Source organism: Streptomyces sp. NBC_01537, from assembly GCF_045040445.1.
In the GTDB taxonomy this organism is placed as follows: Bacteria; Actinomycetota; Actinomycetes; order Streptomycetales; family Streptomycetaceae; genus Actinacidiphila.
The window spans coordinates 8,991,828-9,107,170 of sequence record NZ_CP109392.1 but is presented as its reverse complement, the minus strand read 5'-3'; the positions used below and the strand labels follow the sequence as shown (position 1 = coordinate 9,107,170).

The window sequence follows — 115,343 nt, the reverse complement described above, 5'->3', positions numbered from 1 at the left end:
AGCTGACCTGCGCAACGCCGCTGGGAGTCCTGTCGCCAACAGGGTGTTTGCGACAGGACTCCGCCGTTACCGGAATGGGCCCGATTTGCGCCGAGCCCGACGCCGCTGCAGGTCCTCGACTGTCAACACGCCCTACGCCGCTGCCTACGGGCGGAATTCGGCGAGCGGATTGGTGACGGCCTCCCGCCACCGCTCCCGGTGGCCGCTCGCGTGGAGCCGGTAGTACACCGTCTCGCGCCGCCCCTCGCCGGTCGCACCGTCGTGGCCACCGATGTTGTGGGCGAGCAGGTAGTGCGCGAACAGCACGCTGCCCGCGCTGCCCAGCGCCTGTGTCGGCTCGCCGAGCTCGATCTTCGGATAGGGGCCCGGATTCATCTCATCGATCCGCGTGAGGGCGTCCGCGCCGTGTTCGGCGAGGTACTGCCCGAAACGCAGATGCGTACCCGGCCAGATCCACAGGTTCCCACGGTGCTGCCGATTGTGATCGGTGAGCCACGCGCCGGCCAGCAGCGAGAAAGTGCCGGGGCGTCCGTCCGGTTCGCCCGGCGTCAGGCCGTCGACGTGCGGGCCGCCCGGCCGATGCGGCCAGGGCGGGATCGTTGTCGCCACCTGCGCGAAATCAGGATCCCGCACAGCCAGATCCGTACGCAGCAACTGGCGGGCGAGCTCCCCGATACCCGTCTCCCGATAGAAGTCGAGCAGCGGATGACCTTGCGGGGTGAAGCGCGGCCACAGGAAATACGGTCCGACGTGATCGTCGGCGACAGGCTGCTGCTCCAGCATCGCGGAGACGATCTCACGGCCTGCGGCGATCTCCTCGCCGCTGAGCACGTTGGGAATGACCACGAACCCCTGCTGGCGGAACGCGGTCCGCATCTCGCCAGTGATTGTCATCATGCCGTTCAGTGCACCAAGCAGCGTCTTCCCTCAGCAACCCAATTACCTTGGCCCTCCGCGCCCACACGCCGTCGCAGCCAGCACCGACACTCCGTCACAAGATCCTCGGCCGAGCCGAATCACATGACCGTGGACAGGTGCCTGCTGGGGCACAACGTGAAATTGCCCGGCAGACCACGAACGTGGTCTGCCGGGCAAGCGGACGCGGTTGTCCGGCGCCGGACATCAAGGCCGAGGCATGCCGGCCTCGGGGAAAGGCGGGCGCTGGATGGTGATGAGGCGATCACAACGGATGCGGGCATCGGCGGTCCGGTCCTCGCCGGGTAGGTAGACGAGTAGGTCGATGTAGCCGATGTGGCTGCGGTCGGTGACCGCGACAGCATGATGTTCCTCGGCGCAGCCGGACAGGCTATAGACGTCACCGGAGTTGAGAGCGGCGGGTCGGTCGTCGAACATCTCCAGCTCCCGCCGCTGATGCCACCAACGGGCCCGCTCACGCATCTTGGGGACGGTGTAGGTCCGTCGGACGCGCTCGGATTCCTGCCGATTCCGCCGACAAGGGGTGCATTCGTTGGTGGCGCCCGGGTTCGGGCCAGAGAGCTGCTGGTCGCAGAACGCCCTGCCGGTTTCGCCGCTGTGACGATGCCCGGTCACCAGGTTGCCTCGCCCCTGGGGAGCCCACAGCAAGGTGTCGTCGCCGTGGCAGGGCTCGCCAGCGGGCAGGGCCAGCTGGCCTGCACGTCGGCGGAAGCGTTCGAGGGCTTCGCCGAGCCGGGTGCAGTTGGCGCACACACGCCTGCTGACAGCGCGGCGGGAATCCAGTGGTTTCCCGCAGTAGCCGAGCAGGTGGCCGGGGATGGGACGGTGCGCAACTGCGCTCCTTCCGGCCCCGGACGCGGCCCGGGTGTCGGGTTCACCACTGGGGTGAGGCGCCGTGGTAATGATCAACAAAGCGCGGGTACAGCTCTGGCACAGCTGATGCGCCGTGTTCTCCGCGATAGGGCCGAGGTCTGGCGAATGCGTGGCGCAGGCTGTCACGGGCCCGGTGCCGTTGAGGAGTACACCGTGATGGGCTGTGCCGTTCGTACGGCCGATGGCGAGCCGGATCAGCGGCAGGGACAAGGGAGCCTCCTGGGCGTCGGGGAGATGGGGCAGATCGGTCCCGCTTCCGCGCGTGCAAGGCCGAATGCTGGCGGCAGCAAGCAGCCCGCGCGTCCAAAGGCGACAGGCGGCGTGGACGCTCGGGCCGCATACGGGGGGAGGGAAGGTGCGGCGGACCTCAGCCCAGCGGGACGACGGTGAGCAGACCTTGAGCGCTCTTGGGCAGCGTGTGCCGGAGAACGGGGACCGGCGAGGCGAGCGAGGAGGCGAAGGCCGCGACCAGGTCGTGCGGGACGCTGGCGCTGAAGGTGGCGCACCACAGATACGGTGCGCCCAGGACCGGTTCCGCCCATGCCTGCCAGCCGGCCAGGTCAGGCCGGGGGTCGGCGTCCTGGATGAGCGGCGGCACAGGGCCGAGCGAGACGCTGGAGATCAAGCTCGGGTCCGTGGCGGTAGTGGCGGGGTTGTCGATATCCCGTATCCAGCCCTGGGCGGTCAGCGCAGTCAGGACGGCCTCAGGTCCGTCGAAGCCGACGGCTGGCTCGGTCCGCACGTCGAGTGCGAGGAGGAAGTCGGCGAGCGCCTCGTGCGGCACGTCGCAGGTGAAGTAGGCATTCCAATCCGTCATTGCACTGGCGGGGTGCGTGCGGGCCGACATCTGCCAGGCCACGGGCAGCCCGCCGAGCTGGAAAGGGTAGGCCGCCAGAATCCACTCGGCGCCGCACAGCGCGTCCGGGCTCACATACAGCAGGGTGCTGTGGGCGGTCGGCCAGCTCGTCCAGCCGGCGCCGCTGAGGAGGGCGCTGATCTGGTCGGCCAGGATGCCGTCGTCACCGGCCAGATGGCGCGGGGTAACCCAGTACACCGGGTCCGCAGGGCCGGGGGCAGGAGGATCGAAGGGGTGGTGCGGGTGCAGGGGCACCTCCGTGAGCTTAGGGAATGGGTCACTGGCCGCCCCTGGGACGGGCCACGCCGCGCCGCTTGCGCGGGGGTGCCTCGACCGGCTCCTGCCAGGTGAGCTCGACGGCGACCTCGGGTGGAAGGTGACCGAGCTGCTCACCGTCGTCGGCGAGAAACACCACCGGCCGCCCGTCCTCGTCCTGGGCCCCGATGACGGCGGCCAGCCGGTGCGCCATGGGGAAGAACGGGTTGATGGCCAGCCGGATCGGTGCTTCGCGGTCGTAGGCGGACAGGCGGTCCAGGAGGGCGCCGACGGTCATCTCCGGCATCTGTGGATCCAAGTGATTCTCCTTGCGATAGGGGGACAGGGGACGCTGCGAAGGGCAGCGTACGGGCCGTACGGATCGGTCCGTATCAGGCGGCATAGAAGGGCAGCCGGGAGTCGCAGGAGCGCAGATGCTACGCGGGTGGCGTCGAACCGTGATGCCCAGGTGTCCGTCCATGCCACCCGGTCGCCGACCTGCCGGGCTGCATCCAGTTGCTCGCCGATGCGGCGGTCGAGGAGATACGGGGAGAGCAACACGCTCCTTGACGTGCCGTGGCCCGCTCAGGCAGGCCGGGAGGTGGCCAGGACCCGGGCCACGGTGGTGGCAACGATGTCGGCAGGGGTCTCGATGTCGAACGACACCTGGTAGCCGGGAACCTTCGCAGTGCCCGTGACAGCGAGCTTCCAGCCCTCGCCATCGGTGCCGGGCCGGCCGAGCGGGAACCAGCCGAGGTAAAAGCGGCCGTCCTTGGAGCTGATGTGGACATCGGCACGGTCGTCCACGATCAGGTTGAACTCCTCGGCACTGAACTGGTCGGTGACCAGCGTCGGCTGGCCCGGGCCGACCTGCCAGGTGCGCAGCCGCAGGGTCTCGACGGTCGTAGAGAATCCAGCCGTGGTCACGTCCACAGTCACAGGCAAACACCTCTCTGACCTGGCGTTTTCTGGGGAAGACACCTACGTTGACATGCCGCTGCGGCTTTGCACCAGTCCTTTCGGGATCTTCCCTGTCTGCCCCAGGCGAACTGGTGTCCCTTGTCATCCAATCGAGGCGTTTGACAGCGAACCCAGCCGTTTCGGCTTCTCTGACAGTGAATCTAGTCGTGAGGGGTGCTCCGTGGCACCTTGGGTGCCTAGCGGGCTCACGCTGTGACTTCCGGTTGTTCTGGGCTGAGGTAGTGCACGTGCGTCTGCTCGGCGTGGAGCATCAGCAGGCCGTGCAGCTCCTCGGCGGCGATCTTGAGCAGGTGGCCGTCGCGGGCGGCGTGGAGGGTTTCGAGGACGAAGGCGACGCGGGTGGAGTCCTCGGTGACGCGAGTGCGGTGGGCGTCGCGGTGGTTCCAGTGCCGGGTCAGCACGCCGGTGGCGTCGGTGTAGATGATCTCGCCGGGCTTGGGGTTCTCAGTGGTGTCGGGTTCGCCGAGCGGGGTGAACTCCTCGGTGCCGTCCGCGTACCGAATTTCGACGGCGCCGGTGACGTGGTCAAGGTCGAAGGCTCCTGCGGGCAGGCCGTGGTGGACGGAGACAGCGTTGTAGGAGTCGACGGCCGGATTGATGCGCGGCAGGGTGCCCTTCTTGGCCATGCGGCGTCCCAGGGCGTCGACACTGGGGCGGATGCGGCGGGGGTTGGTGCCGAAAGAGCGGTAGGCGGTGTGCCACGCCTCGATCCGCGGGTCGCTCTCGTCGGCCGGGGCCCAGGCGCCGGCGGCCAGCTGCTGCTCAAGGCCGTCGAGTGCAGCGGTGGTGTCGGGCCAGGGTTCGTGGCCGCGCAGTCCGCTGGCGGTGACCACGGCGATGAGAGTGTCGGGGAAGGCGTTGGCGACGGCGGGGGTGATGCGGAAGGCGGTCATGGGTAGAGCTCCGTTCCGAGTTGGTGCGGGGTGGGCGGGGTCAGGGTTTCCAGGGGCCGATGCGGTCCAGGCGGCGCCGCTGCTGGCGGGCCGTGGGCTCGTCGAGGGCCTGTTTGCGGTCGGTGAGGCGGTCAGCGACGGTGGCACGGTGCTCTACGGGCTTGTGTTCGTCGTACTTGAATTTGGGCCGGACCTCCGTCACCTGCAGCGTCAGGCCGCGGATGCCGGGCAGCTTCCGCCCGTACGGCGCCTGGTCGACCTCGATGGGGGCGTGGTCGCCGTCGGGCTGAAAGTGGGCCATCTGTCGGCGCAGTAGCTCGGCCTTGGCTTCCGGCTCGTCGACGATGTGGGCCTGGCAGATGAACTGGACGGCGGCGTAGTAGCTGGTGGGCACGCCTTCGGTGGGGGTGGTGTCGGGCTTGGCGCGCCAGGGTCCGGGGACGAAGGCGTAGTCGCCGGTCACGGTGAAGGTGACGTTCGGGTCGTACTCGATCGACTCCCAGACCGGGTTCGGGCGGGCCAGATGGATCAGCAGCTGATTGCCGTCGGGGACGAAGTGGGTGGGCACGGTGGTGGGTGCGTGGCCGGGCAGGCCGTTGACGCTGAGTAGTCCGAAGTCGTGGCCTTCGGCGATCCAGGTCTGCCATTCGGCCTCGTCCAGGGCGGCGTCCCAGGGCTGGATGAACATGCGGGGCTCCTTGAAGTGTGCAGGGCGGTCAGGTGAGGGCGAGGAGGCTGACGGCGACCGCGGCGGCGCCCAGGCCGACGACCTGTCCCTTGTGGATGCGTTCGGCGAGCACGCTGCGGGCGAGCAGGACCGTGCCGGCCGGGTAGAGGGCGGTGATCACGGCGACGACGGTGAGGTCGCCGCTGCGTGCGGCGAGCAGGAACAGCAGGTTCGCCAGCGAGTCCAGCACACCGGCGGTGGCCGACAGGGCGTAGGCGGGCCTCTCGGGGCCGAGCCTGCGGTGCAGGAGCCCGGCCGCGGTCAGCGTGACGGCCGAGGAGACCGCTCTGCTGGTGATCAACGGCGCCACGCCGCTGTCGGACGGCGCCTGGTGCAGGAAGATCAGCTGCAGCGCGATGGCCGCGCCCGCGCCGAGGGCCAGCAGCAGCGCCGTACGCGACGGCCGGGACGAGCCCGTCCCGTGTCCGGCACTGACCAGCACGACCGCGACCAACGCGAGCGGCAGACCCAAAAGGCCGGCCATCCCCAGGTGCTCGCCCTGCAGGAGGCCCACCGCGACCGGGAGCGCGGCGGACACCAGCGCGGTGACCGGGGAGAGCACGTTCATCGGGCCGATGGCGAGGGTCTTGTAGAGCAGGGCGAACGCGGCGGCCGAGGCCACGCCGGAGGCGGCGCCCCAGCCGAGCGCGGCGGGGCTGAACGAGGCGCCGAGCACGGGCCACAACAGCAGCTCGACCGCCAGGCTGGCCGGCGCGGCGACCATCACAGTGCGGAGCACGTGGGCCTTTCGGGCGCCCAGACCGCCGAGGAAGTCGGCGCATCCGTAGGCCAGTGAGCTGCCCAGGGCCAGCAGTAGAGCTATCACGAGACGATCCCTTACGATTACAGCAGAACGACCAAACCGTACAACGGAACGACCGCCCTCTGTCAACCGAACGACCGGGGGGTGCATTCCACTGACCGACCGATGGGGATGGTGACCAGGTGACCGAGACAGAGGCGGCCCTGCGCACGCTCGCGCACAACGTCCGCTCAGCTCGCACTCGCGCCGGCCTGTCCCTGGACGAGCTCGGCCGCCGGGCCAAGGTCAGCAAGGGGGCCCTGGTCGGGCTGGAGAAGGCGCAGGGCAATCCGAACTTCGCGACCCTGGTCCGGCTGGCCGACACGCTGGGCGTCTCGGTCTCCGCGCTGATGGAAGGTCCGACCGAAGAGCGCGTCCGTGTGGTCTCGGCCAGCGCCGTGATGCCGCTGTGGGCGGGCGAGCGGGGCAGCGAGGCCCGGCTCATGCTGACGACCTCGAGCCCCGCTCCGGTCGAGGTGTGGCGCTGGCGCCTCGAGCCGGGCGAGGAGTACCCCAGCCACCCCCATCAGGCCGGCGTCGTGGAAACCGTCAGCGTCACCGCGGGGCACATGGTCCTGGTCGTCGACGGTGCGGAGCACCGGGTCGAAGCCGGGCAGACCGCCACGTTCAACGGTGACGCCCCCCATACCTATCGCGGGGTGGGCGACGAGCCCTGCCATCTGATCATGACCGTCCATCTGCCGCCCGGGCCCGCATCCGCGGCCTGACCAGGCCGCGGATGCAGGCCGGCTCCGCTCGCCCTGGACGACTGGGTTCGATGTCAAACGCCTTGATTGGATGTCAGAGGACAACTGGTGTCCTTCGACGGCTGTGGGATCTCAAGTTCGGCTGCACAATCTCACCGCCCGCTTCATATCGACTGCACTCTCCGTGTTCCTCGACGAAATCGCCCACCGCGCACGGCACATCGAACTGGCCGGCGAGCCCCGCCGCAACACCTCCCACCATGTCTGGGGTTACACCTCCCTGCCCGTCTCACTCTCCGCGCGTGCGGATCACGGGTGAGCTACCCTGCGCGCATGCGCGGACAGTTCACCGGCTGGCCGGAGCAGGCCATGGACGTGTTGTGGCAGCTCCAGGGCGAACCGACCCACGCGACCCGCGAGCGCTACCGCGCGGACCGCGAACGCCTGGTCCGACAGCCGATGATCGCCCTGCTCAACGAGGTCGCGGACACCGACCCCCGGTACGAGGACTTCTCCGTCTGGCACTACCGCACCGACTCCTGGTGGTGGCAGCACCAGGGCGCGGTGATCCGACTCGGCCGCAAGATCGAGATCAATCTCCGGTTCGACCTGGACGGCCTGCGGATCCAGGGCGCCTGGTGGTACCCCGATCCCGGCCAGGTGGACATGTTCCGCAAAGCCGTGGCCTCCGAGGGGAGCGGCCGCGAACTGTCCGCCATCGTCGAGGACGTGCGGAAGAAGGGCTACGACATCTCCGGGGACGTGATGAAACGCCCCCCACGCGGCTATCCGACGGACCACTCCCGTACGAACCTACTGCGCCACCGTTCGCTGATCGCCGCCCGCCCCCTCGGCTGCGAGGAGTGGCTGCACACCCCCGAGGCGGTCGACCGGGTCCTCTCGGCCGCCGCCGACCTGGACGCCCTGCTGATGTGGCTGGTCCGCCACGTGAAGCGCGCCGCCTGACATCACGAGGACGCCGCGCGGCACGGGAGGAACCACACCCGTGCCACCGGCCCTCGCGCTCAGAAGGTGATGCGCACCTTCAGCGAGGACCGGTCGTCCATCGCCCGATAACCGTCCGGCACCTCGGCCAGGGGGACGGCACGGTCGAAGACGGGCCCCGGATCGAGGGCCCCGGAGAGCACATCCGGCAGGAGTTTGGGAATGCAGGCGTGGACCGGGGCGATGCCACCGCGCAGTGCGATGTCGCGGTCGAACATCCGGCGGCAGACCCCGTTATCTTCTTCGCGGTCCTGCAAGAGGGCCGCTGGCCTCCGGGCCCGGCATGACTGTGTCCCCCTGTCGAAGGCATGACCTGGGGGGTGGTGTCACCGGGCCCGGGAGGTGCCGTCGGAGACGCTGATGAGAGGTCCGACCACCGCCCGGTCCGGCGCAATGCCGGGCAGCTCGCGGGCGGCAGGTCTGCATAACGTGGATGCGCGCGTACGGCACCATCGCCGAGGCCGGCACGTTCAACTCCCCTGGAAGGGCGCGATGTTCGACACCGAAGACGTGGGCGTGTTCCTCGGCCTGGACGTCGGCAAGAGTGCTCACCACGGGCACGGGCTCACCCCGGCCGGGAAGAAGGTCCTCGACAAGCAGCTGCCCAACAGCGAGCCGAAACTGCGGGCCGTCTTCGACAAGCTCGTGGCGAAGTTCGGCACCGTGCTGGTGATCGTGGACCAGCCCGCATCCATCGGCGCCCTCCCCCTGACCGTCGCCCGGGACGCGGGCTGCAAGGTCGCCTACCTGCCCGGCCTGGCGATGCGCCGGATCGCCGATCTCTACCCGGGCGAGGCGAAGACCGACGCCAAGGACGCCGCGGTGATCGCGGACGCCGCCCGCACCATGCCGCACACCCTGCGCTCGCTGGAACTCACTGACGAGATCACCGCCGAGCTGACCGTGCTCGTCGGCTTCGACCAGGACCTCGCGGCCGAGGCCACCCGCACCTCCAACCGGATACGCGGCCTGCTCACCCAGTTCCACCCCAGCCTGGAACGCGTCCTCGGCCCGCGCCTCGACCACCAGGCCGTCACCTGGCTGCTGGAGCGCTACGGCTCCCCGGCCTCGCTGCGAAAGGCCGGCCGCCGCAGGCTCGTCGAGCTGATCCGGCCCAAGGCCCCGCGCATGGCCGCCCGGCTGATCGACGACATCTTCGCCGCGCTCGATGAACAGACTGTGATCGTGCCCGGCACCGGCACGCTCGGCATCGTGATTCCCTCCCTGGCCGCATCGCTCGCCGCCGTCCACGCACAGCGCCGGGCCCTGGAGACACAGATCAACGCCCTGCTGGAGGCTCACCCTCTTTCCCCGGTCCTGACGTCGATGCCGGGAGTCGGCGTCAGGACCGCCGCAGTCCTGCTGGTCACCGTCGGCGACGGCACCAACTTCCCCACCGCCGCCCACCTCGCCTCCTACGCCGGACTCTCCCCGGCAACCAAGTCGTCCGGGACCTCGATCCACGGCGAACACGCACCCAGAGGCGGAAACCGGCAGCTCAAACGCGCCATGTTCCTCTCCGCCTTCGCCTGCATGAACGCCGATGCCGCCTCCCGCGCCTACTACGACAGACAACGCACCCGCGGAAAGACCCACACCCAAGCCCTCCTACGCCTCGCCCGCCAACGCATCAGCGTCCTGTTCGCCATGCTCCGCGACGGCACCTTCTACGAACCCCGCACCCCCGAAACCGCCCCCGCCTGAGCCCTTCAACCTTGACGAAGGACATAGAGGCCCCCCCCCGCGTTTCCCGCTGTACGGCACCCCCAGACAGCCGACCGCACCGCCGTCCCGGGTGATAGCGGGCCGTGAGACAACGCAGGTCAACGATCTGCCCGTCGGGAGCGGCCTCAGTAAACCTGGCGGGGATGCACCGAGAGCCGAGACAACCGCAGGTTCTGTCGGTCCAAGCGGAAGGCACTTTCTGCGTGCAGGGTATCGAGAGCACGAGCTGCGCGATCGACTCGATCCTCCGGCGGGCGTATGGTGCGGCGGCGCGGGCACCCTCGCATAGGCTGGCCGTCTCATTCGACGCACCGCGACCAGGATCAGCCCATGCGCAGCAGCACCAGGATCCGCCTGATCGAGCCCACCGACGCCGTCCCGATCGCCGCGCATCGGGTGCGGGACTTCGAGGCTTTCCGGCCGTGGGAACCTGCCCAGCCAGCTGACTTCTTCACCCCGGAGGGCCAGGCGGAGCGGATAGACAGCCTGCTGGCCGGATACCGGGCCGGCGCGGTCTGGCCGGGCGTGGTGCTCGCCGACGACCAGGTGATCGGGCAGGTCACCGTCGGAGGCATCCTGCCGCAGCCGCACCTGCGCCGCGGCTCCGTCGGATACTGGATCGCCAGCGTCGCCCAGAATCAAGGGCACGCCGGGCACGCCGTCGGGCTTGTACTCCGGGTGATGACGGACGAACTCGGGTTGCACCGCGCCGAGGCGTCCACCAATCTGGAGAATCTGCCGTCGCAGCGGGTGCTGCGCCGCAACGGGTTCAGCCCGTACGGCGTCGCGCACTCCTCGATCTTTCTCGACGGGAGCTGGCGGGACGGGCTGCTGTGGGAGCGGGTCCTCGGCGACTAACCTCGCCGCTTCGGTTGAGATGAGGCCGGAAACGGGGAGGACATACGAAAGTGCCTTCTGAGCTGGGACGATGAACCTTGTCGACGGGTTCTGTCGGTCCAAGCGGAAGGCACTTTCTGCGTGCAGGGTATCGGTTCTCGTCCCACGCTCCACGTCTCCACTGACGGTTCGGGGGTGGTCGGGCACGCGGGCACACGTTTACTGGCGGATCTTGCCGATGCCACCGGTCTGACCACCGCCTACTCCACTGCGCTCAGGCCGCTGCGACCGCGTGGTACCGGGCACGATCCAGGTCGGACCGCCACCGATCTCGCGGTGATGCTCGCCGACGGCGGTGAGGCGATAGCGGATCTGGCCGTGCTGCGGGACCAGGGCGAGGTATTCGGACCGGTCGCCTCCACGCCCACCGCCTGGCGGTTGCTCGCCGACACCGACGGGGCAGTACTCGCTTCGCTGCGAGCGGCCCGAGCCTCAGCCCGGGAGGTCGCCTGGATGCAGGCCGCCGAGACCGGCCAGGGCATACCCGCCGTCCAGGCCGGCGGACGAGAACTTCCCGGCCTGGTTTTGGACCTCGACGCCACGCTGATCACCTCCCACTCGGAAAAGGAACAGGCCGCGCCCACTTACAAAGGCGGCTTCGGCTTTCATCCGCTGCTGTGTTTCCTCGCGAACACCGGCGAGGCCATGTCTGGCCGACTGCGGCCCGGCAACTCCGGAGCCAACACCGCCGCCGATCACATCGCGGTGCTGGACGACGCCCTCGCACAGATCCCCGACGCTCACCGGTACGGCACCCAGATCCTGGTCCGCGCCGACAGCGCCGGATCCGCGAAAGCCTTCCTCACTCACATCCGGACCTTGCGCGAGCACGGGTTGAACCTGAGGTTCTCGGTCGGATACGCGGTCACCGAGCCAGTCCGTCGTGCAATCCGCTCACTGCCCGAAGCTCTCTGGCATCCCGCCTTGGACCAGAACGGGACACCGCGAGACGGCGCCGAGGTCGCCGAACTGACCGGCATGGTCGACCTCGCCGGTTACCCGGTCGGCACCCGCATCACCGTGCGGCGCGAACGACCGCACCCCGGCGCCCAACTGTCCCTATTCGACCACGACGAGGGCCTGCGGCACCAGGTATTCCTTACCGATACCTCATACTCCGGCGGCGGCTCCGCACAGTTCCTTGAGGTCCGCCACCGCGGACACGCATGCGTCGAGGACCACATCCGGTGCGGCAAGAACACTGGCTTCGGCCGCTTCCCCTCCCGCCATTTCGACGTCAACGCCACCTGGCTTGAACTCAGCCTCACGGCGATCGATCTCCTCGCCTGGGCCCGCGTCCTCCTACTGGATGGCGAACTCGCCGCCGCCGAACCCAAGAAACTTCGCTACCGGCTGCTACATGTTGCCGCCCGCCTCACCCGCGGTGGACGCCGCCTCCGCCTGCGGATCTCGGCGACCTGGCCATGGAGACACGAACTGGCCACGGCCTTCCACCGCCTTGCCGCACTGCCCCGACCGGTTGACTGACCTGCGGCCCCCGCCCACCCACGATCCGAAGGACCCGGAGAACCCGACCATTGCGCCGGGACTCCACCATGCCCAGGCAACAGAATCGCCTCGACCACCCAACAGCTGATGATCAACGCAGCCGCCTCAGCCCAACCGAAACGGCGAGGTTAGCGTGTCTACCACGGCTATTCCCGGTTGCGGTGCGCACGCACGTTTGGCCTACTCGTGCTGTCAATGTCCCATGGCCCACCAGTGTTCTCTGTCAAGTCGTTATCCTCGACTTCTAGACCACTATTATCCTGGACCCATATCGCCTTTTGGCCGTTCCCGTTGATGCGGTTTCGACGCAGTGTCACACTCTTCCCTCCATTGACATGGACACCGGCATAGGCGTTGGCGTGGATGTCGCAGTCGGTGATGGTGCCCCGGCCCTGCTCGTACACGTAGACGCCATTGCTTTTTCCGTCGTGGATGCGGCAGCCGCGCACGGTGGGGTCGCCGCCGGATGCGACCGTGATGCCGGCATGGGCGTTGGCGTGGATGTCGCACACGGTGATGGTGCCCCGGCCCTGCTCGTACACGTAGATGCCACCGCTTTTTCCGTCGTGGATGCGGCAGCCGCGCACGGTGGGGTCGCCGCCGGATGCAATCGCGATGCCGGCGAGCGCGTTGGCGTGGATGTCGCAGTCGGTGATGGTGCCCCGGCCCTGCTCATTCACGTAGATGCCAGCCTCTTTTCCGTCGTGGATGCGGCAGTCCTGCACGGTGGGGTCGCCGCCGGACTTCACCACGACGCCGGCGAACGCATTGCTGTGGATGTCGCAGTTCTCGATGGTGCCCCGGCCCTGCTCTTCCACGTAGATGCCACCGTTTTTTCCGTCGTGGATGCGGCAGTCCTGCACGGTGGGGTCGCCGCCGGACTCGATGAGGACACCGGCGAGCGCGTTGGCGTGGATGTCGCAGTCGGTGATGGTGCCCCGGCCCTGCTCATTCACGTAGATGCCAGCCTCTTTTCCGTCGTGGATGCGGCAGTCCTGCACGGTGGGGTCGCCGCCGGATTCGACCGTGATGCCGTCGAGCGCGTTGGCGTGGATGTCGCAGTCGGTGATGGTGCCCCGGCCCTGCTCGAACACGTAGACGCCGCTCTGTTTGCTGTCGTGGATGCGGCAGCCGCGCACGGTGGGGTCGCCGCCGGACTTCACCACGACGCCGGCGAGGGCGTTGGTGTGGATGTCGCAGTTCTCGATGGTGCCCCGGCCGTGTTCGTACACGAAGATGCCGGCCTTTTTGCCGTCGTGGATGCGGCAGTCGCGTATGACAGCTGTGGTCTCTGGACCATGGATTGCTACACAGGTCAATGAGTCAGAGGTGATATCGCAGTCTGCGAGTGTTAGACACCCCTGGGCGGCATCGACCGCGAAGAACTCTCTCTGCGTCGTGCCTGCCCAGCCGTGGAAGGCGATTCCGCGGACGTGTGCGTAGTCGGTTTTCATCAACAGGCAGTTGGCGGTGGTGGCTTCCACCACGATTTCGCCGGAGGGGCCGTCGCCCAATATTTCCAGCGGTTTGTCAAGGACGAGACCCTCGCTGTAGCGACCGGGTTGGACCAGGATGCGGGCGTTGGGGGGCGCGGCGGTGATCGCTGCGCTGATGCTGCGATGGTCGGCGGGACCGGTGGGGGCGACGACGAGCACGGCCGGTGGCGGCGTGGCGGGTTCAAATGTCGACACCAACTGTGGGGCATGGTCGTCGGCTTGGGACTTTCGGCCGCCCTGGCCGATGGGGGGCGCTTCGCACCAACGTGCCGTCACGTCGAGCACGAGTCGATCGGTGGTGGTCTCGAGGGCGATGGTGCTCCACGTCATGCTTCCCGCGGGCGCGGGATCCAGCCGGATGTGGAGGGTTGTCTCCTCGGGGCCGAAGGAGACGGGTTCGACGGTGATGCTGTCGGAGCCCGGCGTAACGGTGCCGGGACCTCCGCGCACCACCACTTCGGCGGTGCCGGGTGTGTCCAGGGGGCAGTCTCCGGCGGCGATGGTGTGCGAGCTGACCCATATAGTCTGACTCTCTTCAAGACTGGCGGCGGCGTCCGCAACTGCGGCCCGGGCAGTGGCCTGAGGGATGCCACGAAGGGTGAGAGCGCGTACACCGAGGTCTTGACCGGCCGCCGACTCGCCGTGGTGTGCTGCTCCCAGGATGGCGGCCCATCTGCGCAGTTCCGGGTCGGCCCACTGCAGGTCTGTGTCGTCGATCCCTGCTCCGAGGCACAACGCGGCCCGCGTTGTCCCGTCCGCCTCGGTGCCCTGGCCGATGAGTTCAGCGAGGTGGCGCAGCAGGGGGATGAGCCGCTCCAGGTCCGGGGGACGCAGCGGGCTGGTCGCAGACATCGTCGGCTCATCCCCCTGGGTCGTCGACGATAGCCGCGCGTTGTCCGGCGCCGAATCGGATCATCGTGTGGGCGTGAAGGGGTATGGACTGGCCGCGTGAGGTGCTGTGGTGCTGGGAGCCTCGAAGGACGCTGGCGCGAGCCGCGCTGGCATCGTTGATGACGCTGCTCCAGCAAGCGTCGCCGTCGTTGACGATGCGATAGCCGCCATGCGCGGCGTCCCATTCGATGTGGCCGATGGCCTTCGTTGACGCGCGGGTCCAGGGCGGGACCTTGTGGGGCTCTGCCATGTCCGCGAAGAACCGTGAGCCGTTCCCGAGGATCAACGTGCGTCGTATGGCTGTGAAGTCGCCGGTGCTGCGTTCTTCGAGCAGGCTCATCACGACGGGCAGGGGTCGCCGGCATCGCTGGCCGCAGAACGGGCACCCACGCAAGAGTGGCTCATCTTGCCAGTGGGGGTAGGGATAGAGCTGGTCGCAGAGGGGGCAGTGCCAGAGCTGGTCGATGCTCTTGGCCAGCGCGTCGAGCCACTCGTGGACCATTGGCCGGCTTGCGGGATCATGGAGCCCTGGCATGAGGGAGCGTTCGGTCAGCCACTGAAGCTCGGGCGTGAGCATCTGATAGCTCAAGGTGCCCCTCTTGTAGAACGGCTGACCGAGATTGGGCGGCCGGTGGCGGGGATCCTGTGGATGCTCGCTGAATAGGGCGTGCGCGCCCCAGCCGAGGCTGTCGCTCTCCGCCGGGTCCTCGGCGTATTCGATTAGCGGCTCGAGAGGGTTGCGGAACAGGAGCGTATGCAGGATGAGGATCGCCAGGCTGTGCCGGTCGGTTCTTTCGGAAGGCTCAGCTGCGCGGGCGAGGATCTCGGGTGCCATGAAGCCCATGAGGCCGTTCACCCGCGACTTGTAATAGCCCGCCGTGACAAGGCCGTCGGCCTCCATCATCACTGCGTCACCCTCGTCGATGTCAACGAGAAAGTTCTTGTAGTGGATGTCGCTATGGGCGCACCCCATCTTGTGCACCACATGGATAGCTCTGCTCATGCTCCGGGCCGCAAGAAGGTAGGACCCCCAGGTTCGGCCGCGCTGGAACTGCACTTTCGCCTGTGCGGGTGCCAGAACTAGTTCGATGGCCTCCCGGTATCGCGGAGGGACTCGGCGCATCACGAATCCCTGCCTGGGATGGCCGTCGTAGCTATCGAGCAGCGCGAGTGGAGGAAGGATGAACCGCTCCTGCTCGCTCGTGAGGTTACTGAGCACCACCTCCATGACGTGGCGAAGGTGCTGCTCGAGTCCCGCGTGGTCTTTGTGGAAGACTTTCAGCGCATGCTTCCCATCCGTTGTGAAATACACGGATCCTTCTCCGCCGACGTGCGCCTCGTCATCCAGGAGAAGGGTGCCGTTCAACCCTGGGTGAGGCGGTCGCAGGGACGCAGAGTGAGACATTTCAACTCTCCGGGTCAGGCATGTGCCCGCCGGGCTCGGGGACTTCCGTCTCCGTGCGCGGTTGTGGGGTGGCGGCTGCTGGGCGGCCCGGCTCAGAGGAGGGATTGGGCCCCTCGCTGGTGAGGACCGCGACAAGAGTCCGGTCATCGAAGCTCCCTGGGTGCTCGTATTGAGCGAGCCAGTAGAGGAGACGCAGGGAGGCGAAGGGGGCATCGGTCTCACGCAGGCGGGCGTCCATGTCACAGCACCATTGTTCGAATATGCCTTCGGGTGGAGGGTACAGATAATCCTCCGATACTCCGTCAGTCATGATCATGATGCTGGATATGCCTGTCGCGTCGTCGCCGGTGAGGACGGCCGTTTCCAGGTAGTCTCGCCAGTCGTTCTGCGTGATCACGTACGTTGCTCCGGCCTCATCGGGCGCGGGCGCCCACAGCATGGGGTGGGCGCCGCGTTTGCCGTCGAGTACGGAGATGAGTCCGTCGCCTACTTGGCCGCAGGCCGCTTGGCCAGATTCGGTGTCTATGAGAAGGCCGAGCAGAGTACACGACACGGCGTGGAGATCCAGCTCCCTTTCCGCGACGAAGCCAGCCAGTCGGGAGCGGGTCGCCTCGAATGCTCGGATGACATGCCCTTGAGCGTCCGGCTCGTTTTCCGACGCAGCCGGGTGCTGATCGGCGCGACGGGGGGTGTGCGGGGCGAGTCTGCGGTTCCAGGCCAAGGTTCCGGCGTGGTGGGCGCGCATGTCGAGCTGGGCGATGGTCGGATCTTCAAGGCGTCGTCCAGACAGGGAGGACAATCCTGCCCGCAAGTCGTCGACGCCCCCCTGCACCGCGGCCGGGGAGTGCGGATCTGCCTCTGCGACATATGCAGGGAGTGTCGATTGGCCGTCGAGGTCTCGGAGTAGCTCTTCACACAAGGCTTGGACGCAGAAGGTCGAACCATATCTGGAAAGCCTCCTGGATCCCACGCCATCGGAAACAGCGACGGCGAGCCATCGCCCTGCCGAGCGCGCGGCGAATGCGTCATCGCGGGGCACCTTGTTGCGCAGGTGCAGACGTCCAACCGCGCTGGCCCCGATGACCAAGTATCCCCCGTCCTGCGCATAACCAGCGCACCAATCGGGGTGCGCGTCGGCGGAGTCCGCCAGCGTACGGTCGCCGACCGACAGCGCCGCACCGAACTGCGGCGCGATCGCGAACAAGGACCTCGGTGAGCTGCCCATAACGGTCAGAAGCTGAGTTGCTTGACTTGGGCGGGTGCCGGCGGGAGGTCCACGACACGGCGATCACCACCACCGGGAATGGATACGGTGCGAGCTACAGCGCCGACGCTCTGAGTCATCCAGCGGAAGTAGGCGCTGAAATGTTCGTTGTCTTTCTCGTCGAGCACATACGTATCGCCCATGCAGATCTCTCTCAGCGTCTCTCGATCGATGCTCCGTCCGCACCCCACTGTGACCAGATTGATCAGTCGCTTGCTCTCACGGGCGAGGACTTGTTGACGTGGCTTCTTCCAGTCGTCGGTAGGGTTTCCTTCGGCGTCAGTGGGCTGACCGTCAGTGAGGATAAATATGAGCGGCTTCCAATCTCCTTTTTGCTTGCCCACGACCCTGGGCGCCACATCATTGTCGATGGACTTGTTGAGCTCGCGGAGAGCGGCACCCAGAGGTGTGGTGCCCTCTGCTTTGAGCTGCGGTGGAACGAAGTCCTCGATGGACACAAGTCCCGGGGCGCCCTCTGAGTTCTTGGTTACAAGCAAGGCCCCGTCCTTCTTGCCAACTTCGAGCACCCGCCCGAAGGTGATCACACCTACGCGGACGGTTTTGGCTGAAAATTCATCGCCCTTCGCCTCCCGATCGAAAATCTCGAGACCCCGCCGCACCGCTTCAATGGGCTCGCCGTCCATACTCCAAGAGCAGTCCAGTAGCAGGTACACGGGCAGGTGCCGCACCCCGGTCGGCCCCGCCACATCCATCTCGATACCGACAGCACTATCAGCCATCACGCCTCCTCCACGGTTCAATGAGGAGCCTCGCCGAAGATTCCGCCCTGTTACGGATAATAACGCTCGGTGCAAGGTCCGATGAGGCATGCCACCAGTGGTGGCCTAAGCTCTAGCCCGGCACGAAAGCGTTCCATCGCGGATCATCGGAAGCCGCTTTATAGCGTCGCTACTTCCAGGGTTGCGCGCTGAGCTGTAGATGTCTAATTAGACCTCCTGCTGGACCGCCTCACCCAGTTCGACCCCAACATGATGCATGCACAGCCCTGCAGCGCGAGTTCGGCGGCCTTCGTCACGCGTACGAGTTCTCCCACGATCCTTCTCCCTGCCTCGTCAGCGCCGGTGGGGAAGATCCGGCGGACACCCCGGGGGCGGGGCGTTTCGGCTCTTGGTGCGGGTAGTGGGGCCTAGCCTGCGCGTTTCACTTGGGACCGTGTCCGGATCTTGATCGGAAACGCGAAAGTGCCTTCTGAGCTGGGATGATGAGGCTTGTCTAGAGGGAAGCTCCGAGGCAATGCTGCGGTTACATTAGCGATCTGGGCTACGAGGACAGCTGGTCCAGGAGCCAGGCGGTGACGGCTCGGACGATTCCGGAGACAGCGCCATTCAAGGTAGCGCGGGCCAGGGCCAGTCGCTCGCGGCGAGTCAGGCGCTTGCTGGACATGGGGACCTCCACGAATACGTGGGGCGGATGGGTGGACGGCCGGCCTGGCTTGCTGTCCACCTTCAAGGTCCTCTGAAGATCCGCTACAAGTTGCGACAAACTCTCAACGAGTAGCAGTGCGCGGGCTGTTCACGCTGTGTGCTGGGCGGGATCCCGTCATGATGGTGCGATGAGTGGCGACAGGCGGAGCGGCCCGGCCAGGCGCCCGAAGAGGCTGACGCGTGCCGTGATTGGACCGGGTCCGTTACGGGAGTTGAAGGACCTGCTCTTCGAGGTCTACACGGCGGCCGATGAGCCGAGCCTCGATGCGATCGCCATGGCTATAGCAGACGACGACAGTCTGCTTGGAGCGCCAGGGCGAGACACGATCCGGCGGTGCATCAGCGACCAGAGCGTCCCCACTCAGCGAGCCGACGCAGTGGCTGTCGCCGTTGTCCTGGCACGATGGGCAGGCTGGGATACCGACGCCTTGGCCCCCCAGATCGGCGAATTGTGGATCAAAGCCCGCCTCACGACCCCACCGGGCGACCCTCTGGCTGCAGTGACCGATCCGTTCGCGCTCGGGGTACACCACGCCATCAGCACCGACCTGCTGAGCACCGGGCCGCCACTGCCTCTCCTGCCGGTCTACGTGGAGCGGGATCATGACGCTCGGCTGCGAGCCATCGCTGACGAGGCCAAAGGCGGGGTGAGCCGACTGGTGATACTGACCGGCGGATCCTCCACCGGCAAAACCCGTGCCTGCTGGGAACTGCTGCGCTACCTCCCCGGCGACTGGCGGCTGTGGCACCCGTTCGACCCCGTCCCTGTCGAAGCCGCCCTCGGGGCCATCGAGCGGATCGCGCCGCGCACGGTGGTATGGCTCAACGAAGCCCAGCACTACCTGCTGACCGCTTCCGATCTGGGTGAGCGCCTAGCGGCGAAGCTGCGCACTCTGCTGGTCGATCCGGGCCGCACGCCCGTGCTGATCTTGGGTACGTTATGGCCCCACAACTGGCGCACCCTAACCGCCCAGCCGTCAGACGATGCCGACGATGACCCTCACGCCCAGGCCCGCGTTTTGCTGGCCGGCCGCGGCTTGATTATTCCGGCGGACTTCGGCAGCTCCGACCTACGCACCCTGGCCGACCGTGCGCACATGGACACCCGGCTGGCCTACGCCGCCAACCACGCCGAGAGCGGTGCCATCACCCAGTACCTTGCCGGGGGCCCGGCTCTGCTGGAGCGATACACCACCGCTAACGCTGGCGCACGGGCGCTGGTGGAGGCGGCCATGGATGCCCGCCAGGTCGGCCACGGGCCCGCCCTCCCTCTAGCTTTGTTGGAGGGAGGCGCCACGGGCTACCTTAACGACGCCCAGTGGGACCTTCTCGACGAGGAGTGGTTCGAACAAGCCCTGGCCTATAGTGCGAAACCCCTGCGGGGCGCACGTGGGATGCTCACCCTCATCCGCCCGCGTACCGGGCAGCCTGCCGCTGCGCAGCCCCACTACCGCCTGGCCGACTACCTCGAACAGCACGGCCGCCACCACCGTCTCCCCAACCGCCCTCCCGCGACGCTCTGGAACGCTTTCATTGAGCATGCCGCCGACTCCGACCGCTTCGCACTCGCCAACACGGCGCGAGAACGCGGCTTGCTCCGCATCGCCTGCAGTCTTTATGTCACTACCCGCGGCAAAGACAGGACCAGCGCATGGCAGGAAGCGGGCGACCTGCTTGCGGACGCCGGACGGTGGGACGAAGCACTCGCCTGGTTCGAGCGCGCCGCTGACGCCGGTGATGTCGGGGCCCTGCACTGGGCGGCCAACCTGCTGGCAGCGGCTGGACGATGGGACGAGGCACTGACCTTGTACGAACGGGCCGCGGATGGCGGTGACACCGACGCCCTACGTGGGGCGGCCCTGCGGCTGGCGAACGCCGGGCGTCTGGACGAGGCTCTGACCTGGTATGTACGTGCCGCAAATAGTGGAGACACATGGGCCCTACGGCGGGTAGCCACGTGGCTAGTGTATGACGCACCAAGGCAGCCCGGACTGTGGGCGGAGGCGCTGGCCTGGCTCGAGCGCGCCACCGACGCTGGCGACACCAAGACACCAGGGTGGGCAGCCGACTGCCTAGCGGAGAACGGTCGTCTGAACGAAGCCTTGACCTGGTACGAACGCGCCGCCGAGGGCGGTGACACCGAGGCCCTACGGGCGGCAGCCGACCGACTGGCAAAGGCCAGCCGCCTGGACGAAGCCTTGACCTGGTACGAACGCGCCGCCGAGGGCGGTGACACCGAGGCCCTACGGAGGGCAGCCGACCAGCTAGCGTGGGCCGAACGGTGGGAGGAGGCACTGGCCTGGTACGAACGCGCGGGCCGCGCCGGTAACACCCAGGCCCTCGTTTCGGCAGCCGACCTGGTAGCGCGGGCAGGACACCTGGACGCAGCCATAACCTGGATCGCGGGCGCCGCCGAAGGGGGCCATAGACCGGAATCGGGGTTGGCGCTCAAACGGTGGTTGGCCCTCGATTGGGCAGTCGATGAACTGACTAAGGCCAGACGAACGGACGAGGCAGAAACGCTGTCGGCGCTACGGCTGGGAGCCTGACCTATCGATCGCCCAGCCATGGACACCACCAACGCCCCACACTGCTTCATGACGTGAAGCCGCCAAGTATGCGGCCATGGCGCCGCTGACCGAGATCTCCGCTCGCTCAGTGTCCGGGCCGAGCTGGCCCGTCATGGGCGTCTGCGGCGTCGCTCACGCGATGACGTCGTGGACAACTCCGCTCCCCTGCCAGCTTTCTGCATGAGGTCAGGAGGCCGACCGATAGGTGGCGGCCGGACCGATCGAGCCGGGCCCGAACTTCTCCCGGATCTGGTCGACCGCTCCCTCAGCAACAAGCCGTGCCTGCCGCGCTGCGTCGAGACTGAGCTGTTCGGCGACCTGGTCGCCGTCGACCAGGTCCTCGCCGCGCAGTGCGAGACCGGTCAGCCGACCTCGCTGGAGACCTGCGGCATCCATGATCTGGTAGGTGAGCTGGCGCAGGTCGTCCTCGTGCCCAGACGGCTCGGCCAGGCGACGGGTCCTCTCCCACGCCGGTCCTCCGGCAAAAGTCAGCGTGAGCGTGAGAGCGCGCGCGGCCTGCCCGCGGCGGCGCAACTCGACACCGAGCTGCACGACGAGGCCAAGCAGGGCTGAGCGCGCCACGGCGCCGTCGAGGACGTCGTAGGGGAACCGGTGCCGGACGCTGACGGAGGCCGGCAGGCGGCGCGGGGTGACGGTACGGGGGTCGATACCGCGGGCCCGGTTGACGGCCGTACGGCCCGCTTTCCCCAACAGGCGCTGCACGGTCGCGGCCGACAGTGCGGCGAGTAGGCCGACGCGGTCGACGCCGTAGCGCTGGAGAGTGGTGGCCTGGCGGGGGCCGATGCCGTGCAGTTCCTCCACCCCGAGCAGGGCGAGCCAGTCTGCGACGTCGGGGGCCTCGATGGCCAGGACGCCGCCCGGGTGGCGGACCTGCGCGGAGGCGGTCGCGGCGACGGTGATGGTCGGGCCGATGCCGACGCGGACGTCGACGCCGTAGCGGGAGACCGTCCGCAGCCGCAGGATCTCCCCCAGGTGGGAGGCGGTCGCGCCGTGGTAGCGCAGCGCGCCGCGCAGGTCGGCCAGCGCCGCCGTGGGCGGCAGTGCCTGCACCACCGGCGACAGCTCCCCCAGCTGCCCCAGAACCTGCTGGTAAGTCTCCTCCGGTAGCCGGTCCGGGCAGCGCACATGCATCACCACACCCGGCCGACGCTCCGTCGACGTGGCACTCACCCGGCACTCACCTCCCCAGCCACAATATAGAACATACAATCGAATACGCGAGCGCGAAGGGCAGGTCGCGCGTCTAGAGTGGAAAATATGTTCGATACCTCGCGGGATCTTCCGGACGACCTGGCGCGGCTCCAGACGCTAGAAGTTACGTGGAATCTGCCTGGGTGATCATGTAGCCCGACTTCGTCCACGACCCTGGGGAACAGCTTGAGGAGCACATCGGCACTCGTGGCCAAGTGGCCGGTACTGGCCCGGCATGAGCATGCAGCGACCTGGTTGCAGGCGTGGGAGGACCTCGGTCGTGCGCCGCGGACCTTGGACGCGTACGCACGGGGTCTCGCTGAGTATCTGAGCCTGTGCGAGCGAGAGGGCGTCGATCCGCTGGTCGCCGGCCGGGCGCATGTGGGGGTGTTCGTTCGCGAGTTGACGTCGCGGCCTCACCGGCGCGGGGCGAACGTCGTCTCGATCACTTCCGGGGTGGGGCTGGCGAACGCGACGGTCCAGCAGCGCCTGGTGCCGGTGCGTCTGTTCTACGACTTCCTCATGGAGGAAGGGCTGCGTGCTTCGAACCCGGTGGGCCGCGGGCGGTACACGCCGGGCCGACGCGGCAGCACTCAGCAGCGGGGACTGGTATCGCGCTTTTCCAAACTGCCGTGGATCCCCGACGAGCAGCAGTGGCGGGATCTTCTGGATGTGGCGCGGTGTGAGCCGGTGCGCAACCGGGTGATGCTGGCGCTCGCCTATGACGCGGCACTGCGGCGGGAGGAGCTGTGCTCGCTGCGGACCGATGATCTGGACCCGGCGCACCGGACGGTGCGGGTGCGGGCGGAGACGACGAAGAACCGGCTCGAACGGGTGGTGCCGTACTCGGCGCCGACGGGTGTCCTGCTGAGTGAGTACCTCGTGCATCGTGCGACGGTCAGCCGGGCACGGGGGCCGCTGTTCCTGTCGGAGTCGCGGCGCAACCACGGCCAGCCGCTGAGTCTGTGGACGTGGTCGAAGGTGGTCCGGCGTCTGGCGCTGACCGCCGGTGTCGAGCGGTTCTCCACCCATACCACCCGGCATCTGTGCCTGACCGACCTCGCGCGTATGGGCTGGGAGTTGCATGCCATCGCCTTGTTCGCCGGACACCGGCATACCGAAACGACTCTCCAGTACATCCACCTCTCCGGGCGCGACCTCGCCGAAAAGCTGAAGAGCGGGATGGAGCACATCCACTCCTGGCGGGTCCAGATGCTCGCCAGCGCCGACATACCCCAGGCCACGGTGGGAGGGACCTCGCGTTGACGGCCACTTCCCTGCCCGAGGACACGCACGGGCCCCGGCACTCCCCGATCGACCTGCGCCGCTACGACCGTTCGTCGGCGCTGGCCGGGGTGGAGCAGCGCGCCATTCGCGAGCTGGGCCTGCGCAACCTGCGACGACAGCGCTACCACGACCCCGACGCCCCGCAGTGGGCTGACATCAGCCGTCTCACACGCCCGCTGCAGGACGTCAACTCCAGTTTCGACGTGCCTCCCACCGAGCATGTACGTCGGGCCACGAACGACGCGGTCGCCGTGGTGCTGCTGCGGTGCGCGAATACGGGCCGTGCGTACTGGGACTGGGACGACGAGGAATGGCTGCGCTTCCTCGGCCACAACCACAGAGCGTTTCAAGGGCAGGTACCCAACTGGACCGCGGGAGCCGTGCGTCCGGCTCTGTGCGGGTACGCCTACCACCTGGCAGGCTTCACCAGTTTCAATCGGCTGGGGCACTTCGACCGGCTGGCACTCGCCTGCCGCATCTTCGGCCGCCGCCTGGTCGAAGCGGAGATCAGACAGGTCCGCACCGTACTGACCGGCTGGGGCTACCAGTACGGCCAAGACCACGACAAGGGCGTGCCCTCCGTGATGAGCCAGCTCTTCCTCCTCAACCGCAGTCCCCACAGCAGCGACCTCACCACCGCGTTCTTCGACCGTGTTCGGCGGGAGGATCTCCTGACCGACGGGGGGCACGAGGGTCCTGTTCGCGGTGCAGCGGGCTGGTGCCGCGCTCGGCCACTGCGAGGCGCCCGCGCTTCGCTCCGGGGCTGAACGGGCCGGCCACTCCGGGGTCCCACCGACATGGGGCGAGTGGGTGGAACGGTGGACGGCCACGACGACCATGACCCACCGGCCCCGTCTCCACAGCCGGGCCGCGCTCTTGAAAGCCGGCCGGTGGGTTGCAGATCAGCAGCCGGAAGCCGCTGATCCTGCGGCCTGGACGCGGCAGACCTGCGCGGCCTGGATCGCGGCCGTCGACCGCATGAAGATCGGCGACTACGTCCTGCGCACCAGCAGCCTCCAGGAGCGCCTCGGCCAGCCGCTCCAAGCCGAATCGAAAGCCGGCCTCATACGTGCCGTACGCGTCTTCTTCCGCGATATCCAGGACTGGGAGTGGCTGCCGCGCCGGTTCGACCCCCAGCGCGCACTCGCCCTGCCGCGCAGTATCAACGCCCTCATCGGCCCCCGACCTCGCGTCATCGCCGACGACGTCTGGGCGAAACTGCTGTGGGCCGGGCTCAATCTGGAGGCCCACGACGTCCCGTGCGGTAAAGGCGGTCCCACCTACACCGTGGAACTGGTCCGCGCCATCACGCTGACCTGGCTCTTCTCTGGTCAGCGCAGCAACGAGATCGCGCGCCTACGCCTGGGGTGCATCCGATGGCAGCACGACGGGGACCCCGTCGCCGGCAACTCCACACAGATCCTCGCCCGCGACGCCGTCTGCCTCCTGGACGTGCCCGCTCACAAGACCGGCACAGCGTTCACCAAGCCGGTGGACCCGCTGCTCGGGCAGGCCATCAACGTCTGGCAGGCACTCCGCCCCAGCCAGCCCAAACGCACCGACAAACGCACGGGAGAACAGGTCGACCTCCTGTTCTCCTACCGCGCACGCGCCGTCTCCAGCGGCTACATCAACAGCAGCATCATCCCCATGCTGTGCCGCAAGGCCGGCGTTCCGGCAACTGATGCCCGCGGCAGCATCACCAGCCACCGGGCCCGCTCCACCATCGCCAGCCAGCTATACAACGCGAAGGAGCCGATGACCCTGTTCGAACTGCAGGCATGGCTCGGGCACCGGTCTCCCGAGTCCACCCAGCACTACGCGAAGATCAGCCCCAACACGCTGACCAAGGCATACGAGGACGCCGGGTATTTCGCCCGCAACGTACGCACCGTCGAGGTCCTCGTCGACCGTGAGGCTGTCGTATCCGGCGCTGCCGCGGCTGGGGAACCGTGGCAGCACTACGACCTGGGGCACGGCTTCTGCACCTACACGTTCTTCGAGCAGTGCCCGCACCGCATGGCTTGCGCCCGCTGCGACTTTTACACCCCAAAAGACTCCACCAAAGCCCAACTGCTCGAAGCCAAGGACAACTTGCAGAAGATGGCAGTCTCGATCCCGCTCACTGAGGACGAACAGGCAGCCGTCACCGACGGTCAGACCGCGATCGACCAGCTTCTCGGCAGACTTGCAGATATCCCCACGCCTTCTGGTCCAACCCCGCGCCAATTGCTGCCGATCGTCGAAGTCCGACGGGACACGGACGACGACCGTGACGTGCCGCTGGGGCGGTGCCACACTCGCGTCCATGAGCGACGACAGCGCCAAGAGCCTTGACGGAGCCATCGGCACCCACGTCATCGCCATCACTTACGAGGTGATGGACTGGGCGACGGAAGCACTGCCCGCGCACGTACCGGCGAAGGACCTGAAAGAGTTGAAGCTGCCCGCGGGCGAGCATCTCGCGGCGATGCTGACGACCGCCTATCTCGGCATCGTGCCGGTAGCTGTCGACGTCAGCGGCGGTGTAGATCTTGTCTACCGCGTGGCGGACTCGGACAGCCAAGCACTGCCTTCGCTGCTCGGCCGCAACTGTGTTGAGTTCGCCGACTTCGAGGTGAAGTCGATACCTGGTGACTTCCGCGAGCACGACGCAGCAGTCTCGCGAGCGCTGAAGCGAGGTGAGGAGCCAAGCGCTCATGGGGCGGCGGTCGTGTCAGCGAACGGTGTCATCGGGGCGGCCCAGTCGATGATCCTCAAGGCCGCAAAGCAGTTGCGGGACAAGTCCTCGCCCGATAGGGCACGGGTGGTGTTCATCGTGTCCCACTTTTTCGACCGGCCCTACGTGGAATGTCTCGACCCACTGATCGCGCACACCTTGGCTGCCCCGACACTGGCAGACGAGATCGACGCCATGTGGGTATTCTTCGCGCCCTCGCACCTGGTGGTGTGGTCAGTTATCGATCAGCGCTGGACGCAGCTTCTTCTCGGCAGCTTCAAGGAGGACGGGACGGCCCCGGAGGTCGACTCCGGCATGGAGCTGCTGCAGCACTACGAGGCGCTGTTCCTGGAGCGTGCGGGAATCGACAGGCCTTCGCCTTTCTACTACAGCCTCGGAACTGGTGAGGACGCATCATTGGATGACACAGAGTGACGGCCGCTGAGCCGTTCTGCGGCGCCTGCTGAACCCGCCAGTCCCCGCGGTTGTTGCGGGATATGGCTGGCTACGCCAGGCCTGGCCGCTCAATCCAAGTCATCCCACGTCCACGACGGTGCAGCCCTCCCGTCAGGTTCACGTCCGAGTCTGAAGTGCTTCTGGTTTTCTCCGAGGTTTATGAATAGGTCGAAATGCCCTGCGGCAATCAACCGCTCTGCCAGCGTGTCGGCCTGCCCCGCCGCTCCCACTTCCCGCACTACCGGCAGCAAGGCTTGGACGGCGGTCAGGTCGTTGACGGCTACGTCCCTGGCGACCCGGTTGGCGAGCGCGATGACCTGTTCACTCGCCCCCACCTCCCGCAACGCTCGCAGCACCTCTTTGAGGGCGGTCAGGTCGTCGAGGGCTACGTCCCTGGCGACCCGGTTGGCGAGCGCGATGACCTGTTCATTCGCCCCCACCTCCCGCAACGCTCGCAGCAGCTGGGGGACGGGGGACGGGTCGTCGACCGAAACGTCTGTGACGACGGGGTTGGCGAGCGCGATGGCCTGCTCGGCCGCTCCCATTCGCCGCAACACCCCCAGCAGCTCGCCGACACTGTACGGGTTGTCGACGGCGACGTCCGTGACGACCCGGTTGGCGAGCGCGATGGCCTGCTCACTCGTCCCCCACACCCGCAACGCCGACAGCAATGCATTGACGGCGGCCGGGTCGTCGACTGCGGCGTCCGTGACGACCCGCTCGGCCAACGTGATGACCTGCTCGGCCGCCCCTACCTCCCGCAACTCCCACAGCAAGTTTGCGATGCCGTTATGGTCGTCGAGGGCAACCAGCGCAGCGGGGCAACGGGTCAGCAGCCGGGCAACTTGCTCGGCTGCCCCCACGAACTTCAAATGCTGCAGGAGCGAGACGACGATGGACGGCTGGTCGAGGGCGATGTCCGTGACAACCCGCTCCGCGAGCGCGATGACCTGCTCACCCGCCCCCGCCACCTGCAACAACCGAATCATGTCTGGTGTGTCCGGGTTGTCGATGGCGATGTCCGTGGCGACCCGGTCGGCGAACGCGATGACCTGCTCCACCGCCCCCACCTCCCGCAACGCCTGCAGCAGCCCGTGGACGGCGAGGGCGTCGTCGACAGCGACGTCCGTGACGGCCCGGTCGGCGAACGCGATGACCTGCTCCACCGCCCCCACCTCCCGCAATACCGGCAGCAACGCGTTGGCGGTGAACGGGCCGTAGAGGTCGACGTCCGTGACGACCCGCTCGGCGAACGCGATGACCTGCTCCACCGCCCCCACCTCCCGCAACACCAGCAGGAGGTTAGCGATGCCGTACGGGGAGTTGACGGCGACGTCCGTGACGACCCGGTTGGCGAACGTGATGAGCTGCTCACCCGCTCCCACCTCGCGCAACTCCGGCAGCAACGCTCTGACGGCGGCCAGGTCGTCGACTGCGACGTCCGTGGCGACCCGGTCGGCGAGCGTGATGGCCTGCTCACCCGCCCCCACCTCCCATAACGCCAGCAACAGGCTGGCGATGCCGTACGGGTTGTCGAGGGTGACGTCCGTGACGACCCGGTTGGCGAGCGCGGTGAGCTGCTCACCCGCCCCGACTTGCTCCAATGCCTGCAGCAGACCGGGGACGGCGAACGGGTCGGGAAAGGCAACGTCGGTGGCGGCCCGGTTGGCGAGCGTGATGACCTGCTCCGTCGCCCCCATCCTCCAAAACGCACGCAGCAAATCTTCGAGGTCGGAGGCTTCGTCGACGGCGCCGTCCGTGACTAGCCGCTTCGCTAGTGTGATGGCCTGCTCGGCCGCCCCCATCCTCCACAAGGTATCCAGCAACTTTCGGACGGCAGCTAGATCGTTTAGGGGGGCGTCGGTGGCGGCCCGGTTGGCGAGGGTGATGAACTGCTCGGTCGCCCCCACCTCCTGCAACGTCCTCACCAATGCTTTGAGGCCGGAAGAGCTGAGGTCGAGGGCGACGTCGGTGGCGGCCCGGTTGGCGAGCGTGATGAACTGCTCCGTCGCCTCCATCTCCTGCAACACCCGCAGCAGCCCGTAGACGTCGCGGGGGTCGTCGAGGGGGGCGTCGGTGGCGGCCCGGTTGGCGAGCGTGATGCCCTGCTCCACCGCCCCCGCTTCCCGCAACACCCGCAGCAAATCGTCGAGGGCGTGGAGGTCGTCGAGAGCGGTGTACGTGACAGCCCATTGGGCGGGGCGGGGGTCGGTGGGTTGAAGGATGCCAAAGACCTTAACTAGCGTGCTCGCGGCCCGGGCGGAGCCGTAGCTGGCCGCGTGCTTGAGGAGCTGGGCGGCATCGCGGTAGAGACCGCGTTCCCAGGCGGAATTAGCCAGCTCGGTCATGTCGGTGGGGTGCGCATGGCGGGCGGCCGCGGTCCAGAAAGCGATGGGCGGAATGATCCCGGAGCGATGGTGGCGGCCGTGCTGGTTAAGGTAGTCGGCCAGCACGTAGTGCTCCCCCTGCTGACGGGATGCGGACCGGTCAGCGGGGGTACCCCTCGCGTCGGGCCGACGGCGGGTGCGCTCGTTGGGGGGACTGCTGGCGGTAACGAGAGTGAGGATGCCGCGGATACCGTTGCAACGCTCGGTGACCCAGGCGAGGGCATGGGCCCGCCAGCCATCGTCGAGAGTCTCGGACTCGCCGTCATCCAGGTACCCGGGCGCGGCGTCGGCGAGCCAGGCCAGCGGAATGTGAGGGCCAGCGCCCAGGCGGCGGGCGTCCATCGCGGCATGGACCAGCGCCAGGGTGGCGCCTCGGGTCGCCTGGTAGCGGTCCATCAGGTAAGGCACGCCGGCCAGGTACTGGGTGATCTGCGCACCCCTGGCATGCTGGGCGGCCTGTGCGAGCCGGGGGTCAGCACCGTCGAGTGCAGTCATGTTGGCCGGAGTGAAGGCGTCCGGTACGTCGATCTTGTGCCCGACCAGGAGTTTGCGGGCACCGGGGTGCCGGTCAGGGGTACGGCGGGTGGTCAGGGTGTTCCAGTGTTCGGACCACAGGGCGCCCAGGACCAGCACCGGAGCTCGCAACGGGTCGTTGAGCAGCTCCCGCAGGCCCGTCGCGACCTGCTCACCGAGCGATTCCGCGGCCAGGTAGTTCTGTGCCTCGTTCAGCCACAGCACCGTCTTCGGAGCGACGTCTGGCAGGGCGGCCAGGACCGCCTCAGGGGCGGTGGGGGTGAGAGGATGCCACAGCCGCCAGTCGTCCGGCAGTTCACGGACGGCCTCCCATAGGGCACGGGTCTTGCCCGTGGACGATGCCCCTACCAGAACCGCGATCCCGCTACGCCCCTGTGCCGCCGCCGCAACGACGGCCTTCAGCTGAGTGTCGTGCCCTCGTTCGATGTAGACAGGCAGCACCCCGAACCGGTCGCGGGCGCCGCCGATGTCCAGCGCCGGGTGGATGCCCAGACCGCGGTCCAGGACGAGCTCGGGATCGCCGCGGAACTCGTCGATCAGGCGGCCAGCGCCCTGCGCCATCCGGGCCCGTACCCACAGCTCCCGCACCCGGCGCGCCAGATCCGGAGCATCCCACGCTGCGCGGCGGGCCAGCACCGTGGCCACAGCCACTACGTCGGCCTGCTGACCGGGTCGTTCGACGTCGGAGATAACTCGGCGGATGGTGTCCCGGCTCGGCGCCCCCGGCAGGCTGTCATCGTCTGCGATGGCCTTGCTGATCTCATCCAGGGCAGGGGCGCCTGCCGCCAGGTACACCTCGTACAGCAGGTCCTTGAGCTCGCGCAACGCCGGCGGCCATCCCACCCGCGCTCGCTGCAACTGCCGCGGCCGCCTCGCGCCCTCGTCGTTCCGTTGCGGCCGGCCGCCCCCCGTGTCGCCACTCATCTCACCATCGTCCCGGATCCTCCTCTCCGCGATGGTCTGAACAGCGGTAAAGGGCACGCCCATTGGAGACTCGTCGCAACTCAGAGTCGATCTCTGCAGGGGGCTCAGGGTGGACAGCAAGCCGGCCGGCTGTCCCAACCACCCACCACACTCCTGTGGAGGACCTCATGCCCCGCACGCGCCTCACCCGCAGCGAGCGCATCGCCCTGGCCGGAGCAGCCCTGCGCGGTGCCGCCTCCGGCATCGTCCGCGCCATCATCGCCCGGCTCCTGGACCACCTCACCTGACCACCCCCGGCCGGCCGCCACGTGGCGGCCAGCGTCCGACCCCGCCTAGTGCTGTGACCGCGTAGGTTCGCCAGTTCTCGGTCGCGACGCTTGGATGTGCGGTGACGTCCATTGAGAGGTGTGCATCAGGAAATCACAGGTCATGGGTCTGGTGTGAGTGGCGATTCGGGTACTCGTGCCAGTCGGCGGCTGATGACCATGGCGTAGATCATCGGGCATGTCCGGTTCCGATAGTTTGCCGGGTTCGGCTGCGCCCGTGACGGGCCCCCGCCTACGATCCGTCAGCAAGTCGGCACGCCATGAGACCGCGGGAGGCTGCGGAGATGCAGGAGCGGCAGTGGAGCACCGCTCGCCGAAACGAACTGGACGCCCTCGCCGAGCAGTTGACCAAGCAGCTGCAGGAAGTGCAGGTCGAGCGGAAGGAACTGGCGATCGCGGAGCGGGTGTTGAATCGTCTGGCTGAGCAGGCCCAGGCCGATGTCGAGGCGGTCGCTCCAGTGTCGGCGGAGGTGGCCGGGCGGGCGATCCTACTGATCCCGCACCGCAGCGACGCGGCCGACGAGGGTGCGGCCCGGTGAAGGTCAGGACGGTTGGCGAGCAATTGGGCCTGGATGTGTCGGTGCGCGGCAGGCTGGAGCCGCTTCGGACGAAGAGACCAAGCTCGCCGACCGCGGCTGGCTACTGAGCCGCGGACTTGACAAAGCTGATTCCACAGAATACGGATCTGGCATGCCATGTGGTTGGAGCGCATCGACCGCAAAGCCGTGGAACTGCGGCGGCGGCAGGCCGAAGAGGAGCGCGGCCGGGCTCGCCGTCCTCCGGTGCCGGACTGGATCCTCGAACTCAACCGCGCCACGGGACACCCACTGGCCGTGCATGTCGGCGACTGCGGCATGGCCGGCCGCCGAACACGGTCGGTCGGCCAAGATGAGGCCCGCCGCCTCCTCGCCACCGCCGGGGTGCCGGCCTGCCCGATCTGCCGACCGGACACCTCACTGCACATCGCCGGCTTTGCCAGCCCCCTTGTGGCACCCGACCGCAGGTCAGCGCGGATCAGGCCGAGGAATCAAGTCGAGCAACTTCTCGGCCTACCCGATCACCCGGCGGGGAGATTCACAGAGCCTCATCACTTGCGACGGCAGGCAGGGACGCCGGACTTCGACGTCCCTGCCCACAGGTCACCGGCAGTAGTCGCCGTTCCTGAGAACTGCCTTCCTTCCCCGAACCTGCAGATCACCAGGATCCGGCGGAGAGATGAAGAAAGTGAAGCAGCGCGCGAACCAGCCCGCCGACCAGCGTCGTGGTACCGGCGTAAACCGCTGTCTGGCCGAGGCCAGAAGGAAATGGACGGTCGGCGCGCTGCCGCTTCGTATCAGCGCGGTGCGTACGGTGGGACATGACGGTCTCCATTCTGGGGACGGGTCGGCTGCCCCCGCACCGCTTGTTCCTTGCCGGGATACGGTGCGGGGTGCAGTTTCTACGTCTCTCAGCCTTGCTGCTGGAGGTCGGCGAGTGCAGCTCGCAAGGGCCGAATCTGGATGTAAGTTCGGCGCCATGAACGGAGATCAGGTCACCGCGCGGGTCGAGGGCACTTCGGCCGATCTGGTTGCCGACGCGCTCGCGCTCGGGGTGAAGGCCACTGCCCGGATGGTGACCTCCTGGGTCGAGGAGGGGCTGCTCGCCAACCCGGAGCCGCGCAAGACCAGCGCGCACGGCAGCGATCCGCGGGTCTTTCCGCCAGAACAACGCGAGTTGTTCACCAAACTTCTGGAGGCCCGCGAGCGCTCCCCGCTGGGACGTGTTCCGCAGCGCTCGCTGGTCCGCGTGGTGCTGTACCTATGGCTGATCGACGACACCGTGGTGCTCACCCCGCAGGCGCGTCGGGCCTGGCGCACCCATGCCCGCGCCACAGGCCGGGTAACAGCCGCCAAGCGGAGCGAAACCGCTCGCGCCGTCGTTGATCAGCTCGCCCATCCCTTGGCCAGTTTGAAGCAACGCCGCGCTGCTCAGTTGGTCCTGGAGGAGGGTGAACGGACCGGGCGGATTGACCTGGAGAGGCTGACTTCGGTCCTGACGGAGCTGTACTCGCCCTGGCCGGCTCTGCCGGGTTCGCCACGGATCGAACGGGCGCAACCAGGTCCTTTCGGACCCGTCACGGTCCAGCACCACATCGCGATGTGGAAGGCCAAGCAACAGACGATCACCCGTCTTCGACATGAGGAGATCGACGAATCAGCTCTGGACCGGGTGCGCGCCGTTCATCGGCCGATGTGGGCGGACTACGAGGCTCGCCGGCCCATCCTGGCCGCTGGCACCGGTGCGTTCGCGGCGACGTTTGCTGAGCCGACCACCTTGGAGGGCCGCGCCATTGAGGCTGTCGACGCCTTCGTCGGAACGCTCGCCGGCGAGCTCGGGTTGATTGAAGCCGCGTCCCACGCCGCAGAGGCAGTCCGCATCCGACAGACGCGCTGACGGACCACGTGCAACCGGTCGCGCCCCGTGAGCACGCCTCGTCAAGAACGGGGCAGGGGATTTGGTGACCCCACGTTCCATGCTCTCGGGCACGTTGGGCCACGGGACCACACGCCGGTCAAGTCGACGTGTGGCGAGCTGGGATGCTTGCCCAGGTGGCGCAGAGTTCCGCGAATCGCGCGCGGAGCACTCCGCGCTGCTCTTCCAACACCTGCGAGGCGGGCGAGAGGAGAAAGACGTTGTCCCGGTAGAGCCGAAACCCGATGCGCTCCCACCCCTGGGCCATCTTGGCGTACACCCGGTCCCACTCGGCCCGGTCCTTCAAACGGCTTCCGCTGAGGTCGGTGACGCCGGGCGAGCACGCCACAGCTCGGCAGCCGGCCATGAGCCGGTGAATGGCCTCCATGGCGAGCACCGCGCCGAGGCCGTGGCCGCGCCACGGCTCCTGCAGGGTCACCCTGTCCATGACGAGCAGGGCGGAGCCCACGTACTCCAGCACCTCGCCGGCATCGTCGGTGAAGTTGCCTGTCGCCGGGTTCAGGAGGACCTGGGCGGTCTCATACAGTTCCTCGGACTCCTCTTCCATGGCCCAGAACGCGTTCCTGCCTCGGTCGAGGTGCACCTTGAAGAAGGTCATCGACCCGACCGCGACATCCTGCACGGCAGTTGCAGAGCATTCCGGGGTGGCGCATTCACCGGGCCTCGCCCAGCAGCGACCGGCGTCGTACACGCGGCGGCGATGGAGGATGGACACATCCCACCGCTCCAGCGTGTCGGCCTGAGGGGTGTCGAAGAGCACGTCGTCGTAGGAGATGTGCAGGCGCAGCTCGGAAGGGTCTCCGGGCAGCGTGGAGGACTCGGTCACTGCAGAAGCCTAGCCAGGCACAATGCAGACAGCTGCCTTGGCCGTCCCGGCGTCCGGCGGGCGTTCTCTGAGCGTCGAGTGCGGCCACGAGCCTGACGGGACAGGGCAATCAGCCCGTTGCCCAAAGGCGAGAGAACCACCCTCTACGTCCCCACCCATTGGGTACGTCGGCCAGGTACCCGATGGTTTTGATCGAACTGGCCCGTAGATCACACAATTCCGATACCGTCATCCGCGCGGTATCACCGCTCATGACATCGTTGGACCGGAAAGTGACGAATGTTCATCGAGAAGCTCGTGCTGAAGAACTTCAAGTGCTTCGGACCGGAGGGCACCTCCGTCCGCCTGGATCCGGGCATGACTGCACTCATCGGCGCCAACGGCTCGGGCAAGACCGCGGCCTGTGAGGCGCTGCTGCGGTTGTTCGGGATATCCGCGAAGGAACGGGCCGTACGCGTGGACGACTTTCACGTCCCCCTCGACGAGACCGACACGCCTCCCACTCGCGAGTTGACGATCGAAGCCGTGCTCGCCTTCCCCGAACTCAACGGAGATGACGACGGTGGCGCCGCAGAGGGCGAGAAGCGTCAAGGCCAGGACGAAGTGCCGCGGCTGGTCCCGGAGTTCTTCAGGCGCATGGCCGCCACGGAGGAGGGCGACCTGAAGGTTCGGGTGGTGCTCCGGGCCGAATGGGTCGATGACGGCACGGCAGAGGGTGCCGTCACCGAGACGCGGGTGATCGTCAACACCCTTGCCGAGGAGTACGGCGAGGATGACTACGCACCGCTCACTCCGGTGGAGCGCAGCCGTATCCAGATGGTCTACATCCCAGCGTCCCGCGACGGCGTGCGCCAGGTGACGTCTTTCCTCCGCAGCCGACTCTGGCGAGCCGCGCAGTGGTCGAGCGGCCTGCGTGACCTCGTCAGCGAGAACGCGGCCGAGGTCGCCGAGAAGTTCACCGACGAACCCGTCGTCCAGGCGGTCGAAGGAGCGCTCACTGCTCGGTGGCAGGAACTGCACGACGCGGGAGTGCACTCGGACCCCAAACTGCGCCTCCTCGATGGCGACTTCAACCAGTTGGTCCGCGATTCCGAACTCGTCTTCGGGCCCGACCACAACGGTCGCCCCCGCCCCGCCCGCGCACTGAGCGACGGGCAGCGATCACTGCTGCACCTCGCCCTGGTGGCAGCCGCCCTCGACGTCGAGGCCGCGATCAACGACGGCCAGCACGCCGATGACTTCGCGGTGGACAGCGCCCACTTGCCGAACCTGACCCTGATCGCGGTCGAGGAGCCCGAGAACAGCCTTTCACCGTTCTTCCTGTCCCGGATCATCACCCAGCTGCAGGAACTGAGCGGCAGCACGGCAACGCAGACGGTCCTCTCCAGCCACTCCGCCAGCGTCATGGCGCGTATCCGTCCCGAAGACGTCCGGTACTTCCGCACAGAGCCAGCCACCACGACCGCATCGGTCCGTGAGATCACCCTCCCTGAAGACACCACGGAGGCCGGCAAGTACGTGCGCGAGGCCGTGCGCGCTCACCCGGAGCTCTACTTCGCCAAGTTCGTGGTGCTCGGCGAAGGCGACACCGAGCAACTGGTCATCCCCCGCATCGCCCAGGCCCACGGCGTCCAGCTGGATCCGTCGTTCGTCGCCATGGTGCCGCTCGGCGGCCGACACACCAACCACATGTGGAAGCTGCTGAACGACCTGGACATCCCGCACGCCACCCTGCTGGATCTCGACTACGGCAAGGAAGGCGCAGGGCCTGCCCGGCTGCGCGACGCCTGCAACCGCCTTGCCGCCAGCGGGCTGAAGCCCTTGGAAGGGCTCGCCGGCTACGACGACATCAGCGACATCACCGACGACCTCGAAGTCGATGCCATTCGCCCGATCCTGGCGCACCTGCGTACGTTCGGCGTCTTCTACGCCACGCCCCTCGATCTCGACTACGCCATGCTGAGGGCGTTCGAGGACGCCTACACACTCCTCGACTCGGGCGAACGTGGGCCGGGTGCCGGCGATCCCACCATCACGGTCATGGGCGAGAACGGCACCAGGGCGGACTACTGGAAGAACGCCAAGCGCCTTGAGCGGCTGGGCTGGTACCGCTATCTGTTCGTGAACCGGTCAAAGCCAAGCTCGCACATGAGCGCGCTCGGCCGCCTGAGCAACGCGGAGCTGAAGGCGGATGTGCCCAACGTGCTCCGGGCCCTGGTGCGCCATATCCAGGAGAAGATCTCCCTGTGAGCGTCCCCGGCCAGCCAGGCCCTGTGAGCCCGCCGGAGCCGCGTGCCACCACACTGATTCCTGCGGAGGATTGGCGGCCGATCGGGATCGCGGACCTCGAACCGGTCGCGTGGGAAGCTCTGCGGGACACCGGCAATGTGGCAGTCGTGGCAGGTCCGGGCGCGGGCAAGACCGAGTTCCTCGCTCAGCGCGCCGCCTACCTCCTGCAAACCGGCATCTGCCCGTGGCCCCAGCGCATCCTGGCCATCTCGTTCAAGAAAGATGCCGCGGCCAACCTCGGCCGCAGGGTCGCCTCCCGGGTTCCGGAACACGCGCGTCGATTCACGTCCATGACGTTCGACGCGTTCACCAAGGGGCTGGTCGACCGGTTCGCGGCGGCGCTGCCCGTGGACTGGCGGATGAGCGACGGGTACGACATCCGCTTTACGACCGACTCCGAGGTAAGCCAATTCCTCAACGGCGTCGCCTTCTCGGCACCGCCGACCCTATCCGGGAAACTCGGCTTCCAGCCCAAGCGCTTCGTCCCCGACAACGTGGGCGGCTGGGACCTACCCGAGAGCCTGCCGACGGATGACGAAGTCGATGCCGTCTCCTACGCCGTACGCGAGTGGTGGCGCGCCCGCTACCTACGGTCAGGAACAGCCGAAGTCGACTTCGTCATGCTCAACCGGCTCGCCGAGCTGCTCGTCCGGGCGGTGCCGAAGCTCAGACGCGCCCTGCGCCTAACCTACCCCGTGGTCTTCGTCGACGAGTTCCAGGACACGACCAGCGCGCAGTTCTCCTTCCTCACCTCCGTGTTCGGAGAGAGGACCGCGGTCACCGCGGTCGGGGACAGCAAGCAGCGGATCATGGGCTGGGCCGGCGCCCTACCCGAGGCCGTCAAACGCTTCGCCGAAGCCTTCGACGCCACTTCCTACGCCCTGGCGTGGAACTTCCGATCCAGCGACGCCCTCGTAGAGCTCCAGCACGTCATCGCTAGCAAACTGGACCCGACCACGGTACGGGCCACCTCGAAGGCCACCGCCGAAGTCGGGCATGAGCCGGCCGTCTTGTGGACGTTCTCCAGCAGCGACGAGGAGGCAACTTTCATCGCCGACTGGATCGCCCGGGATATCGCCGCCTCGGACCGTACGCCGTCGGATTTCGCGCTCATCGCTCGGCAGAAGATCACAGACTTCGAGTCGCTGTTTCGTGCCCGCCTTGCCGCCCACGGCATCAGAGTCCGCAACGACGACGCCCGTCTCGGCAAGATGACCCTGCAAGACCTCCTGAAAAGCGATACCGCCCGTCTCCTGCTGGGTCTGTTCCGGCTGGCCAACGAACCTCGTGGCCTCGCCAAGGTCTGGCGGGACGTATCGGCAACTATGGAACGCGTCCACGGAGCAACCGACGACGACGTAGCCCAGCACCGCGTCGGCGAGAACCTGGCCGAACTGACCACCCAGTTGCGCGCATGGCTCCGCTCTCACCCACCGGCGACCACGTCGGCCACCGACACCGTCAAGCAGGTTGTCGGCCTCCTCGACGGCGCTGCCCTCCGCCGCTACGTGAAGTCGGCAGCCCCCGGGGAGGATTTCGATATTATCCTTGGCGCATTCGAGGCGCGCCTTGAGACCGCGATCAACGGCACCGCGGATTGGGGGGACGTGCTCGACGAGTTCGAGGGCGCTGATGCCGTCGTCCTGCTCACCGCCCACCGCAGCAAGGGCCTCGAATACCACACCGTGTTCTTCCTGGGCATCCACGCGAGACAGTGGTGGGCGTACGGGAGCGACCGGCGAGAAGGGACATCGACCTTCTTCGTCGGCTTGTCCCGGGCTGCACATCGGCTGATCTTCACCACGGACCGGACCGACCGTAACGGCCCCATCGGCGACCTCTTCACGATGCTCACTGAGGCGGGCGTGCCCGAGATCGACCACGGGTAGCGGCGCCTGCCGACCACTTCGCCGCCATCTGAGAAGACGAAGGGCCCAGGAGTCGTCATAGACTCCCGGGCCCTGGTGTCAGAGTTGGTGCAGTTGTGTCAGCCCTCACCGGGCGAGGTGTTCGCACCGCTGCGGCGGATGCGGGCGGCCACAACCAGTCCGATACCGCCGACGACTAGGAGACCTGCTCCGCCCGCGAGCCACGGGCTGGCGTCGGCTCCGGTGTGGGCGAGCGAGCCGACTGGGGCCTTCGACGTGGCCTCGCCGGACGCGTCGGCCGCCGGAGAGGTGTCGGCGTCCGTCCCGGCGGAAGACGTCGGGCTGGGCGACGCACTGCCGGACGCGGTGGGATGGTCCGTCGGCTTCTCGGTCGGATCGGGGCTTGATCCGGTGGTGCCCTTTACGTTGGTGACAGTCACAGTCACCGGGGCGCCGGGGCCCGCCGTGAACGTCTTGGACGGCTTGTAGAGGTCGTAGCCGGCGGGGGCCTTTATCTCCTTGACCCAGAACTGCGTCTTCCGACTCGATACCAGCAGATCTCCGGAAGCCGTGCCTTTGGCCCCGGTAGTCAGGGTGAGCAGCGTCGACTCGCCGGTACCGATGTTCACGGTCGCGCCGGGCAGGGGCTTGCCGGTCTTGTCGTCCTTGGCCTGCAGGAGGACCTTGGCCGCCTTGAACGGGTCGGTGATCGTCAGCCGTGTGGTCGCGCCCGGGGTGACGATGACGTCTTGGTCGGCAACGACCTCGTGGAGCGGGCTGCCGGAAGCCGTCTCCTTGAGCCGGTAGACGCCCGGAGCGAGGTCGGGGAAGGCCAGCTTCCCCTGTGCGTCGGTCTTCCCGCGTCCGGCGTCCTGGCCGGCGGAGTCGAGCAGCAGGAACGCGGCGCCGGGGAGTACATCCCCGGCCGTGTCCTTCATGGTGATCTCGACGCTGCCCGCGTCCGGGGCCAGTGTCTCGGCGAGGGCGGCAGAGGCCGAGGGGGTCGGTTCGGAGGGCTGGGCGCTCGCGGCCGACGCCCAAGTGAGGGTGCCGGTCACCGCGACAGCGACGGCGGCGGATCGGACGAAACGTGCGTGCACGAGGAAAGAGGACTCCTTGCTCAGGGGGCGGGGAAGGTCATCGGGTTCGGCCAGAGACCGGGGCGGGAGGCGGCGGGGCAACAGGAGTGTTGCCGCGAAGCTGCTTGGCTGTCGTGCTGGTGACGTAGAGGGCCCGGCGGGTGTGGACAGGTACGTCTTGGACGGTGCGGTGCAGTGGCTCGGTGGAGATCAGCGAAGCAGTGAAGGCCGCGACAAGCGTGGTGGGCGTGCCAAACGAGAAGCGTGCCCTCCAGTGCGGCTCGCTGGGGTATCCGCCCCAGGACCGCCAGGCCGGCCCACTGGAGCCACTGATGGCGTATCGGTGGCGTACGCCGCCGAGTCCTTCCGGGGGGAGGAAGGTCTGTGTGCCGTCGGTCTTGACCTCATGGCTCCAGCCGCGGGTGAGCAGCGGCGCGTACGCCTCGTGCGGCGCCATCTCGTCCTCGAACAGCCGATCTTGGTCGCTGTAGCGGTCTTCGAGGTAGAGGTCGAGCAACTCGGCATGGACGTCGTGCAGCAGCTCGACGGGGGTGGTGGCGTCGAAGGTGATCCGCCAGGTCGGCGGGGTGAACGGAGCCCGGTGCGCGTTGATGGTCCATGTGCCCTTGCCGGGCTTGTCGGGCTGGGGGTCGTAGGTGGTCTGCAGTCGCAGGCACGGGCTGAAAGCCGCGGCCGTGCCTTCGTCGGTCTGGGCGAACGGCCAGCCCTCGTCGAAGGGGAAGGCCCATGCGGTGCGAGGGTCGACGGCGCCGGGCCCGGCGAGGTGGCGGGGAAGGACCTGCACGGCCTGGGCCGGGTCGAGGTTCTCAAAGGGGTGGGTCATCACGGGCAGGGCTCCTACCGGAAGAGTGCGGAACGCCAAGGTCTGCGATGCAGGCGCGGCTCAGCGGGCGCGGGCGCCGCTGCGGGCGACTGGCTTGGCGGGAGCCGTGTGCGCGGTCCGGCCCGCGGCGGGGCTCGGCACGGACGCGGTCCAGGCGCCGGGGAACCAGACAGCGGTGTACTGCTTGATGGCATCGCGCAACCCGGTGGTGACGGCCCCCTCCCACGGTGGCCGGCCAGGGCGGTGGTACTTGTCGAAGGTGCCGTACTGCTTGGTGTTCGGCCGGATATTGGTCGCTTCGTCGCGGCGGTGGAAAGTGCCGTGATCCACGAAGCTGAGCGCCACCGCGTCGATCTCGCCGCGGTCCGGATGGACGACCGCTACCCGCAGCCCGCCGTAGGTGTCCGAGTGGATGGTGCCGCTGAAGTCGATCCGCAGCCGCAGGGGTGCGCCCGGGGTCGGGGCGGCGTAGTAGGTGTTGCCCACGACGGTGCTGTCGTGGAAGGGGAGGCGCAGCTCGGCGAAGAACTCGGGGGCCTGCGGGGACAAGAGGGGTCTCCGGTCGGGGTCGGGCTGGTGTCAGCGACGTGGGCTGGGCAGGGCCGGTCGGCTGGTGGTGCTCCAGCGCGGGACGCTGGCCGCGGGCAGCGCGGCCGGGCGGCGGGACGCGACGGCCCGCTGCACGTCAAGCGGGGTGGGGGCGGGCGGTCCGGGCGGGAGGATGGGGGCGAGCTGGGCCATGCCCTTGATGTAGCTGAAGGTTTCCTGCCGCCACCGGGGTAGTGGAGCCGGATCGGCGATGCACTGGGTGACGGCGGTGAGCAGGGCGACGGGGGTGTCGGTGCTGGCCGTGGCGTACCAGACGGGCCGGTCGATGGACTTGCCCGCCCACAGCTGCCAGCGGGCGTCCCGCGTCGTCAGCTCGGCTTCAGGATCGAGGTCGCCGGTGGTGAACTCCATGCCGGCGAGGCCGTCCGGTGCCTGGACGGCGAAGACGCCCCAGCGGGGACGGTCGATCTCCCAGCCCTGTTTCAGTAGGGGGACGACGGCGAGGAAGGGATCGTGCTCGTCGATCCCGGTGACCGGCCGGGCCAAGTAGGCGTCCGGCCCCTGCTCGTACGCCGCGGCGAGGAGGGTGGTGAACGCCTGGACGAACTCGGTGGGAACGCGGTCGTTGAAGCAGACGCCCCACGCTGGCGGGCCGAAAGAGTCCTTGTAGGCGTTGATGCGCCAGAGCCCGTCGTCCTCGCCTTCGGGCAGGTAGCCCAGGCGTACGCGCCGGTCGGGAGCGCTCACGTAGAGATTGGAGTCCTCGTCGTAGTGGTGGTCCCAGCCGAGGTCGAGGAGCGGGGCGAGGGCGGGGTCGCCGGTCCCTGTGGTGGAGGCGAGATGGCGTGGGGAGACGTAGACATCGCCGTCGATATCGATGTCGTGGAGCGGTTGGGGCTGGTGGCTCATCGGTCCGCCCTCGTGGCGACGGTGATCTCGTCAGCGGCAGTGTCGAGGCGGTCGGTGACCTCGGCGGTGTTGCGGCCGGTGACGATGTAGAACCCGGCCCGGGCAGTGAACAGGTCGCCTTCGGGCGGCAGGAGGAGCGGGTCGCCGATCTCGCGGATCCATTGCACCTGCCGCAGCCACGGGGTGTGGGCGGCGAACGGCTGGTTGATGTGCCGTGCGGTGAGGGCCCCGGAGGCGGCCGGGTAGAGCATGCGGATGCCCGCAGCCCCGCTGCGGGTCGGGGTGAGGTCCGGCGCTCGGCCACAGGCGAGGTCGGCGGCGGCCTTCGGCAAGTCGATGCCGGTGGCGAGGCGGACAAGGTGGCCGATCATGTCGCCGCCGATCCTGGCGTTGACCTCAATCAGCCGGGGCCGGCCGTCCACGAGGCGCAGCTCGACGTGCTGCACGCCGTCGGTGATCCCCAGGGCCTTGACCGCAGCGGCGGCGGCTGGGGCGACCTGGGCCAGGAGCGGGTCGGTGGCATCGACGGTGTGCCCGGTCTCGTCGAAGTACGGTGCGGGGCCCAGGTTCTTGCGGGTCACGGCGACCGCAGTGGTCGCGCCGCAGTGGGTAACGCATTCGACCGAGAATTCCGGCCCATCGAGGTACTCCTCGACCAAGACGCCGGTGTCCTCGCGGCTGCGGCTCGCGCCGGCCAAGGCGAACGCGAAAGCCGGGGGCAGTTCTTCGGGCCGGTCGACGCGGATCACGCCGATGCTGCCAGCAAACGCTGCGGGCTTGATGACGGCCGGGTAGCCCAGCGTCATCGTCGCCAGTCCGGCCTCCAGCAGGGTCCGCGCCTTCATCGAGGCGGCCGACGGCACCCCGTGGCGGGCGAACAGGCTACGGGCGGTCGCCTTGTTGCGGCAGGCCCGCACCACCTCGACGGAATTCGAGGACAGACCCAGCGCACGGGCGAGGCGTGCGGTGGGGACGAGGTGCCACTCGTCCCAGGTGACAACGCCGGCGAGGTCGTGGCGCTCGGCCAGGGACCGGCCGCCGGCGAGCAGTGCTGCGGGGTCGCTCAGGTCGACGACGGCGTGGTCGACGATGACTGGCTTCTCCCACGACGGCTCGGCGCTGGTGAGAAGGACGACGTCGTACGCAGCGGCCACCTGCTCAAGGCAGTAGCCGCGATAGGTCTCGTCGCCGGGAGAAACGACGAGCACGAGGGGGTGGGACAAGGACCACTCCATACGGGGAAAGGGGGAAGCGGGCGGTCAGCGGACCGGTGAGGCGGCGGGTGCGGGGCGCAGGGCGGGGTCGGTGCGCAGCCGGGTGAACGCGGCGGCCAGGCCGAGGCCTTGCAGGACGGCGCACGCGGTGATCATGTGGCCGAGGGCGGCGGGTGGCGTGAGGGCGACCAGGGCGCCGGCCAGGGGAAGCGGGATGAGGATGATGAGGATCGTCAGTGCCAGGGTGCTGCCGAACACCGCCGGTGGGACCAGGCGGGAGCGCAGGGTGCGCAGGACCACGGTCATGCCGCCCTCGCCGGCCATGAGGATGGCGACCAGCACCAGGTAGGCCGGGTAGGTGCGGGCCTGGGCGACGGCCAGGCCCGCACCCGTGGCCACCGTGGCGGCCAGGGCGCCGACCGGCCACAGACCCCAGCAGTCGATCGCGAATCGGCAGGCGGCGACGGTAAGCAGGGAAGCTGCTGCGGCGGCCGTCCAGACCAGGCCGGTCGAGGCGCTGGAGTACCCGAATCGCTGCACGACCGTCACGGGGGCGGCGGCCTGAAGTGTGGCGGTCACCAGGTTGGAGATCGCCAGCCCGGCCACCAGCCAGGCCAGGGTCGGCAGCGACCGCAGCGTCGACCAGCCGGTCCGCAGGCCCTGGACCACCGGCACGGGGGCCGGGTCCGGGCGGGCTTCGGCGAGCTGAGGGGCCAGCAGCGCCGCGAGCGCGGACACCGTTCCGATGGTGGCGAGCAGGGCGGTCGGGCCGGCCCCTTGCAGCAGCAGACCGCCGAGCGCGGGTCCGGCGAACGCGGCGACCTGGTCGATGCCCAGCAGCACCGACTGAACGCGGTGCGCGCGCTCGCCATCCTCCCGGCTGGCCACCGCGCCGGCCGTCTCGGTCGCGATGTAGGAGAACTCCGTGACCGTGCCGACGATGGCGGCCAGCAGCATCACCGTGACGGTCCCCGCGAGCGTGCCGTCCGCGCAGGCCAGGGCCACGGCGGCGATACCGACCACGACGGCTCTGGCTACGGAGGCGAGGCGGAAGACACGGATCGTGCCGTACCGGTCCACCACGGCCCCGGCCAGGCCGAATGCCATCAGGCGCGGGATCCATTCCAGCATGAAGGCCAGGCCGGTCAGCGCGGCGCTGCCGGTGGTCGCCAGGACCAGCATCGGGATGGTGTAGGTGGCCATGGCGAACGCCGCGGCATCGGCGCTGCGGGGCAGGTAGATGGCGCGCAGCAGACCGGCGGCAGGACGGTGGACCGGCCGCGGTTTCGAGCCTGATCTCACGCAGCGAGCCCCGGTTCCGCCAGCGCGGTGCGGGCAGGACGGCGTGGGGTTGTCGCAGGGATGGACGGGTTGCTGTTGATCCATTGGGACAGCGCCGTCCACGGCCGGCGCAGAGCGATCACGGCCTCGGTGTCCGGCAGCAGCCCGTCCATCACGCGCTGAGCCGCGCCGGTGGCCACCGTGTCGTGTGCTTCGCCGGTGAGGGCGGCGAGAACGGGCGCCTGGGTGAGGAGCGTGAGGGTTGCTTGGACGCGGGTGAGGAAGTCGCCGTCGCGGGCCGGGAAGTGGTGGGCGCGGGCCCAGCGCGTGGCCACCTCGTACACCTCGGCCAGCTCGGTGCCGGCCTCGGTGAGCTGGTGGCAGGGGGCTCCGGCGTGCTGCCCGGCCCGTAGGAGCCCATGGGCGCGGGCTGTCGCCAGTCCGTGACTGATCTGGTGCGGCGTGAGGTCGGGGAAGGTCCGGGTGAGCATGAGGCGCGGGATGGGACCGTTGTCGTCGATCTCGCTGACCAGCCGGATCAGACCCCTATGGGACAGCACACCGACCGCACGGGTCAGCTGCTCGACGCTGAGGGTCTCGGGACGGTTCATCGGCCGTGCCCCCCAGCCGGGGCGACGGTGCGGGCGGGGATCCGGTGCGAAAACAGGTCGCCCGCCTTCCACTTGGCGACGGGAGGCTGCGCGGGGAGGACCGGGGCGGCCGGGGTGGAGGCCGGGGCTGCCGACAGGCGCGACTGGTTGGTGATCCAGGTGCCCGGCTCGGTCCGGGACGGGGCCGGGTCCTGCCCCCATACCGGGTGGTGATCTGCGTCGGCGAGCGGGCGTCCGGCTGCCCACGCCGACATCGACCGGTAGAGCGGAGCCAGAGCGAGGCCATGCGCGGAGAGCTGGAAGGTCGCCTCCGCGCCGGTGGATTCAACGAGCCCGTCGTCGGTCAGCTGCCGCAGCGGCGGATAGATGGCGCTCAGGCCGTAGTCGGGCAGTGCGACGGCCGCCAGGGACTTGGCGCTGGTAGCGCCGCGGGCTTGCAGTGTCCACAGGATGGCGGTGGCGTGTCGGGGGGTGAGCAGGGCGAGGGTGTCCTCGATGTTCTGGGCCGGCGCGATGTGCTCGGGCGCGTGTTCGCCGGTGGCCTGGTTGAGGACGATGTCCTTGTCCAGGTGGGTGTTGCCCCAGGCGGCGATCACGGTCAGGACGGGCATCAGGTCGGCGCCGCGCTCGGTGAGGCCGTAGGTGACGTGCCGGGAGGCGTATTGGGTGCGCTCGACCAGGCCGGCGTCGGTGAGCTTGCGGAGCCTGGGGTGGAGCTGGCCGTCGGCCAGCCACGGCAGCTTCGTCTTGATCTGCGTGTAGCGAAGCGGCTGGGCGGACAGCGTCATCAGCACCCACACGCTCCAGCGCGGGCTGATCATCGTCAGCGATTCGGTGACGCGCGGCAGATCGGCGGAGGTCTGGGGCAGACCGGTGGTGGCCAAAGGGGAACTCCTGGGACAGGGCGGCAGGCGGGTCAGCGCGTACGGGAAGCGGCAGCCGCCGCGGTGGGCTCCGGTACGGCGGGCGGGGCCGACGGCGCCGGGGGGTGGGTGTCCGGGGCGGGGACGCGGTGCAGGCTCTGCAGAACGGCGTTCATGCCCTTGGCGTGGGCGTCACGCACGGCGACGGACTGGGCGATGCGGCGGGCGCAGTCGAGGATGTGACCGGCGTCGTAGGGGCCGATCTCGCGTTCGGGGGCGGCCAGTTGCCGCAGCCGCTGGAGCTGGAAGTCGATGGTGCGCTCGGCGAGGTGAAGGTCGCTGTGGCTGCCGAGGAGGGCGGCCAGCATGCTGCCGCGCGGGTTGGCGTCGGCGTGGGCTTCGAGTGCGGCGAGCGGCTGTCCGTACAGGTCCTCGATGCGCTCGGCGACGCTCTGGGCGGTGGTGGGCAATCAGTGGGCTTTCACGGTCGGGGGCCGCGCCGCCCCGGCACGCGCGGGTGCCGGGGTGGCGGGGGCAGCAGGGGGTAGGGCGGTGGTGATCTTCGGCTGGGTGAACTGCACCGGCCGGGCGCGCTCCGGGCCAGGCGGGGGCATGGTGCGCAGCAGTTCGCCGAGCGCGGTGCGGTATCCGTCGCGGGCGTTGAGCGCCGCCTCCATCCATTGGGCGTCGAACCGCAGGTTGGAAGCAGACAGCTCATCCATGTCGCCGTCGGCGGCGGTCGCTGCGTGGACCCGGTCGCGGACCCGGGCGACCTGCTCCTCGGCTATCGCCAAGAACGAGCGCAGCTCCAGTGCCCTGCGCAGCGCAGCGGGCGCCTCGGGATCGGTCACGGTCTCGTACAGCGCGGGGACGGGAGCTCCGAAGGCCGCTTCGAGGACGGTGTCCTGGCTGGTGGGCATGGCGGTCACGCTCACCGCGTCACCACCTTGGCCGGGACCGTCGCAACGGCGGGGCGTGCCGCAGGGCTGGTCTGCAAGGCCGGCGCCGGTCGGGCCGCCTGCCCAGCGGCGGCCCGACCGGGGCCGGGGCTTGGCTTGCCGGGGGCGTCCGGGTCGAGGAGGTACCGGACGACCATGGCGCGTCCGTCGCGGGTAGTGACGGCCGCGTTCACGCGGTGGGCGAGATCCATCGCGGGGTCGTCGAGCTCGCCGGGCTCGGTGCTGAGGGCGGCGAGGAGGTCGTCCTCAGCCCGGTCCAGTAGCCCCTGGGCCTGAGTGAGCAGGCCGTGCCAGTGGACGACCTGCGTGGCCTCGCTGTTGGCCTGCGGCGCCACCGCCACAGCCCGGCGCAGTTCGTCGAGGCTCATGTGGAAGTGGGCTTCGATCTGCTCGGTGAGGACGCCCGTCACATCGTCGGCGTAGTCGGGCACAAACACATCTCCTCTGCTGCGGATTCGGGTGAGGGGCTGGCAGCGGGCGGAATGCATGTCCCGCCCGGATAGGTGAATTCAGCCGCGCGGGAATGCGGCCCGCTGAGGCCGGATGGCGGTTAGTCCAGGCACATGCGGACGTCGCGGTAGACGTAGGTGCCAGAAACCCAGCCCTTGACGCCGGTGGTCTTGTCGGTGATGTAGTGCCAGTTGCCGCTGGTCTTGTGGACGGTGAACTTGTGGCCTCGGTAGAGGATGCCGACGGCCTTGGACTTGGTGGTTGCCTTGGCGCGGATCGTGACGGCCTTCGTGCCGATCACCCACGGTCCGGGCTGCTCACAGGCCAGGGTGACCGACGCGACCGTGGCCGGAGCAGCGCTGGCCGTGGTGGCGCAGACGAGCGGGAGGGAGAGTGCGCCGAGGACGGCGACAGAGACGGCTATTCGAGAGGAGCGCATGAGGAATTGGCCTCCATGCCAATGGGGGTGGGAATTGCGGGATGCCCCGGGCGATTGTCGTGCGGGGTGAATTCAAGAGTCCGGACAATCCCCGGTTTCGCTAACCGGGGATGGCCTGCTACGTTCCGGCCGTCCTGCACACCGGTTCGGTACGAGAACGTCATCGCCGAGCATGAACTCGCTGGCTCTGAGCGGCAGTTCGAGCAGCGGTTCAGCGGGTTGGACGTCGCGGCGGTGTCGCAGGGGCGGGACGTGCCGGCGGCGCGGGCAGGGATGAGTGACGCGTCTGCGGCGGAGCGATCGGCAGGGGGAGGGCTTCGCCCGCCCAGTGGTTCTCCCACCAATGGGTGGCGGCTTCGAAGGTGGTGAAGCCGCCTTCCCGCAGCGTGTGTGTCCCTGCCTCGACGTCGACTTCCTCCAGCAGCACACGGAATGGCAGCGGTGCCCGCTCGTCCAGGGCGCGCAGGAACACGGTGGTCTCCGGTAGGGCCGAGGTGTCGTCGGTGTAGCTGGTGATCAGGGCGAAGTGGTCTCCGTCGCTCATCAGACGCTCTTCGAGCGCTCTGGTGGCGCCGTCCGCGGGGCTGGTGCCCATGCCCGGCGGAAGGCGGATGGCGTCCGTTGGGCAGCCGCGGGCGATCAGCCAGGACTGGGCCATCGCCGGCAGGGGCAGCGTCGCGTGCTGGAAGCGGAAGGTACGGGCCGCGGGGTCGCGTTGCAGGTGGAGGGCGACGAGCTGGGGGTCACCCGGGGTTCCCCAGGTCACGGCCCCGTTGTGGAGGACGTAGTAACTGTGCTGGTCACCGTCGGTGTGATGCTTGGCGAGGACGGTGAGCATGTCCAGGTTGATGGCGATGTGCTGCCAGAAGGTCTCCTCGACACGGGCGTTGACGGCCTCGTATCCGTCGAGGCGGAGATCCGGTTCGGCTTGGGGCATCGGGACTTTCGGGTGGGAGATGGCGAACCGCTCGGCAGCGGCGCAGAGCTGGTCCTGCCGGTTAGCGGCGGGAGCGGGTTGGGGACGGCCAGGTCCCGGTCCGCGGTGCGGGTGCGCTGGCGGCCATGCCCGTGGGGTGGGAGCCGGCCAGGCTGGTGCGGCCGGCGTCGGTGAGGGTGACGGGCTGTCCGGCGTGGACCGGATGGGAGGTGTCGCGCACGACGAGGCCGGTCGCTTCCAGGCGCTGCAAGGTGCTGTAGGGGACGCGGGTTCCGGAGGCGGTGACGAGCGACAGCCGCTGCGTGAGGAGGTGCTCGTGCAGCTTGGCTCCCTGAGCAATGGCCAGCAGCGCCGCGAAGTCCGGCGCGGACAGCGCAGCCGCCCCCGCGCGGGGCCTGGGCGCGGGCGGCGGCCTCGACGGGCTCCAGGGCGGCCAGGACTTTTCTCTGGCGTTCGTCGCGGGTGGCCGCTGCCTGTGTCAGTTGCTCGACCGTGCGGTCGATGCGCGCGAACAGGGCCTGGTCGACGGGGAACTCCCCGCTGGACAGGCGGTGGAGCAGGACCCGGTGGAAGGTCACCGAGGTCTCTGCCTGGACGAGGCTGCGGTGGGCGTCGGCCAGGCGGGTGCGCGGCTCGTCGAGGAGATCGCGGTCGCGGTGCTCCCACAATTGGTCGACGCTGTGGCCCACGGCCGGCCTCGATGAGGTGATCAAGAGCCGTCAGCGCCTTCTTCACCGAGGCCGCAGAAGAGGTGGAGGACATGGAGAACCGGGCTCCTCGGGGTGGGTGTCACGGAGCCTGTCCGGCAGCGGGGGTCAGGAGAGTCGAGGGGGATACGGACGTCGACCTGCGCACCGTCACGGGTGTGCCGGCTCGGGCCGAGGCGGTGCAGGAGCCGGAGCATCGGCTCGTTCGACGCCTCCGTGTACGCGGTCAGGGTGTGGGCACCTCGGGCACGGGCGTGATCGGCGGCGTGCCGGGCCAGCGCGGTGCCGATGCCGCGGCGCTGATGGGCGTCGGCGACCTGCAGTCCGAGGTCGACGACGCCCGGCTCGCGGCTGACAGGGCCGATGGAGGCCAGGGCGACAGGGATACCGTCGGCGTCAAGGGTGATCCAGCAGTCCCCCTGGGCCAGCAGCCGGGACAGGCCGCGGCGGTTGATGTGCGTACGGCCCCAGCGGCGTACCAGGTTGGCCGGCGAACAGTTCCGGTGAAACGCTTCGATCAGATGCCAGTCAGCTTCGGTTACGGGACGTGTCCCGGCGAGGGCGGGTTGGGTCAGCACGAGCAGCTCTGCAGGGCGGCGAGCAGTGCGCCGCGCCGGTAGGACTTGCGGCGGCGCCCGTCGGGCAGGGTGACGTCCCGGGTGGAGACCTCGTACGGGGCCAGGAGCTGGGCGAGGCGTGCCTGGGTGAGCTCGGCGTAGCGCCAGCGGCCCTCGGCTACCCCCGGCAGGTGCCGCAGCACGGCCACCAGGTCGGCGGACGCTACGGCGTCCTCGTCGCCGAGGTCGGCGAAGACCTCAAGGCAGGCCTGCACGATGCTGCCGGTCTGCCGACGGCCACTGGGACAGAACAGCAGGTCCTCGGCCCCGTCCCCGTCCCCGTCCCCGTCCCCGTCCTCGGCGTCGGTGCCGGTGCCGGTGCCGGTGCCGGTGCCGGTGCAGCAGCAGGCGGTGGACAGCAGCCGGGTGAGTTCGTGCCCGGCGGCGAGGCGTTCGACGATCAGGTCGGTGAGCTGTTCCAGTTGCTCGACGGCGCTGGCACCTGCGGGGCGGTCCGCGCCGGCCAGGTCGAGGAGCTGCTGGTCGAGGTGCTGAATCTCGACGAAGGTGTCCAGCAGGGCGCGGTGGTGGGGGTTCTCCTTCGGCGGCTCGGTATCCAGCACGGTGGCGGCGAGGGTGTCCAGGAGGGTGGGGAACGTCGTGGTCAACGAAGGAGACCCTTCGGATTCGGGGACAGTGCGGGGTGGGGCAGGCCCGGCGTCGCGTAGGGCGGAGCCGGTTTGGGGACCGGCCGCTGCGTGCCCAGCTGCGGGGAACGGGCGCGGGCGGCGTGGGTGAGCGCGCTCATCGGGCGCCGCGTGATACCCAGGCGGGAGCGGGCGGTGTCGTACACGTCGTGCTGGGCGCGCTGGCGTACGGCCACCACGTGGATCTCGGTGCGGTGGGTGGAGTTCGCCGGGGCCGGGCGCTGGGCATAGACGATGCGCCACGCGTTGCGCGAGTCGATGTAGATCTTGCGGTAACCCGCCAAGTCGCCGGTCAGCTTGCCGCCGAACAACTCGGCGTTGACGACGTCCTGGAGCTGGGCCAGGGCCAGGTCCCGGATGTCGCCGGGAGCCCGGAGCAGGTCAGTGAGGGCGCGGGGGTCGAAGCTGAGGCCGAACGCCGGGTGCTGCCCGTGGCCGGTCATGCGGTGTCCTCGCCCGGGTCCTCGGTGTCCTGCGGCCCTTCGGGGTCGGTGTTCGCCGAGCGGGTGGAGGGCTTGGGGCCGGGCAGCAGGCGGTGGGCGGGCCGGTCTGGGTCGGTCATGCACGCCGACAGCGGCCCGCCCGGGGCGCGGACGGCGGCCAGGGCGTGGGTGAGGAAGTCCCTGTGCCACACGAACAACCCGGACAGGCCCGCCTCGGGGTCCTTGTGCTGCTCGTAGGCCATCCACAACGCGTGCAGCCAGGCCACGACGTCATCGTGCTCCTGCCACCGGTCGCACCACGGCGCGGAGGTGGTGACCTCCGCGCCGTAGGCGGCCATGAGGAAGTCGTCCACCCAGTCCGACAGGCTGTCCAGCTCGTTCTCGTACTCCTCGCCCCGAAGCTCCAGGATCGGGCGCGGCTCCGGCGGCACAGGCTGCGGCGGCATGCCGGGCAGAGCTGGCATTCCGAACGCGGCGAAGGGCGACGGTGCAGGGGCGGAGGCCAGACTGTCGAGCTGCCTCGCCTGTTCCGCCGACTGGTCCAGCAGTTTGCGGACGCTCGCCTCGATGCTTTCCAGGTTGGAGTCCGGCAGCCGGATCGGTTCCATTTCCCCGTCGTCGCGGGGGTCTATGGATTCAGGCACGAATGGGTCTCCTTGCAGCCGCAGCTAGTCATCAATTGCGGCTCCAACCATCCGCAGGATCCCCGGTTTCGCTAACCGGGGATTGCCTGCTATAAAGCCCCCGCACCGCGCCGCACAGCGGGCCGGTTCAGGCGGACAGAATGAAGTCGTCCTGGGAGACCGTCTGTTGCATGGTCTGCATCAGTCGCTCTTCTGCGACCTGGCTGTAGTGCTTGGTCTTCTCCACGCCGATGAAGTCGCGGCCCTCCAGCAGGGCTGCCACGCCGGTGGAGCCGGATCCGGCGCAGAAGTCCAGGACGGTGCCGTCCGGCGGGCAGATCTTCACGAGCTCGCGCATCACCTCCACCGGCTTCTGGGTGATGTGCTGCCGGTTCTTGCCCGAGGGCTGCGAGGCCGAGTACAGGCCGGGCAGGTAGACCGTGTTACGGGACGCGTCGATCGGCCCGTTGGACGCCCAGACGATGAACTCGCAGTTCTGGGTGAAGCGTCCCTTCTGGGGCCTGGCCTGCGGCTTGTGCCAGGCCAGGACGCCGCGCCACAGCCAGCCGGCGGCCTGGATCGCATCGCTGGTGACCGGCAGCTGGCGCCAGTCCGTGAACAGCAGCGCCGTCCCGCCGAGCTTCGTCAGCCGGTGCGCCTCGGTCATGATCTGGGTGAGCCAGAACCCGTACGACCGCTGGTCCATGTTCTCGCCAGTGAAGTCCGGCAGCTCGTGCCCGGCGTCCGCGGAGGTGTACTTCTGCCGCGCCGTGCGGGATGTGCGCTCCTTGGCGGTGCGGCCACCGGAGTTGTACGGCGGGTCGGTGATGACGGAGTCCACGCAGTCATCCGGCAACGTGGCCAGGACGCTCAGCGCGTCACCCTGGTGCAGGGAAAAAGGCAAAGGGGTACCCCAATTCGGGTCGGGAGTTGAGAGGGAGAAGCGCTCCGGCTCGCTGTGTGAGCCCCACCGGCCGAATGCGGGCATGACGGTGGCCGCAGGCCGCAAGGCAGGGGTGCGAGGGGAGGAGCAAAAACTGTAGGGCACGATCCCCGGTTGAGCCGTGTCGCCGCCGGAAAGCACCGGAGACCAGGCCTTGATGAGGAGCTATTTCTCCAACCGGGGATCGCCGCTTACTGTTGTGGAACTGCCCGGCGAACACCGCCGATGGCCCAATCCCCGATCACGCCTCCGTGGAGATTCCCCCTGTCCCAGCACCCCTGAGGCGCCGCCGCACCAGAGCGCGGGAGGCAACTCGCGCCCGTGCCCCAGGGCCCCGATTCACCCACCACCGGCCGCCGCGACCTTTCCACCCCTGCGTACCGCGCGGCCTGGGCTTCACTTCCAAGGACACCCCCGCTGTGACGCACCCCTACTCTGACCTGCCTGAAGACCGGCCGCCGACGGCCCACCGCCTGCCGGGAGGCGGGCCGGATTGAAGGGCGTAGCCGCCGTCATCGGCGTCTTCTGCCTCGCCCCTCTCCTGCTCGCCGGAACCGCAGCGATCGCCGCGGCCACAACCAGCGCCGCCCAGAACGCCTCCTGCACCACCGGCGGCGCGGACATCGACACTGAGGCCGTCGCCCAGCAGGTCGCCTCGATCCTCGGCGGCAAGGGCACCGACACCAACATCCGCGTCGAGGGCCTGGACCTGCCCGACGAACAGATCCCCAACGCCAAGACCATCGTCGCCACCGGCATCGCACTCAAGGTGCCCGCACGCGGCCGGATCGTCGCCCTCGCCACCGCACTGCAAGAATCCCGGCTGCGCAACCTCAACTACGGCGACCGCGACAGCCTGGGCCTGTTCCAGCAGCGCCCCAGCCAGGGCTGGGGCACCCCAGAGCAGATCCGCGACCCGGTGTACGCGAGCACGAAGTTCTACACCGCGCTGCTCGCCGTGGACGGCTGGCAGCAGTTGACCGTCGCCCAGGCCGCACAGGCCGTCCAAAAGTCCGCCCTTCCCGGCGCGTACGCGCAGTGGGAAGACCTCGCCGATGCTCTGCAGAGGGCCATCGTCAAGATCCTCCCCAGCGATACCGGGAACACCGGCGCCAGCACCGGCGACACCGGCTGCACGGCCAGCGAGGACGGTTCCGCGTTCGGCACGATCCCCGCCGGCACCGTCCCGGCCGGATACAGCATCCCCAAAGACGCCCCGGCGACAGTGCGTACGGCGCTGCGCTGGGCGATGGGTCAGCTTGGCACCCCTTACCAGTGGGGCGGCAGCTGCACCGACTCCCACGGTGTCGATCCGATGGGCCGCTGCGACTGCTCCAGCCTCATGCAGCTGGCCTACGCCGCCGCTGGCGTCCCGCTCACCCGCACCACGAAGACCCAGGTACACGAAGGCAATCCGGTCTCCGTCAAGCACCTGAAGCCGGGTGACCTGCTGTTCACCGAGGGCACCGCCGCGGCTCCGGATCACGTCGGCATGTACATGGGATCGGGTCTGGTGATCGCCGCGCCGCACACCGGCAGCGTGGTCCGGATCGAGCCGATCAAGGACTGGCAGATCCTCGCCGCCCGCCGCATCGTGTCCTAACTCCCCGGCGCCCGGTGGTCCGCCCGGCGCAGCGCCGGGCGGACCGAACCGGCAGGCATTCCCCCTGCGGCGCGAGTGCCGCTACCCCCTTCTTTCTTCTCCCTTCCGCACGGCCTGTCGGTCGTGCGCCTGCAAGGAGTTCCGCCATACCCATGCCCTTGTCCGACCACCCGATCATCACTATCGCCTTCGACCCCGGCATATCTCCCAAGAGTGGTGGCCTGCCCGGTCTCGACGTGCTCCGCAGCGTCGTCAACTCGATCAACCTGTTCGGCATCGTCGCCGTCGTCGGCGCGCTGGCCGTCTCGCTGGGCGTGTGGGCCTGGGGCCACCACACCGGCGGCCACCAGGCCGAGGCCAACGGCAAGAAGGGCGCCGTCGTAGCCGCCGGCGCCGCACTCGGACTCGGCGCCGCCAACGGCATCGTCGCCTTCTTCTCCGCCCTGGGGACGCAGGTCCACTGATGCGGAAACGACTCAGCATCTCCCTGTCCGGCTACGGCGCCGGCTGGTCGGCCAACCGCCGCATCCTGATCGTCGCGCTCGTCCTGTCCGGGCTGCTCGCCGTCGCCGGGCTTGCCGCGTGGTTCACCGGCCGCAGCGACCAGCGCCACGACACCGGCTCGCCCACCGCCACGACCAACGCGTCGCCGTCCGAGGCGACGACAAGGCCGGCCCCCTCATCGAGCTCGGTACCCGCGCCCCCGCAGATCGCCGATCCTCTCGCCTACGCCAAGGCCGCCGCGGCGATGTTGTGGTCCTACGACTCCCGCACCGCCAGCCGCGACGAGCAGCTCGCCGGCATGAACGCGTGGATGACGGCGGAGACGAAGTACACCGACTGGTCCTCGATCAGCGCGCAGGTGCCGGATCCGGTGCTGTGGTCGCGGATGGCCGACAACGACCAGCACGCCACTGCTAGCGTCACTGAGGCGCACTTCCCGTCCGCGTTCAAGCAGGCCCTGGCCGAGGACCCGACCGCGATCACCACGGCGTACATCTACGCCGTCACGGTCACCGGCAAGCAGCACATCGCCTGGAAGAAGGGCGGCAACGGGGCCGAGGAACGCTCGATCACCCTCGCCGTGCAGTGCCGGCCCTCCCACGACTGCGCCCTAGTCTCCATCGCCCCGTGGTCGCCCCCTGACCCGCCACGCCCCTAGACAAGGAGGCACCACTTAGTGGACTTCTGCTCCATTCCCGTGGCCGGCCAGATCTGCGACGCCGCCGACGCGATCGACTTCGCCACCGACCCGGGCAAGGCCATCGGCAGCTGGATCGCCAAGAGCTGCGGCGAACTGGCAGCCGCGGCAGCCGACCTCGCCGCCGACGCCGTCAACGCCACCACCCAGGTGGACCTCAACGCCGGGTGGTTCCGCGACAATTACGAGCTGCTGCTGCCGATCGGGCTGATCCTGCTGGTCGCGACCTTCTGCGCCCAGCTGATTCGTGCCGCCGTCAAACGCGACGGGCAGGCCCTCACCCAGGCCTTCACCGGCACCGCCATGGGCGTCATCTTCTCCTTCTCCGCCATCGCCATGACCACGGTGGCCATCGAAGTCGTCGATGCCTTGAGCGACGGACTGTTCAAGGCATCGGGCTCCTCCATCCAGGACGCGGTACGGCGCATCGTCGCCGTCTCCGAGATCGGCGCCATGACTGAACTCGGCTGGATGGTCCCCGCCATCACCGCCCTGGTCGCCGCGGTCGGCGCCTTCCTGTACTGGTGCGTGATGATGGTCCGCAAGGTCGGCATCCTCGTCCTGGTCACCCTGGCGATCTTCGCTGGGGCCGGCGGTGGCTGGGAGGCCGCCCGCAGGTGGCGCCGGGGCTGGATCGAAGCCACCGCCACCCTGGTGGTCAGCAAGCTGCTGATGACGATCATCTTCCTCCTCGGCATCTCCGCCATGGGCAAGACAACGCCCAAGGACGGCCTCGGAGCGCTGGCCGACGTCATGTCCGGCATCGTCATCATGGTCCTGGTCCTGTTGTGCCCGTACGCGACCTTCAAGTTCGTGCACTGGGCCGCCGAGGGATCGGACGGCGAATCGCTCCACCGTGCCGGCGGCGCCGGTGCGCAGCTCGCCCGCCAGCACGCCGAACGCGCCGGCCGCAAGGCCGCCGCCATGGCGGCCACCGCCGGAACCGGCGGCGCGGCAGCCGGAGCGGGCGCCGCCCCCCAGGGCCCCGACTCCGTGCCCGGCGGGTTCCCCGGCGACATCGCCGCCAACCCCACCAACAGTGACGGGCAGGGCGGCCAGGACAGCGGCGACACGGGTGGGTCTGGTTCGAGCACGGTGAAGAACACTCTGGACAAGGCCGTGCAGCCCCCGCCGACCCGTGCGGACCAGGACACCAGCGGCCACCTCGGCGGTGCTCCCGGTCAAGGCGGTTCCAGATCGCCGGCGGAGCCGAGCGGCGGATGGATGTCGGTCACCGCGGCCGGCGCCCCGACGCCCCCTCCGCAGGGCGCCCCGCCGGCCCAGGACTCCGCCGGCCCGGTGAGCAGCCCGGCAACGCCGCCGCCTTCGCCCACCGGTCTCTGACCTTCCCCGACACCCGGGGCGGGACCCGCCATGCCATCGCTGGCGTGTCCCGCCCCCGCCACCGCCCCGCCTTCGGAACGGCCCCTTGTCTGCACCCTCCGTCACCCCGCTCACCGTCAAATTCCCGCACCGGTCCCGGCGCGGCATCCTGCTTGGCCTGTCCCTGCCCCAACTCCTCCTCGTCTCCGGCGCGCTGGCCCTGCTACTGGTCACGGTCATCAGCACCGGCCTCATCGGCGCCATCGTCCTCACGCCCCTGTGGGCGGCAGTCGCCGCCCTGGTGGCCATCCGCCGCCACGGACGTTCACTGATCGACTGGGCACCGATCGTCGCGCGCTACGCCCACCGGCGCCGTACCGGGCAGACGCTGTGGCTGGCCCGGCCGGTCTCCCGCCCTCGGCAGGACGGCCTGCTGCATCTGCCCGGCACCACTGCCTCGCTGCGGGTGGTGACCCCGGCCGGTTCCCAGGCCGGCTCCGTGCACGACCCGCGCGCCCAGACCCTGACCGCCGTCGCCCGCGTCTCCTCCCGCGCGTTCGCCCTACTGGACCCCGCCACCCAGAACCACAACGTCCAAGGCTGGGGCCGCGCGCTCGCGGGGATCGCCCGCACGGGGCACATCGCCACCGTGCAGGTGCTGGAGCGCACGGTGCCGGACTCTGGTGACACCCTGGCCCGCCACTGGGCCCAGCAGGGCCGACCCGAAACCCCGGTCGCCGCTCAGGTGTATGCCGACCTTGTCGCATCCGCTGGCCCGGCCGCCGCCCCGCACGAGGCGTATCTCGCAATCTCCTTGGACCTGAAGGCGGCGAAGCGGCTGATCAGCCAGGCCGGCGGCGGCCTGCCGGGGGCGTTCATGGTGCTGGCGCAGACGACCTCCTCCATCGCGCAGGCCGCCCGCAGCGCCGGGCTGATGGTGACCGGCTGGCTCACCGCCCGCGAGATCGCCGCCGTCATCCGCACCGCCTACGACCCCGGGTCGCTCTCCGGCCTCCAGCAGTGGTCCGCAAACGGCCGGGCCGAGGCCGATCCGGCAGCGGCCGGGCCCGTCGTCCAGGTCGAGGAGTACGACCGCCTGATCACCGACTCCGCGCGGCACGCGACCTACTGGGTCGAGGACTGGCCGCGCACCGAAACCAGCGCGGGTTTCCTGCACGGGCTGATGTTCACCGCCGGGGTACGGCGGAGCCTGTCCCTGATCTACGTCCCCCAGGGCCTGGAGTCGGCGCTGCGCGAGGTGCAGCGTAAGAAGGCCGCGATCATCGCCGACGCCAACGAGCGCCACCGGCGAGGACAGGTCGATGCCGAAGCCGACTCCGTGGAGTACGCCGACGTCAAGCTCCGCGAACGCCAGCTGATCGCCGGGCACGCCGACGTCGCCCTGATCGGGCTCCTCACCGTTTCCGCGGAGACCGACGCTCTGCTCGACGCTGCGTGTGCGCAGATCGAGACCGCCGCCGTCACCGCCCAGGTGGACCTGCGCCGGCTGAATTTCCAGCAGCCCGACGCCTTCACCCTGGCGGCTCTGCCCCTCGCCAGGGCCGCCCTGTGACCGGCCCCGCCCACAACCCGGCCCATGCAACCGTGCCCGATGCCTGGCATCTCATCGACGAGATCCAGGCACTGCTTGACCCGCTGCGGGAGATGCACCGCCGCCACCAGGCCGCGCTCGACGAACACCGCGACACCGACGGCGCGGTGATCGAGGCACGGTACGCCGCCTACGAGGAAGCCCGTCGCAGCACGGCCCTGGAAGCCAGCGATGTCCTCCACACCGTCGCGGCACGCATGGAACTGCTCGTCGCCGTGCCCGCCCACCGCGCCTTCACCGTCGCGCTCAACGGTCCCGGCCACGCGGAGGGAGCGAGCCCCTGGTTGTTCGTCGTCAACGGCACCGATCTCGACGACGCCCACTGCCGTCTGGCCGAACTGCCCTCGTTCCGGCGCTGGCTGGACGACATCCGCAATCCGGACGACAGCGTCGGCACCCGCGGCGACGCGGAGATCGTGACCGGTCAGAGCCATGCCGGTGTCCCGGCGCCCGGGTCGTACGTCGACCTGCGCCGCGAGCAAGCCCGGGTCCTGGCCGACCGCACCGCATCCAGCCGTGCCTCTCAGCTCCCGGTCCCCGGCTCGCCCTGCCCAGCGCCCCAGCGCTCCCGCTGACCACAGGCCCCGACACCCCTACCCGGCCTCCAGCGGTACCGGGGCGCACCGCCTGTCACTGACCTGCCGCTCTGGCAGGAAGGATCTTCTCTTTGACTTCCTCCTCCATCGTCGGCGAGGCGCACCCCTACCTGCGTGCCGCCACCGCCGGCCTGCGCCACCACACCCGTTCCCTCACCCCCACTGCGGCACCACCGACGCCCGTGCCTGCGGATCGCGTCCATCTCGACGTGCTGCACGCGCACCTGACCGCCCTGCACCGGCTGCTCGACCAGCTCGCCGCATCAACCCGGCCACCGCACCCGACCGCGGGCCGGCACCTGGCCGCCGCGCACACCCGGCTGTGGCAGGCCACCGCCGCGCTGCACGACGCCTTCCACACCCTGCCCCCAGCGCACCCCGCCGACCAGGACGCGCAGTGCCATCCCGAGCGGCTGCCGGAAGGGCCACCGATGGTGACCATCTGCCAGCGCCACCTCGCCGCCGGTCACGCCATCCGCCGCCAGACCACCCCCGCCGACCTGGACACCCCGCTCCACGGCCACTCCACCACCCACACCGTGTGAGCGGCCAGCACCGCCGAAACGAGCACCTGCGATGACCCACCGGCCCGAACGCCGCGCCCGCCGCGCCTCCGCATCCCCGCTGTTCACCCCGGCCGGCACCGACCGCGCCAGCCGCAAAGCCGCACGCCGCCGACTCGCCGAAGCCACCGCCAAAGCCCGCACCCACACCACCGCCCACCCGCCCGGACACGAACCGGCCGAAGCCGACATCCCCCTTCCCCTCTACCCGTCCAGCGGACGGCCCGGTCCCGCATCGGCCCGCGGCAACAAGCTCAACCTGCCCGCCCACCGCATGACCACCGCCACAGCCTCCGGCGCCTACCCCTTCCTCGCCGAGGGCGGCCTCGGCGCCGAGGGCATCTACATCGGCCGCGACGTCCACGCCGAAGCCTCCTTCTGCTTCGACCCGTTCGCCCTCTACGGCAAAGTCGACGGCTTCACCAACCCGAACGTCCTGTTGGCCGGTGTCATCGGCCAGGGCAAGTCCGCACTCGCCAAAAGCTTCGCCCTGCGATCGGTCGCTTTCGGATACCGCGTCTACGTCCCGTGCGACCCGAAAGGCGAGTGGACCCCCGTCGCCTCCGCACTCGGCGGCACCTCCGTCGCCCTCGGGCCCGGCCTGCCAGGCAAGCTCAACCCGTTGGATGCCGCGCCCCGCCCGAACAGCGTCTGCGAAGCCGACTGGGCCGGTGAGATCCGCAAGCGCCGCCTGCTGCTGCTCGGCTCCCTGGCCCGCACCGTGCTGGGACGGGACCTGATGCCGATGGAGCACACCGGCCTCGACGTGGCCCTGGACGCCGTAGTCACCCGCGCAGCTGCTGCCGGACGCCCCCCGCTGCTCGGCGACATCGCCGCCACCCTCAACAACCCCACCGAACTCGACGCCGCCGGCGGCGCGATGTCCGGCCACCTCGGCGACGCCTCCCGCGACCTCGCCCACGCCATGCGCCGCCTCATCCACGGCGATCTAGCCGGGATGTTCGACGCCCCCTCCACCGTGCGCTTCGACCCCAACTCGCCGATGCTCACCATCGACCTGTCCCGCCTCGGCGGCTCCGGCGACGACACCGCCCTCGTCCTCGCCATGACCTGCGCGTCCGCCTGGATGGAATCAGCACTGACCGACCCCGGAGGCGGCCGACGCTGGATCGTCTACGACGAGGCCTGGCGCCTCATGCGCCACCCCGGCCTACTGCAACGCATGCAATCCCAGTGGAAACTCTCCCGAGGTCTGGGCATCGCCAACCTCATGGTCATCCACCGGCTCTCCGACCTGCTCACCGCCGGAGACGCCGGATCCCGCGGACGAGCCCTGGCCGAGGGCCTCCTCGCCGACTGCTCCACCCGCATCATCTACCGCCAGGAAACCGACCAACTCCACGCCGCAGCTAACCTGTTGGGCCTGACGTCCGTAGAGACCGACGCCATCGGCCACCTCAACCGCGGGCGCGGCCTGTGGCGTGTCGCCGGACGATCTTTCATCGTGCAGCATCTCCTGCACCCGCACGAGGCCGCCCTGTTCGACACCGACGCCCGGATGCATTGAGCCCCAACGGGCCGGTCAGCCAGGGGAGTTATCGCCGTTGAAGTAGTGGCGCCTCGAAGGTAGCGGCTTCTGCCGGGCAGCCGCTGCCCTTCCGGGCCAACCGCCACGATCCCAACCCCGGTTTCCCGACAGACGACCCTCGATCCAGGAGACTCACCTGCCCGCACAGCACGACCCCCCTGCCGCCCGCGAGGCGGCAGCCGTCACCACGCCCACCGACCCCACGGGCCGTTACGTCTTCGGCCTCCAGGTCCTCGGCCTCACCGACCGGCTCAACACCACCGCGTCCTACGACGAAGACGCCCAGCTCGCCGACCAAGTCCTGGAACCGACCGACGGGCTCCTGGAACGCCTCGCTGAATTCTTCGAGGCAGCGGCCGAGAAGGCCAAAGACTCCGAACGCGACGACGGGTTCGACCTGCACGACGACTTCCAGGAAGCCGCCGCTACGGTGCGCGCCCTCGGCGAAGACCTGCACGTCGCCGTCGACCGGATGCACGCCCTGGCCAGCCCACCCCGCCGGAGCCGGCAGGCAGCCGTGGCCGGCTACGACGCCACCGCCCGCACCGCGCCCCAGCCCCCGGCCGCCGCAGCCGCGCCCCCGTCATCCGCACCGGCCCCCGGCCGTACCCGCTGACCGCACATCGGGAATTCCCTGGCCCGCCCGCTACCGACCGCACCGACGAGGAACCGCCTTTGCACATAGCTGAGTTCACCCACGCGCTCGCCGAGCGCCTGCCCGGCTGGCAGCCCTCCCGCGCCGCGGTACCCATCGCCACCGACCCGGCCAGCAACCGGATCTGGGACAGCGGCCCCCTGCCCTACAGCGCCTTCCAAACCGACGACGTCCAGCGCAGCGTGCTGACGCACCGCTGGGGCCTGCAGCTGTACGTCATGCCCCGCCCCCACCGCCCGCAGGAGTACCTCGTACTGCCGATGCTGCCCGCCAACACCAGCCACCAGCACGTCCAGGGCCTCAGAGCCCCGCGCGGCATCGCCGTGCCCGCCGATCCCGTCCGGGCCGCGCCCAGGGTGCACCGCCAGCTGCTCGCCGACTACCGCTTCGCGGCGCCCACCGCGATCCGGCGTAGCAGCCCCGGCCACCTCCAGGTCCACGTCACCTTCGACGACCGGCAGCGTCCGCGGATCCGCACCGGCTACATCGGCGCCTTCACCGAGCTGCTCGCGCACGGCGGATTCCTGCTCGACCCCGCCACCGGCGAATGCCACCTGCCGGACACCCTCACCCCCGAACAGACCAGACGCCAGCTGATCAAGAGCCTGCAGCGCCTGCGCCACCGCGACTTCCACATCACCATGCACGCCACCCAAGGCTCGCGCTCCCACCCGCCCCTTCGACCGGCCAACCCGGGCAAGGGGGCACCGCCGATAAGTCCCACCGACGACGCCTTCGTCCGCTACCGGTTGTCCCTCCTGCGAAGGGCTTCCCGGCCCAGCTCCCGGCTACCGCGTTGGGTTCGCCTGGCACCACGGCCGGCTGCGCGCCGCCATCACGGGGCTTGCGTATGCGCAGCCCGGAACTGACGGCCTGATGAGCAGCCCCAACGCGGTCAGCCAGGCCACCTTGGAGTATCTGGCCCGCCGCCTGGACGACCTCGCCGCCGACTTCCCCAACACCTCCGCCGGCGTCGACCTGGGCACGCTCACCGACCACATCGCCATGCTGACCCACCACCTCGACTACGCCAACGGTCGAGCGCAGGAACGCTTCACCGCCGCGGAAACGGTGTACCTGCCCGAACGCGGCGTTCTCCAGCAACTCGCCGAGGCGGCCGTCGGCATCACCGGCGCCCTCAACATCCTGGCCCAGGCCCTGGCCCATGCCGCACACGGTTACCGGACCGAAGCCATCCCCGGCATCGGGCACACCCATCTACGCGGCGACCAGGCAACGACGCTGACCATCGTGGCCGCCAAGTACGCCGACGCCCGAGCCCGGCTCACCGACACCGCCGCCGCCCTGCATCCCGCCCCCGTACGTGGCAGCAGCTCCGGGCCGCTGCCGACCGCCATACCGGCCACGCGACCCACCCCGCCGCCGCCCGGCAAGGACCGCACCAGCGCACCCCGCCGATGACGTCAACCCCCGCAAGACCGTCCGAAAGGAAAGCCTCTGCGTTGCTCTGCTGTCCCCTTCTCAGCCTCGCCGTTGGCACCCACCCCGAGGCCGACCGGGCCGACCGCCGCCAGTACGAGGCCGAACGCGACGCCCTGCTGGCCACGGCCGGGTTCACCCGCTGCACGCGCCTGGCCGCCTACATTCTGCCCGCCGGCTCCCCGTACGAACGGCAGCACCGCATCGTCGGGGACACCGTCCACGCCCTGCACAGCCTCGGCTTCCCGGTCATCCACACCCATCACGCAGCGTCCACCCCCGCCCCTCGCCCGCAATACCGGCCGTGCTGCGCGCTACTGGAGCCCGCCGGCACCACGCCCTCGCAAGCCCTCCCCATCCAGTGACCTGCCCCATCCCTCACGCCGCCACCGTGCCGCTCGCTGACCGCATGGCACCGACACCGACACTCCGGAGGAATCGCCCTCTTGCCCGTGCCGCAGGTCCGTCCGAACGTTCACCGCTTCGCCCGCCGGGTCGCCGCCCGCCTGCCTGGAACCTGGACCGCCGACGCCCGTCCTCCCGTCAATCCTTTTGGGACCGACTACAGCGAGGTCTGGGACAGCCAGATACTCGACTGGGCCACCACGGAGTTCAGCCCCTGGAAGGCTGCCGTGCTGACCGGCCCGCACGGTGAGCGGCTGCTGGCCATCGCCCACCCCACGCGCCACAGCGACTTCATCATCGGCGCCCTGGCCCCGCCCGGCCACAGCGGCAGACCCCGTGGCGACGAGGCCGCTCCGCTGGCCATCACCGTGCCGCCCGACCCAGCCCGCGCCGCCTCGCTCGTCACCCGCCGGTTTCTGCCCCGCTACGACAACGCCACGGCCGAAGTTCACCACCGGCACGAGCACGGTGAACACCGCCATCAGCCCGCCGGGCCCGGTGGCGGCGGCAGGGCGAGCCGGGTTCAGCAGCCCGCACCACCTGCGGCCACCACCCGCTCCGGTCCTCGGCACTGACCCGGAAACCGCAAGAGACGACCTCGGGTGTACCCGACCTCCCTGCGCCCGGCGCTGCGGGACGCAAGGGGCCCACGCGATGAGTCACGCGGCCGGGACCCGCCGCGACGAGCATGCCCGCGCCGCCGATCCGCACGGGCCACGCGCCGCAACTCACCGTCCCCGACCGCGCCGCTCAGCTCTCCACCCATGTATCAGGAGGTTCTTCTGGCCACCCGCTCGTTCATCGCCCGGCCTACCGAGACCGGCTACACCGGGGTGTACTGCCACTGGGACGGCTACCCCAGCCACCAGCTGCCCCTGCTGCTGGCCGCCTACCAGTACGGCTTCGCAAGCGACCTGGACGCCATGACCCGGCACCTCGTCGATGACGTGCCCGTCGGCTGGTCCACGCTCGGCACCGATCTCCTCGACAGCGCCCCCGAGCCGCTGCGCGAGGAACTCTCCGGCGGCGAGCAGTACCCCAGCCGCGCGCTGGACGACATCGTCACCGCCATGGGCTCTTCGCCGCCGCGCATGACCGTCACCGACACGTCCACCTCCGGCCTGGACTGGGGCTACGTCCTGCACCCGCACGGTTGTTTACGCACAACTGCCGTGTCTCATCAGTAGGTTTTGATCCCTGGCCGTGAGGTTGGTACGAGGAAGCTTCTTGCCTGATCAGGAGCAGTTACGTCATGTGGCTGAAGGCGTTGGAGCAGTGGTAGTGATGGTGGCTCTCTGAGCAAGTGCTCCCCCGAGTCGAGTACATCCGGGATCATGAAGCATGCTCCCGGATGACTGGCAACTCACCGAAGACGTCGACGACTTCCTCGCCCGGGCCGATGACTTCCTGCGCTCTCGGCCAGCCCTCCACAACACGCCGCTGACGGACATCGAGAAACTGCGTACCCGCGGGGCGAACGCACACGGGGCCGAAGCCGCCGTCTTCGGCCGACTGGAGTCAGGAGGCGAGGTCCGCGCCATCTTTTATCGCACTCCGCGCGGCCGTCTGGGCCTCACACCCCTCTCTGCCAAGCAGGCCGGCCACCTCGCCACTCATCTGGCCGAACTCGGCCACTCCCCCTCCAACGTCATCGCAGACCACGACACCGCCACCGCTTTCGCCGAGACATGGCAGCAGCACGCGGGCGCAGCGCCGGAACTCTTCTGGCGGACTCATCTTTACCGTCTCGGCGCACTCACCCCACCGCAGCCGCGCCCGGAAGGCCAGGGCCGCATCGCGGATGGTAAGGACCGTGAGCAAGTTGTGTGCTGGTGCCGTGAGTTCTGCGTCGACGTCGGGGAGCAGTCTTCCATCGACTTGATCGACTCCGGATCCTGGGCCGACTCGCGCTTCGGCGACAGACACTTCACGTTCTGGGAGACCCCGGACGGCACTCCCGTCTCCATGGCGGCCACGACCTCGATCGTCGGGGGCATGATCCGAGTGGATCCCGTCTACACCCCGACTTACCTCCGAGGCCGCGGCCACGCGGGCGCTGTGACAGTCGAGGTGAGCCGTGCCGCGCTGGCCGCGGGTGCGACGGACGTCGTCCTGTTCACGGACCCGACCAACCCCACCAGCAACGCCCTCTACCAGAGGATCGGATACGTCCACGTCGCCGACTTCGCCGGGTACAAGTTCACCTACGGCACTTAGGAACCTGGCCGACACTGCCCTACCGGTTATGGCAGGGAGGAAGAAAAGCACCCTCTCGGGGGTGCGGGGGGGCTAGTGCTCGAACGCACTTGTGGGGTGTCGTGAGCTGTGTCTCGTCCGTACGGTCGGGGGCATGGAGCTGGCGTTTTACTCCAGTGAGGGCTGGGAGTCTTGGGGACTGTCTGGGAAGCCGACGATCCCCGAGGGGATGGCGTTCCTCGTCGACGATGACCTTCGGTTCGAGGACGGCCGAGGGGTGCGCGCGACGGCGATAGCCAATGAGTGGTTGCGGCTACGGCCGACGGAGAACTGTCCGGCGCCGTCGTCGTGGGGCACGTACGCGCGGATCCTGCGGGACTGGATCGTGGCGGCCCAGCTGCACGGGGTCGAGGTCTTCGATACGCGAGACCGGCTGAAGGCTTTGCTGAGCACGTACGCGGTGGACCGGGCCACAGGAGACCCCAAGCAGAGGCTGGGGGCGGTCACGTGGAACCAGCACATGAGCGTGCTGGGGATGTTCTACCGGTGGGCGATGGCTGAGCAGTACGCCACGGCGGTGCCGTTCACCTATCAGCAGGCGGTGATGCTCTACGCCGAAACTGTCCGGGAAGTCCTCGTCAATCAGGCCCGGCGGAGGGTCCCGAAGGCCCACGTGACGATCAAGTACCTGGAAGACGACTTCGCGGCCACGTTCATCAACGGCCTGGCGGGGCTGCGTCCGGGCGGGAGCGAGGACGAGGGGCCGGGTCGGTATCGCGGACGTCATCTGGCGCGCAATGGCGCGGTGGGCGAGCTGGTGATGTCATCCGGTACACGGCTGCAGGAGTTCTCCTATTTGCTGGTCTGCGAGATTCCGCCGCTTCCGACGGCGCCACGGCTGATGCCGATCGCGTTCCCGTTGCCGGAGGCGATCACCAAGGGCAGCAAGTTCCGTGTCACCTGGACTTCCTACAGTGCGCTGGCCCGCGTGCACTCCTACCTCTCCTTGGAGCGCATGCTGGCCTGCGAAGCCTCCGCGTGGCGACCGCCAGAGCGCTGGGGTGACCCGCTCTTCGTGAGCGAGATGGACAGCCGAGGTGGCCGGGTCAACGGACGGCGCGTGCACTGGCATACGCTGCGGCCCGCCGAGCGCCGCCGCCTGGTGGCCCCCGATGGCGGCTCAATGTTGCTGGCCGTCCGGTCCGACGGCGGCCCGTTCACCGCCTGGTCCACGGTGTTCGAGCGGACGGCGCAGAGGATCCGAGAGCGGTTCGAGCCGCGCTTCCCGCACGTACATCCGCACTGCTGCCGGCACACCTTCGCGATGGCCACGATGGAACGGCTGGTGGCCGGGTTCTACGAGCAGGCCGCGCGGCTCTCCGCCGCGGGCAGCGACGCCGATGCAGCCCTGTCGCACTACCTGACGACGACCGAACCGCTGCTGGTCCTACGGGACTTGCTCGGACATTCCTCGGTTCTCACTACGGAGAAGTACCTGCGGCGCCTGGACATGCTGCGGATCTTCCGCGAGCACTACGTGGAGTCCGGTCTGCGATGGGGCCTCCTCGACCACGAACAGGCACAACGGGAAGCGGACGACGAATTCGACGACACGGACCAGGAAGTGGGGGTTGAATGCCGGCGACGGTGACGGAGGCGCCCTTGGGCCTGGACTGCGTCTTCCTCGACGGGACCCGCGCCCAGTGCCTGCTGCGTGAGGACGCACTGCCGGTGCTGGCACGGCAGCTGCTGCGGGCCCTGGCGGATCTGGTCGCACCGCACGGCGGGCTCGGCACCGCGGGCACGGTCAAGGGCCGCCTGGGTGGAATCCATCAGATGCTGCGCGGCCTGGACCAGCTGGGCTTCGCCGGGGATGCGGGTGCGCTCACCCGCACGGTGTTGGCCGAATATTGGATGGGACGCGACAACCGGCATGAGGCCCATGACCGGGCGCTGCTGCGGCGACTGGATGATCTGGAGGGCGTGCTCGCTCCGGATGTGCGGCGCATGGTCGACGGGCGGACCTTTCATCCGCGGCTGAACCGCAACCGGCGACCGCTGCCGGCCTACTCCGCGCGGGAGTGGAAAGCCCTGACCGCTTCGGCCGAGGGTGCGGTGGCTCAGGCGTGGGACGCGAACCGGCAGGCGCTGCGGGACGCGGCACGGGGCCGGGATCTGGCAGATGGACTGTCGCGCGAGAACATCCAGTTCTCGCTGCTGCACCATGGGCCGCAGGCCCTGGGCAGAGCCACACGGAACGGCCGCCCAGGACGCACATGGCGGGCGGGTGACTTCTATCACGGGGGCGCCCCCGAGGCGGTGTCCGCGCTGTTCCCCAGGGCCTGGGTGGCTTTCGCCTACCGGCTGTTGTTCGGGATCCGTACCGGCATCGTCCCGGACGGGCTCGCCGACCTGGGACTGGGGGACGTGCGGTGGAGCGGGGATGCGACGGTCCTGCTCGACTACGTCAAAGGCCGCACCAGCCAGGAGTCGTTGACACTGTCCCGGTCGGCGGTGCGGCTGCTGAGGCAGTGGCTGGAGCATTCCGCTGTTGCCCGGCGGTTCGCTCCGGAGGAACTGCGCAACCAGCTGTGGCTGCGCTACTGGTCGGGGGGTGGCAGCGGCTGGTCGTCGGGCCGGTTCGAGACCGATGCCCGGGCCACGTGGGTACGCGAGCACCAACTTGTCGACGATGCCGGACGGCCCCTGCGGATCCACCTGCACCGGATCCGCACTACCGTCGAAGCATCGCGCGACCGGACATCGTGGCGCGGCAGCAGCCGGGCCACGATCGACCCCAACCACACACCGGCGGTGGAGGGCGACCACTACCTGGCCGGCCAGAGCCCGGCGCAGAAGGACGCCACCGAGAACGTGATCGAGGACGCCCAGCGTGATCTGGTCCGCCGGGCCCACCCGCAGGCCGTGGTGCTCTCCGCCCACGACAACCTCGCCGGCTTCGTCCGCGACTTCCCCCAGACGGCCCGGGAGCTACGACTGGATGACACAGCGCTGGCCGAACTGCTGGGCGGCGAACGGGACGTGTTCGCGGCGAGCTGCACGGATCAGCTGTCGGGACTGCATGGCCCGGCGGGTCAGCCGTGTCCGGCCAGGCCGTGGGTGTGTCTGCTGTGTCCGCTGGCCGTCTTCTCGCCCCGCCACCTGCCCAATCTGATGCGGCTGCGGGCGTACTTCGCCCGGCAGTGGCGCCTGATGCCCGCTGCGGCGTTCCTGAGCGTCTTCGGCCCCTACGCCCAGCGGCTGGACGAGCTGCTCACAACGGCCTGCTTCGAGGAACGCGCGCTGCAGCACGCCGCCGAGCAGGTGGCCGACCGTGACAGCGAACTGCCGCTGCGACCCGAGGAGTGCACCGAATGATCCGTGAGCGTGAGCTCGCGCGAGCGCGGCCGGAGCCGCCGTTCACCGGGGCGGACATCTGCACCGTCGCGGGACTGCCGGTTCGACGCGGACAGCGCGGCCCGCGCTTCGAACAGGACCGCTGGGACTTCACCGTGGTCGACCAACTACCGCGCTCCGTTCCCCGCGGTGTGCTGATCTGGAACTTCTGCGAGATCCACAATCCGCGCTGGCGCACGCTGGCCAAGGAGTATCTGACGGCGCTGTGCGCCCCCGGCCACGAACGGGTCCGTGTCCTTCCCGCCGCCCACCGGGTACCGCGTACGGTGCGGACCTGCCATGACCGGTTCCAGCAGCTGACGCGGTGGCTGAACTGCCTGACCGCCCAGGGCGTGACGTCCTTGGAGGAGGTAACCCAGCGTCACTGCACCGTGCACCTGAAGCACCGGTGCGCCGGCCGGGACGCCGAGGAGATGGCCAGGTCCGGGGAGGGATCCTCACAGCTGACGGTGGTGCAGGTGCTGCAGGAGCTCGCCGACTACGGCGAGCTGTTCAGCACCGACCATTACCCGAACGGCTTTCGCCCCTGGGGCGGGCAGTTCGCCCACGTGGTCTCCGGGGTGTCGAAGAACACCGGGGAGAACAAGACGCCCCCGGCCCGCGCCGAGGTGATGGCCCCGCTGCTCACCACCACCCTGTTCCTCATCCACACCATCGCTCCCATGGCACTCGCCCTCAGCAAGACGTGCCAGGCCCCGCGGCCCCAGCCGCCGGGACCGGTCCGCACCGCCACAACGGCTCGGTTCGAGCGAGCCGTTCGCGCCCACCTGACCGCAGGACTCCCGCTCGAGCAGGAGGAGGAACGGGCGGTGCGCTCCAAGCTCATCCGCGGCTGGGACCGCACGGATCCGCTGCTGCAGGTCAGCTTCGCCGTGCTTGCCCTGGAGGGGGGCGTGCGTACACGCAGCGGGAAACCCTTCCGGCCGGGCCCCGGATTCCTGCGAGATCCGCGCACAGCCGCCGTGCGCCCCCTGCTCGAACAGGCCATCGCGCAGGTGGGCATCCAGCCGCGCTGGGGCCGGCAGGCGGAACCGATCACCCGCGCAGATGGCACCGGCGCAGTCCCCTGGACGCTGCCCATCACCCAGGACGGGCTGGCGCGGCTGCTCGGTCACATCCGCACCGCCTGCGTCCTCACCATTGCCGCGCTGAGCGGCATGCGGACCAGCGAGCTGATCGAACTCCCCCTCGACTGCCAGCTCACGCCCCGCTCCTACGGTCCGGACCGGGTGCGGCACCGCCTCAAGAGCAAGGTCATCAAGAGCCGTGGTCACGGCGGGAGTTGGGACGAGTGGGTCGTGGTCCCGGAGGCATACGAGGCCGCCGACATCGCCCGCAAACTCGCCGACCCCGGCGCCGCACACCTCTTCCCTGCCCATCTCGACCTATGCCGCCGCTACCGGGACCTGCGGGAGTGGATCAACAGCGACGAGGGACAGCGCCTGGGCCTGCCGCACCTGCCCGACGACGCCATCACACCCCGCGTCCTGCGCCGCACTCTGGCCGTCGAACTCGCCCACCGGCCCGGTGGCCTGTTCGCGGCGAAGCTGCAGCTCAAGCACCTGTCCGTCACCACCACCGAGGGATATGCGAACCGTCCCGGCGGAGCGCAGGCCATCTTCCTGGCCGAGATCGGCAAGGAGGAAGAGTCCCGCAACCAGACCCTGACCCTGCAGGCGTTCCGCGACTACCAGGCCGGCCGTCGCCCTTCCGGGCCCGGCGCCCGGGACCTGCTGGCGTTCTTCGCCAGCGTCGAGCGCCAGCTGGAGGAGCTGGACGTGACGGCTCCGACGGTGAAACGAAGCGACCAGGAACTGATCAACCTGCTGGCCATCCGGGCCGGCGCCCTGCACCTGGGGCTGGCGAACTACTGCTGGTTCCTCGATCCCGGCAAAGCACTGTGCCTCAAGCTCGCCCGCAGCTGCGACCGTAGCCGGCCACTGGTCGGGATGTGCGACTCGGCCCGCTGCCAGCAGGCTACCCACCACTCCTGCCACCGCGACGTGTGGGCGACATCCGCCGCCACCAGCCGAGCCTTCATCAGCAAGATCGGACGCGGGCAGAAGACCGAGCGAGCACGACTCACGGTCGAAGCCGAACGCGCCGAACGCATCGTCGCCGGAATCGACGCCGCAGATCACGGAGAGTCCTATGGGCCAGATCAGTAGCACCGAACGCCGACGCAACGAGGAAGCGATCCGGGCAGCCATGGACCGCCTCCTTCGCGGAGAACTCCCGCCCGGCGGCCGATGCGACCTCAAGACCCTTGCGGCAGAGGCCGGAGTGACCCGCACCGGCTTCTACCCGAAGAAGGACCGCGACGGCAGCGTTCGGGAAGGCCCCTACCAGCACCTCGGCGACGAGTTCGTACGCCGTCTGGCGGCCCTCCGGGAGGCCGGGGAGATGCCAGACCCCAGAGACGCCCAGATCGAGCGCCTGAAGGCCCAGAACGCCGAGCTGAAGGACCGTCTCGCCGACAGGCACGAGACCATCGAAGAGCTGACCGCGTTCAAGAAGCTCGCGCTGTCCCGCCTCGCTGCCCAGCACGAAGAGATCACGCACCTGCGCAGCCCGCAGTCGTCCCCCGAGCCGTCTCCGCCCGCCAAGCTGGCCACCGTCCCCCGCGCCAGGACCACCGTCATCGGCACCTGCAACTGACGGCTGTCCCGTCGCAGATGATCTGGTCCGTGGCTGCGGCCCTGACGTGCAGCGATCAGATGACGTGAGACGGTCCGAAGATCCAGATCTCAGGGGAAGTGGTTCCTGGACGTGTTCTCTCTCGGGGTCTCAACGGATCTGGTCCAGCGAAGGCGGATCGGATCGGGTGCAGGTCAGCCAGTGCGGCCTGGACGGAAAATCACACGAGACCCATCGGCTGCACCGTGAAGGATGGCCCTATGGTCCACCAGATCGACGTACCCCAACCTGACGATGCTGCAGCCATAGGCCGGGTGCAGTTGAGGGCCTGGCTCCAGACCTACCTCAACGAGGGAGCGGGGATCGATGAGGCGTGGATCCACGAGCACCGCGGGTCGGCTGTGACCACGGAGGGTATTGCCCAGTGGCGAGAGTTCATCGAGGAGGCCGTGCGGCAGCCGGATCTGTTGTTCTGCCGTGTCGTTCGTTCCGGGGCGGAGATCGTCGGGTTCCTCTGCGGGCGCCGAGACGAGGTGGTCACTCTCGGGCCGATGTATGTGTTGAACGAAGCCCAAGGCCAAGGCGCCGGCGGTCGGCTGATGGGCGAGTTCCTGGCGTGGGCGCAGGACGCTCCCATGCGCCTGTGGGTGACCGATTACAACGAGAGGGCGATCCGCTTTTACGAGCGGTACGGATTCAGGACTACTGGTGAGCGTGAGCTCTGGCGAGGCAAGCTGCCCAACGTGCGCATGGCCCGTGAGTCCGAACTGGGCGACAAGATCACCTAAGACAGCGCGCGAATCGGACCAGTTCATCTGAGATAGAGACCAGGTCGGCTGAGATTCCCAATCAAGTTGTCAAGGCTCATCGGATACACATCGTGGTCCATATGGAACGCCACGTAATCCCCGTTATGTTTTTCGCGGTCCTGCAATGGGGCCGCTGGCCTCCGGGCCCGGTATGACTGTGTCCCCCTGTCGAAGGCATGACCTGGGGGGTGGTGTCACCGGGCCCGTGGGGTGCCGTCGGAGACGCTGATGAGAGGTCCGGCCACCGTCCGGTCCGGCGCAATGCCGGGCAGCTCGCGGGCGGCAGGTCTGCATAACGTGGATGCGCGCGTACGACACCACTGCCGAGGCCGGCACGTTCGACTCCCCTGGAAGGGCGCGATGCTCGACACCGAAGACGTGGGCGTGTTCCTCGGCCTGGACGTCGGCAAGACCGCTCATCACGGTCATGGGCTCACGCCGGCCGGGAAGAAGGTCTTCGACAAGCCACTGCCCAACAGCGAGCCGAAGCTGCGGGCCGTCTTCGACAAGCTGGCCGCGAAGTTCGGCACCGTCCTGGTGATCGTGGACCAGCCCGCCTCCATCGGCGCCCTCCCGCTGACCGTGGCCCGGGACGCGGGCTGCAAGGTCGCCTACCTGCCCGGCCTGTCCATGCGCCGGATCGCCGACCTGTATCCGGGTGAGGCCAAGACCGACGCGAAGGACGCCGCGGTCATCGCGGACGCCGCACGCACCATGCCCCACACCCTGCGCTCCCTGGAACTGACCGACGAGATCACCGCCGAACTGACCGTACTGACCGGCTTCGACCAGGACCTCGCGGCCGAGGCCACCCGCACCTCCAACCGGATACGCGGCCTGCTCACCCAGTTCCACCCGTCGCTGGAGCGCGTCCTGGGCCGCCAATTGGTGGCGGCACCTTGAGAGTCGGCCGGGCGGGGGCCGCCGTGGCACCGACGGCCCGTGTACCGTTTCGTCATACCGGGCTTCGGACGTCCGCAATGGTAGTGGCGAAGGGGTCGGCTAGGGCTGTCAGTGGCTTGGGATCGCGGGATGCGAGCCACTCCGGGCGGGGGTTGGCGATCTGGCGCAATGGGTTGTCGACGCTGTTGTAGCGGATAAAGATCACCGACCGTAGATTGCCCGATAGGTTCGGCGGCGAGCAGTGCAGTAGCCGCCCGTCGAAGACGACCGTGGTGCCCGGCTTGCCCTTGATGGACACCAGGCCCAGGCTGTCGGCGAGCCGGCGCAGCGCGTCTGGCGTAATCTTGTGGCGGATGTCGGCCGTCAGGGTGTTCTCCCAGCCGTCCTGGGCGGTGCGCGTCTCGTCATCCAGGGCCAGCCGGTGAGAGCCAGGCATGATGAAAATCGGACCATTGAACTCGGTGACCTCATCGAGGAAGACCGAGACGTTGAGTGCGCGCGGCTCGACCATGCCGTCATCGCGCTGCCAGTACAGGTAGTCCTGGTGCCACTCCCATACATCGCCCTGGAAGGGTGCCTTGGGGTTGAGTTGGGTCTGGTGGATGTAGACGTCGCTGCCCAGCAGCGCGCGGGCGGGTTCGAGATTGCGTAGGTCGCGCGTGAACCGGTCGAACGCGTTGCTGTGCCGGTGAACGGCGTACACCGACCGTACTTGTTCGCCGTCGCGCTCCAGGATCCGTTGAGGGATTTCGAGCTGCGACAGCCGGTGGGTCTCGCGCAGCAGGAGGCCGGTTTCCTGAGCCGAGAACTGGCCGGGGAGCACCAGGTAGCCGTGTTTTTCGTAGAAGCCGATGTCGTGGGCGGACAGCACTGGGTGTCTTCCTCTCCTTGTCGCATGCGCGGAACTCTGTTCGTCACGCACGTGCCGAATGGTCGAACTGGGACCCGGGTTCCGGGTTCCGCAGGCGGCGATCGCAGCGGTGTCACGGGGCCAGCACGGCTTTCATCACCGAGCCACCAGCGACGTTGCGGATCGCCTCCTGGACGTCCACCAAGGGGAAGGCCGTCACCAGGGCGCGAAGGTCGAAGCGCTTGGCCAAGGCTGGCAGGATCCGGATGTATTCGGCGAGGTGGGCGCCGGTGAACGCCCACGAACCGATGACGTCCAGCTGACGGTGCACGATCTGGTGGGGGTTGAACCACGTGTTGCCCCCATCGGTGTACTGGCCGACGATCAGGTAGGAGCCGCCGCGGCGGGTCATACGGGTGCCTTGCTCGACGGCAGCGGGCACGCCGGCGCATTCGATGACCAAGTCGGCTCCGCGGCCGTGGGTGAGGTCGAGGACCGCGTCGAGCGCGCCCTGGACGTCGCCGGAGTCCACGACCTCGATGTGCTCGTCCCCGATCCGCGCCGCGCGGGCGGCGGCGATCCGACTGGGGGGACCTCCGATCAGAATGACACGGGCTCCGGCGAGTTGGGCCAGGCTCGCGGCGGCTAGGCCAACCGGGCCGCTGCCCTGGACGACGACTGTCTCGCCGAGCCGTACTCGGCGCCGCTCCCACAGGGCGTGGATCATCGTGGGGCCAGCGCACGCAAAGGACATGGCGGCCACCGGGTCAGTGTCCGTGGGTAGCTTGATGACGGTCGTGCCCGGTTCGAGGCTAATGAAGTCCGCCCACGACCCTCGCAATGGTGATGCCTCGGTGGTGGGCCTGTTGACGCCGTAGGTGCGCCGGTTCGTGCACAGGGTCGGCTCCCGCAGGATCCGGCATGCGTGGCACGTACCACAGGTGATCGAGGACGCCCACATCACCGTGTCACCGGCGGCGAGCGGGTCCCCGTTACTGTCACGCTCGGCCCCGTCGCCGAGTTCGTAGACGGTGCCCAGTCCCTCGTGGCCGAGCACAAGCGGCGTGGGGACGTCGAGATGGCCGCGGGCCAAGTGCAGATCGGTACCGCAGATACCAGCGTACTGGCAAGCCACTGTCAGACCGCCTGGCACTGGCGACGGCACGTTGAAAGAGGTGACGATGGGCGGTGTCGTGAAGTCCTTGAGCACGACAGCGCGGGCTGTGGTCACAGGCGTTCCCTTCTCTGGTTGTGCACGGCCCTGGAGGGGCCGGGGGCACGGCGGACCAGCGACTCAGAAGGCGGGCTGTCCGTTGTCCACGATGGCCCGGTCTTCCTCGATGGCCAGCGGCCTGGTGTCCCGGCACACCAGGTACTCCGACCTGGGCTCGCCGGTGGGCCTGGGGAGGTTGTGTACGTCGTTGTAGGTGGCGATGGCGACCCGGCGCGAGGAGGGCGACAGATTGGGGGACGATCCGTGAACGATCTCGGGGTGGAAGAAGGTGGCTGTGCCTGCGGCGCCGGTGGGCGTAACCAGTTCGTGCCGCTCAATCAGCGCTTCCAGTTCCTGCGGCGACAGCGCGATGTCGTCGGGGTCGAGGTGCTGATTGGACCGCCAGCGATCGCTCCGCCCGTCGCGTACCAGCCCGTCGGTGTGCGACCCGGCGACGAAGGCGATCGGACCGTTGGCCTCGTTCACGTCATCGAGGAAGACCACCACGTTGACCAGATCTGGTGCCGGGAGGTTGTCCGCTATCCGCCAGGCGACATAGTCCTGGTGCCAAGCCCAGCCGTCACCCCCGAAAGCCGGCTTAGCGTTGATCTTTAATTGGTACAGGTAAACCTGCGGGCCCAGCAACTGCCTGGCCGGTCCCACCAGCCGCGGCGAGCGGACCAGCGCAGCGTACTCGGGCTGCCGCAGGTGTGACGCGTACAAGGCGCGCACCTCTTCGCCAGCGGACTCGCCTATGCGGTGGTCACCTGGAGACATGGCATCCCGGTCGAAGGCCGCGAGGAGCGCCGCAACCTCTTCAGGGGTGAACAGACCGGGCAGGACGAGTACACCGTCACGCTTGTACTGTGCGATCTCTGTCTCGTTGAGCATGGCTGAACTCTCAATCTCTTTCACTGGGTAGGTGGTCAGCAGTGTTCACAACCGCCAGGGATCGCATGCGGCGAAGGGCGGGGCGAGGTGCGGTGAATTCGGTGAGGCGGAGGGCGATGCCTTCGACGGTGGGGTGGTCGAACAGGTCGCGTACCGACAGGTCACGCTCCAGCTCCGATCGGATCCGGGCGATCAGCCGGGTGGCCAATAGCGAATGTCCGCCCAGGTCGAAGAAATTGTCGCGAGTACCGACCTCTTGCACACCCAAAATGTCCGCGAACAGGCTGCACAGCGCCACCTCCTGCGCGTCTCGCGGAACACCACCGCCCGTGGCCGCGGTTGCGGCCGAGTAGTCGGGGGCTGGCAGCGCTCGCCGATCGACCTTGCCGTTGGCTGTCAGGGGCATGCAGTCGACCACCACGACGAAGGGGACCATAAAGTCGGGAAGGCTGTCAGCGACAGCCCGGCGCAGCGCCGCCTGCTCGACGAGGTGACCGGCACGGGCCACGACGTACGCCACCAACCTCCGGTCGCCGGGCCGGTCCTCGCGGACCACGGCTATCGCCTGCGCGACCTCCGGTGACCGTGCAACCGCGGCCTCCACCTCGCCCAGCTCGATGCGGAACCCACGGATCTTTACCTGGAAGTCGGTGCGCCCCAGGAACTCCAGTTCCCCATCCGCCCGCAGGCGAACCGAGTCCCCGGTGCGGTACATCCGCGCCCCGGGAGGACCGTAGGGGTCGGCGACGAAGCGAGCGGCCGTGAGTCCCGGCCGTTTGAGGTACCCGCGGGCCACCTGTCGACCAGCGATGTACAGCTCTCCGGGCACCCCTGTCGGCACCGGTCGCAGCGAGGTGTCCAGCACGTAGGTGCGGGTATTCCAGACCGGGGAGCCGATCGGCACGGTCGTCGTGGTGCCGATGGCGTCACGGGAGAGGGTGTAGGAGGTGGCGGCGTGTGTCTCGCTGGGACCGTAGTGGTTGTGCAGAGTGCGGCCGGTACCGGGTGCGCACAGATCGCGCAGGGCGGATCGGACGGTCAGCGCCTCGCCGCCTTGGACGACATGCACAAGGTCGGGCAGCGGCAGGTTCAGTTCGTGGACGGTCTCGGCCAGGCCCTCCAGCACCGGCGCAGGCGCTATCAGTTCATTGATCCGGTGGTCGGCCAGCCAGTGCGCCAGCTGCCCGAAGTCCCTGCGGACCTCATCGCGGGGCACGGCCAGGACCTTGCCCGAGGTCAGTGCGGAGAAGATCTCCTGAGTCGCCGCGTCGAAGCTCAACGAGGCGAACTGCGCGGTCGTCGTACCCGGACCCCCGCCCAATGCTTCGGCGTGCCAACCCAAAAGGTTGACCAGCGCTTCGGAGGGGAACACCACGCCCTTGGGCCGCCCGGTCGACCCCGAGGTGTAGATGACGTACAGCGGGTGGCCGGGGAGCAGGGGCGCGGTGCGGTCGGTGTCAGTGATGTCGTCGTCGCGCTGGGAGGCGAGCATGCGTACGACGTCCTCGGTATCGACGACGACGGCACCGGCGGTACCCTCCGGCACCCGCGCTGCCATCCGAGCCGTGGTCAGGATGCGCCGGGGCGCGGTGTCCCGCAGCATGTACGCGATGCGCTCGGTGGGATAGTCGGGGTCTACCGGCAAGTACGCCGCGCCCGCCTTGACGACGCCGAGGAGGGCGACCAGCAGGTCGACCGAGCGTGGCATCAGCAGGGCCACGGTCTCCTCGGGGCCGATACCTGCCGCAATCAGCATCCGGGCCATTCGGTTTGCGCGCCCGTTGAGCTCCGCATAGGTGACGGACTGCTCCTCGTACACGACAGCCACCGCGTCAGGTGTCCGTGCCACCTGATCGTCGACCAGCTTCGGCAGGCTTGCGCCGGAGGTCTCGTGGCCGGTCGCGCTGCTGGCCGCCAGCAAGTGCCCGCGCTCCTCGGCCGAGAGGATGTCCAGTCTGCTCAAGGGTGTTCCGGGCTCGGCCAGTACCGCGTCCAGCAGCCGGAGCAGGTATCCATTGAGCCGTTCGATCGTGACCGGTTCGAACAGGTCTGTGGCGTACTCGACGGCGACATCCAGACCCGCCGGGTCCCCATCGGCCGTGAACCGCTCATCGATGCTGTAGGCCAGGTCGAACCTGGCGACGTCGAGCGGTGATGAATCGAGCTCGACGTCGAGCCCGGACAGGGCGAAGGACGCTCGCTCATTGTTCTGCGATACGACGAGGACCTGGAACAGGGGGTGGCGGGCCGTCGAACGGGACGGCGCCAGCGCCTCGACCAGCGACTCGAACGGCAGGTCCTGGTGGCCGAACGCGTCGAGGTCGGCGTCCCGCACCCTTTCCAGCAGCTCGCGGAAAGTGGGATCGCCAGAGGTGTCGGTGCGCAGCACCAGCGTGTTCGCGAAGAAGCCGACCAGGCTGTCCAGCCGCTCGTCGGTCCGGCCGGCCACCGGACTGCCGAGCGGGATATCGGTGCCCGCGCCGAGCCGCGTGAGCAACGCGGCGACCAGGGACTGCACGGCCATGAAGACGGTCCCGCCCGACGCGCGGGACAGCCGCAGCAGGTCGCTGTACCGGCCGGCGTCGAGGCGCAGCGTGGAGGTGGCGCCGCGGTAAGAGGCCCGGGGCGGCCGCGGACGGTCGTAGGGCAGTTCGAGCTGTTCCGGCATGCCCTGCAGCGCCTTGCGCCAATAGTCGAGCTGCCGCGCGAGGATGCTGTCGCCGTCATCCGCGGCGCCCAGCAGGCGGCGCTGCCACAGCGCGTAGTCGGCGTACTGGACGGGCAGGGGCGGTTCAGCCGGCGGGCGGTCCCGAGTCCGCGCGGCGTAGGCGTCCAGCAGGTCGCGGGCCAGCGGGGCCAGGGACCACCCGTCGCAGGCGATGTGGTGCACAGCCAGCAGCAGTACGTGCTCCTCGGGTGCAAGCGCGAGGAGCATAGCGCGCAGCGGCAGCTCGGTGGTGACGTCGAAGCCCTCGCGTAGGAACGCCCTGCGCAGTCGGGTGGCCTCCGCCGGGTCGCCCGGCTCGGCTACGGTCAGCGGCGGCCGGGCCCGCTCCGCGGTCAGGATCTGCTGTCGGGGCTCCCCGCCGACCGCGGGGAAGACGGTGCGCAGGCTCTCGTGACGGGCGACGAGGTCGGCTAGGGCGTGCCGCAGGGCGTCCCGGTTCAGCGGTCCGCGCAGGGAGAGCGCGAGCGGCATGGTGTAGGTGGCGGTCCGCCCGTCCAGCCGGTTGAGGAACCACATCCGTCGCTGGGCGTACGCGAGCGGCAGCGGTTCCGGGCGCGCCCCGGGCGTCAGGGCGGGGCGCGGGTCGGCGGGTGCGCTGAGGCGGCCGACAACGCCTTCGACGGTGGGGTGGTCGAACAGGTCGCGTACGGACAGGTCGCTGCCCAGCCGCGAGCGGATCCGGGCGATCAGCCGGGTGGCTAGCAGTGAGTGGCCGCCCAGGTCGAAGAAGCTGTCGCGGGTGCCGACCTCCGGTACCCCCAGCACTTCCGAGAACAGGCCGCACAGCGCCTCCTCTCGCGCGTCGCGTGGCACGCCCCCCAGCGTGGCGGCGCCGTAGTCCGGTACCGGCAGAGCGGCCCGGTCGACCTTCCCGTTCGGCGTCAGGGGCAACTCGTCCAGCGCGACTACGACGGACGGGACCATGTGGTCCGGCAGCTTCCCGGCCACCGCACGCCGTAAGGCGACAGGGTCGGCCCGCCGCCCCGGGGATGCGACCGCGTACGCCACCAGCCGTCGGTCCCCCGGCCGGTCCTCGCGGACCATCGCCACCGCCCGCGCGACGTCCGGTGCCTCTACGACCACCGCCTCCACCTCGCCCAGCTCCACCCGGAACCCACGGATCTTCACCTGGAAGTCGGACCGTCCCAGGAACTCCAGCTCCCCGCTGGCCCCCAAACGCACCAGGTCCCCGGTGCGGTACATCCGCGTCCCAGGTGGACCGAACGGATCGGCCACGAATCGAGCCGCCGTCAGCCCGGGCCGGTCGCGGTACCCTCGGGCGACTCCGGCACCCGCGATGTACAGTTCGCCGGATTCCCCCGCTGGCACCGGGCGCAAGCCCGCGTCCAGCACGTACAGGAGGGTGTCTTGGACCGGCTCGCCCAAGGGCGGCCGGTCCAGGTGGCGCTCCGCGTCCAGGGCCATCGCGGTGGACCACACGGTCGTCTCGGTCGGCCCGTAGAGGTTGGTCAGCTCACGCGACCGCCGGTAGAGGTCGCGGGCCAGTTTCGGCTGCAGCGCCTCGCCGCCGACCAGCGCCCGCACCCCGGAAAGGTCCACCGGGCCCGCTTCGAGCAGCGCCTGCCACAGGGCGGGGGTCGCTTGGAGGACCGTGACACCGCGCCGCTCGACGACGCGAGCGAGCCGGTCCGGATCGCGCTGTTCCTCGTCCGTCGCCAGCACCAGTACCGCCCCGCTCAGTAGGGGGACGAACATCTCCAGCGCCGCGATGTCGAACCCGACCGTGGTTACGGCCAGGAACCGGTCCGCGGCCGACAACCGCAGCCGCTCGATGAATGAGTGCAGCAGGTTGGCGATATTGCCGAAGGTCACTGCCACGCCCTTGGGACGCCCGGTGGAGCCAGAGGTGTACAGCACGTAGGCGATGTTCTCCGCGAAGACTGCCGCCGGGCGGGCCGCCGCGGAGTCTTCGGGCTGCTCGCCGGTCGCGAGGACCACGTCGCCGTCCCACGCCTGGCCGTCCTCGTCCAGGGCGAGCCGCCGCACGCGCAGCTCGGAGAGGCCGTCGGCAGCGGGCCGGGTGACGGCAATGGATGAGCCTGGTTCGGTCAGCAGGAGCGCGGGCGCCGCGTCGTGGAGGACCGCCGCGATGCGTTCCGCCGGGTGTGCGGGGTCGATCGGCAAGTAGGCGGCGCCCGTCCTTGCCACGGCCAGCAGGGCGGTCACCAGAGTGGGCGAGCGACGGAATGAGAGCGCGACCAGCCGCTCGGGGCCTGCGCCGTGCGAGCGCAACAGAGACGCGACGCGGTCAACGCGAGCGTCCAACTGGGCGTAGGTCAGCGTCTCGCCGCCGCACTCCAGAGCGACGGCGTGTGGCGTACGCGCGGCCTGAGCCGCGAACAGCCGCGCGGGCGATTTCAGCGCGAGGGCATCCTCGGAGGTCACGCGCCCTCCCTTGCATGGATGGCGGCGTCCATGCGCTCGACCAGCCCGTGGGGCCGCATGTCAGTCCAGTGGGTATCCACATACGCGACGCACTCCTCGCGCCCGCGGTCTCCGAGCGCGACCGACCAGCCCGCTGGCACGGGAATTCCGGCGAGCCACAGAGAGAACTGCCCCTCCTCGTTCACAAGGACATGGAAGGACGCCTCGGGGTCGTCGAACGGGTTGCTCATGAACGCTGCTCCTCCGAAGATTCGTTGTGCCGAAGCACGGCCGCTGCCAGGATGGGGGAGAGCAACCGCCCGACCTCGGCGGCGGCAGTGGTAAACATGTCGAAGTGTCCGGAGTCGATGGGCACGACCGTGATCCGGCCGCTGACGTGGTCCCGCCAGCCGCCCGCTAGTGGTGGCTCGGTTGGGGCCTGCGCCGGGAGCTCGCCAGCTGGCATGTCGTCCGGCAGGCCGTGGCCCAGCGGACCGCGCCGGGCGGCTAGAAGGGTCAGGTCCCCTGCGAAGCCGCCGGGGACGAAACGATGCAGCAGCCGGACGTTGTTCATCCCGACCCGGATCGCGGACTGCACCTGGTGCGCGTCAGCGTCTGCCAAAGGCGCGAACCGGCGGCGCACTTCGTACACGACCGCGTCCCCGACCACGGCCGCTCCCGGCATCTCGCTCACGGGCCAAACTGCGAGGTCGGCAGGACCACCGGTCAGGTTCTCCAGCGCCGTCCGCAGGAGTTCCCCCTCGTCGGGCTCCTCCAGAACTGCACTCCGAGGCCAGGGGTAGCTGTCGAATACCACGAGGAGGTCCACCCGCTCCCCCGCTTCGTGCAGCCGGGTCGCCATCGCGTGCGCGACCTGTCCGCCGAAGGACCAGCCGAGCAGTGCATACGGGCCGGTGGGCTGGACCTCCTTAATGCACGCGATGTAGTCCTCGGCCATTTCCTCGACGCTGCACGGCAGCTCATCCTCATCCGGCTCACCGTTCAGGCCGCGTGCCTGAAGCCCGTACGCCGGCAGGCTGGCGTCCAAGTGCTCCAGCAGGCGCAGATAACACCAGCTCCAACCAGTCCCCGGGTGCACGAAGAAGAGTGGCGGGCCTCCGGTACCGGGGCGAAGCGGCAGCAGGGGGACAGTCCCGGACCGCCGTGGGGCGCCATCGTGCCGCACCGCGCCGGGCGCGCTGTCCTCCGCAACCTGCGCCGCCCCAGCCCGTTCGAGCGCCGTACGGGCCAGCGCCGCCGCCGTCGGCCGACGGAAGACGTCGTGCACCGAGACGTCCACGCCCAGCGCCTGCCGAAGCCGCCCGACCAGTCGGACGGCCAGCAGCGAGTGGCCGCCGAGGACGAAGAAGTCGTCCTCGACACCCACGGAAGGCAGGCCGAGGAGGTCGGCAAAGATGTGGACGACCGCCTCCTCATGGGGCGTGCGGGGCTCCGGTCCCGACCCGGCGGCGGGTACCGGTGGAGCCGGCAGAGCCGCACGGTTCAGCTTGCCGTTCGGGCTCAGCGGCAGCTGGCCGAGAACAATGACGGCCGCGGGCAGCATGTAGGCCGGCAGCCGGTCCGCCAGCAGATCGCGCAGCCCGTCTGGATCAGGACACCCAGGCACCATGCCCGCAGGCTCAGGTCTCCCTGGCGTACGCGGACCGCGCGCCGGGGTGACATAGGCGAACAGTCGCCGCTCACCGGTGCTGTCGGTACGCAGCACGGCGCACGCGGAGCCGACGGTTGCGTCCTGCGCCAGGATGTTCTCGATCTCGCCCAGCTCCAGCCGCTGGCCGCGCAGTTTAACCTGCTGGTCCTCCCGGCCGAGGTAGTCGATCGCCCCGTCGGTCCGCCGCCGCACGACATCGCCGGTGCGATAGAGGCGGGCGCCGGGCGGCCCATACGGATCCGCGACGAACCGCGTGGCGGTCAGCCCCGGCTGCCCCAGGTAGCCCTTGGCGAGTTGGAGCCCGCCGAGGTATAGCTCGCCCACGACTCCGGGCGGGCAGGGGCGCAGCGCCTGGTCCAGCACATAGGCCTGGGTGTTCCACACCGGGCGCCCAATCGGCACCAGCCCCTCCTCCCCGGCAGCGCAGGAATGGTGGGTCACGTCGATGGCGGCCTCGGTCGGTCCGTACAGGTTCTCCAGCGCGACGCCGGGTAGTACCTGGTGGAAACGGCGTACCGTTTCCCGGCTCAGCGCCTCTCCGCTGCAGACCACCCGCCGCAGGCCCGTGCAGGCGACGGCGTCCGGTTCGGCGAGGAACAACTCCAGCAGCGACGGCACGAAGTGCACAACGGTGACGTGCCGCTCCCGTATGGTGCGGGCCAGCAGTAAAGGGTCCCGCTGCTCGTCGGGCGCCGCCAGCACCAGCACCGCGCCCTCCCGCAGTGGCCACAGCAGCTCCCACAGCGAGACGTCGAACCCGCACGGGGTCTTGTGCAGCACGCGGTCGTCGGCCGCGAGCGGGAAGGCGCCTTGCATCCAGCGCAGCCGGTTGTCGAGCGCGGCGTGCGAAACAACAACGCCCTTCGGCCGCCCAGTAGAGCCGGAGGTGAACAGCACGTACGCGGGGTGATCCGGTGTGAGGCTGGCCCCGACCGCGGGGGCGTCCTCGCCCGCAGGCTCCTCGTCCGCCGGGTCGTCGATGAGCAGGACTGCTGCGTCAGCGATGGGCACTATGTCGCGCGTGGCACGGTCCGTGAGGATACACACCGGCCACGCGTCCCGCAGCATGTCCGCCATGCGCCCGGCTGGGAGTTCTGGGTCCAGAGGTAGGTAGGCGCATCCAGCCTTGAGCACCGCCAGCAGTGCCACCACCAGTTCCGGAGAGCGCGGCAGCGCGAGCGCCGCGACACGGCCCGGAACGGCGCCGACCGCTGCGAGCCGTCCGGCCAGCCGGTCGGCGCGGAGGTGGAGCTGGGCGTAGGTCAAAGTGACCTGGCCGTCGACAACGGCGGGGGCATGCGGAGTACGAGCCGCCTGCTCAGCCAGGACGGCGGGCAGGGTGGAGACCGGAACTTCCCGGGCGGTGTCGTTGCTCTCCACCAGTTCCAGACGCCGTTCTGCGGTGGTGATCAGATCGATCTCCGATGCGGGGCAGCTGGGGTCTGCCAGGACGGTGTCGAGCACCCGCAGCAACCTGGTGCAGATGGCCTCGGCGGTGTCTGCATCGAAAAGATCTGTGGCGTATTCGAGGTATCCGTCCAGCGAGAGCGGGATGCCCTGCTCATCTTGATGCTCGACTAGTTGGAAGGTCAGATCGACTTTCGCAGTCGCCGGGCCGTCCACCGCTACCGGCACCGCACCGATCCGGCCGAAATCCGGCAGGTCAGTCCGCCGGGTCTCGAAGGCGAGCATCACCTGGAACAGCGGATGGTGGGTGAGGGTCCGTCGCGGGTTCACCGCTTGGACCAGCAGGTCGAAGGGCAGGTCCTGATGGGCGTACGCCTCCAGGTCTGTATCGCGCACGCGTTCCAGGATCTCGCGGAAGGAGGGGGCGCCGGACAGGTCTGTGCGCAGGACCACGGTGTTGACAAAGAAGCCCACGAGGTCGCCGAGTGGTTCCTCAGTGCGGCCTGAGACGGCGGCACCGATAGGGATGTCATCGCCGGCCCCCAACCGGCCCAGCAGTACGGCCAGCGCGGCGTGCAGAACCATGAAAGAGGTGCAGCGGTGCGCGGCGGCCAGCTCCACCAGCGCGCGGTACCGCTCCGGTCCGCAGCGGAAAGAGACGCGGCCCCCCTGGTGGCCGGCGACCGGCAGGCGGGGACGGTCGGTCGGCAGGGACAGGGCCTCGGGCAGACCGGCCAGGACCCGCCGCCAGTGGGCCGCCTCCCGGGCGTGCACACTGTCCGGCTGAGCCAGATCGCCCAGGTACTCGCGCTGCCAGAGGGTGAAGTCGATGTATTTTACTGGTAGTTCGTCCCACTGCGGCGTGAGCCCAGCTGCGCGGGCCCGATAGGCCGTCGCGAGATCGCGGACTAGCGGCGACCACGACCAGCCGTCAGAGGCGATGTGGTGAATGACCAGCAGCAGGACGAAGTCGTCCGGCCCAGTGCGGAACAGCGTGCAGCGGAAGGGGGGCAGCTCGCCAATGCGGAGGGGCTGCGCAATGGCGGTGCGCAGCGCGGCGTCCAGTTGGTCCTCGGGTACCGGCACGACCGGCAGGCCAGGCCGGGCCCGGTTGGAGTCGAGGATGCGCTGATACGGCTCGCCGTCGGCGTCGGGGAAGACCGTGCGTAGCGGCTCGTGACGCTCCACCAGGTCCGTCAGCGCCTCGCGGAGTGCCGGGGTGTCGAGCGGACCGGACAACCGGAGTGCCACGGGAAGGTTGTAGGCCGCCCCCAAGTCCTCCACGTGGTCGAGGAACCACAGACGTCGCTGGGCATAAGACAATGGGAGCACTCATGGTCTCCTCGATCGGATGCGCTGGCCAGGTCCCCCCGCAGGAGCGGGGTAATGAAGCCGCACGTACCGCACAAACGCCCCCGGCTCGGGTACTGATGCGCGGGCGTGGCGGTGGCGGCGATCGCCGCACTGCACTCGGTCGGCCGCAGAGAAGGAACAGGTGGCTAACTGTGGGTCTCGTCCGGCTCCGGAGCCCTCCGAAGCCGGAAGGGGCACAGTCGTCGGTGGCTCGGCGGGCGGATGTGGCCTCGCCGCACCCACCCTTACTCGGAACGGGAAATTTCACGCATCCATGTCCCGATATCAGTGGCGATGACACTTCAGAAAGACGGGATGTAAAATTCCGCCGCTCCTGACTTGTTGCAGGTTCAGGTGTCGGCCGTTGCGCCTGTGGACTAGCAAGACAACGGCACACTAGACGCTGAGGAACGGGAAGATCAACCGTCATATGTCAGGTTGACCGAAAAGCGCCCCCGGACTGCAGGTTCACGTCGACTGGCGCAGTCAAATCGTCACGGTTCACGGGAGGCGGGGCGTCTTCCGCTTCCGCAGCATAACGGAAGAACCGGGCGAAGCGACCATCACGCAACGAGTCAGCAGCGCCACTTAACACCCGGGGAACGGGTATTATTAGCCAATTGGCGATCGATGCCGTCACGAAGGATCAATGGCTGGAACGGCTTCCTGGTGTGGCCAGAAACCCACCTATCATGCCCTGGACAAAGATCCGAGGCGCTGCGTATTCTCTGGTTTGTCCGCCACCCCTGGGGGCTTCGAAACGCACTTGACATACCGGGGCAATCGCACACTCTGTTCACCAATTCATGAGCAATATCCGCCCCTCTCCGCTGGCAGGCAATGGAGCCGTGCGTCGGAGTAGGCGGACGTCATGTGGGTCCTATTGACCCAGCAACGGAAATCACCGGAACCTGACTGGATCCCGGCAACGGGAGTTCTTCCGCTGTGCGCTTTTCCTGACCAAAAGGTTCCCGCCCACCCGACCGAGGGCGTCCGGCCCACCGCTGCCGGTCAACCGATCCAATGACACCTGCCCGTGCGGCGAATGCTCACAGTGAAAGGGAGGGACCCCATGTATCCCGCGCTCCTGATCGGCCGGGGTGGCAGCCGAGGACTGCCCCGGAAGAACACGAGCAAGGTCCTGGACCGGCCCATGATGGTCTATCCGCTCCTGGCTGCCGCCAACAGCGCATCCGTCGACGAGGTCTACCTGAGCACCGACGACGCCGAGATAGCCTCGATCGGTCGCTCCCATGGCACCAAGATCATCGACCGGCCTCCCGCACTGGCCACCAGCGACGCACTGGTTGAGGACGTCGTCGTGCATGGTTACAAGGAGATGGTCCGTCAGCGGGGACCGTTCGGAATCTTCGTACTCCTGCTGTGCAATTCGGCAACCATCACGCCTGGGATCATCGACAAAGGCGTCGCCATGCTGGAGGCCGCCCCGGAACTCGACAGCGCCCTCACCGTCTCCCGATACAACGAATACTCGCCGGTCCGGGCCCGGCGCATCGACGATAACGGGCTCATCGCGCCCTTCGTGGACGTGGACTCGATCCCCGGCGCGTCGTGCGACCGCGATTCACAGGGGGACGTCTACTTCTGCGACGGGTCGGTCTGGGTGCTGCGCGACAGGTGCACCAACCTCTCCGCGGGACAGCTTCCCTTCCGCTGGACCGGCCGTCGCATGGCCCCTCTCCTCCAGACCGGAGGGTTGGACATCGACAATCCCGACGGCGCGGCGCGGACGGAATGGTGGCTGAGGGAGAACGGATTTACCGCCACCACCACACCGTACGACCGCGCGACAAGCGGGTGATTTCGAAGGCTGTGGAAGAAACCGCACGACTACTGTGACAGGAAGCCACCCCATGGAGCAAAACGAGATTCTGGAAAATATCCTGGAATTCCTGGCGAAGATGCCGGGCTGGCGCGGTGAGGTGACGGCGGACACCCAGGTTCTTGACACTGGCCAACTGGACTCGCTCGGGATCATCACTCTCATGAGTTACATAGAGGACTCCCTCAAGGTGTCCATACCGGAGAGCGAGTTCAGATTTGAGCGGTTCTCGACTCCGCGATCGATCGCCGACCTCGTGCAGGAAAACTCGGACGGACCGGTAGTTGCATGAGCTATGCAGACCTGGCTTTCCCGGAGAGAATTCCGGTCAAGTTCGGCCCGGAAATCGCACGTCGGGTGTTATACCTGGACGAAGGTATCGATGATTTCTCCCTGATCGAGGACGGCGGGGAGATCACCGGGCTGCGGCTGAGCGGATCCCTCATGGCGGCACAGCAGTCTGCCCGGCTGGTCGAGACGCTGATGGCGGAGATTCAGGGACTGCGTTCCATCGAGGCCAAGCGGATCTGGACGTCATGCCGGCCCTCGGACGCCGCGGCGGCAATCCGCACCGACGCCGTCATCGACGAATTGGTCTCCGCGGGCCACGCACGGATTCACGGGCCCGGGACGGTCAGCTTCAAGGGCGTATACGCCGACCTCGTGGGCGTGCTGGACGATCTGTTCGCGGCGCTGTCCACGGATCTCATGGCAGCCGAACAACACCGTTTCCCGACGCTCCTCGGCTCGTCGGTCCTGGAACGGGGTGGCTACCTCGACTCCTTCCCCAACCTCCTGATGACCGTGCATCGGTTGCGCAACACCCCCGACGACTTCGAGCTCTTCCGGAGACACCGCCGCGGCGGTGGAACGCTGCGGGACCTTGGCTCAGCGACAGTGCCAGTCGAATACTGTTTGCCACCGACCATGTGTTACTACGTGTACGACGGTATGGCCGACACCCGGGTGGACAGCCTTCGGGTGTTCACCGCTGTCGGCAGCTCGTTCCGTTTCGAGCATCGTTACGAGTCACCCTTCCGTCGGCTCTGGGACTTCACTATCAGGGAGACGGTGTGGGTCGGCGGCCGGGAGGAGGTACGGTCCGGCCTGCATGGGTACCGCGAACTTGTCACGGCGCTTTGCGATGACCTGGACCTGGCCGGCACCTGCGAGACTGCGCACGACCCTTTCTTCCTTGCCGACAACGGCGCCGCCATGGCGGCCGCGCAACAGATGATCGGGTCGAAATCGGAGCTGCGGCTGTCGCTGGGGGACGGAGAGTCGGTCGCCGCCGCGTCGTTCAACGCGCACGGGGAGTACCTGGCCAGCGCGTACGGCATCGGCCTCGCTGACGGTGCGCTCGCCTCGACTGCGTGCGTCGGCGTCGGGCTCGAGCGGGTCGCCCTGGCGTTCCTCGCACAGCACGGCATCGATCCGCAATCCTGGCCGGCCATGGTGGGCGATGCCGTCCGAGCGGCGTACGACCGCCCGGGCCGCCAAGCGGTACGGCTGTGGGCGGAGACACGATGGCCAACGCGGTAGTCGCCTCCTCATCGAGGGAGGACTTGCGGTCCCTGCTGCGCACCTGGGCGGAGAGCGCCGAGCAAGGCGTACCTTCGCTGCCACATGCAAGGTTACGGCGCATTTGGGAGGAGGCCGCCTCGGCCGGCTGCCTGGTGGGAGCCGAGTCGATCGGCGTGGACGCACGACGCCACTCCCTGGTGGTGGCCGAGGAGTTGGGCCGCAACTGGCTGCTCGACCTGCCACTTTGGATGCAGAGCGATGTGGTGGCCTCGGCGGTCCGCCGATATGGAGTGGCGGATCAACACGTCCTCCTCTCCGGGTTCGCCTGCGGCTCGGCCGTAGTCGCCGTGGCGCTAAGCGAGGCCGGCAGCGCGTCCTCACTCACCGGATTATCCTCCACAGCCCGGGCAGTGGACGGCGGATACTTACTCGACGCGGAGAAGCGCTTCGTCAGCAACGCCGTGATCGCCGACCACTTCCTCGTCTCCGCGGCTGTCGGCACCCAGCAGGCCAGGACCGGACTGTTCCTGGTCTCCAGGAACGCCCCTGGACTCCAGGTGGCCGCGACGTCGATGGGCCGCGGTCTGGAGCTGCTGGGCACCGGCACGGTCAGTCTCACCGGTGTGCACGTGCCTTCCGGCGCGCTGCTCGGTGGCACCGCGATGGCAGCCTTCCAGCTCGGTCCGGTGCTCTCCGTGGAGCGGCTGTTCCTGGCCCTGATGAGCTGCAGCGCGGCCTGGTCGGTGGTGTCCGACATCCACAGCCGGGGGCAGGCCGCCCGGCCGGCCGGGACACTGCTAAGCCACTCGTCGGTCGAGCACCAGGTGGCCGAACTCGTCAGCCGGCTGACCACGGTGACGTCACTGGTCCGCGTCCTGAGCTCCGGGTACGCCACCCACGGTACTGTCCCGGCTGACCAAGCGGCCATTGGCAAGTTCGAGGCGGTGAAGGTGCTGACCGCCGCCCTCAACGTGCTCGGCGGGCTTAGTGGGGCAGCCGGCTTGGTGGAAGGCCACGGCGGTCGGCGGTCCGACTTGGAGAGCCGCCGCAGGGCCGCGGCCGCCCAAGGACTGGCCGGGGGCGCCCCGCACGCCCTCCACTCGATCACCATTGCCGGACTTACCGGAAGAGGCGGCCGTGTTCAGATCGTATGACGCCACATGGCTCGAAGAACAGTTCGGCCAGGTCGAGTCCGTCGCGCTTGTGGGGAACGGCCCCTCGGCCGGTCGCTCGGAGTTCGGACGCATCATTGATGCGTGCGATCTCGTCGTTCGTATGAACGGCTACGCGGTGCAAGGCTTCGAAAAGCATACCGGCGAGAGGACGGACCTGTTCGTCTCTCATCTCCTGCACACTTACACCGCTGAACGGCTTCGCTCGGACGGTGTGCGAGCGGTACTCGTCTCTCGGCCCGCAGGTCCGGCCTTCGCTCACAACGCCGGACTCGGCGTAATGCTCCGCAACCGCCCCGAGCTGGGCGACTTGCCCACCGCCTGGATTCCCCAGCAGAGCTTCGCCCAGCTCTACGCGAGGCTGGATATACCGGCTGACGATGCCTCGGGGAGGAACCCCTCGTCCGGACTGGTCGCCGTGCAGGCCATGACGAGCCATCAGGCCGTACGCCGTCTGGTCCTTGTGGGGTTCGACTGCTTTCCCACGCACGAACCTATGCACTACTTCGAGGATCCGGTCTACGACGCCGCCGAAGTGCGCGAAGTCGTCGCGCACAGCCACAGGACGGACGCGGAGCGGGCGGCGCTCAGTAGCCTCCTGAACGAGTTCGCCGGTGACGTCGATCTACCGGCCGAGCTCGGCCGAACCATCGCTCCACGAGGTCTTCGCGATGTCCAGTGACCGCGTCCGAGGAGAGACATGAACACCACTTTGGAATTCAACAACAGGCTGCGCGAGTTCTTCTACTATCCCAAGCTGAGCCGGCACACCGACGCCATCACCGACGCCCGGGGATTTGCGGAGTTTCTCGACCACCCGGGGGACAGGCGCGACCCGTACTCGATGTACATCCACGTGCCGTTCTGCGACTACCTGTGCCACTTCTGCCCGTTCATGAAGGTGCTGAACCAGGCGACGGCCCCCGAGCTCAAAGAGCGCTTCTTTGACGCGATGGTCCGTGAACTGCGCATGCTCGGCGAGTCGGCCTACCTCCAGGGGCGAACCCTTGAATGGGTTGAGTTCGGCGGTGGTACGCCCACGTCTGTGGAACCGCAGTACCTGGAAAAAGTGCTGCAGACCATACACGAGAGTTTTCCCCTCAAGAAGGATGCGGTCATCACCATGGAGGGCGACGCCCTCACGCTGAGCCGCCCTGACCTGCTGCGGATGCTGCGATCCTTCGGCGTCAACCGGGTCAGCTTCGGAGTGCAGACGTTCAAAGAGGAACTGCGCCGGAAACTCGGTGTCAAGCCCACGATCCCGGACCTGCTCCGCGCAGCGGACACCATCCGCGATGTCGGGATCGGCGAGTTCGCCATCGACATCCTGTACAACCTGCCGGACCAGACCCAGCAGACACTCGACGACGACATCACCCGCGGACTGGAACTGGGGCCCGACTACATTGATTTTTATCCGTTGACGCTGTGGGAGAACACGACGTTCAAGGAGCGGGTGCAGGGCGGGAACACGTACTCCCACCGGCCGTCGAACGAGCAGAATCTGGCGATGTTCCAACAAATCAAGGCCAGGATGGCGGACATCGGCTGGCGGCCGGCCCGTTCGTACACCTTCGTCACGCCGGCCCACCACGAGTTCATCGAGGTGAGTCAGGGGCGCCTGCGGCAGCGGGCTGAGGCGCTAGGTGTCGGTCCCTCTGCCCGGGGCTTCGTGGGCCGCCGCCACTTCATCAACACCAGTTCCATCACCGAGTACATCGAGGCGCTGGAATCCGGCACGCTGCCACTGGAGCTCGGAGCCGTCTGCACACCAGAGGAGGAGGCCCACCGGCTCATGGTGCTCTTCCCGTCGATGCTGCTGGAGATCGACATCGCTGACATCCCGTTCTACGACTCCGTCTTCGCCCCAACGGTGGAAAAGCTCGTCCAGTCGGGCTACCTGTGGCACGCCGCCGGGCGCATCGGACTCACCGACTCCGGCATGTTGTGGGCAGGGAATGTCTCACGTGAGTTCTTCAGCTCGGCGCAGAAAGCACGCATGACCGACTCCTTCCTGTACTCCGTGCGGAGCAAGGTCAACCCGTACAACCAAGACGCAACGGGCGTCCGCAAGAACACCGAGGTACGACATTGAGTTCCGCGCGGTCATGGCAATCGCTGGCCCTGAAGCAGTTCCAGAAGGCCAATACCGAATTTGTGGCGGTTCTCGAGGCGTTGGAGGGTCCGCAGTTGGGGGCACGAGGGCGCGGGAACGTCAACTCCATCGGGTGGACCGCCTGGCACCTCTCCCGTGGCATGGACCGCAACTTGTCGGAGATCGCGGGCGACCCGCAGCTGTGGACTGCGGCCGGCTGGGCGGAGAAGTTCGGCCGCCCTGCCGATCCGGCGGACACCGGCTTCGGTCACTCTGCGTCCGAGGCGGCGTCCTTCGCACCACCCTCCACGGCTGCCCTGCTCGCGTACCACGAGGCCGTTCAGCGCAGGGCCGCAACCTATCTGCGGTCCGCTCCCGGCGCCGACGCGGCGCGCTTGGTCACCAGCCCGACTCTGGGCAACGTCCACACCGTCGAGGAACGGCTTGTCGCGCTCCTGGCCGACACCTTCCTGCACCTGGGGCAAATCAGCATGCTGCGCCAACTGGTCGGTGGGGAGGTCGAGATCCGGTGACGGAGCGTGCGCACCTTGCCCGCATCAGCCTCGGGGTGTCGAGTTACGGCGACGGACTGCGAGGCGGCACCATGACTCGGACTGACTTCCTGGACCAAGCGGCACGGCTGGGTTTCACCTCCGTGGAACTGTGCGACCGCACCGTACCCTCGGCTGCTCACGCCCAGCCGGCCCTCGAGGATCTCGGCGGCCGCAAACTGGTCTGCCCGAGCTTCGCGATACGCAACGACTTCACCGATCCGTCCCGGTCCCTTAAACAGGAAATCCACAAGGCCCGTGAGGGGATCAGCACCGCTCACCGGCTCGGCGCGCAGACCGTCCGCCTCTGGACCGGGGTCGCGGAGGTCTCACAGCCGGCGGTGGAGCGAGTCGCGACCGCTTTCACGGAACTCGCCGACTACTCCGCAATTCTGGGAGTGACGCTCGCGGTGGAGACCCACGGAGGTTTGTCCAGCGACCTCGACCTGCTTCCGGAGCTGCTCGACGCGATCGACCGCGCGAACCTGGGCGTCTGCGTAGACGGCGGCTACCTCCCGGGGGCTAGCTTTGCGCGAGCCTTCCGCACACTCGCGGCCCGGATCGTGCACATCCATGTGAAGGTCCACGACCCCGACGGCCCGGAGGGGTCCGACACAGCTCGCCACACGCCACTGATCGACTACGTACGCGGTTCGGGATACCAGGGCGGACTGGTCGTGGAGTACGAGGGATCGGGCCCGCGTGACGTGGGTGTGCTCTGGACCCGGCAGCTGGCTCTCAGCGCCCTGGACGGAACCTCTCGGCCGAGCCGCCCGGAGTACGCATGTTGACCACGGCGGCGGGGGGTCGGCCGGCTCCCCGTATCTCCAAGGTAGTCATCACAGGCCCGAGACGACACGAGACGTCCTCCGTCTACTACGTCGGCATCACCGCCCACGCGTCGGCCGGTGCCCGGTGCCTTCCGCTGTGGTCCGAAGCCATGAGCCTGCCGATCCGGCTGGTCTGTGTCAACGCGCCGCCGGGCAGCTCTCGCGACGCCCTGCTGTCGCTGCTCCGCTCCGACGAAAGCGCCGTCGGGGCGCTCTTCACTGGCCACAAGGCTGAGCTTGGCCGGGATCTGGGCGGCTATGCGTCCGTGACAAATGACGTCCGGCGACTCAACGAGGTCGGAACACTCCGCGTCAAGGACGGCGGCCTGCACGCCTCTGCGCACGACGTCGCCGCCAGTCGGCACGTCATCGAGGACTTCCTCGGGCACGCCTTGTGGCAGCACGGTGGGCGTCAGGCGGTGGTGCTGGGCGCGGGCGGCGCAGGGCTGGCGGTGGCGACAGAACTCGCACGCCATCCCGCGGTCGAGCGTGTGGTGATCACGGAGGCTTCCGCCGAGCGGCAGCGGGAGGTGCGCCGTATTCTCGCCACCGAACCGGCCGGTGCACGGATCGAACTGCTGGCCGCCAGCCTCAACAACGACGTCGTCGCCGCGGCGCTGCCGGGGGCGCTGGTCGTCAACGCGACCGGCATGGGCAAGGACGTGCCCGGCTCTCCGCTCACCGAGGGGACCCCACTGCCGGCCCGGTCGCTGTTCTGGGAACTGAACTACCGGGGAGAGCGGCCCTTCCTCACTCGTGTCCGCGCCGCCGCCGCAGACAGCGGCGGACGGGCTGCCGACGGGTGGGACTTCTTCGTGCGCAGCTGGTACGAGGCCCTCAGGACGATCTTCGACACCAATTGGGGCCCCGCCGAGCTTGCCGCCTTCTACGACTGCGCGGCACAGGCCAAAGGGGAGGCATGACACCCAAGACGATTTTGTGGCAGTCCGACCAAGAACCGTGCGGGGCAGCGCGGGACGCCATCGCCACCGCGGGTTTTAACCTCATTGTGGTCGACCGCTCGGAGGACGTGACTCAGCCGGATGAGATCGTCGGCATCATCGCCGATCACCGGGAGCGGTGGGACCGCCGGCGGCTGGCCCAATTCCCCCGGGCCGAGGCCATCGTCCGGCTCGGCGTGGGCGTGGACAACGTCGACGTCAACGCCGCCAAAGCGGCCGGCTTCCACTTCGACTCCGTGCCGGCCTACGGCACAACCGATGTGGCGGACCATACCCTCGCCATGGTCCTGGACCTGAGCCGCAACCTGACAGCGCGGTCCGAAAACTTGCGCATGGGGGGCGCGCGTGCCTGGCAGGCGGACCTCCAAAACGGATTCCGTCTCCGGGATCGGGAGTTGGCCGTCGTAGGACTCGGCCGCATCGGCACAAGTGTGGCGCTCAGGGCGCAGGCGTTCGGGATGAGGATCGTCTTCTACGACCCGCACCGAGATGAGGGCGTTGAGCTCGCGCACGGCTGGCGGCGGGCGCACTCATTGCGCGAGGTCGCGGCGGCGGACGTGGTAACCCTGCACTGTCCAGCCACGGAGGAAACCCGTCGGCTAATCGACGACGGCTACTGGCGCGATGTCGCCGAGATCGGCCCGCCAAACGGGCAAGTTCTGGTCAACACGGCCAGAGGGAGCATCGTGGACTGGGCCGCGTTCACCCGGGCCTTCGACACCGGCCTAGTCCGTGGCGCCGCCTTCGATGTCCTCGAACAGGAGCCCTTTATCGATGACGACCCCATGGTGCGCCGCTGGAGAGCGGCGGACCCCGCGGTCCACGGCCGCCTCCTATTGACTCCGCACGTCGCCTTCGCCTCTCCCGAGGCGGTGCTCGATCTGCACCACGGAGCGGCCACCCGCCTCGTCCGCTCGCTCAAGGCGGTGCCACGTCCAACCAGCAGCGCGCGCCAGAGTGAAGGAAGTCCTGCCCCCGCCCTTCTGGAGCGCCACTAGTGAAGATCGCTATAGGATCCGACCACGTCGGACTGGACCTGAAAATCCATCTGGTCGAGCTGCTGACCTCCTGGGGTCACGTTGTGAGCGACTACGGCACCACCAGCAGCACACGGACGGATTACCCCCCCATCATGGAGGCCGTCGCGCGTGCCGTGGCTGCGGGCGTAACCGACCGCGGGATCGTACTCGGCGGCTCCGGGCAGGGCGAGCAGATGACGGCGAACAAGGTCCGCGGAGTCCGCGCGGCCCTGTGTCACGATGTCTACCTCGCCCGGATGAGCCGCGCACACAACGATGCCAACGTCCTGGCAATGGGAGCCCGGGTAGTCACCGCCACCATCGCGGAGACCATCGTGGTGACCTGGCTGACTGAGCCTTACGAGGGCGGTCGTCACGAGCGACGGCTCCAGCAGATCGCCGACCTAGAAGCACGGGAGCGGGACGGGTGCCAGCGAGCCCGGGAACTCCCGGATATCGTCGCCGGGGCTACGGAGGTGCCGGGGGCAAACGGTACTGACCCGCACTCTACGACCGATCTGGCGAGGGGCCGATGACTTCGACGACGCCTACCGGACCGGCTATTGCCATCGACGATCTGACCCGAACCTTCCGTGGCCCGCAAGGGCGGGTCAAACATGCAGTGGACGGGCTCACACTGCATGTCGAACGCGGCGAGATGATGGGACTGCTCGGGCCAAACGGAGCAGGCAAGACCAGCACCGCCAAGATACTGATGACTGTGTTGCTGCCGACGTCCGGCAGTGCCCGGATCCTGGATCACGACGTGGTGACGCAGGCGCAGTCAGTGCGTCGGCTAACCGGCGTGATCCTGGGCGGCGACGCCGGCCTGTATGCCAGGCTGTCCGCGCGGGATAATCTGGCTCTATTCGCGGACCTGTACGGCATCCCCTACCGCCAGCAGAAACGGCGAATACAAGAACTGCTGGACTTGGTCGGCTTGCTCAAGGACGAGCGCAAACGTGTCGAATCCTTCTCACGCGGGATGAAGCAGCGTCTGCACATAGCCCGTGGTCTTCTCCACGACCCGGAGGTGGTCATCCTCGACGAGCCGAGTAACGGCATTGACCCCGTGGGAGCCCGCGAACTCCGGGTGCTGGTACGGGAGCAGGTGCGAGCAGGACGGACCGTGCTGCTCACCACTCACTACATGTTCGAGGCCGACGAGCTCTGTGACCGGGTGGCCGTGATGCGTGACGGCAAGAAGGTGGCGGAGGGCACCCCGGAATCGCTGAAGAAACAGAGCGATGGACAGGTCGTGCTGACGGTGGAGGTGGACTCTGCCGCCGAAGAACACCTGACACGACTGCGCGCGGTGCCGGGAGTGCATTCGGCGGCCTTGGCGGAACTGGACGGAAAGCAGGTCATCAGCGTGCAAAGCGGCCAGCAGACAGATGTGACGGCTGTCGTCCTCGACCGGCTGCGCGACCTGACGATCCGGCAGGTCTCCAAACGCGAGCCCACTCTCGAGGACGCCTACGTGTCGCTCATCTCAGGCGGCCGACCGTGACGACTACAGCGCAGGGGACACTGCGGTCGACGGCCGGTTACCTGCTGCGTGCTTGGATGATGGAACTGCGCCAGTTGCTCCATTCCCGCATGTACATCTTCGTGTCCGTAGTCCTGCCACTGATCTTCGCTTCCATGGCGTTCTACATGTTCCGCGGCTCGGCACGGCATGGGGGTCAGGTCTCGCTGGCGCTGAGTGCTGGACTGATGGGCATGTGGTCGGCCACCCTGCTGGGGTCCGGAAACGCCATCAACCGACTCCGCTGGACACAGCTTCTGGAACCGCTGATCGCAAGCCCACGCTCCACTTTCCTGGTGACCGTCCCCTACACCGTCGCCACCGCCTCACTCGGAGTGTTCGGACTGGCAGCGACACTCATCTGGAGCGCGCTGTTCTTCGATATGCCGCTGCACTTCGCTCATCCATGGTTGTTCGCCACCGCAGTGCTGGTGACGGTGATGGCACTAGGGCTGCTCGGTCTTCTGCTGGCCTCGTCGTTCATCCTGTACCCCACCGCGCAGTCGCTGGCGAACTTCTTCGAGTACCCCGTCTGGATGCTCAGCGGCATGCTCGTGCCGATTTCCACGCTTCCCGGGCCCGTGCGGGTTCTCTCCTACGCCCTCGCGCCGACGTGGGGGGTCAAGGCCCTGACTGGGGCGGCCGATGGCTCAGGCGCCCCGGGCCTGGCGGTCGGTGTGTGCGCCCTGCTCTGTACGGTCTACGTCGGCGTCACCCTGCTGCTGCAAAGGAGGTTCGAGTGGCTGGCCCGATCCAGCGGAACGCTTTCCCTGCAGTGACGCTTCGTCTGTTCTTCGTCGCAGGCTGGCGGTCCCACCTGGCGTTGTTCCGCTGGCTGCGGCCCTCCGCTTTCTTGCCCACCGTCCTCGGTGTACCCATTGTGCAGCTCATTTGGTTCGTTCACCTGGGCCGTTACGTGGGCACCTACCCGGTGGCCTACTACGTGGTGGGCAACGCCCTGCATGCCTGCGCGGTGGCAGGTCTGTACGCCCCAGCAATGTCGATTCAGGGGGAGCGCTTCAGCGGCACCCTCGGGGCGGTTCTGGCCACGCCGGCCAACCGTGCGGTTATGTTCGGCGGCCGCATCGCTCCGGCCGTTGCCCTCGGCGCGTTCACCTCATCGGTGATGCTCGCGACCGGTTCCGCCCTCGGCTGGGTACGCATACCGCTTTCAGCCGTTCCGGAACTGGGCGCCGCCGTCGTGGTGACGGCCCTGTCGTGCAGCGCCTGCGGCCTGGTGATCGGGGCCATCGGCCTGTGGACCCGCGATGCGACATTCCTCGCCAACGCGACGCTCTACGCGATGCTTCTGGTGTGCGGGGTAAACATCCCAGCCGACCGAATGCCCGCCTGGCTGGCGGGCATCGGGGCGGTCATGCCGATGTCCCAGGGTATCGAGGCGGCCCGCCGCGCGCTCTCGGGTGCCAGTGGAGTTTCCGGCCTGCTGGGCTGGGAATCACTCAAGGCCGTCGTACTCGTTGTGCTCGCCCTGGCCCTGCTCCGGATACTGGAACAGGCCAGCCGCGCCAGAGCGACCCTTGACGACTTGTAAGCCATGGAGTGGACAACGACGTTGGACAGGAAGAGCACGAGCATTCCCCTCACCTACGGCCAGCTTTCGGTGTGGCGGGTCATCGCCAACTGGCCTCGTGATCGGTGGCCGGAGACGTACCTCAGCTCCACCCTGACCGTGCCAGTCGATTCCTCCGTACGGCAGACCGTCGAGGCATTCGCCGTGCTGTGTCGCCGGCACGAATCCCTCCGCACGCATTTCGCAGACACGCCCGAGGGGCCCGTTCAGCGCGTCGCGGCCGCCGGCGCGCCAGTGCACGTGGCCGTGGTCGAACGGTCGGGGGCCACCGAGGCGGAAGCCATGGCGCTCGGCCGCGACCAAGGTCGGGATCCCATAGACCGGGAGACCGACTTCGGCCGCCGATTCACCGTGGTTACCGACGGCGGTCGGCCCGTACACGCCGTGCTGCTGGTAGATCACATCGTCGCCGACGGAGTCGGTCTGCGGCGGCTGCGGTCCGAGCTGAACGCCCTGCTCGGGAGTGCCGACCTGGAGGGGTCCCGGTGGCTGCGGGAGACCCCGGCAAAGCCTCGGGAGTTGGCCCTGCACCAGCGCTCGGAGTCCGGCCAGTCCAGACGTGAGGCAGCCCTTGCGTACTGGGGCCGACTACTGGACACGGTGCCCGCTGGCCTGTTCCCGGTGCCGGAAGAAGCCGGCGGCACCCCGGGTCGGATCGAAGCCGTCCTGCACTCCCCGAAGGCGCGACAGGCGCTGATCACCATTGCCCGGCAGCGACGAGTATCCCCGCACACTGTTCTGCTGGCGCTGAGCTCGGTGGTCACGGCGGCGGCGACTGGATCGACCCGGGTTGTGCTCACCTTGCAGGCGGGCAACCGATTCATTGAGCCATGGCGGAGCATCGTTAGCTCGATGAACCAGTACGCGCCCTTACCGCTGACCGTGCGTCCCGAGCAGGGCACATTCACCGATTACGTGGGATACGTACAGGGGGCCGCACTCAACGCGTACCGCTTCGCCTCTTACGACTTCGACGCGGTGGCCGAACTTGTGCGCCGCGAACGCGGTGCCGCCCTTGAATTCGACCACTTCTACAACTTCCTCCCAGAAAACCTCGACGACCGCCCGAACGACTCTGCCGACGGGACGGCGGGGTGGATCGAACCGACCGTCCCCAACCGCCAAATAGGGCCCCGTCTGGACATCAAGATCCGCAACGGCCCCGACATGCCAATCGTCATCCGCACCGACCCCGGCCTCCTGCCCCGGCCCAGCCTGCACCAAGTGCTCGCATGGTACGAGACGCAACTGTGCCGTCTCGCGGCCGACGGAGGTGTTCCTCTGGCCGAGGTGGTCAGGGACTGCGAGAGGGCCATCGATCGGCGGATCGGCTCAATGTCCTGATTGATTCGGGTCCGTGTTGACCGGGCGGAGGGTGGGGTGTCTGCTCGCGCAGTCGCACGCCGTCTGGCCTGTACTGGCGCCTACAGGAGTCTTCGCGATGCCGCCAGCGACTTTTGCTTGCGCACAGCTACGCCCCGGCCAGCCCGGGAAGTCTGAGTGCGGACCACCAGGCCATCGACTGGGTTTGCCCAATCACGCTGCTCTGCGCCATGAACACCACGTGCTCTGACTCTTTGCTGTCAGGATACGCCCTTCGTGAGAAGACGAGTCCGCGGGCATCCAGCTACACCCACCGACGATGGGTTACCTCCGCTCCGCGAATGCCGCTGACACCGGGTGGGTGGTGTCGACGCGGCCGAGAGCGAGGCAAGTAGAGTGTTGCGTTCGTCACATCCCCAGGCCAAGTTGGCGACACAATGCACCAGCCGTTTACGACATAGGTCACGTCGCCAGCCATGTCGCAAAGCGACACGACCTGCGGGGGACACGATCTCTGCGGAGACAAGGCAGGCATCGAAGTCATCAACCCGTACGACGAGGACAGCGGACCGATCGTGGCCTGGAACACCGATCCCCGCACCCGCTTCAGCGACAGCTCCGCGCTGTGGGCGTCCAACAAACCGGTTCCCGCCACCGCGCCACGGCCTGCCCCGAAGCTGTCCACCACGCCGACCCAACCGGTCGCACCCGCCTCCACCGCCCGCCCGGCCGCGCACCGATAACCCCCGCTCTCCCCGGACTGCAATACCAAGCGAAGCCTGCGCGCAGCCCGCGCCGCAAGAGACGCAAAGCGGCATGGAGCGACCGCCCTAGTCCTCCGCTCGACTGTCAGGACCTCATGCCTTCGACGCACTCTCCCCCGCACATCACGCTGGCGCTCAGCGCCGCTGGCATCGTCGCCGTTGCCAGCGGCCAGAAGTACCCCTGGGCGCAGACCGCCCTGGAGCAGGCCGGTTTTCACCGGCGCGCCGACGGCACCTACGCACTTCCGCTGCGTGACCCGGAGTCTGGGCGTGCCGCGCTCACGGACCTGGTGCGCACCGCACACCGTCACCACAGCGCCGTGACCACCAGCAACCGCCGCTACCTCGGTGATGTTGCCGACGCCATCGCCGAGCACCTGCCCGGCACATGGAGCGCGACGGTGGATGTCTACAGCCATCCGGTCTGGCAGGAGGACCTCGTGCCGTGGCTGTGGGATTGCGGTGAACTCTCCCGCGCCGTGCGTAGCGAACGGATCCCGTACGCGGCGGTGCTGAGCGACGGCGCGGGCATCGAGCTGCTGTTCGTGGAGCGGCCGGGACACCATCACGGCTACCTCATCGGCGCGTTCGCCTCCGAGGGCTTCAACAACAACGACAACGAACCGCACGCGCCCAGGAGCATCGTCGTACCCGCCGAGCCCGAACTGGCCGCCCGCGCAATCAGCGCCCGTGTCCTTCCCGGCTACCACCGTGCTGTTCATGCCCGGCGCCTGGCCACCGTCACCGCCGCCCTGGCACGTCTGCGCGAGGAGTACGAGACCTGGCAGGCGATCGTCGCCTCCGGCCGCTACAGCGACGGCGTCCCCATCGACCCTCGCAATCTGCCCGACCTGGAGAGCGGTTTCGCCGATTACGCGTGGCACGCGTTCCGGGGCATCCTCCTCCACGCCCCGGCCCTGCTCAAGCAGTGCCGGCCCGCCGACGCCGCATGGCCGCAGGACGCCGCCGCGCTCAACCGCCTGCAGCACACAGTGGAGATGGCCACACCGGTCCTGACGGACTGGAACACGCAAGTGAAGGGAGCGTGGCAGAAGCCCGGGGCGCTGCCGGCCCAGACCTACACCGACGCCAAGACGCGGCGCGACGCCCAGGTGCGACCCGCGATCGAAACGTGGCTGGCCGACGGCGACACGCTCATCCGCCAAGCCCGCGCCGCCGCACCCAACCCCCACACCGCCCTACCCGCGCAGGAACCAGGCACCGCCGCGGTCGCCACGGTCCTGCCGCCCTGTCCAGGCGCGAGTCCTCGCCGCTGACCAACAGCAGAAAGGTTTCACCTCTGTCCGAGCACTTCCGCTTCCGCACTGACTCCGAGCACGGATTCGTCGCCACCGCCTCCGCGAACGTGCCCGCGCACCTAGCCGACTGGCTCCTGACCCGCGAGCAGTTCGAGCCGGTCCCCACCAATCCGGGCCTGTACCGGCTCACCAACCCCGACCACGACGGCGAACGGCGCACCCGCCAGGCCGTCCAGGACCTGCGCCAGCACGGCTACCAAGTACAGGCCGACCCCGCCGTGCTCGACCCAGCCCTCACCCCGGTCCCGCGACAGCCGACCATGCGGGGCGCTCTGCTGGAGCACCGCAGCCGCGTCGCACAAGCCGCCACCGCACGCTCGCCGCAACGAGGCCCCACCCTCACCACCACACCCGGCACCAGGCCGGCCCCGCCCGGCCCGTCCTACGCGCCGCCGGTCGGCCCCGCCACCACCTCCGGCCAGGGGCGGGGCAGGTGAGCGTGAGCAGTGAGCCGATCCGCATCATCCGCGGCCAAGGCGGCCAGGTCGAAGTAGACAGCGGGGTCGTGGACGGGTTCGCCCTCGGCGTGCTGAAGCGGGCCGGGTTCATCACCCAGCCCACCTTGCGCGGCACCTGGATCCGGCTGCCCTTCGACATGGGCACGGCCTGGGAGAACGAGCACGCCAGCTGGGCCGCCGACATGCTCACCGCCGCCCGCTACCTGGTCGACCTCGATCCGAGCCTGCGCCCCGTCGCCGACAACAGTGCCCCGCCCGCCTCGGCACCGCGACGCACCTTGCCAGCGATGACAGCGCAGCCCCCACCGGCGCCCTCCCGCCGCAGGTAGACCCATCCCCGTTACGCAAGGAAGCCCGTATGGCAGTACGAACGACCTGGAAAATTCTCCACACCTGTGCACATGAAGTGACACATGACCTGTCCAACCGGCCCGCCGACAAGCGCGCCGGCCTGGCACGCTGGCTCAGCGGCCGGGACTGCACCGACTGCTGGAAGTCCGCCCGCGACGGCGACGCCGCCAGCAAGGAGGAATGGCTGGCCGCCAAGCGCGCCGAGGAGCAGCAGGCCGCGAAGGAGTGGGCGGAGCAGTTCGCGATGCCGCCGCTCGAAGGGCCGGAGCGGGCCCTGGAATGGGGCGAACGCTCCCGCCACAAGCTGGCGACCGCCGCATACACCGCCCTGGTGACCGAGGGGACCTGGGACGACGCCGACTGGGCTGAGTTGGAGTCCAAGGTCCGGGCGGTCACACGCGCGGGGTGGTGGATTGACCAGAGGGATGCCGAGGGCGCTGACCTGCCCGAACTCCTCGACGCGGCCACCGATGACGACCGCGGTACGGAGAACCCGTTCCGGTAGGCGGAATGCCGTTGTACCCGACGATGCCCGGTTAGCGAAACCGGGGATTGTCCGGAGTCTTGAATCCTCGCCACCGCCACCCCGCGCCTCGTGGAAGGACTCTCTGTGCCCGACGCCGTCTCCCGCCCGCCGTACGTTCCCGTCGACATCCTCACCCCCGACCGGGACATCACCCACGGCCATTTCTCGCACGGCGACCGGGTCGTGGTCCTCAGGGGAGTAGCCGGCGTGGAACTGTGGGGCGACGCCATGACGGTCGTCACCCCGTCCTGGCACACCCCGACCGACGAGGACGGCTGGCGGCTGCGCGATCCCAACGGCGGCCAGCGCACCTACGTCACCGCTCACCCCCGCTACATGGTCCACCTCTCCCGCCGCTGCCCGGACTGCCTGATCCACCTGCGCGCCATGGAGGACTACCTGCTGCCCAAGGTCACCGACGCCGGTGGCCTGTTCGACTGCGGCTGGTACTCGCTGACCGCACTGAACCAGCTCGTGCACACAGCCGACGCCCGGGACAGACGCTAAGGCCTCCGCCGTCTACGCCTGTCCCCGCCGCCCCGCGTCCCAGCCACCCCCGCCGCCGGACGCCGCCATTGACCCCCCGCCGCCTTGCACCGAGGAGAACATGCCCCACCTGAGCCACACCCGCGACCTTGAGTCGTTCGCCACCGCCCTGGCCGACGAACTGCCGGGCACCTGGACCAGCCAGTACCACCGGCATGAGCAGTATCGCGACCAGTTCCCCCTCGCCGAGGAGGTCTGGGATATGAACCTGGTCGCCGGCGCCATTGCCGAAACGGTCCTGGAGCACGACGCCGTACTGACCCGCGATGACGGTGCCCGCCTGTACGTCATCGGCCGCCCGCGCACCGAGGACGAGTACCTCGTCGCTGCCATGGCGCCGCCCGGCCTGGACCCCGAAGCGTTTCGGGGGGTGCGTGAGCCGGACGGCATCGCCGTCCCCGACGACCCCTTCCGCGCGGCGGACGACATCACCGCCGACCTCCTGCCCCGCTACGACAAGGCCATCGCGCAGGTCCAGCACAACGCCGCCCACCCCACACCCCCCGCACCGGCCCCAGCCGCCGCGCCGGAGCGCGTGGTCATGACCTGGTTCGGCGACGGGCTGCTGGCCGCCAAGCCCGAAAGCCAGGCAGCGGCCACAGCCCTGCACGACAACGGCTTCGCCTGGGATCCGGCTGAGCAGGCCTTCGTGCTCCCCGGCGACGACACCGCCGTCCAAGCCCTTCATGTGCGCAGCGCCGGTGCGCAGCTGGCCGCCCACGGCATCGGCGTGGTCCTGCGTCACCCGCCGACCCGGCCCGCCCTGGACACCGCCGCCGTCCCGGCAGCCCAGCAGCGCAACAGGCCGTCCAAGGCGCACCGTTGAGCACGCCGGTCGCCGAAGAGCCGCAGTTCGCTGTCCTGGACTACATCACCATCAGCCGCGACCCGCGTACCCAGCTCGTCGTCGCCATCGGCGGCCACGACCGCTCAGCCGGCATCTTGCAGACCATCGGCGGCTTCGTCTCCGTCTTCGGTCCGCGCGGCGACTACCACCGCCAGCCGCACACGATGCCCGTCGACCAGCAGCGTCAAGGCGCCACCGCAGCAGCCCACGCCCTGCTCCTGGCCGGGTTCAGCGTCCACCTCGACCCTCCCTCAATACCCTCGGCACACCCGGCGGCGACCGGCAGGCCGCCCACCGCTACCTCCACCAGCTCGCCGAGCGCGCCCGCCAGGCCGCCGACGACCGCGATGTCGCCGCCGTGCTGTCCGAGATCGCCGCGCCCCATGACGGACTGCTGCCCCGCCTGGTGCAGACGCTGATCGCCACCTGGATGCCGTGGACCCGGCGCCCCGAAAACGCCGGGCAGGACCCCGCCCTCGCGGAGCGGCTGATGAAGACCACCAGCACCCTGTCCAACCATGCCCGCCAACTGGAGCAGATCCGCAACGCAACGGCCCGCTCCTCGGCGACCGCCCCGGCCCCCAGGGGCCGGCACCGCGAGCCTGACCGTCAGCCTCCGCGCCACCGGCCCCCATCCCGCCCGCGTCACCGCGGCGGCGATGGCCCAGCCATCGACGGGAGCGGCCCCTCGTGGGAAATCTGGCCGATGACTGCGGCACCGACGTCGAGATCTACCACCGCGCCTTCGGCGACACCATCTACGCCGACAGTCGCACCGGAGCCCCCGAACGGCTCCTGGCCCTCCTGGACCGCCTCGGCCTGCAGCGGCGCACCGAGGCGATCTACGTGTGGCACGAAGTCCCCGAGCAGCTCACCAAGGACGAGCAGAAACGTATCGCCAACGGTGCCATCCCCGCTCTGCTCGTAGCCGGCTACACCGTCAACATCCCCACCGAGCTCTTCGACCAGGCCGCCTACAGCCAGGCCGCCGACGAGATCAGAGCCCAGCGCGCCGCAGCCGCCCCGGCCGGCACCGCCCCGGCTCCTCCTGCCACCAGCGCGCCCCCTCCACGCCGCAGCACCTGACCCCGTGCCGGTCCCGGCCCCGATGACGGCCGGGACCGGTGGGGGCCGGGACCGGCCCCCACCGCACACCTCCTGGAGCGCTCCCGATCCCCGACCGCACGCCGCCCCCGATGACGGCCGCGCGCCGGCCACGCCTGGCCGTCTTCCTCTTCCGCCGCTACCTGAGCGCCTTCGCCCTCACCACCGCACGCATCCCCTTCAGCCGGGAGGACCATGACCGACTCCACCCCCTACCCCGTACGCCTCGCCCGTGACATTTCCCGCCAGATCGACCAACTCTCCGAGCACCTCGCCCAGGCGAAGCCGCAGCAGGCCGCCCAGATCATCGTGCAGGTCCTGGACGCCGAAGACGGCATCATCGCCCGGCTGACCGCCCTGGTGACCACCGGCTCGCACTTCGCGAAGGACCACGCCAGGACAGGGACGTTCCCACCACAGATGTGGCTCGTCCTTGGCCGAGCCGCGAACGACCTTCACGACCTGTGCCTGGACCTCGACGAGCACGCCGACGACTTCGGCCTCCTCACCGACACTCCGATCACTGCTGTCACCGGTCCCGCGCCGTCCGCGACCGCGAAGGCCTCCGCCGCCGTGCAGCGGGCCCTGGACCGCCGGGACAACGGCGGCATTCCGACGCCGGTGACACCGGCTCCGGCATCCTCGGTCGCGCCCAGGGGGCGGCGGTGAGGAAGGGGAGGCAGCAGTGGGCCGGCTGGGGCCCGACGGGGGGGTGAGGTTCCGCAGCAGCACTACCTCGTCGAACCCAGACACCTGGCCAGTGGCGGTGACCTCGGGCACGTCACGGAGTTCCTGCGGGCCTGCGGCTGGAAGGACTCCTCCAAGCGCGGCGGCCCCCTGGTCTTCGACAGCCCCGACCGCACCGTCCGCGTCGCCTACGACCCGCTCCCCTCACCCGGGGGCTGGGCCATCAGCGGACAGGCAAACGGCGATCAGCCCGCCTGGCGCGCGACGCTCACCTCGCAGGTCCCTGTGGAGATCGTCGCCGGGTTCACCGACGCCCTCACCTGGCCCCGCTCGGCCCACGCCCCCGACGTGTGGGCGCCGCTGCAGCAGCAGGGCTGGGAGAGCGAACGCGGGCAGCACGTCACCGCCACCAGTGCGGACACCGGCGCCTGGGTGCAATTCAACGGGTCCGGCCTCGGTCAGGCACACTGGCGGGCCGGTGCCCGCTCCGAACACGGCCGAACCTGGGACGCCGCTTTCACCCTCACCACCCCGATGCATCTCATCCAGGCGTTCACCACCGCCCTGGCCGACCCGCAGCCGGTGATGCGACCGCGCGGACACCTCCCGCCCAGCAACCGCATCCGCACCACCTCCGTCTCGGTCCTGCCCTCGCAGCTGCGCGCCTGGCAGCAGGCCCGCATCACCGCCGCCCGCGCCGCCACCTGGACCCGCAACTCCCAGGCCACCACCCGGCCCCGAACCAACACCCGCACCGCAGGTCCATACGCCACGGCCGGCGGCACACGGCCACGCCGCTGACGCGACCCGCCGGTTCAGCGCCCGTGTCCTCGCCCCCGGTCAGCCCCTTTTGCCGCAAGGACGTTCATGCCCGACCCCACCCGCGACGACGCCCCCACCCCCGAACACATACGCGGGGCCGTTCACACCCTGACCCAGGTCACCGCCTACCTGCACACCAACCCGCCGCTCGCCGACGTGCTGCCGCTGCTCACCCCGCTTCTGGACGAGTACGACGGCATCCTGCTGCGCCTGTCGCAAACGTTCCGCGAACTCGGCCACTACCTAGACCAGGACGTGTACGCCGCCCACGACATCAACCTGGCCGAGGCCGCGGACTACTACTACGACGCCGCCGCTGTCCTGAAGCAGTGGAGCGCCCTGGACTGGCCGATTCCGATCCTGCGCGCCCTGGCGGAACAACCGCACCCCGCCACGGAGCACCGTCACAGTGGCACGGACGGCGCATGCCGGTGACCGAGCCCAGCTGGCCGCCTTCGCTGAACACCACCGGTACAAGATTCCGTTCGACACCCTTCCCCGCTACCTCGCGGGCCCCGGCGACGCCCGGCACGTCACCCACACCCTGTGCTCGGCAGGCTGGACGAACCACTCCGACCCCGCCTCGCCACAGGTCCAGCTCACCAGCCCCGACCACCAGGTCAAGCTCCAGCTCGACCCGCAGTCCTCCACGTCCGCTTGGTGGCGGCTGAACGGCACCCCGCCCGACAGCCCCGGCTGGTATGCGGAGTTCGGCCATGGTCCCCGCCGAGGTCCTGGCCGGGCTGACCGACGCCCTCACCGCCCCCGTCCCACAGGACGTGCCCGACCTGTGGCCGGTGCTGGCCGACGCCGACTGGACATACACCCGGAACGACGACGGCACTGCGCAGGCCGTCTCGCCCGACCAGCTCGTGCAGGTGGAACGCGCCCGGCTCTCACACGACGGCTTCGTCTGGCGGACCGACGCCACCGAACAACCAGGGGGCGGACCGCAGATCTGGCACGCCTGGCTGCACGACACCACCCCCGCGCATCTGCTGGTCGGCTTCGTCACGGCGCTGGCCAGCCCGGAGCCGGTCCAGCGCGGCATGCACGACCTCACCGGCCACTACAGCGTCACCCAGGAACGCAGCACGATCACCGGCGACCACATCGTCGAAGCCCACATCGGCCGCCTGGAGGCGGCACGGGCTCGCGCCCGTGCCGCCCGCCGAGTCCAGCTCGCCACGCAATCCTCCCCGGCCCCCGCCAGATCCGCCGCCGCGCCTGCGGCACACACCCGGTGACCCCTTCACCTGAAAGACCTTCCGTGAGCACCGCAACCCCGAACGAGATCCACCAGCTCCGCCTCCAGCAACTGGCCGCGTTCCTCCGCGACAGCGAGCTGATCCTCACCGCCTGGGACGCCTACTCCGACGAGCACACCGGCAACGACGGCTGGCCCCACGACACCGAGACATACGGACGGCGCGCAGCCCGCCGCGACGCCGACACCTGGCGCAGCTTCAACCGCGTCCGGCAGTGCGCCAAGGACCTGATCGCCACCGCCGAGGTTCAGCTGCAGCAGCTCCCCTCGGCGAGCACCCAGTCCCGGTGGGCCTGGCAGCTCGCCACCCTCGACGGCGCCCTCGACCGGCTCACCGCCCTGCAGCGCGAGTGGCTCGACGCCCGCGAAATTCTGCCCCCGTCCGCACGGCCGGGCACCGAGGCGTACGACGACGTGATCGGCAACCGCAACGCCGAAGCATGGCACTCCCTCAACGAGTGGTCCGCCCACGGCCAGGCGCTCCTGGACATCCACGCCGCAGCCCAGCACACACCACCGCCCCCGCCGGCCACCGCCCCGGCACCGGCGGCCCCCGCCCAGGCAGCCAAGCCCACAGCGGCACGCCGGTGACGCGCATGTCTCACGATGTCGAACAGAGTCTGATCGCGCCCCGCTACCTTGCCGGAGGCGGCGATCCCGGCTGGATCACCGTCCCGCTGCACCGGGCCTGCGGCTGGAGTTACGGTCACGACCCGCTGATGCCGCGCGCGCACCTGGCCAGCCCCGACCAGCAGGCGATGCTGCGCATCGACCCCGACCCGGACGGGCCGTGGTGGAAGATCCGGCACGCTCCCGCCAGCGGTCAGCCAGCCTGGTCAGTGAGCTTCGGCGCCCGTACTCCGGTGGAGATCATCGCCGCATTCACCGACGCCCTCACCGCCCCCGGGTCTGTGGCGGTGCCCGCTCCCGATCCGTACGAACCTCTGCGTCGCGCCGGGTGGGGTGAGGCCCGCGACGGCGAGGGCCTCACCTCACCCGACGGGTACGCCCATGTCGAGCACTTCACTCAGGGCGTCTCGGACTGCTGGTTCATCGAGACCGCCGTCAGTGAGGACCCCGAGGGCCTGATCTGGAAGGCCTACCTCAGCGGCACAACCCCGCTTCACCTGATCGCCGCCTTCACCGGCGCACTCGCCGACGAAGCCCCGATAGCGCGGGATCGGCAGCACCTGCCCGCCCACAGCCGCCGCCACATCCGCGCCAGTACCCGTCAGCTGCCGGCCGCCGCCGTCGCCTTCGCGCTGGAGACCCGCGTCAAGGACCTCACCGCCCGGCAGAGGAGCACCCCGACGCCCGGCCCGCGGCCACCGAACGTTCCTCCGCACCGCCGCGCACGCTGACCAGCCACGCCCCGCCCCGTCCGCACATCCCCCTGGAATTTCCTTCGTGTCCGACTCCTCCTCGTCCAATGACGGCTACGACATAGCGTTCAAGATCCTTCTCGGCGTCATCGCCATCGCCATCCCCCTGGCCAACCTCGCCTGGCTCGGCGGAAACGCCACCGCCTGGCTCACCGACACCGGCGGCCCCTGGGCGCCCTACCAACCGGCCGACGCCCTCCTGCACCCCGGACGGCTGTGGCCCGAAACCGGCGACACCGCCCTGCTGATAGGCGCGCGCATCGTACCCATCGCCATCCTGATCGCCCTCGCCATCGCCGCGGCCGTCTTCTGGTCGCGGCACAACGCAGGCAGCGGCAAGAAGCGGGTCGCCGGGATGGCGAAGCACAAGGACATCGAGCCCCTGCTCGCCAAGCAGATCACCGCCAAGGCGAGGTCGCTGCGGCCGAGCCTGAAGGACGCCAGGACCATCGAGGCCCGCGACACCGGCATCCTCCTCGGCAATCTCCAGGGCACCCGCCACGAGGTCCGCATGGGGTACGAGGATGTCGCCGTTGCGATCATGGCGCCCCGGTCCGGCAAGACCACCTGCCTGGCCATCCCCGCCATCCTCGCCGCCCCCGGTCCCGTCCTGCTGACCAGCAACAAGGCCGCGGGCGATGCCTACACCGCGACCCTGGACGCCCGAGAAGGTGCAGGGCGGACGTGGTCGATGGATCCGCAGCAGATCGCCCACGCCGCCCGGCAGATGTGGTGGAATCCGCTCGCCGATGCCAAGACCCTCGACGGCGCCGGCAGGCTGGCTGGCCACTTCCTCGCCGCATCCGTGGACGCCAGCCAGCAGGGCGACTTCTGGTCCAAGGCCGGATCCAACATCCTCAGCCAACTCTTCCTGGCCGCCGCCCTGGACGACCGGCCGGTCACCGACGTCATGGACTGGCTGGCCTTCCCGGGAAACCGCGCCCCGCTGGACATCCTCCGAGATCACGGTTTCGCAGCCGTCGCCGCCCAGCTCAAGGGCACCGTGGAAGGCCCGCCGGAGACCAGGGACGGCATCTACGAAACAGCCCGCCAGTACGCGGCAGCCCTGCTCAACAGCGACATCGCCGCCTGGGTCACCCCGCAGAAGAACGTACGGGAATTCAAGCCGTCCGACTTCGTCACCAGCAAGGACACGCTGTACCTGCTGTCCAAGGACGGCGGAGGCGGCGCCTCAGCTCTGATCGCGGCATGCGCAGACTCCGTCATGCGGGCCGCGACCGCCCAGGCCGAACGCGCCGGCGGACGACTCGACCCGCCCATGCTGGCGATCCTCGACGAAGCCGCCAACGTGTGCAAGATCAGCGATCTCCCCGACCTGTACTCACACTTGGGCTCCCGGGGCATCATCCCGATCACCATTTTGCAGTCCTACCGACAGGGCCAGAAGGTCTGGGGCGACGCGGGCATGGACGCCATGTGGTCCGCCTCCACCGTCAAAGTCATCGGCAGCGGCATCGACGACCCCGACTTCGCCGACAAACTCTCCCGCCTGATCGGCGACCACGACGTCGAGACGAAATCCACCTCCATCTCCGACTCCGGCAAATCCACCAGCATCTCCATGCGACAGGAGCGGATCCTGCCCCCGGACGCCATCCGAGCCCTGCCCAAAGGAACGGCGCTCTGCTTCGCCACCGGCATGCGCGCCGCGATGCTCAACCTGCGCCCCTGGTACCTGGAACCCGGCGCGAACGAACTGTCCGCTGCCTCGGCTCGCGCCTCCAAGGGCATCACCGCCCGCGCCATCAACAAGGCCGCGCCACAGCCAAGCAATTACGGGCCGGCCGCGTAAACCGCTCCGCTGAAACGCAGCCCAGCCCACCGGCTCTGCCGGACTTGCCCCCATGCCCCGCTGCTGACCAGCAAGCCCCCCCTGCCCGCCCATCCTGCTAGACCTTCGAGGAGCCTCGCGTGCTTCTGCCCTGCACGACCCCAGTGACCGCACCCTGGCAGGCCGAGGTCCACCTCCCGGACGGCGCAAGGTTGACCGCCTACGCCGACGGCCCGCAGCACGCTTCCGTGACGGTGGTCCTGGTCCACGGCCTCTCGGTCACCTCGGCCCTATGGCGAACTCACGTGCCGCTTCTGGTCGGGCAGGGATTTCGCGTCGTGCGCTACGACCAGCGCGCCCACGGCCGATCCACACGGGGAACGACCACGTTGAGCCTTGACCAGCTCGCCGATGACCTCGCCCACCTCATAGACCACGTGGCGCCGCACAGCCCGCTGGTGCTAGCCGGCCACTCCATGGGGGCGATGACGCTCATGCGCCTGGTCACCCGTCGAACCGATCTCGCACCTCGCATCCGCGGGCTCCTCCTGCTGTCCGCCCCGTACAGCGGCATCAGTACCCGCACCGGGACGGGTCCTGGCCCGTGTCTTCTCGCCTTCGGCCGTGACCTGCTGACCGCCGTATGCACTCACGCGCCGGGGCTGGTGGACGCAGCCCGACGCCTCCTGCCCAACACCAGCCGATGGGCCCTACGCCAGCCCGCCCCTGCCAGCGCGGATCCCCTGGCATGCCGCCAGGGACTGCATGCCATGGCGACGGCCGACATCGCCGAACTCTGGCTCGACCTGACCCATCAGCGGCACGCTCACGGGCCGCTTCGGCAACTGGGCGACCGCGTCCACCTCATGGCCGGCGGCCTCGATACGCACATTCCCGCAGGACAGACCCGTCGCCTCGCGGCCATGCTGCCCAGCGCGCAGCTGGAGATCGTGCCTGATGCCGCTCACTCCCTGCCTGTACGCCACGCCCGCCTCGTCACCCACCGGATCACGCGCCTCGCCGCCGCCAACGCAGCCGGCTGAGCACGCGGCTCACCGCCCGCCCTGAACAGCACCGCCTGCCGACACACCGGAGTTCCCTCTGGCTTTCACCGACCACCACGACGTCTACGTCTGCTCGACCGACGACGGTCACACCGTCGTCATCAACTCCCCCCTCCGCCAAGCCCACCGAAGCACGACGCAGGGCGGCTTCACCGCCCACGAGCGCCAAGGCCGCACCCCGTACCTGTTGCCGCCCGGCACCACCGATGCCTCCTCGGAGGATCTGGACGAGCTGGAGCGGGGCGTGGCCGACGGTTGTTCGCCGTGGGCTTGCCGGGGAAGTGAACCCGAGCTGTCCCGGGAGGACTTCGGGCTTACCGCATGACGTTCATCCTCGATCTGTTTGCCGGCCCCGGCGGCTGGTCGCACGCGCTGAGCATCCTCGGTGTGCGGGACGTCGGCCTGGAGTGGGACGCGTGGGCCTGCAAGACCCGTGCTGCCGCAGGCCAGTTGACCATCCGGACCGATGTGGCGATGTACCCGGTCTGGCCGTTTGCCGGCCGGACGAGCGGGCTGATCGCATCCCCGCCGTGCCAGGCCTGGTCGATGGCCGGCAAACGCCTCGGGCTGCTCGACCAGCCGCTGGTCCACCAGGCCGTCGCCGACCTCGCCCGAGGCCGCGACACCCGCACCGAGCTGCTGGCCTCCTGCCGGGACGAGCGCTCCCTGCTGGCCGCCGAACCCATGCGCTACCTGCACGCCCTCAACACCGTCGGTGAGCCGGAGTGGATCGCCATGGAGGAGGTCCCCGATGTCCTGCCGCTGTGGCGGCAGTACGCGGCAATCCTGCGAGGCTGGGGTTTCTCGGCCTGGGCCGGGATCTTGAACGCCGCCGACTTCGGCGTGCCGCAGACCAGAAGGCGGGCGATCCTGCTCGCCTCCCGCACCCGAACCGCCGAGCCGCCCGCGCCCACCCACGCCAAGACCGCCGAACCGGACACGCTGTTCGGGCCCGGCCGCCAGCGGTGGCTGTCCATGGCCGAAGCCCTCGGCTGGGGCGCCACCGACCGCCCAGTGCCGACCGTGTGCGCCGGCGGCGGCCCAGGAGGCGGCCCCGAACCCTTCCCCTCCGGCTCCCGCAAAGCCCTCACCGACGCACGCGACCGCGGTACCTGGGTACGTCACCCACCCGGTCCGGAGGTCGTCCTGAAGTCCCGCCGTGAGGGATCAGGCTGGGCCGAGCAGCACGGAACCCGCGAAAACCGCCCCACGGACGGCCCGGCTCCCACGTTCACGGCCGAGGCACACCGCTGGTCCTGGTCGCTGCGCACCAACAACCAGGCCAACGCCACCACCCGCTCGATCCAGGAACCGGCCGGGACCCTGTTCTTCGGCCACCGCGCCAACGAATGCGTCTGGGTACGCGAACCCGCAGGCGGACCTGACGACCAGGGTGCGGCGGAGTCGATCCGGATCACTGCGGCCGAGGCCGGCGTCCTGCAGACCTTCCCCGCCGACTACCCGTGGCAGGGCAACAAGGGCCAGCAGTTCTCCCAGATCGGCAATGCCGTGCCGCCCCGCATGGCCGCCCACCTGCTCGCCCCGCACCTGGGCAAGACCTGGACCCCCGACGAGTTCACCCTGGCGGCCTGATGCCCAACCCCGCCCAGCCCTACGAAGAGGCCGACCCGGACGAACTGCCACCTGCGCAGCCGGTGCACTACGCCGAGCAGGCACTGCTCGGCGCACTCCTCCTCCACCCCCACCGCCTGGAGACCATCGGCACACTGCTCCCCGAGCACTTCGGCAACCACTCCCACGGCGCCCTCTTCTCGGCGATCCGCACCCTTCCCCTGCCCGATCTCGAAGTGCACGCCAAGGAAGCCGGGTGGCTAAACGCGGTGCTTGATGCCGCGCGGCCCGAGGCACCCGGGCTGACCGCCCCCTACCTCCACACCCTGATTAACGCCTGCCCC

General features: G+C 68.9%; 111 protein-coding genes, 1 other RNA gene and 3 pseudogenes (1 of these 115 only partly in view). 71 read left to right on the top strand and 44 right to left on the bottom strand.

Annotated features, from left to right (window positions below; translation table 11 throughout):
- Nucleotides 1-144: 144 nt before the first annotated feature.
- The 8 genes from OG607_RS41760 to OG607_RS41725 form a co-directional block, all read right to left on the bottom strand.
- The gene (locus tag OG607_RS41760; RefSeq protein ID WP_405735003.1) at nucleotides 145-876 is read right to left on the bottom strand and encodes a phytanoyl-CoA dioxygenase family protein; all 732 of its coding nucleotides are present in this window, start codon (nucleotides 874-876) and stop codon (nucleotides 145-147) included.
- A 246-nt stretch (nucleotides 877-1,122) separates the two neighbouring features.
- On the bottom strand, nucleotides 1,123-2,019 hold the full coding sequence (locus OG607_RS41755; RefSeq protein ID WP_405735001.1) for a hypothetical protein: 897 nt from the start codon (nucleotides 2,017-2,019) through the stop codon (nucleotides 1,123-1,125).
- Between the two features lie 157 nt (nucleotides 2,020-2,176).
- Entirely contained in the window at nucleotides 2,177-2,920 is a 744-nt protein-coding gene (locus OG607_RS41750; RefSeq protein ID WP_405734999.1) for a DUF317 domain-containing protein, read from the bottom strand.
- Nucleotides 2,921-2,942: 22 nt separating this feature from the next.
- Entirely contained in the window at nucleotides 2,943-3,227 is a 285-nt protein-coding gene (locus OG607_RS41745; RefSeq protein ID WP_405737422.1) for a hypothetical protein, read from the bottom strand.
- A gap of 278 nt (nucleotides 3,228-3,505) precedes the next feature.
- Nucleotides 3,506-3,859 carry a DUF317 domain-containing protein gene (locus OG607_RS41740; protein WP_405734997.1) on the bottom strand — a complete coding sequence of 118 codons (354 nt, stop codon included), beginning with the start codon at nucleotides 3,857-3,859 and terminating at the stop codon, nucleotides 3,506-3,508.
- Nucleotides 3,860-4,086: 227 nt separating this feature from the next.
- Nucleotides 4,087-4,794 carry a B3/4 domain-containing protein gene (locus OG607_RS41735; protein ID WP_405734995.1) on the bottom strand — a complete coding sequence of 236 codons (708 nt, stop codon included), beginning with the start codon at nucleotides 4,792-4,794 and terminating at the stop codon, nucleotides 4,087-4,089.
- Nucleotides 4,795-4,834: 40 nt separating this feature from the next.
- Nucleotides 4,835-5,482 carry an FMN-binding negative transcriptional regulator gene (locus OG607_RS41730; protein WP_405734994.1) on the bottom strand — a complete coding sequence of 216 codons (648 nt, stop codon included), beginning with the start codon at nucleotides 5,480-5,482 and terminating at the stop codon, nucleotides 4,835-4,837.
- Between the two features lie 28 nt (nucleotides 5,483-5,510).
- Nucleotides 5,511-6,347: an EamA family transporter gene (locus OG607_RS41725; RefSeq protein ID WP_405734992.1), complete on the bottom strand. Its 837-nt coding sequence runs from the start codon at nucleotides 6,345-6,347 to the stop codon at nucleotides 5,511-5,513.
- Between the two features lie 119 nt (nucleotides 6,348-6,466).
- Here OG607_RS41725 and OG607_RS41720 point away from each other — a divergent pair, with 119 nt between their 5' ends.
- From OG607_RS41720 to OG607_RS41710, 3 genes are all read left to right on the top strand, one after another.
- Entirely contained in the window at nucleotides 6,467-7,051 is a 585-nt protein-coding gene (locus OG607_RS41720; RefSeq protein WP_405734991.1) for a helix-turn-helix domain-containing protein, read from the top strand.
- 163 nt (nucleotides 7,052-7,214) lie between these two features.
- Complete coding sequence (locus tag OG607_RS41715) at nucleotides 7,215-7,349, top strand: hypothetical protein (RefSeq protein ID WP_405734989.1); 135 nt, start codon at nucleotides 7,215-7,217, stop codon at nucleotides 7,347-7,349.
- A gap of 14 nt (nucleotides 7,350-7,363) precedes the next feature.
- Nucleotides 7,364-7,996 (top strand): DUF2461 family protein, encoded by a 633-nt coding sequence (locus tag OG607_RS41710; protein WP_405734987.1) that lies wholly within the window; start codon nucleotides 7,364-7,366, stop codon nucleotides 7,994-7,996.
- Nucleotides 7,997-8,055: 59 nt separating this feature from the next.
- Here OG607_RS41710 and OG607_RS41705 read toward each other — a convergent pair.
- Nucleotides 8,056-8,253 (bottom strand): annotated as a pseudogene (locus OG607_RS41705) (IMP dehydrogenase); the annotation flags it as partial.
- A 274-nt stretch (nucleotides 8,254-8,527) separates the two neighbouring features.
- Between OG607_RS41705 and OG607_RS41700 the strand changes: the two are divergent.
- The 3 genes from OG607_RS41700 (at nucleotide 8,528) to OG607_RS41690 (ending at nucleotide 12,145) form a co-directional block, all read left to right on the top strand.
- Entirely contained in the window at nucleotides 8,528-9,739 is a 1,212-nt protein-coding gene (locus tag OG607_RS41700; protein ID WP_405734985.1) for an IS110 family transposase, read from the top strand.
- Nucleotides 9,740-10,090: 351 nt separating this feature from the next.
- Entirely contained in the window at nucleotides 10,091-10,618 is a 528-nt protein-coding gene (locus OG607_RS41695; protein ID WP_405734983.1) for a GNAT family N-acetyltransferase, read from the top strand.
- A gap of 90 nt (nucleotides 10,619-10,708) precedes the next feature.
- Nucleotides 10,709-12,145 (top strand): IS1380 family transposase, encoded by a 1,437-nt coding sequence (locus tag OG607_RS41690; RefSeq protein ID WP_405737420.1) that lies wholly within the window; start codon nucleotides 10,709-10,711, stop codon nucleotides 12,143-12,145.
- A 167-nt stretch (nucleotides 12,146-12,312) separates the two neighbouring features.
- Here the strand turns inward: OG607_RS41690 and OG607_RS41685 are convergent, their stop codons facing one another.
- The 6 genes from OG607_RS41685 to OG607_RS41660 all read right to left on the bottom strand — a co-directional run bounded on the left by OG607_RS41685 (nucleotide 12,313) and on the right by OG607_RS41660 (nucleotide 18,626).
- Entirely contained in the window at nucleotides 12,313-14,514 is a 2,202-nt protein-coding gene (locus OG607_RS41685; RefSeq protein WP_405734981.1) for a right-handed parallel beta-helix repeat-containing protein, read from the bottom strand.
- Nucleotides 14,515-14,521: 7 nt separating this feature from the next.
- On the bottom strand, nucleotides 14,522-15,865 hold the full coding sequence (locus OG607_RS41680) for a protein kinase domain-containing protein (RefSeq protein WP_405734979.1): 1,344 nt from the start codon (nucleotides 15,863-15,865) through the stop codon (nucleotides 14,522-14,524).
- 94 nt (nucleotides 15,866-15,959) lie between these two features.
- On the bottom strand, nucleotides 15,960-17,162 hold the full coding sequence (locus tag OG607_RS41675; RefSeq protein ID WP_405734977.1) for a protein phosphatase 2C domain-containing protein: 1,203 nt from the start codon (nucleotides 17,160-17,162) through the stop codon (nucleotides 15,960-15,962).
- A 26-nt stretch (nucleotides 17,163-17,188) separates the two neighbouring features.
- The gene (locus tag OG607_RS41670) at nucleotides 17,189-17,962 is read right to left on the bottom strand and encodes a vWA domain-containing protein (protein WP_405734975.1); all 774 of its coding nucleotides are present in this window, start codon (nucleotides 17,960-17,962) and stop codon (nucleotides 17,189-17,191) included.
- Nucleotides 17,963-18,281: 319 nt separating this feature from the next.
- Nucleotides 18,282-18,349: hammerhead ribozyme type II (locus tag OG607_RS41665), an RNA gene on the bottom strand.
- 154 nt (nucleotides 18,350-18,503) lie between these two features.
- Nucleotides 18,504-18,626 (bottom strand): hypothetical protein, encoded by a 123-nt coding sequence (locus tag OG607_RS41660; RefSeq protein ID WP_405734973.1) that lies wholly within the window; start codon nucleotides 18,624-18,626, stop codon nucleotides 18,504-18,506.
- Nucleotides 18,627-18,879: 253 nt separating this feature from the next.
- Here OG607_RS41660 and OG607_RS41655 point away from each other — a divergent pair, with 253 nt between their 5' ends.
- Nucleotides 18,880-21,216, top strand: coding sequence for a hypothetical protein (locus OG607_RS41655; RefSeq protein WP_405734971.1), 2,337 nt, complete (start codon nucleotides 18,880-18,882; stop codon nucleotides 21,214-21,216).
- Nucleotides 21,217-21,423: 207 nt separating this feature from the next.
- Here the strand turns inward: OG607_RS41655 and OG607_RS41650 are convergent, their stop codons facing one another.
- Nucleotides 21,424-22,389, bottom strand: a complete 966-nt coding sequence (locus tag OG607_RS41650) for a hypothetical protein (RefSeq protein ID WP_405737418.1) — start codon at nucleotides 22,387-22,389, stop codon at nucleotides 21,424-21,426.
- A 267-nt stretch (nucleotides 22,390-22,656) separates the two neighbouring features.
- On the opposite strand from OG607_RS41650, the gene OG607_RS41645 reads away from it, so the two are divergent.
- The 4 genes from OG607_RS41645 to OG607_RS41630 all read left to right on the top strand — a co-directional run bounded on the left by OG607_RS41645 (nucleotide 22,657) and on the right by OG607_RS41630 (nucleotide 26,890).
- Nucleotides 22,657-23,715, top strand: a complete 1,059-nt coding sequence (locus OG607_RS41645) for a tyrosine-type recombinase/integrase (protein WP_405734969.1) — start codon at nucleotides 22,657-22,659, stop codon at nucleotides 23,713-23,715.
- Nucleotides 23,712-24,503, top strand: a complete 792-nt coding sequence (locus OG607_RS41640) for a hypothetical protein (RefSeq protein ID WP_405734967.1) — start codon at nucleotides 23,712-23,714, stop codon at nucleotides 24,501-24,503. Before OG607_RS41645 ends, OG607_RS41640 begins: the two co-directional genes overlap by 4 nt.
- Before the next feature lie 211 nt (nucleotides 24,504-24,714).
- Nucleotides 24,715-26,073 carry a tyrosine-type recombinase/integrase gene (locus OG607_RS41635; RefSeq protein ID WP_405734966.1) on the top strand — a complete coding sequence of 453 codons (1,359 nt, stop codon included), beginning with the start codon at nucleotides 24,715-24,717 and terminating at the stop codon, nucleotides 26,071-26,073.
- Nucleotides 26,045-26,890, top strand: a complete 846-nt coding sequence (locus tag OG607_RS41630) for a hypothetical protein (RefSeq protein ID WP_405734964.1) — start codon at nucleotides 26,045-26,047, stop codon at nucleotides 26,888-26,890. The genes OG607_RS41635 and OG607_RS41630 overlap by 29 nt, the downstream gene beginning before the upstream one ends.
- An 89-nt stretch (nucleotides 26,891-26,979) precedes the next feature.
- On the opposite strand, the gene OG607_RS41625 is transcribed toward OG607_RS41630, so the two are convergent.
- Complete coding sequence (locus OG607_RS41625) at nucleotides 26,980-30,657, bottom strand: hypothetical protein (RefSeq protein ID WP_405734962.1); 3,678 nt, start codon at nucleotides 30,655-30,657, stop codon at nucleotides 26,980-26,982.
- Between the two features lie 709 nt (nucleotides 30,658-31,366).
- On the opposite strand from OG607_RS41625, the gene OG607_RS41620 reads away from it, so the two are divergent.
- The 3 genes from OG607_RS41620 to OG607_RS41610 all read left to right on the top strand — a co-directional run bounded on the left by OG607_RS41620 (nucleotide 31,367) and on the right by OG607_RS41610 (nucleotide 33,515).
- Nucleotides 31,367-31,621 carry a hypothetical protein gene (locus OG607_RS41620; protein ID WP_405734960.1) on the top strand — a complete coding sequence of 85 codons (255 nt, stop codon included), beginning with the start codon at nucleotides 31,367-31,369 and terminating at the stop codon, nucleotides 31,619-31,621.
- Between the two features lie 156 nt (nucleotides 31,622-31,777).
- Nucleotides 31,778-32,443 (top strand): DUF6233 domain-containing protein, encoded by a 666-nt coding sequence (locus tag OG607_RS41615; RefSeq protein ID WP_405734958.1) that lies wholly within the window; start codon nucleotides 31,778-31,780, stop codon nucleotides 32,441-32,443.
- Nucleotides 32,444-32,597: 154 nt separating this feature from the next.
- A complete protein-coding gene (locus OG607_RS41610; RefSeq protein WP_405734956.1) occupies nucleotides 32,598-33,515 on the top strand; it encodes a hypothetical protein in 918 nt (305 codons plus the stop codon).
- 118 nt (nucleotides 33,516-33,633) lie between these two features.
- On the opposite strand, the gene OG607_RS41605 is transcribed toward OG607_RS41610, so the two are convergent.
- Nucleotides 33,634-34,380 carry a hypothetical protein gene (locus OG607_RS41605; protein ID WP_405734954.1) on the bottom strand — a complete coding sequence of 249 codons (747 nt, stop codon included), beginning with the start codon at nucleotides 34,378-34,380 and terminating at the stop codon, nucleotides 33,634-33,636.
- Nucleotides 34,381-34,659: 279 nt separating this feature from the next.
- Here OG607_RS41605 and OG607_RS41600 point away from each other — a divergent pair, with 279 nt between their 5' ends.
- Together OG607_RS41600 and OG607_RS41595 are read left to right on the top strand one after the other, a co-directional pair.
- Nucleotides 34,660-36,630 (top strand): ATP-dependent nuclease, encoded by a 1,971-nt coding sequence (locus OG607_RS41600; protein ID WP_405734952.1) that lies wholly within the window; start codon nucleotides 34,660-34,662, stop codon nucleotides 36,628-36,630.
- Between the two features lie 23 nt (nucleotides 36,631-36,653).
- Nucleotides 36,654-38,558 (top strand): UvrD-helicase domain-containing protein, encoded by a 1,905-nt coding sequence (locus tag OG607_RS41595; RefSeq protein WP_405734950.1) that lies wholly within the window; start codon nucleotides 36,654-36,656, stop codon nucleotides 38,556-38,558.
- A gap of 98 nt (nucleotides 38,559-38,656) precedes the next feature.
- On the opposite strand, the gene OG607_RS41590 is transcribed toward OG607_RS41595, so the two are convergent.
- The 14 genes from OG607_RS41590 to OG607_RS41525 form a co-directional block, all read right to left on the bottom strand.
- Nucleotides 38,657-39,637, bottom strand: a complete 981-nt coding sequence (locus OG607_RS41590) for a collagen binding domain-containing protein (RefSeq protein ID WP_405734948.1) — start codon at nucleotides 39,635-39,637, stop codon at nucleotides 38,657-38,659.
- Nucleotides 39,638-39,674: 37 nt separating this feature from the next.
- On the bottom strand, nucleotides 39,675-40,460 hold the full coding sequence (locus OG607_RS41585; RefSeq protein ID WP_405734946.1) for a DUF317 domain-containing protein: 786 nt from the start codon (nucleotides 40,458-40,460) through the stop codon (nucleotides 39,675-39,677).
- Between the two features lie 60 nt (nucleotides 40,461-40,520).
- Complete coding sequence (locus OG607_RS41580) at nucleotides 40,521-41,009, bottom strand: hypothetical protein (RefSeq protein ID WP_405734944.1); 489 nt, start codon at nucleotides 41,007-41,009, stop codon at nucleotides 40,521-40,523.
- 30 nt (nucleotides 41,010-41,039) lie between these two features.
- A complete protein-coding gene (locus tag OG607_RS41575; RefSeq protein WP_405734942.1) occupies nucleotides 41,040-41,918 on the bottom strand; it encodes a DUF317 domain-containing protein in 879 nt (292 codons plus the stop codon).
- Nucleotides 41,915-43,141 (bottom strand): ATP-grasp domain-containing protein, encoded by a 1,227-nt coding sequence (locus tag OG607_RS41570; RefSeq protein ID WP_405734940.1) that lies wholly within the window; start codon nucleotides 43,139-43,141, stop codon nucleotides 41,915-41,917. Before OG607_RS41570 ends, OG607_RS41575 begins: the two co-directional genes overlap by 4 nt.
- Nucleotides 43,142-43,177: 36 nt before the next feature.
- A complete protein-coding gene (locus tag OG607_RS41565) occupies nucleotides 43,178-44,434 on the bottom strand; it encodes an MFS transporter (RefSeq protein WP_405734938.1) in 1,257 nt (418 codons plus the stop codon).
- Nucleotides 44,431-45,024, bottom strand: a complete 594-nt coding sequence (locus OG607_RS41560; protein ID WP_405734936.1) for a regulator — start codon at nucleotides 45,022-45,024, stop codon at nucleotides 44,431-44,433. The genes OG607_RS41565 and OG607_RS41560 overlap by 4 nt, the downstream gene beginning before the upstream one ends.
- A complete protein-coding gene (locus tag OG607_RS41555) occupies nucleotides 45,021-45,908 on the bottom strand; it encodes a winged helix-turn-helix transcriptional regulator (RefSeq protein WP_405734934.1) in 888 nt (295 codons plus the stop codon). Before OG607_RS41555 ends, OG607_RS41560 begins: the two co-directional genes overlap by 4 nt.
- A 32-nt stretch (nucleotides 45,909-45,940) precedes the next feature.
- Nucleotides 45,941-46,357 (bottom strand): hypothetical protein, encoded by a 417-nt coding sequence (locus OG607_RS41550; protein WP_405734932.1) that lies wholly within the window; start codon nucleotides 46,355-46,357, stop codon nucleotides 45,941-45,943.
- Nucleotides 46,358-46,807 carry a hypothetical protein gene (locus OG607_RS41545; protein WP_405737416.1) on the bottom strand — a complete coding sequence of 150 codons (450 nt, stop codon included), beginning with the start codon at nucleotides 46,805-46,807 and terminating at the stop codon, nucleotides 46,358-46,360.
- Nucleotides 46,808-46,818: 11 nt separating this feature from the next.
- A complete protein-coding gene (locus tag OG607_RS41540; RefSeq protein WP_405734930.1) occupies nucleotides 46,819-47,277 on the bottom strand; it encodes a hypothetical protein in 459 nt (152 codons plus the stop codon).
- Nucleotides 47,278-47,396: 119 nt separating this feature from the next.
- A complete protein-coding gene (locus OG607_RS41535) occupies nucleotides 47,397-47,735 on the bottom strand; it encodes an SH3 domain-containing protein (protein WP_405734928.1) in 339 nt (112 codons plus the stop codon).
- 211 nt (nucleotides 47,736-47,946) lie between these two features.
- On the bottom strand, nucleotides 47,947-48,672 hold the full coding sequence (locus OG607_RS41530) for a hypothetical protein (protein ID WP_405734926.1): 726 nt from the start codon (nucleotides 48,670-48,672) through the stop codon (nucleotides 47,947-47,949).
- A gap of 61 nt (nucleotides 48,673-48,733) precedes the next feature.
- The gene (locus OG607_RS41525; protein WP_405734924.1) at nucleotides 48,734-48,922 is read right to left on the bottom strand and encodes a hypothetical protein; all 189 of its coding nucleotides are present in this window, start codon (nucleotides 48,920-48,922) and stop codon (nucleotides 48,734-48,736) included.
- A gap of 88 nt (nucleotides 48,923-49,010) precedes the next feature.
- Between OG607_RS41525 and OG607_RS41520 the strand changes: the two genes are divergently transcribed.
- On the top strand, nucleotides 49,011-49,376 hold the full coding sequence (locus OG607_RS41520) for a hypothetical protein (RefSeq protein ID WP_405734922.1): 366 nt from the start codon (nucleotides 49,011-49,013) through the stop codon (nucleotides 49,374-49,376).
- Nucleotides 49,377-49,381: 5 nt separating this feature from the next.
- Here the strand turns inward: OG607_RS41520 and OG607_RS41515 are convergent, their stop codons facing one another.
- The 5 genes from OG607_RS41515 to OG607_RS41495 form a co-directional block, all read right to left on the bottom strand.
- Nucleotides 49,382-49,957, bottom strand: coding sequence for a GNAT family N-acetyltransferase (locus tag OG607_RS41515; RefSeq protein ID WP_405734920.1), 576 nt, complete (start codon nucleotides 49,955-49,957; stop codon nucleotides 49,382-49,384).
- Complete coding sequence (locus OG607_RS41510; RefSeq protein WP_405734918.1) at nucleotides 49,951-50,604, bottom strand: DUF3631 domain-containing protein; 654 nt, start codon at nucleotides 50,602-50,604, stop codon at nucleotides 49,951-49,953. The genes OG607_RS41515 and OG607_RS41510 overlap by 7 nt, the downstream gene beginning before the upstream one ends.
- The gene (locus OG607_RS41505; RefSeq protein WP_405734916.1) at nucleotides 50,601-51,086 is read right to left on the bottom strand and encodes a type II toxin-antitoxin system RelE/ParE family toxin; all 486 of its coding nucleotides are present in this window, start codon (nucleotides 51,084-51,086) and stop codon (nucleotides 50,601-50,603) included. The genes OG607_RS41510 and OG607_RS41505 overlap by 4 nt, the downstream gene beginning before the upstream one ends.
- A complete protein-coding gene (locus OG607_RS41500) occupies nucleotides 51,083-51,631 on the bottom strand; it encodes a DUF4913 domain-containing protein (protein WP_405737414.1) in 549 nt (182 codons plus the stop codon). Before OG607_RS41500 ends, OG607_RS41505 begins: the two co-directional genes overlap by 4 nt.
- A gap of 226 nt (nucleotides 51,632-51,857) precedes the next feature.
- On the bottom strand, nucleotides 51,858-52,613 hold the full coding sequence (locus tag OG607_RS41495; RefSeq protein ID WP_405734914.1) for a DNA-methyltransferase: 756 nt from the start codon (nucleotides 52,611-52,613) through the stop codon (nucleotides 51,858-51,860).
- Between the two features lie 532 nt (nucleotides 52,614-53,145).
- On the opposite strand from OG607_RS41495, the gene OG607_RS41490 reads away from it, so the two are divergent.
- From OG607_RS41490 to OG607_RS41455, 8 genes are all read left to right on the top strand, one after another.
- Nucleotides 53,146-54,255, top strand: a complete 1,110-nt coding sequence (locus OG607_RS41490; RefSeq protein WP_405734912.1) for a C40 family peptidase — start codon at nucleotides 53,146-53,148, stop codon at nucleotides 54,253-54,255.
- Nucleotides 54,256-54,401: 146 nt separating this feature from the next.
- The gene (locus OG607_RS41485) at nucleotides 54,402-54,719 is read left to right on the top strand and encodes a DUF6112 family protein (protein WP_405737412.1); all 318 of its coding nucleotides are present in this window, start codon (nucleotides 54,402-54,404) and stop codon (nucleotides 54,717-54,719) included.
- Nucleotides 54,719-55,417 (top strand): hypothetical protein, encoded by a 699-nt coding sequence (locus OG607_RS41480; protein WP_405734910.1) that lies wholly within the window; start codon nucleotides 54,719-54,721, stop codon nucleotides 55,415-55,417. The genes OG607_RS41485 and OG607_RS41480 overlap by 1 nt, the downstream gene beginning before the upstream one ends.
- Before the next feature lie 18 nt (nucleotides 55,418-55,435).
- A complete protein-coding gene (locus OG607_RS41475) occupies nucleotides 55,436-56,800 on the top strand; it encodes an ATP-binding protein (protein WP_405734908.1) in 1,365 nt (454 codons plus the stop codon).
- 85 nt (nucleotides 56,801-56,885) lie between these two features.
- Nucleotides 56,886-58,352: an SCO6880 family protein gene (locus OG607_RS41470; protein ID WP_405734906.1), complete on the top strand. Its 1,467-nt coding sequence runs from the start codon at nucleotides 56,886-56,888 to the stop codon at nucleotides 58,350-58,352.
- A 32-nt stretch (nucleotides 58,353-58,384) separates the two neighbouring features.
- Nucleotides 58,385-58,966: a hypothetical protein gene (locus OG607_RS41465; RefSeq protein ID WP_405734904.1), complete on the top strand. Its 582-nt coding sequence runs from the start codon at nucleotides 58,385-58,387 to the stop codon at nucleotides 58,964-58,966.
- A gap of 92 nt (nucleotides 58,967-59,058) precedes the next feature.
- Nucleotides 59,059-59,532: a DUF6238 family protein gene (locus OG607_RS41460; RefSeq protein WP_405734902.1), complete on the top strand. Its 474-nt coding sequence runs from the start codon at nucleotides 59,059-59,061 to the stop codon at nucleotides 59,530-59,532.
- A 31-nt stretch (nucleotides 59,533-59,563) separates the two neighbouring features.
- Complete coding sequence (locus tag OG607_RS41455; protein ID WP_405734900.1) at nucleotides 59,564-61,078, top strand: ATP-binding protein; 1,515 nt, start codon at nucleotides 59,564-59,566, stop codon at nucleotides 61,076-61,078.
- A gap of 28 nt (nucleotides 61,079-61,106) precedes the next feature.
- On the opposite strand, the gene OG607_RS41450 is transcribed toward OG607_RS41455, so the two are convergent.
- Nucleotides 61,107-61,577, bottom strand: coding sequence for a hypothetical protein (locus tag OG607_RS41450; protein WP_405734898.1), 471 nt, complete (start codon nucleotides 61,575-61,577; stop codon nucleotides 61,107-61,109).
- A 197-nt stretch (nucleotides 61,578-61,774) separates the two neighbouring features.
- Between OG607_RS41450 and OG607_RS41445 the strand changes: the two genes are divergently transcribed.
- The 12 genes and pseudogenes from OG607_RS41445 to OG607_RS41390 all read left to right on the top strand — a co-directional run.
- Nucleotides 61,775-62,623: a hypothetical protein gene (locus OG607_RS41445; protein WP_405734896.1), complete on the top strand. Its 849-nt coding sequence runs from the start codon at nucleotides 61,775-61,777 to the stop codon at nucleotides 62,621-62,623.
- 7 nt (nucleotides 62,624-62,630) lie between these two features.
- Nucleotides 62,631-63,176, top strand: coding sequence for a hypothetical protein (locus OG607_RS41440; protein WP_405734894.1), 546 nt, complete (start codon nucleotides 62,631-62,633; stop codon nucleotides 63,174-63,176).
- 41 nt (nucleotides 63,177-63,217) lie between these two features.
- Nucleotides 63,218-63,559: a hypothetical protein gene (locus OG607_RS41435; protein WP_405734892.1), complete on the top strand. Its 342-nt coding sequence runs from the start codon at nucleotides 63,218-63,220 to the stop codon at nucleotides 63,557-63,559.
- 81 nt (nucleotides 63,560-63,640) lie between these two features.
- A complete protein-coding gene (locus OG607_RS41430) occupies nucleotides 63,641-64,174 on the top strand; it encodes a hypothetical protein (protein ID WP_405734890.1) in 534 nt (177 codons plus the stop codon).
- A 189-nt stretch (nucleotides 64,175-64,363) separates the two neighbouring features.
- Nucleotides 64,364-64,786, top strand: a complete 423-nt coding sequence (locus OG607_RS41425) for a hypothetical protein (RefSeq protein WP_405734888.1) — start codon at nucleotides 64,364-64,366, stop codon at nucleotides 64,784-64,786.
- A 154-nt stretch (nucleotides 64,787-64,940) separates the two neighbouring features.
- On the top strand, nucleotides 64,941-65,816 hold the full coding sequence (locus OG607_RS41420) for a GNAT family N-acetyltransferase (protein ID WP_405734886.1): 876 nt from the start codon (nucleotides 64,941-64,943) through the stop codon (nucleotides 65,814-65,816).
- Nucleotides 65,817-65,949: 133 nt separating this feature from the next.
- Nucleotides 65,950-67,446, top strand: a complete 1,497-nt coding sequence (locus OG607_RS41415; protein WP_405734884.1) for a site-specific integrase — start codon at nucleotides 65,950-65,952, stop codon at nucleotides 67,444-67,446.
- Entirely contained in the window at nucleotides 67,431-69,173 is a 1,743-nt protein-coding gene (locus tag OG607_RS41410; protein ID WP_405734882.1) for a hypothetical protein, read from the top strand. Before OG607_RS41415 ends, OG607_RS41410 begins: the two co-directional genes overlap by 16 nt.
- Nucleotides 69,170-71,380: a site-specific integrase gene (locus tag OG607_RS41405; protein WP_405734880.1), complete on the top strand. Its 2,211-nt coding sequence runs from the start codon at nucleotides 69,170-69,172 to the stop codon at nucleotides 71,378-71,380. The genes OG607_RS41410 and OG607_RS41405 overlap by 4 nt, the downstream gene beginning before the upstream one ends.
- Entirely contained in the window at nucleotides 71,364-71,870 is a 507-nt protein-coding gene (locus OG607_RS41400; RefSeq protein WP_405734878.1) for a hypothetical protein, read from the top strand. Before OG607_RS41405 ends, OG607_RS41400 begins: the two co-directional genes overlap by 17 nt.
- A 239-nt stretch (nucleotides 71,871-72,109) precedes the next feature.
- The gene (locus tag OG607_RS41395) at nucleotides 72,110-72,637 is read left to right on the top strand and encodes a GNAT family N-acetyltransferase (RefSeq protein WP_405734876.1); all 528 of its coding nucleotides are present in this window, start codon (nucleotides 72,110-72,112) and stop codon (nucleotides 72,635-72,637) included.
- Between the two features lie 381 nt (nucleotides 72,638-73,018).
- Nucleotides 73,019-73,546, top strand: a pseudogene (locus tag OG607_RS41390) (IS110 family transposase); the annotation flags it as partial.
- Between the two features lie 67 nt (nucleotides 73,547-73,613).
- Here the strand turns inward: OG607_RS41390 and OG607_RS41385 are convergent.
- The 6 genes from OG607_RS41385 to OG607_RS41360 all read right to left on the bottom strand — a co-directional run bounded on the left by OG607_RS41385 (nucleotide 73,614) and on the right by OG607_RS41360 (nucleotide 86,039).
- The gene (locus OG607_RS41385; RefSeq protein ID WP_405734874.1) at nucleotides 73,614-74,432 is read right to left on the bottom strand and encodes a phytanoyl-CoA dioxygenase family protein; all 819 of its coding nucleotides are present in this window, start codon (nucleotides 74,430-74,432) and stop codon (nucleotides 73,614-73,616) included.
- Nucleotides 74,433-74,544: 112 nt separating this feature from the next.
- Nucleotides 74,545-75,564 carry a zinc-binding dehydrogenase gene (locus tag OG607_RS41380; protein WP_405737410.1) on the bottom strand — a complete coding sequence of 340 codons (1,020 nt, stop codon included), beginning with the start codon at nucleotides 75,562-75,564 and terminating at the stop codon, nucleotides 74,545-74,547.
- 141 nt (nucleotides 75,565-75,705) lie between these two features.
- Nucleotides 75,706-76,515, bottom strand: coding sequence for a phytanoyl-CoA dioxygenase family protein (locus OG607_RS41375; RefSeq protein WP_405734872.1), 810 nt, complete (start codon nucleotides 76,513-76,515; stop codon nucleotides 75,706-75,708).
- A gap of 10 nt (nucleotides 76,516-76,525) precedes the next feature.
- Nucleotides 76,526-81,649, bottom strand: a complete 5,124-nt coding sequence (locus OG607_RS41370) for an amino acid adenylation domain-containing protein (protein ID WP_405734870.1) — start codon at nucleotides 81,647-81,649, stop codon at nucleotides 76,526-76,528.
- A complete protein-coding gene (locus OG607_RS41365; protein WP_405734869.1) occupies nucleotides 81,646-81,879 on the bottom strand; it encodes an MbtH family protein in 234 nt (77 codons plus the stop codon). The genes OG607_RS41370 and OG607_RS41365 overlap by 4 nt, the downstream gene beginning before the upstream one ends.
- Nucleotides 81,876-86,039 (bottom strand): non-ribosomal peptide synthetase, encoded by a 4,164-nt coding sequence (locus tag OG607_RS41360; RefSeq protein WP_405734867.1) that lies wholly within the window; start codon nucleotides 86,037-86,039, stop codon nucleotides 81,876-81,878. Before OG607_RS41360 ends, OG607_RS41365 begins: the two co-directional genes overlap by 4 nt.
- A gap of 1,093 nt (nucleotides 86,040-87,132) precedes the next feature.
- Here OG607_RS41360 and OG607_RS41355 point away from each other — a divergent pair.
- The 34 genes and pseudogenes from OG607_RS41355 to OG607_RS41190 all read left to right on the top strand — a co-directional run.
- Entirely contained in the window at nucleotides 87,133-87,882 is a 750-nt protein-coding gene (locus OG607_RS41355) for a cytidylyltransferase domain-containing protein (RefSeq protein WP_405734865.1), read from the top strand.
- Nucleotides 87,883-87,934: 52 nt separating this feature from the next.
- The gene (locus OG607_RS41350; RefSeq protein ID WP_405734863.1) at nucleotides 87,935-88,195 is read left to right on the top strand and encodes an acyl carrier protein; all 261 of its coding nucleotides are present in this window, start codon (nucleotides 87,935-87,937) and stop codon (nucleotides 88,193-88,195) included.
- Complete coding sequence (locus OG607_RS41345) at nucleotides 88,192-89,445, top strand: hypothetical protein (RefSeq protein ID WP_405734861.1); 1,254 nt, start codon at nucleotides 88,192-88,194, stop codon at nucleotides 89,443-89,445. The genes OG607_RS41350 and OG607_RS41345 overlap by 4 nt, the downstream gene beginning before the upstream one ends.
- Entirely contained in the window at nucleotides 89,430-90,581 is a 1,152-nt protein-coding gene (locus tag OG607_RS41340; protein ID WP_405734859.1) for an acyl-CoA dehydrogenase family protein, read from the top strand. Before OG607_RS41345 ends, OG607_RS41340 begins: the two co-directional genes overlap by 16 nt.
- Nucleotides 90,565-91,281 (top strand): glycosyltransferase family 29 protein, encoded by a 717-nt coding sequence (locus tag OG607_RS41335; RefSeq protein ID WP_405734857.1) that lies wholly within the window; start codon nucleotides 90,565-90,567, stop codon nucleotides 91,279-91,281. The genes OG607_RS41340 and OG607_RS41335 overlap by 17 nt, the downstream gene beginning before the upstream one ends.
- A gap of 18 nt (nucleotides 91,282-91,299) precedes the next feature.
- Nucleotides 91,300-92,694, top strand: coding sequence for a coproporphyrinogen-III oxidase family protein (locus OG607_RS41330; protein WP_405734855.1), 1,395 nt, complete (start codon nucleotides 91,300-91,302; stop codon nucleotides 92,692-92,694).
- Nucleotides 92,691-93,227, top strand: a complete 537-nt coding sequence (locus OG607_RS41325; protein WP_405734853.1) for a DinB family protein — start codon at nucleotides 92,691-92,693, stop codon at nucleotides 93,225-93,227. Before OG607_RS41330 ends, OG607_RS41325 begins: the two co-directional genes overlap by 4 nt.
- A 71-nt stretch (nucleotides 93,228-93,298) precedes the next feature.
- Nucleotides 93,299-94,036, top strand: a complete 738-nt coding sequence (locus OG607_RS41320; protein ID WP_405734851.1) for a sugar phosphate isomerase/epimerase family protein — start codon at nucleotides 93,299-93,301, stop codon at nucleotides 94,034-94,036.
- A 149-nt stretch (nucleotides 94,037-94,185) separates the two neighbouring features.
- On the top strand, nucleotides 94,186-94,998 hold the full coding sequence (locus OG607_RS41315; RefSeq protein ID WP_405734849.1) for a hypothetical protein: 813 nt from the start codon (nucleotides 94,186-94,188) through the stop codon (nucleotides 94,996-94,998).
- The gene (locus OG607_RS41310; RefSeq protein WP_405734847.1) at nucleotides 94,995-96,035 is read left to right on the top strand and encodes an NAD(P)-dependent oxidoreductase; all 1,041 of its coding nucleotides are present in this window, start codon (nucleotides 94,995-94,997) and stop codon (nucleotides 96,033-96,035) included. The genes OG607_RS41315 and OG607_RS41310 overlap by 4 nt, the downstream gene beginning before the upstream one ends.
- Nucleotides 96,035-96,592 (top strand): ribose 5-phosphate isomerase B, encoded by a 558-nt coding sequence (gene rpiB / locus OG607_RS41305; protein WP_405734845.1) that lies wholly within the window; start codon nucleotides 96,035-96,037, stop codon nucleotides 96,590-96,592. Before OG607_RS41310 ends, rpiB begins: the two co-directional genes overlap by 1 nt.
- Nucleotides 96,589-97,566: an ATP-binding cassette domain-containing protein gene (locus OG607_RS41300; RefSeq protein WP_405734843.1), complete on the top strand. Its 978-nt coding sequence runs from the start codon at nucleotides 96,589-96,591 to the stop codon at nucleotides 97,564-97,566. Before rpiB ends, OG607_RS41300 begins: the two co-directional genes overlap by 4 nt.
- The gene (locus tag OG607_RS41295) at nucleotides 97,563-98,363 is read left to right on the top strand and encodes an ABC transporter permease (protein WP_405734841.1); all 801 of its coding nucleotides are present in this window, start codon (nucleotides 97,563-97,565) and stop codon (nucleotides 98,361-98,363) included. The genes OG607_RS41300 and OG607_RS41295 overlap by 4 nt, the downstream gene beginning before the upstream one ends.
- Nucleotides 98,324-99,136, top strand: coding sequence for an ABC transporter permease (locus OG607_RS41290; RefSeq protein WP_405734839.1), 813 nt, complete (start codon nucleotides 98,324-98,326; stop codon nucleotides 99,134-99,136). The genes OG607_RS41295 and OG607_RS41290 overlap by 40 nt, the downstream gene beginning before the upstream one ends.
- Nucleotides 99,137-99,157: 21 nt before the next feature.
- On the top strand, nucleotides 99,158-100,519 hold the full coding sequence (locus OG607_RS41285) for a condensation domain-containing protein (protein WP_405734837.1): 1,362 nt from the start codon (nucleotides 99,158-99,160) through the stop codon (nucleotides 100,517-100,519).
- Between the two features lie 455 nt (nucleotides 100,520-100,974).
- On the top strand, nucleotides 100,975-101,241 hold the full coding sequence (locus OG607_RS41280) for a hypothetical protein (protein ID WP_405734835.1): 267 nt from the start codon (nucleotides 100,975-100,977) through the stop codon (nucleotides 101,239-101,241).
- 116 nt (nucleotides 101,242-101,357) lie between these two features.
- Nucleotides 101,358-102,539, top strand: a complete 1,182-nt coding sequence (locus OG607_RS41275) for a hypothetical protein (RefSeq protein ID WP_405734833.1) — start codon at nucleotides 101,358-101,360, stop codon at nucleotides 102,537-102,539.
- A gap of 89 nt (nucleotides 102,540-102,628) precedes the next feature.
- Complete coding sequence (locus OG607_RS41270) at nucleotides 102,629-103,018, top strand: hypothetical protein (RefSeq protein ID WP_405734831.1); 390 nt, start codon at nucleotides 102,629-102,631, stop codon at nucleotides 103,016-103,018.
- Nucleotides 103,019-103,020: 2 nt separating this feature from the next.
- Nucleotides 103,021-103,368, top strand: a complete 348-nt coding sequence (locus tag OG607_RS41265; RefSeq protein ID WP_405734829.1) for a hypothetical protein — start codon at nucleotides 103,021-103,023, stop codon at nucleotides 103,366-103,368.
- A gap of 77 nt (nucleotides 103,369-103,445) precedes the next feature.
- Nucleotides 103,446-103,895: a hypothetical protein gene (locus OG607_RS41260; protein WP_405734827.1), complete on the top strand. Its 450-nt coding sequence runs from the start codon at nucleotides 103,446-103,448 to the stop codon at nucleotides 103,893-103,895.
- A gap of 105 nt (nucleotides 103,896-104,000) precedes the next feature.
- Nucleotides 104,001-104,423: a hypothetical protein gene (locus OG607_RS41255; RefSeq protein WP_405734825.1), complete on the top strand. Its 423-nt coding sequence runs from the start codon at nucleotides 104,001-104,003 to the stop codon at nucleotides 104,421-104,423.
- A gap of 100 nt (nucleotides 104,424-104,523) precedes the next feature.
- Nucleotides 104,524-105,288 carry a hypothetical protein gene (locus OG607_RS41250; protein ID WP_405734823.1) on the top strand — a complete coding sequence of 255 codons (765 nt, stop codon included), beginning with the start codon at nucleotides 104,524-104,526 and terminating at the stop codon, nucleotides 105,286-105,288.
- Nucleotides 105,285-105,728 (top strand): hypothetical protein, encoded by a 444-nt coding sequence (locus OG607_RS41245; protein WP_405734821.1) that lies wholly within the window; start codon nucleotides 105,285-105,287, stop codon nucleotides 105,726-105,728. Before OG607_RS41250 ends, OG607_RS41245 begins: the two co-directional genes overlap by 4 nt.
- Before the next feature lie 271 nt (nucleotides 105,729-105,999).
- Nucleotides 106,000-106,395, top strand: a complete 396-nt coding sequence (locus tag OG607_RS41240; protein ID WP_405734819.1) for a hypothetical protein — start codon at nucleotides 106,000-106,002, stop codon at nucleotides 106,393-106,395.
- Nucleotides 106,396-106,608: 213 nt separating this feature from the next.
- Complete coding sequence (locus OG607_RS41235) at nucleotides 106,609-107,082, top strand: hypothetical protein (RefSeq protein WP_405734817.1); 474 nt, start codon at nucleotides 106,609-106,611, stop codon at nucleotides 107,080-107,082.
- Nucleotides 107,079-107,901 (top strand): annotated as a pseudogene (locus tag OG607_RS41230) (DUF317 domain-containing protein). The gene OG607_RS41235 and the pseudogene OG607_RS41230 overlap by 4 nt, the downstream one beginning before the upstream one ends.
- Before the next feature lie 66 nt (nucleotides 107,902-107,967).
- Nucleotides 107,968-108,357 carry a hypothetical protein gene (locus tag OG607_RS41225; RefSeq protein ID WP_405734815.1) on the top strand — a complete coding sequence of 130 codons (390 nt, stop codon included), beginning with the start codon at nucleotides 107,968-107,970 and terminating at the stop codon, nucleotides 108,355-108,357.
- Between the two features lie 281 nt (nucleotides 108,358-108,638).
- Nucleotides 108,639-109,169 (top strand): DUF317 domain-containing protein, encoded by a 531-nt coding sequence (locus OG607_RS41220; RefSeq protein WP_405734813.1) that lies wholly within the window; start codon nucleotides 108,639-108,641, stop codon nucleotides 109,167-109,169.
- A gap of 23 nt (nucleotides 109,170-109,192) precedes the next feature.
- Nucleotides 109,193-109,780: a hypothetical protein gene (locus OG607_RS41215; RefSeq protein ID WP_405734811.1), complete on the top strand. Its 588-nt coding sequence runs from the start codon at nucleotides 109,193-109,195 to the stop codon at nucleotides 109,778-109,780.
- Nucleotides 109,781-109,785: 5 nt separating this feature from the next.
- Nucleotides 109,786-110,550: a DUF317 domain-containing protein gene (locus OG607_RS41210; protein WP_405734809.1), complete on the top strand. Its 765-nt coding sequence runs from the start codon at nucleotides 109,786-109,788 to the stop codon at nucleotides 110,548-110,550.
- A gap of 46 nt (nucleotides 110,551-110,596) precedes the next feature.
- Nucleotides 110,597-112,384: a type IV secretory system conjugative DNA transfer family protein gene (locus OG607_RS41205; RefSeq protein WP_405734807.1), complete on the top strand. Its 1,788-nt coding sequence runs from the start codon at nucleotides 110,597-110,599 to the stop codon at nucleotides 112,382-112,384.
- A gap of 119 nt (nucleotides 112,385-112,503) precedes the next feature.
- Nucleotides 112,504-113,406, top strand: a complete 903-nt coding sequence (locus tag OG607_RS41200) for an alpha/beta fold hydrolase (protein WP_405734805.1) — start codon at nucleotides 112,504-112,506, stop codon at nucleotides 113,404-113,406.
- Between the two features lie 342 nt (nucleotides 113,407-113,748).
- Nucleotides 113,749-115,020 carry a DNA cytosine methyltransferase gene (locus tag OG607_RS41195; protein ID WP_405734803.1) on the top strand — a complete coding sequence of 424 codons (1,272 nt, stop codon included), beginning with the start codon at nucleotides 113,749-113,751 and terminating at the stop codon, nucleotides 115,018-115,020.
- Nucleotides 115,020-115,343, top strand: partial view of a DnaB-like helicase N-terminal domain-containing protein gene (locus tag OG607_RS41190; RefSeq protein ID WP_405734801.1) — the 5' end (the start) only. The gene runs 804 nt beyond the window's last position; only the first 324 of its 1,128 coding nucleotides appear in the window; the start codon lies at nucleotides 115,020-115,022; its stop codon lies beyond the right edge, outside the window. Before OG607_RS41195 ends, OG607_RS41190 begins: the two co-directional genes overlap by 1 nt.

Coding starts and splice junctions, on each gene's coding strand:
- OG607_RS41760 (WP_405735003.1), bottom strand. CDS start 876: ATGCGGACCGCGTTCCGCCAGCAGGGGTTCGTGGTCATTCCCAACGTG.
- OG607_RS41745 (WP_405737422.1), bottom strand. CDS start 3,227: ATGCCGGAGATGACCGTCGGCGCCCTCCTGGACCGCCTGTCCGCCTAC.
- OG607_RS41735 (WP_405734995.1), bottom strand. CDS start 4,794: ATGACCGCCTTCCGCATCACCCCCGCCGTCGCCAACGCCTTCCCCGAC.
- OG607_RS41730 (WP_405734994.1), bottom strand. CDS start 5,482: ATGTTCATCCAGCCCTGGGACGCCGCCCTGGACGAGGCCGAATGGCAG.
- OG607_RS41710 (WP_405734987.1), top strand. CDS start 7,364: ATGCGCGGACAGTTCACCGGCTGGCCGGAGCAGGCCATGGACGTGTTG.
- OG607_RS41700 (WP_405734985.1), top strand. CDS start 8,528: ATGTTCGACACCGAAGACGTGGGCGTGTTCCTCGGCCTGGACGTCGGC.
- OG607_RS41695 (WP_405734983.1), top strand. CDS start 10,091: ATGCGCAGCAGCACCAGGATCCGCCTGATCGAGCCCACCGACGCCGTC.
- OG607_RS41685 (WP_405734981.1), bottom strand. CDS start 14,514: ATGTCTGCGACCAGCCCGCTGCGTCCCCCGGACCTGGAGCGGCTCATC.
- OG607_RS41670 (WP_405734975.1), bottom strand. CDS start 17,962: ATGGCTGATAGTGCTGTCGGTATCGAGATGGATGTGGCGGGGCCGACC.
- OG607_RS41660 (WP_405734973.1), bottom strand. CDS start 18,626: ATGTCCAGCAAGCGCCTGACTCGCCGCGAGCGACTGGCCCTGGCCCGC.
- OG607_RS41650 (WP_405737418.1), bottom strand. CDS start 22,389: ATGCATGTGCGCTGCCCGGACCGGCTACCGGAGGAGACTTACCAGCAG.
- OG607_RS41635 (WP_405734966.1), top strand. CDS start 24,715: ATGAAGATCGGCGACTACGTCCTGCGCACCAGCAGCCTCCAGGAGCGC.
- OG607_RS41630 (WP_405734964.1), top strand. CDS start 26,045: ATGAGCGACGACAGCGCCAAGAGCCTTGACGGAGCCATCGGCACCCAC.
- OG607_RS41620 (WP_405734960.1), top strand. CDS start 31,367: ATGCAGGAGCGGCAGTGGAGCACCGCTCGCCGAAACGAACTGGACGCC.
- OG607_RS41615 (WP_405734958.1), top strand. CDS start 31,778: ATGTGGTTGGAGCGCATCGACCGCAAAGCCGTGGAACTGCGGCGGCGG.
- OG607_RS41610 (WP_405734956.1), top strand. CDS start 32,598: ATGAACGGAGATCAGGTCACCGCGCGGGTCGAGGGCACTTCGGCCGAT.
- OG607_RS41600 (WP_405734952.1), top strand. CDS start 34,660: ATGTTCATCGAGAAGCTCGTGCTGAAGAACTTCAAGTGCTTCGGACCG.
- OG607_RS41585 (WP_405734946.1), bottom strand. CDS start 40,460: ATGACCCACCCCTTTGAGAACCTCGACCCGGCCCAGGCCGTGCAGGTC.
- OG607_RS41575 (WP_405734942.1), bottom strand. CDS start 41,918: ATGAGCCACCAGCCCCAACCGCTCCACGACATCGATATCGACGGCGAT.
- OG607_RS41560 (WP_405734936.1), bottom strand. CDS start 45,024: ATGAACCGTCCCGAGACCCTCAGCGTCGAGCAGCTGACCCGTGCGGTC.
- OG607_RS41545 (WP_405737416.1), bottom strand. CDS start 46,807: ATGCCCACCAGCCAGGACACCGTCCTCGAAGCGGCCTTCGGAGCTCCC.
- OG607_RS41535 (WP_405734928.1), bottom strand. CDS start 47,735: ATGCGCTCCTCTCGAATAGCCGTCTCTGTCGCCGTCCTCGGCGCACTC.
- OG607_RS41530 (WP_405734926.1), bottom strand. CDS start 48,672: ATGCCCCAAGCCGAACCGGATCTCCGCCTCGACGGATACGAGGCCGTC.
- OG607_RS41520 (WP_405734922.1), top strand. CDS start 49,011: ATGGCCAGCAGCGCCGCGAAGTCCGGCGCGGACAGCGCAGCCGCCCCC.
- OG607_RS41505 (WP_405734916.1), bottom strand. CDS start 51,086: ATGACCGGCCACGGGCAGCACCCGGCGTTCGGCCTCAGCTTCGACCCC.
- OG607_RS41480 (WP_405734910.1), top strand. CDS start 54,719: ATGCGGAAACGACTCAGCATCTCCCTGTCCGGCTACGGCGCCGGCTGG.
- OG607_RS41455 (WP_405734900.1), top strand. CDS start 59,564: ATGACCCACCGGCCCGAACGCCGCGCCCGCCGCGCCTCCGCATCCCCG.
- OG607_RS41440 (WP_405734894.1), top strand. CDS start 62,631: ATGAGCAGCCCCAACGCGGTCAGCCAGGCCACCTTGGAGTATCTGGCC.
- OG607_RS41425 (WP_405734888.1), top strand. CDS start 64,364: ATGTATCAGGAGGTTCTTCTGGCCACCCGCTCGTTCATCGCCCGGCCT.
- OG607_RS41420 (WP_405734886.1), top strand. CDS start 64,941: ATGCTCCCGGATGACTGGCAACTCACCGAAGACGTCGACGACTTCCTC.
- OG607_RS41415 (WP_405734884.1), top strand. CDS start 65,950: ATGGAGCTGGCGTTTTACTCCAGTGAGGGCTGGGAGTCTTGGGGACTG.
- OG607_RS41410 (WP_405734882.1), top strand. CDS start 67,431: ATGCCGGCGACGGTGACGGAGGCGCCCTTGGGCCTGGACTGCGTCTTC.
- OG607_RS41405 (WP_405734880.1), top strand. CDS start 69,170: ATGATCCGTGAGCGTGAGCTCGCGCGAGCGCGGCCGGAGCCGCCGTTC.
- OG607_RS41400 (WP_405734878.1), top strand. CDS start 71,364: ATGGGCCAGATCAGTAGCACCGAACGCCGACGCAACGAGGAAGCGATC.
- OG607_RS41395 (WP_405734876.1), top strand. CDS start 72,110: ATGGTCCACCAGATCGACGTACCCCAACCTGACGATGCTGCAGCCATA.
- OG607_RS41375 (WP_405734872.1), bottom strand. CDS start 76,515: ATGCTCAACGAGACAGAGATCGCACAGTACAAGCGTGACGGTGTACTC.
- OG607_RS41365 (WP_405734869.1), bottom strand. CDS start 81,879: ATGAGCAACCCGTTCGACGACCCCGAGGCGTCCTTCCATGTCCTTGTG.
- OG607_RS41355 (WP_405734865.1), top strand. CDS start 87,133: ATGTATCCCGCGCTCCTGATCGGCCGGGGTGGCAGCCGAGGACTGCCC.
- OG607_RS41350 (WP_405734863.1), top strand. CDS start 87,935: ATGGAGCAAAACGAGATTCTGGAAAATATCCTGGAATTCCTGGCGAAG.
- OG607_RS41345 (WP_405734861.1), top strand. CDS start 88,192: ATGAGCTATGCAGACCTGGCTTTCCCGGAGAGAATTCCGGTCAAGTTC.
- OG607_RS41340 (WP_405734859.1), top strand. CDS start 89,430: ATGGCCAACGCGGTAGTCGCCTCCTCATCGAGGGAGGACTTGCGGTCC.
- OG607_RS41330 (WP_405734855.1), top strand. CDS start 91,300: ATGAACACCACTTTGGAATTCAACAACAGGCTGCGCGAGTTCTTCTAC.
- OG607_RS41320 (WP_405734851.1), top strand. CDS start 93,299: ATGACTCGGACTGACTTCCTGGACCAAGCGGCACGGCTGGGTTTCACC.
- OG607_RS41315 (WP_405734849.1), top strand. CDS start 94,186: ATGAGCCTGCCGATCCGGCTGGTCTGTGTCAACGCGCCGCCGGGCAGC.
- OG607_RS41310 (WP_405734847.1), top strand. CDS start 94,995: ATGACACCCAAGACGATTTTGTGGCAGTCCGACCAAGAACCGTGCGGG.
- OG607_RS41300 (WP_405734843.1), top strand. CDS start 96,589: ATGACTTCGACGACGCCTACCGGACCGGCTATTGCCATCGACGATCTG.
- OG607_RS41280 (WP_405734835.1), top strand. CDS start 100,975: ATGTCGCAAAGCGACACGACCTGCGGGGGACACGATCTCTGCGGAGAC.
- OG607_RS41275 (WP_405734833.1), top strand. CDS start 101,358: ATGCCTTCGACGCACTCTCCCCCGCACATCACGCTGGCGCTCAGCGCC.
- OG607_RS41250 (WP_405734823.1), top strand. CDS start 104,524: ATGCCCCACCTGAGCCACACCCGCGACCTTGAGTCGTTCGCCACCGCC.
- OG607_RS41235 (WP_405734817.1), top strand. CDS start 106,609: ATGACCGACTCCACCCCCTACCCCGTACGCCTCGCCCGTGACATTTCC.
- OG607_RS41225 (WP_405734815.1), top strand. CDS start 107,968: ATGCCCGACCCCACCCGCGACGACGCCCCCACCCCCGAACACATACGC.
- OG607_RS41220 (WP_405734813.1), top strand. CDS start 108,639: ATGGTCCCCGCCGAGGTCCTGGCCGGGCTGACCGACGCCCTCACCGCC.
- OG607_RS41210 (WP_405734809.1), top strand. CDS start 109,786: ATGTCTCACGATGTCGAACAGAGTCTGATCGCGCCCCGCTACCTTGCC.
- OG607_RS41195 (WP_405734803.1), top strand. CDS start 113,749: ATGACGTTCATCCTCGATCTGTTTGCCGGCCCCGGCGGCTGGTCGCAC.